Annotated in this window: 112 protein-coding genes and 2 tRNA genes (2 of these 114 only partly in view); 52 read left to right on the top strand and 62 right to left on the bottom strand. The window is 65.4% G+C overall.

All coding sequences use genetic code 11. The features are described from left to right. The 3 genes in view from PF049_05905 to PF049_05895 are tightly spaced (at most 3 nt apart) and all read left to right on the top strand, a layout consistent with a single transcriptional unit that may run on beyond the window. On the top strand, positions 1-281 hold the 3' portion of the coding sequence (locus PF049_05905; GenBank protein ID WBY17675.1) for a PTS sugar transporter subunit IIA. It extends 148 nt beyond the left edge of the window; only the last 281 of its 429 coding nucleotides appear in the window; its start codon lies off the left edge, out of view; it ends in the stop codon at positions 279-281. After that, positions 278-568: an HPr family phosphocarrier protein gene (locus PF049_05900; GenBank protein WBY17674.1), complete on the top strand. Its 291-nt coding sequence runs from the start codon at positions 278-280 to the stop codon at positions 566-568. Before PF049_05905 ends, PF049_05900 begins: the two co-directional genes overlap by 4 nt. Before the next feature lie 3 nt (positions 569-571). Continuing rightward, on the top strand, positions 572-1390 hold the full coding sequence (locus PF049_05895; protein WBY17673.1) for an RNA methyltransferase: 819 nt from the start codon (positions 572-574) through the stop codon (positions 1388-1390). 211 nt (positions 1391-1601) lie between these two features. On the opposite strand, the gene rmuC is transcribed toward PF049_05895, so the two are convergent. Then, positions 1602-3194 carry a DNA recombination protein RmuC gene (gene rmuC / locus PF049_05890; GenBank protein ID WBY17672.1) on the bottom strand — a complete coding sequence of 531 codons (1593 nt, stop codon included), beginning with the start codon at positions 3192-3194 and terminating at the stop codon, positions 1602-1604. A gap of 94 nt (positions 3195-3288) precedes the next feature. On the opposite strand from rmuC, the gene PF049_05885 reads away from it, so the two are divergent. After that, positions 3289-3696: a four-helix bundle copper-binding protein gene (locus tag PF049_05885; protein WBY17671.1), complete on the top strand. Its 408-nt coding sequence runs from the start codon at positions 3289-3291 to the stop codon at positions 3694-3696. A gap of 69 nt (positions 3697-3765) precedes the next feature. Here PF049_05885 and def read toward each other — a convergent pair whose 3' ends face one another. Beyond that, positions 3766-4344, bottom strand: a complete 579-nt coding sequence (gene def / locus PF049_05880; protein ID WBY17670.1) for a peptide deformylase — start codon at positions 4342-4344, stop codon at positions 3766-3768. 78 nt (positions 4345-4422) lie between these two features. Next, positions 4423-5016 carry a recombination mediator RecR gene (gene recR / locus PF049_05875; GenBank protein ID WBY17669.1) on the bottom strand — a complete coding sequence of 198 codons (594 nt, stop codon included), beginning with the start codon at positions 5014-5016 and terminating at the stop codon, positions 4423-4425. Between the two features lie 63 nt (positions 5017-5079). Between recR and fmt the strand changes: the two genes are divergently transcribed. Genes fmt through PF049_05860 form a run of 3 tightly spaced genes read left to right on the top strand, consistent with a single transcriptional unit; the run spans position 5080 to position 7864 of the window. Further along, complete coding sequence (gene fmt / locus PF049_05870; protein WBY17859.1) at positions 5080-5997, top strand: methionyl-tRNA formyltransferase; 918 nt, start codon at positions 5080-5082, stop codon at positions 5995-5997. After that, positions 5994-6734, top strand: a complete 741-nt coding sequence (truA, locus tag PF049_05865; GenBank protein WBY17668.1) for a tRNA pseudouridine(38-40) synthase TruA — start codon at positions 5994-5996, stop codon at positions 6732-6734. The genes fmt and truA overlap by 4 nt, the downstream gene beginning before the upstream one ends. A 17-nt stretch (positions 6735-6751) precedes the next feature. Then, a complete protein-coding gene (locus tag PF049_05860; GenBank protein ID WBY17667.1) occupies positions 6752-7864 on the top strand; it encodes a zinc-binding dehydrogenase in 1113 nt (370 codons plus the stop codon). 39 nt (positions 7865-7903) lie between these two features. Here the strand turns inward: PF049_05860 and PF049_05855 are convergent, their stop codons facing one another. After that, positions 7904-8884 carry an asparaginase gene (locus tag PF049_05855; protein WBY17666.1) on the bottom strand — a complete coding sequence of 327 codons (981 nt, stop codon included), beginning with the start codon at positions 8882-8884 and terminating at the stop codon, positions 7904-7906. A gap of 109 nt (positions 8885-8993) precedes the next feature. Here PF049_05855 and PF049_05850 point away from each other — a divergent pair. After that, positions 8994-9069, top strand: a tRNA-Val gene (locus tag PF049_05850). A 44-nt stretch (positions 9070-9113) separates the two neighbouring features. On the opposite strand, the gene PF049_05845 is transcribed toward PF049_05850, so the two are convergent. Both PF049_05845 and PF049_05840 read right to left on the bottom strand, forming a co-directional pair. Continuing rightward, positions 9114-9524 (bottom strand): hypothetical protein, encoded by a 411-nt coding sequence (locus tag PF049_05845; GenBank protein WBY17665.1) that lies wholly within the window; start codon positions 9522-9524, stop codon positions 9114-9116. A gap of 60 nt (positions 9525-9584) precedes the next feature. Beyond that, positions 9585-10052 (bottom strand): TlpA disulfide reductase family protein, encoded by a 468-nt coding sequence (locus PF049_05840; GenBank protein WBY17664.1) that lies wholly within the window; start codon positions 10050-10052, stop codon positions 9585-9587. Positions 10053-10182: 130 nt separating this feature from the next. Between PF049_05840 and argH the strand changes: the two genes are divergently transcribed. From argH to PF049_05820, 4 genes are read left to right on the top strand one after another with little or no spacing between them, the layout of a single operon-like run. Further along, entirely contained in the window at positions 10183-11559 is a 1377-nt protein-coding gene (gene argH, locus PF049_05835) for an argininosuccinate lyase (GenBank protein ID WBY17858.1), read from the top strand. Further along, complete coding sequence (locus PF049_05830) at positions 11559-11804, top strand: lipoprotein (GenBank protein ID WBY17857.1); 246 nt, start codon at positions 11559-11561, stop codon at positions 11802-11804. The genes argH and PF049_05830 overlap by 1 nt, the downstream gene beginning before the upstream one ends. 11 nt (positions 11805-11815) lie before the next feature. Further along, positions 11816-13081, top strand: coding sequence for a diaminopimelate decarboxylase (lysA, locus tag PF049_05825; protein ID WBY17663.1), 1266 nt, complete (start codon positions 11816-11818; stop codon positions 13079-13081). Then, positions 13069-13848 carry an NAD(P)-dependent oxidoreductase gene (locus tag PF049_05820; GenBank protein ID WBY17662.1) on the top strand — a complete coding sequence of 260 codons (780 nt, stop codon included), beginning with the start codon at positions 13069-13071 and terminating at the stop codon, positions 13846-13848. The genes lysA and PF049_05820 overlap by 13 nt, the downstream gene beginning before the upstream one ends. 16 nt (positions 13849-13864) lie before the next feature. Here the strand turns inward: PF049_05820 and PF049_05815 are convergent, their stop codons facing one another. The 3 genes from PF049_05815 to PF049_05805 form a co-directional block, all read right to left on the bottom strand. Continuing rightward, positions 13865-14839: a winged helix DNA-binding protein gene (locus tag PF049_05815; GenBank protein ID WBY17661.1), complete on the bottom strand. Its 975-nt coding sequence runs from the start codon at positions 14837-14839 to the stop codon at positions 13865-13867. Positions 14840-14902: 63 nt separating this feature from the next. Continuing rightward, positions 14903-15427, bottom strand: coding sequence for a L,D-transpeptidase family protein (locus tag PF049_05810; GenBank protein WBY17856.1), 525 nt, complete (start codon positions 15425-15427; stop codon positions 14903-14905). Further along, positions 15427-16716: an adenylosuccinate synthase gene (locus PF049_05805; GenBank protein WBY17660.1), complete on the bottom strand. Its 1290-nt coding sequence runs from the start codon at positions 16714-16716 to the stop codon at positions 15427-15429. Before PF049_05805 ends, PF049_05810 begins: the two co-directional genes overlap by 1 nt. A 154-nt stretch (positions 16717-16870) precedes the next feature. Between PF049_05805 and PF049_05800 the strand changes: the two genes are divergently transcribed. Next, entirely contained in the window at positions 16871-17686 is an 816-nt protein-coding gene (locus tag PF049_05800; GenBank protein ID WBY17659.1) for an aldo/keto reductase, read from the top strand. Positions 17687-17704: 18 nt separating this feature from the next. Here the strand turns inward: PF049_05800 and PF049_05795 are convergent, their stop codons facing one another. The 3 genes from PF049_05795 to PF049_05785 form a co-directional block, all read right to left on the bottom strand. Next, a complete protein-coding gene (locus tag PF049_05795; GenBank protein WBY17658.1) occupies positions 17705-18811 on the bottom strand; it encodes an ATP phosphoribosyltransferase regulatory subunit in 1107 nt (368 codons plus the stop codon). 83 nt (positions 18812-18894) lie between these two features. Further along, positions 18895-20490 carry a phosphoglycerate dehydrogenase gene (serA, locus tag PF049_05790; protein ID WBY17657.1) on the bottom strand — a complete coding sequence of 532 codons (1596 nt, stop codon included), beginning with the start codon at positions 20488-20490 and terminating at the stop codon, positions 18895-18897. 96 nt (positions 20491-20586) lie between these two features. Then, complete coding sequence (locus PF049_05785; protein WBY17656.1) at positions 20587-21762, bottom strand: phosphoserine transaminase; 1176 nt, start codon at positions 21760-21762, stop codon at positions 20587-20589. Positions 21763-21954: 192 nt separating this feature from the next. Between PF049_05785 and PF049_05780 the strand changes: the two genes are divergently transcribed. Continuing rightward, entirely contained in the window at positions 21955-23109 is a 1155-nt protein-coding gene (locus tag PF049_05780; protein ID WBY17655.1) for a glycosyltransferase family 1 protein, read from the top strand. Positions 23110-23113: 4 nt separating this feature from the next. Here the strand turns inward: PF049_05780 and PF049_05775 are convergent, their stop codons facing one another. Further along, a complete protein-coding gene (locus tag PF049_05775) occupies positions 23114-23572 on the bottom strand; it encodes a hypothetical protein (protein WBY17654.1) in 459 nt (152 codons plus the stop codon). Positions 23573-23671: 99 nt separating this feature from the next. On the opposite strand from PF049_05775, the gene PF049_05770 reads away from it, so the two are divergent. From PF049_05770 to PF049_05760, 3 genes are all read left to right on the top strand, one after another. Continuing rightward, the gene (locus tag PF049_05770) at positions 23672-24988 is read left to right on the top strand and encodes a replication-associated recombination protein A (GenBank protein ID WBY17653.1); all 1317 of its coding nucleotides are present in this window, start codon (positions 23672-23674) and stop codon (positions 24986-24988) included. After that, on the top strand, positions 24985-25863 hold the full coding sequence (locus PF049_05765) for a hypothetical protein (protein WBY17652.1): 879 nt from the start codon (positions 24985-24987) through the stop codon (positions 25861-25863). The genes PF049_05770 and PF049_05765 overlap by 4 nt, the downstream gene beginning before the upstream one ends. Positions 25864-25888: 25 nt before the next feature. Then, positions 25889-25964 (top strand) — tRNA-Thr (locus PF049_05760). A 138-nt stretch (positions 25965-26102) separates the two neighbouring features. On the opposite strand, the gene queF is transcribed toward PF049_05760, so the two are convergent. Beyond that, positions 26103-26582 (bottom strand): preQ(1) synthase, encoded by a 480-nt coding sequence (gene queF, locus PF049_05755; protein ID WBY17651.1) that lies wholly within the window; start codon positions 26580-26582, stop codon positions 26103-26105. A gap of 128 nt (positions 26583-26710) precedes the next feature. Between queF and PF049_05750 the strand changes: the two genes are divergently transcribed. The 9 genes from PF049_05750 (at position 26711) to PF049_05710 (ending at position 35604) form a co-directional block, all read left to right on the top strand. Further along, the gene (locus PF049_05750) at positions 26711-28000 is read left to right on the top strand and encodes a hypothetical protein (protein WBY17650.1); all 1290 of its coding nucleotides are present in this window, start codon (positions 26711-26713) and stop codon (positions 27998-28000) included. A 76-nt stretch (positions 28001-28076) separates the two neighbouring features. Continuing rightward, a complete protein-coding gene (locus PF049_05745; protein ID WBY17649.1) occupies positions 28077-28949 on the top strand; it encodes a sulfurtransferase in 873 nt (290 codons plus the stop codon). 56 nt (positions 28950-29005) lie between these two features. Continuing rightward, positions 29006-30187 carry a cystathionine beta-lyase gene (metC, locus tag PF049_05740; protein ID WBY17648.1) on the top strand — a complete coding sequence of 394 codons (1182 nt, stop codon included), beginning with the start codon at positions 29006-29008 and terminating at the stop codon, positions 30185-30187. Next, on the top strand, positions 30184-31449 hold the full coding sequence (locus tag PF049_05735; protein WBY17647.1) for a mechanosensitive ion channel: 1266 nt from the start codon (positions 30184-30186) through the stop codon (positions 31447-31449). The genes metC and PF049_05735 overlap by 4 nt, the downstream gene beginning before the upstream one ends. 98 nt (positions 31450-31547) lie before the next feature. Next, complete coding sequence (gene cobA / locus PF049_05730) at positions 31548-32306, top strand: uroporphyrinogen-III C-methyltransferase (protein WBY17646.1); 759 nt, start codon at positions 31548-31550, stop codon at positions 32304-32306. Next, a complete protein-coding gene (locus PF049_05725; GenBank protein WBY17645.1) occupies positions 32303-32599 on the top strand; it encodes a DUF2849 domain-containing protein in 297 nt (98 codons plus the stop codon). Before cobA ends, PF049_05725 begins: the two co-directional genes overlap by 4 nt. Further along, on the top strand, positions 32599-34227 hold the full coding sequence (locus PF049_05720) for a nitrite/sulfite reductase (protein WBY17644.1): 1629 nt from the start codon (positions 32599-32601) through the stop codon (positions 34225-34227). Before PF049_05725 ends, PF049_05720 begins: the two co-directional genes overlap by 1 nt. Positions 34228-34316: 89 nt before the next feature. Beyond that, positions 34317-34820, top strand: coding sequence for a DUF934 domain-containing protein (locus PF049_05715; GenBank protein WBY17643.1), 504 nt, complete (start codon positions 34317-34319; stop codon positions 34818-34820). Continuing rightward, on the top strand, positions 34813-35604 hold the full coding sequence (locus tag PF049_05710) for a phosphoadenylyl-sulfate reductase (GenBank protein ID WBY17642.1): 792 nt from the start codon (positions 34813-34815) through the stop codon (positions 35602-35604). Before PF049_05715 ends, PF049_05710 begins: the two co-directional genes overlap by 8 nt. A 30-nt stretch (positions 35605-35634) precedes the next feature. On the opposite strand, the gene PF049_05705 is transcribed toward PF049_05710, so the two are convergent. The 28 genes from PF049_05705 to PF049_05570 form a co-directional block, all read right to left on the bottom strand. Further along, the gene (locus PF049_05705) at positions 35635-36543 is read right to left on the bottom strand and encodes an NAD(P)-dependent oxidoreductase (GenBank protein ID WBY17641.1); all 909 of its coding nucleotides are present in this window, start codon (positions 36541-36543) and stop codon (positions 35635-35637) included. Further along, positions 36540-37670 (bottom strand): glutamate 5-kinase, encoded by a 1131-nt coding sequence (proB, locus tag PF049_05700; GenBank protein ID WBY17640.1) that lies wholly within the window; start codon positions 37668-37670, stop codon positions 36540-36542. Before proB ends, PF049_05705 begins: the two co-directional genes overlap by 4 nt. Positions 37671-37707: 37 nt before the next feature. Further along, the gene (gene obgE, locus PF049_05695; GenBank protein WBY17639.1) at positions 37708-38763 is read right to left on the bottom strand and encodes a GTPase ObgE; all 1056 of its coding nucleotides are present in this window, start codon (positions 38761-38763) and stop codon (positions 37708-37710) included. Between the two features lie 96 nt (positions 38764-38859). Beyond that, a complete protein-coding gene (locus PF049_05690; GenBank protein ID WBY17638.1) occupies positions 38860-39741 on the bottom strand; it encodes a hypothetical protein in 882 nt (293 codons plus the stop codon). A 163-nt stretch (positions 39742-39904) separates the two neighbouring features. After that, a complete protein-coding gene (locus PF049_05685; GenBank protein WBY17637.1) occupies positions 39905-40651 on the bottom strand; it encodes a Bax inhibitor-1/YccA family protein in 747 nt (248 codons plus the stop codon). 115 nt (positions 40652-40766) lie between these two features. Further along, entirely contained in the window at positions 40767-41570 is an 804-nt protein-coding gene (locus PF049_05680) for a pyrroline-5-carboxylate reductase dimerization domain-containing protein (protein WBY17636.1), read from the bottom strand. A 6-nt stretch (positions 41571-41576) separates the two neighbouring features. Beyond that, the gene (locus PF049_05675; GenBank protein WBY17635.1) at positions 41577-42080 is read right to left on the bottom strand and encodes a YbjN domain-containing protein; all 504 of its coding nucleotides are present in this window, start codon (positions 42078-42080) and stop codon (positions 41577-41579) included. A gap of 228 nt (positions 42081-42308) precedes the next feature. Beyond that, complete coding sequence (locus PF049_05670) at positions 42309-44243, bottom strand: SPOR domain-containing protein (protein WBY17634.1); 1935 nt, start codon at positions 44241-44243, stop codon at positions 42309-42311. Between the two features lie 94 nt (positions 44244-44337). Continuing rightward, a complete protein-coding gene (gene ftsZ / locus PF049_05665; GenBank protein ID WBY17633.1) occupies positions 44338-46101 on the bottom strand; it encodes a cell division protein FtsZ in 1764 nt (587 codons plus the stop codon). A 144-nt stretch (positions 46102-46245) separates the two neighbouring features. Then, a complete protein-coding gene (gene ftsA, locus PF049_05660; GenBank protein ID WBY17632.1) occupies positions 46246-47502 on the bottom strand; it encodes a cell division protein FtsA in 1257 nt (418 codons plus the stop codon). Beyond that, the gene (locus PF049_05655; protein WBY17631.1) at positions 47502-48407 is read right to left on the bottom strand and encodes an FtsQ-type POTRA domain-containing protein; all 906 of its coding nucleotides are present in this window, start codon (positions 48405-48407) and stop codon (positions 47502-47504) included. The genes ftsA and PF049_05655 overlap by 1 nt, the downstream gene beginning before the upstream one ends. Then, a complete protein-coding gene (locus PF049_05650) occupies positions 48394-49380 on the bottom strand; it encodes a D-alanine--D-alanine ligase (protein ID WBY17630.1) in 987 nt (328 codons plus the stop codon). Before PF049_05650 ends, PF049_05655 begins: the two co-directional genes overlap by 14 nt. Next, on the bottom strand, positions 49380-50258 hold the full coding sequence (gene murB / locus PF049_05645; GenBank protein ID WBY17855.1) for a UDP-N-acetylmuramate dehydrogenase: 879 nt from the start codon (positions 50256-50258) through the stop codon (positions 49380-49382). The genes PF049_05650 and murB overlap by 1 nt, the downstream gene beginning before the upstream one ends. A gap of 92 nt (positions 50259-50350) precedes the next feature. Further along, entirely contained in the window at positions 50351-51781 is a 1431-nt protein-coding gene (gene murC, locus PF049_05640; protein WBY17629.1) for a UDP-N-acetylmuramate--L-alanine ligase, read from the bottom strand. Beyond that, on the bottom strand, positions 51781-53016 hold the full coding sequence (murG, locus tag PF049_05635) for an undecaprenyldiphospho-muramoylpentapeptide beta-N-acetylglucosaminyltransferase (protein ID WBY17628.1): 1236 nt from the start codon (positions 53014-53016) through the stop codon (positions 51781-51783). Before murG ends, murC begins: the two co-directional genes overlap by 1 nt. Beyond that, the gene (locus PF049_05630; protein ID WBY17627.1) at positions 53013-54239 is read right to left on the bottom strand and encodes an FtsW/RodA/SpoVE family cell cycle protein; all 1227 of its coding nucleotides are present in this window, start codon (positions 54237-54239) and stop codon (positions 53013-53015) included. Before PF049_05630 ends, murG begins: the two co-directional genes overlap by 4 nt. Then, entirely contained in the window at positions 54236-55621 is a 1386-nt protein-coding gene (gene murD, locus PF049_05625) for a UDP-N-acetylmuramoyl-L-alanine--D-glutamate ligase (GenBank protein WBY17626.1), read from the bottom strand. Before murD ends, PF049_05630 begins: the two co-directional genes overlap by 4 nt. Positions 55622-55628: 7 nt before the next feature. Beyond that, the gene (gene mraY, locus PF049_05620) at positions 55629-56699 is read right to left on the bottom strand and encodes a phospho-N-acetylmuramoyl-pentapeptide-transferase (GenBank protein ID WBY17625.1); all 1071 of its coding nucleotides are present in this window, start codon (positions 56697-56699) and stop codon (positions 55629-55631) included. Between the two features lie 32 nt (positions 56700-56731). Continuing rightward, complete coding sequence (locus PF049_05615; protein WBY17624.1) at positions 56732-58261, bottom strand: UDP-N-acetylmuramoyl-tripeptide--D-alanyl-D-alanine ligase; 1530 nt, start codon at positions 58259-58261, stop codon at positions 56732-56734. Beyond that, entirely contained in the window at positions 58262-59755 is a 1494-nt protein-coding gene (locus PF049_05610; protein WBY17623.1) for a UDP-N-acetylmuramoyl-L-alanyl-D-glutamate--2,6-diaminopimelate ligase, read from the bottom strand. After that, positions 59752-61473: a penicillin-binding protein 2 gene (locus PF049_05605; GenBank protein ID WBY17622.1), complete on the bottom strand. Its 1722-nt coding sequence runs from the start codon at positions 61471-61473 to the stop codon at positions 59752-59754. The genes PF049_05610 and PF049_05605 overlap by 4 nt, the downstream gene beginning before the upstream one ends. Continuing rightward, positions 61470-62033 carry a hypothetical protein gene (locus PF049_05600; GenBank protein WBY17621.1) on the bottom strand — a complete coding sequence of 188 codons (564 nt, stop codon included), beginning with the start codon at positions 62031-62033 and terminating at the stop codon, positions 61470-61472. Before PF049_05600 ends, PF049_05605 begins: the two co-directional genes overlap by 4 nt. After that, positions 62030-62968, bottom strand: coding sequence for a 16S rRNA (cytosine(1402)-N(4))-methyltransferase RsmH (rsmH, locus tag PF049_05595; protein WBY17620.1), 939 nt, complete (start codon positions 62966-62968; stop codon positions 62030-62032). Before rsmH ends, PF049_05600 begins: the two co-directional genes overlap by 4 nt. Further along, positions 62965-63465, bottom strand: coding sequence for a division/cell wall cluster transcriptional repressor MraZ (locus PF049_05590; protein ID WBY17619.1), 501 nt, complete (start codon positions 63463-63465; stop codon positions 62965-62967). Before PF049_05590 ends, rsmH begins: the two co-directional genes overlap by 4 nt. A 290-nt stretch (positions 63466-63755) precedes the next feature. Further along, entirely contained in the window at positions 63756-64556 is an 801-nt protein-coding gene (locus tag PF049_05585; protein ID WBY17618.1) for a Gldg family protein, read from the bottom strand. Positions 64557-64584: 28 nt separating this feature from the next. Next, positions 64585-64962 carry a hypothetical protein gene (locus PF049_05580; GenBank protein WBY17617.1) on the bottom strand — a complete coding sequence of 126 codons (378 nt, stop codon included), beginning with the start codon at positions 64960-64962 and terminating at the stop codon, positions 64585-64587. 50 nt (positions 64963-65012) lie between these two features. Beyond that, a complete protein-coding gene (locus PF049_05575) occupies positions 65013-66023 on the bottom strand; it encodes a cysteine synthase A (protein ID WBY17616.1) in 1011 nt (336 codons plus the stop codon). 42 nt (positions 66024-66065) lie between these two features. Then, the gene (locus tag PF049_05570; GenBank protein ID WBY17615.1) at positions 66066-66383 is read right to left on the bottom strand and encodes a 2Fe-2S iron-sulfur cluster-binding protein; all 318 of its coding nucleotides are present in this window, start codon (positions 66381-66383) and stop codon (positions 66066-66068) included. Positions 66384-66499: 116 nt separating this feature from the next. Between PF049_05570 and PF049_05565 the strand changes: the two genes are divergently transcribed. From PF049_05565 to PF049_05555, 3 genes are all read left to right on the top strand, one after another. Continuing rightward, positions 66500-67120 carry a DNA-3-methyladenine glycosylase 2 family protein gene (locus PF049_05565; GenBank protein WBY17614.1) on the top strand — a complete coding sequence of 207 codons (621 nt, stop codon included), beginning with the start codon at positions 66500-66502 and terminating at the stop codon, positions 67118-67120. Between the two features lie 251 nt (positions 67121-67371). Continuing rightward, positions 67372-69330 (top strand): S9 family peptidase, encoded by a 1959-nt coding sequence (locus PF049_05560; GenBank protein ID WBY17854.1) that lies wholly within the window; start codon positions 67372-67374, stop codon positions 69328-69330. A gap of 99 nt (positions 69331-69429) precedes the next feature. Then, complete coding sequence (locus PF049_05555; protein WBY17613.1) at positions 69430-70236, top strand: SDR family oxidoreductase; 807 nt, start codon at positions 69430-69432, stop codon at positions 70234-70236. A gap of 8 nt (positions 70237-70244) precedes the next feature. Here the strand turns inward: PF049_05555 and PF049_05550 are convergent, their stop codons facing one another. After that, positions 70245-70535, bottom strand: coding sequence for a 4a-hydroxytetrahydrobiopterin dehydratase (locus PF049_05550; protein ID WBY17612.1), 291 nt, complete (start codon positions 70533-70535; stop codon positions 70245-70247). 63 nt (positions 70536-70598) lie between these two features. Here PF049_05550 and ccmA point away from each other — a divergent pair, with 63 nt between their 5' ends. Then, a complete protein-coding gene (gene ccmA / locus PF049_05545; protein WBY17611.1) occupies positions 70599-71174 on the top strand; it encodes a heme ABC exporter ATP-binding protein CcmA in 576 nt (191 codons plus the stop codon). Next, entirely contained in the window at positions 71171-71842 is a 672-nt protein-coding gene (locus PF049_05540) for a heme exporter protein CcmB (protein ID WBY17610.1), read from the top strand. The genes ccmA and PF049_05540 overlap by 4 nt, the downstream gene beginning before the upstream one ends. A 14-nt stretch (positions 71843-71856) precedes the next feature. Here the strand turns inward: PF049_05540 and map are convergent, their stop codons facing one another. After that, a complete protein-coding gene (gene map, locus PF049_05535) occupies positions 71857-72684 on the bottom strand; it encodes a type I methionyl aminopeptidase (GenBank protein ID WBY17609.1) in 828 nt (275 codons plus the stop codon). A 96-nt stretch (positions 72685-72780) separates the two neighbouring features. Here map and PF049_05530 point away from each other — a divergent pair, with 96 nt between their 5' ends. The 7 genes from PF049_05530 to PF049_05500 all read left to right on the top strand — a co-directional run bounded on the left by PF049_05530 (position 72781) and on the right by PF049_05500 (position 79301). After that, positions 72781-74169, top strand: a complete 1389-nt coding sequence (locus PF049_05530) for a leucyl aminopeptidase family protein (protein ID WBY17608.1) — start codon at positions 72781-72783, stop codon at positions 74167-74169. A gap of 80 nt (positions 74170-74249) precedes the next feature. Next, on the top strand, positions 74250-74591 hold the full coding sequence (locus tag PF049_05525) for a hypothetical protein (protein WBY17607.1): 342 nt from the start codon (positions 74250-74252) through the stop codon (positions 74589-74591). Next, the gene (gene argC, locus PF049_05520; protein ID WBY17606.1) at positions 74591-75535 is read left to right on the top strand and encodes an N-acetyl-gamma-glutamyl-phosphate reductase; all 945 of its coding nucleotides are present in this window, start codon (positions 74591-74593) and stop codon (positions 75533-75535) included. Before PF049_05525 ends, argC begins: the two co-directional genes overlap by 1 nt. 240 nt (positions 75536-75775) lie before the next feature. Beyond that, positions 75776-76114: a P-II family nitrogen regulator gene (locus PF049_05515; protein WBY17853.1), complete on the top strand. Its 339-nt coding sequence runs from the start codon at positions 75776-75778 to the stop codon at positions 76112-76114. A 47-nt stretch (positions 76115-76161) separates the two neighbouring features. Beyond that, a complete protein-coding gene (glnA, locus tag PF049_05510; protein ID WBY17605.1) occupies positions 76162-77571 on the top strand; it encodes a type I glutamate--ammonia ligase in 1410 nt (469 codons plus the stop codon). A gap of 129 nt (positions 77572-77700) precedes the next feature. Beyond that, entirely contained in the window at positions 77701-78720 is a 1020-nt protein-coding gene (locus PF049_05505) for a hypothetical protein (protein WBY17604.1), read from the top strand. Next, on the top strand, positions 78717-79301 hold the full coding sequence (locus tag PF049_05500) for a fasciclin domain-containing protein (GenBank protein WBY17603.1): 585 nt from the start codon (positions 78717-78719) through the stop codon (positions 79299-79301). Before PF049_05505 ends, PF049_05500 begins: the two co-directional genes overlap by 4 nt. Before the next feature lie 21 nt (positions 79302-79322). Here the strand turns inward: PF049_05500 and PF049_05495 are convergent, their stop codons facing one another. The 4 genes from PF049_05495 to PF049_05480 all read right to left on the bottom strand — a co-directional run bounded on the left by PF049_05495 (position 79323) and on the right by PF049_05480 (position 88120). After that, the gene (locus PF049_05495) at positions 79323-83705 is read right to left on the bottom strand and encodes a translocation/assembly module TamB domain-containing protein (protein ID WBY17602.1); all 4383 of its coding nucleotides are present in this window, start codon (positions 83703-83705) and stop codon (positions 79323-79325) included. Then, on the bottom strand, positions 83705-85681 hold the full coding sequence (locus PF049_05490) for a BamA/TamA family outer membrane protein (protein WBY17601.1): 1977 nt from the start codon (positions 85679-85681) through the stop codon (positions 83705-83707). The genes PF049_05495 and PF049_05490 overlap by 1 nt, the downstream gene beginning before the upstream one ends. 187 nt (positions 85682-85868) lie before the next feature. Further along, positions 85869-86711 carry an arginyltransferase gene (locus tag PF049_05485; GenBank protein WBY17600.1) on the bottom strand — a complete coding sequence of 281 codons (843 nt, stop codon included), beginning with the start codon at positions 86709-86711 and terminating at the stop codon, positions 85869-85871. A gap of 158 nt (positions 86712-86869) precedes the next feature. Next, complete coding sequence (locus PF049_05480) at positions 86870-88120, bottom strand: threonine ammonia-lyase (GenBank protein ID WBY17599.1); 1251 nt, start codon at positions 88118-88120, stop codon at positions 86870-86872. Positions 88121-88255: 135 nt separating this feature from the next. Here PF049_05480 and PF049_05475 point away from each other — a divergent pair, with 135 nt between their 5' ends. From PF049_05475 to PF049_05460, 4 genes are all read left to right on the top strand, one after another. After that, positions 88256-89152, top strand: coding sequence for an NAD(P)-dependent oxidoreductase (locus PF049_05475; GenBank protein ID WBY17598.1), 897 nt, complete (start codon positions 88256-88258; stop codon positions 89150-89152). After that, a complete protein-coding gene (locus PF049_05470; GenBank protein ID WBY17597.1) occupies positions 89149-90819 on the top strand; it encodes an amidohydrolase in 1671 nt (556 codons plus the stop codon). Before PF049_05475 ends, PF049_05470 begins: the two co-directional genes overlap by 4 nt. Before the next feature lie 163 nt (positions 90820-90982). Continuing rightward, entirely contained in the window at positions 90983-91207 is a 225-nt protein-coding gene (locus tag PF049_05465; GenBank protein WBY17596.1) for a hypothetical protein, read from the top strand. A 224-nt stretch (positions 91208-91431) separates the two neighbouring features. Further along, the gene (locus PF049_05460; GenBank protein ID WBY17595.1) at positions 91432-91662 is read left to right on the top strand and encodes a hypothetical protein; all 231 of its coding nucleotides are present in this window, start codon (positions 91432-91434) and stop codon (positions 91660-91662) included. Between the two features lie 178 nt (positions 91663-91840). Here the strand turns inward: PF049_05460 and tatC are convergent, their stop codons facing one another. The 9 genes from tatC to PF049_05415 all read right to left on the bottom strand — a co-directional run bounded on the left by tatC (position 91841) and on the right by PF049_05415 (position 99337). After that, the gene (gene tatC, locus PF049_05455; GenBank protein WBY17594.1) at positions 91841-92641 is read right to left on the bottom strand and encodes a twin-arginine translocase subunit TatC; all 801 of its coding nucleotides are present in this window, start codon (positions 92639-92641) and stop codon (positions 91841-91843) included. A gap of 3 nt (positions 92642-92644) precedes the next feature. Further along, positions 92645-93052: a Sec-independent protein translocase protein TatB gene (tatB, locus tag PF049_05450; GenBank protein ID WBY17593.1), complete on the bottom strand. Its 408-nt coding sequence runs from the start codon at positions 93050-93052 to the stop codon at positions 92645-92647. A 29-nt stretch (positions 93053-93081) separates the two neighbouring features. Continuing rightward, a complete protein-coding gene (gene tatA, locus PF049_05445; GenBank protein ID WBY17592.1) occupies positions 93082-93339 on the bottom strand; it encodes a twin-arginine translocase TatA/TatE family subunit in 258 nt (85 codons plus the stop codon). A gap of 59 nt (positions 93340-93398) precedes the next feature. Further along, on the bottom strand, positions 93399-94016 hold the full coding sequence (gene scpB / locus PF049_05440) for an SMC-Scp complex subunit ScpB (protein WBY17591.1): 618 nt from the start codon (positions 94014-94016) through the stop codon (positions 93399-93401). Beyond that, entirely contained in the window at positions 94013-94825 is an 813-nt protein-coding gene (locus tag PF049_05435; GenBank protein ID WBY17590.1) for a ScpA family protein, read from the bottom strand. The genes scpB and PF049_05435 overlap by 4 nt, the downstream gene beginning before the upstream one ends. Further along, complete coding sequence (nagZ, locus tag PF049_05430; protein WBY17589.1) at positions 94822-95856, bottom strand: beta-N-acetylhexosaminidase; 1035 nt, start codon at positions 95854-95856, stop codon at positions 94822-94824. The genes PF049_05435 and nagZ overlap by 4 nt, the downstream gene beginning before the upstream one ends. A gap of 124 nt (positions 95857-95980) precedes the next feature. After that, a complete protein-coding gene (locus PF049_05425) occupies positions 95981-96832 on the bottom strand; it encodes an SPOR domain-containing protein (GenBank protein WBY17588.1) in 852 nt (283 codons plus the stop codon). A 2-nt stretch (positions 96833-96834) separates the two neighbouring features. Beyond that, entirely contained in the window at positions 96835-98595 is a 1761-nt protein-coding gene (argS, locus tag PF049_05420) for an arginine--tRNA ligase (GenBank protein WBY17587.1), read from the bottom strand. A gap of 91 nt (positions 98596-98686) precedes the next feature. Next, positions 98687-99337, bottom strand: coding sequence for a hypothetical protein (locus tag PF049_05415; GenBank protein ID WBY17586.1), 651 nt, complete (start codon positions 99335-99337; stop codon positions 98687-98689). An 86-nt stretch (positions 99338-99423) separates the two neighbouring features. Between PF049_05415 and ispH the strand changes: the two genes are divergently transcribed. Genes ispH through rnhA form a run of 3 tightly spaced genes read left to right on the top strand, consistent with a single transcriptional unit; the run spans position 99424 to position 101880 of the window. After that, a complete protein-coding gene (ispH, locus tag PF049_05410) occupies positions 99424-100428 on the top strand; it encodes a 4-hydroxy-3-methylbut-2-enyl diphosphate reductase (protein WBY17585.1) in 1005 nt (334 codons plus the stop codon). A gap of 10 nt (positions 100429-100438) precedes the next feature. Further along, a complete protein-coding gene (thrB, locus tag PF049_05405; GenBank protein WBY17584.1) occupies positions 100439-101407 on the top strand; it encodes a homoserine kinase in 969 nt (322 codons plus the stop codon). Between the two features lie 29 nt (positions 101408-101436). Continuing rightward, entirely contained in the window at positions 101437-101880 is a 444-nt protein-coding gene (gene rnhA, locus PF049_05400) for a ribonuclease HI (protein WBY17583.1), read from the top strand. A gap of 18 nt (positions 101881-101898) precedes the next feature. Here rnhA and PF049_05395 read toward each other — a convergent pair whose 3' ends face one another. The 3 genes from PF049_05395 to PF049_05385 form a co-directional block, all read right to left on the bottom strand. After that, the gene (locus PF049_05395) at positions 101899-102075 is read right to left on the bottom strand and encodes a DUF1508 domain-containing protein (protein ID WBY17582.1); all 177 of its coding nucleotides are present in this window, start codon (positions 102073-102075) and stop codon (positions 101899-101901) included. Between the two features lie 64 nt (positions 102076-102139). Further along, positions 102140-103273 (bottom strand): FAD-dependent oxidoreductase, encoded by a 1134-nt coding sequence (locus PF049_05390; GenBank protein WBY17581.1) that lies wholly within the window; start codon positions 103271-103273, stop codon positions 102140-102142. Between the two features lie 17 nt (positions 103274-103290). After that, positions 103291-104352 (bottom strand): alpha/beta hydrolase, encoded by a 1062-nt coding sequence (locus PF049_05385; GenBank protein ID WBY17580.1) that lies wholly within the window; start codon positions 104350-104352, stop codon positions 103291-103293. Between the two features lie 5 nt (positions 104353-104357). Between PF049_05385 and PF049_05380 the strand changes: the two genes are divergently transcribed. The 7 genes from PF049_05380 (at position 104358) to PF049_05350 (ending at position 111714) form a co-directional block, all read left to right on the top strand. Further along, the gene (locus tag PF049_05380) at positions 104358-104843 is read left to right on the top strand and encodes a prepilin peptidase (GenBank protein ID WBY17579.1); all 486 of its coding nucleotides are present in this window, start codon (positions 104358-104360) and stop codon (positions 104841-104843) included. A gap of 134 nt (positions 104844-104977) precedes the next feature. Beyond that, the gene (gene cpaB, locus PF049_05375) at positions 104978-106009 is read left to right on the top strand and encodes a Flp pilus assembly protein CpaB (GenBank protein ID WBY17578.1); all 1032 of its coding nucleotides are present in this window, start codon (positions 104978-104980) and stop codon (positions 106007-106009) included. Between the two features lie 64 nt (positions 106010-106073). Next, complete coding sequence (locus PF049_05370; GenBank protein ID WBY17577.1) at positions 106074-107657, top strand: type II and III secretion system protein family protein; 1584 nt, start codon at positions 106074-106076, stop codon at positions 107655-107657. Positions 107658-107671: 14 nt separating this feature from the next. After that, on the top strand, positions 107672-108319 hold the full coding sequence (locus tag PF049_05365; protein ID WBY17576.1) for a CpaD family pilus assembly lipoprotein: 648 nt from the start codon (positions 107672-107674) through the stop codon (positions 108317-108319). 2 nt (positions 108320-108321) lie between these two features. Next, positions 108322-109608, top strand: coding sequence for a pilus assembly protein CpaE (locus tag PF049_05360; GenBank protein ID WBY17575.1), 1287 nt, complete (start codon positions 108322-108324; stop codon positions 109606-109608). A 93-nt stretch (positions 109609-109701) separates the two neighbouring features. Continuing rightward, positions 109702-110673 carry a type II secretion system F family protein gene (locus PF049_05355; protein WBY17574.1) on the top strand — a complete coding sequence of 324 codons (972 nt, stop codon included), beginning with the start codon at positions 109702-109704 and terminating at the stop codon, positions 110671-110673. Positions 110674-110691: 18 nt separating this feature from the next. Next, complete coding sequence (locus tag PF049_05350; GenBank protein ID WBY17573.1) at positions 110692-111714, top strand: type II secretion system F family protein; 1023 nt, start codon at positions 110692-110694, stop codon at positions 111712-111714. Positions 111715-111762: 48 nt separating this feature from the next. Here PF049_05350 and PF049_05345 read toward each other — a convergent pair whose 3' ends face one another. Continuing rightward, positions 111763-112239: a MarR family transcriptional regulator gene (locus PF049_05345; protein ID WBY17572.1), complete on the bottom strand. Its 477-nt coding sequence runs from the start codon at positions 112237-112239 to the stop codon at positions 111763-111765. Positions 112240-112245: 6 nt separating this feature from the next. Continuing rightward, a protein-coding gene (locus PF049_05340) for an S-methyl-5'-thioadenosine phosphorylase (GenBank protein WBY17571.1) crosses the window boundary here: on the bottom strand, positions 112246-112430 show its 3' end. It continues 694 nt past the right edge of the window; only the last 185 of its 879 coding nucleotides appear in the window; the start codon falls outside the window, past its right edge — the gene reads right to left on this strand; the stop codon is at positions 112246-112248.

Below are 112430 nucleotides of genomic sequence, written 5' to 3'. Positions count from 1 at the left end.
ACGCCATCGGCCGCGTCGATACCGGCAGCGGCACGATCGTGCTGACCGACCTGTTCGGCGGCACACCATCGAACCTTGCGATTTCGCTGCTCGACACGGGCCGCGTGGAAGTGATTGCGGGCATCAACCTGCCCATGCTGATCCGCCTTGCCGGTGCTCGCAAAACAATGACCGTGAAGGAGGCCTGCGTCGCGGCGCAGGAGGCTGGTCGCAATTACATCACGGTGGCGAGCGAATTTCTCGGCCACGACGAGACTCCGCCTTCCAAGAAAGCGTCATGAGCGAAGCGAACGCTCCCCTCCGGCGGCAGGTCGTCATCGTCAACCAGCGCGGCCTCCATGCCCGCGCAAGTGCGAAGCTGGTCGGCGTGGTGGCAGAGCTGCCGGACGGCGTCGATGTCCGCGTGGCCAAGGACGGGAACGAGGCATCGGGCGGCTCGATACTCGGCCTGATGATGCTGGGCGCGGCGAAGGGCGACACGATCGAGGTCATCGTCGCGGGCGATAATGCCGAGACCGTGCTGGAGCAGGTGTGCCTGCTGGTCGAAGACGGCTTCGGCGAGGAGTAGTCCGTGCCCGCCCCTGCCGAGCGCCGCCAGATAACCGGCTTCTCGAACCCTACCGTAAAATTCATCCGGTCGCTGCGCGAGAAGAAGCATCGCAGGCGCGAGGGCAAGCTGCTGGCCGAGGGGCTGCGGCTGCTGACCGATGCGCGCGAGGCGGGTCACGTTCCGGAAATACTGGTCCTTTCCACCCAGCGCGATCCGCACCCCCTGCTGGCGGACCTCGAAGCGTCTGTCGCGGCGGCAGGCGGCGAGGTAATCGAGACCACGCCCGACATCCTGTCCAAGATCACCGGCAAGTCCAATCCCCAAGGCGTCGCGGGCGTGCTGGCAGAGTGGGACACGTCGCTGGACGCGATTGACCGCACCTCCGCCGATATCTGGCTGGTGGCGCAGGCGCTGCGCGACCCGGGCAATCTCGGCACCATGCTGCGGACGGGCGATGCCATCGGCGCAGGCGGACTGATCCTGATCGACGACTGCGCCGATCCTTTCAGCGTGGAGGCCGTGCGCGCCAGCATGGGCGCGGTTTTCACCCAGGGACTGGTGCAGGCGCGGTGGGAGGATTTCCTTCCCTGGCTGCGTGCAGGCGAAGGCCAGCTGGTCGCGGCATCCCTGCGCGATGCCGTGCCCTATCGCGGCGCCCCCTATGCGTCGCCGTGCTTCGTCATGGTCGGCAACGAATCGCAGGGCTTGCCGGAGTCTTACGAGGCGGAATGCGACCTGCGGGTGACGATGCCGATGAAAGGCCGCGCAGACAGCCTGAATGCAGCGGTCGCGGCGGCCGTGCTGGGATATGAGGTGCTGGACGCGCTGGAACGCGGATGAAGTTGACGAAGTTGACAGGGCCGCGTCGACGGTATTCTCGAAAAATCATTATATCTTGGACGGTTAGTCCGGTTTGCGAAGTTGACACTTCCTGCGCGGAAAAAAGAAAAGTCGCGGAGCTACAGGCTGGCGATGAGAAAGAGCAGGCCATCCGCCCTATCGATCGCGCGGCCTGTAGGACACCGAAATCCGCCCTTGAACCACGAACGACTTATTCGGCGGCATCCTGCGCAAGACCGTCGCCATCGTCCTCGCTGAAATTGGCAAGGCGGCGGGGTTGACGGCCGATGGGCAGTGCCTCGGGCAAATCCTTTGCCGACGTGTCGATGCTCAGTTCCTCGAACCGTTCGCCCGTCCGGCGCAGATTAGTATCGAACGATCCGACCAAAGAGTCGAAACTGCTGTTCGCCTTGCCAAGATCGCGTCGCAGATTGGACAGATGACGCGCCACAACACCCAGCCTGTCATAGAGTTCCTTCCCCAGCTTCGCGATTTCCTGCGCGTCCGCCTGAACGCCTGCCTGCCGCCAGACGGTCGCCACGGTCATGGCGATCGACATGAAATTGAGCGGCGAGGAAAGGACCACGTTCTGGCGCAGCGCATAGTCGAGCAGTCCGTCATCCTGCGTCATCGCGGCATACAACACGTGCTCGCCCGGTACGAACATGACGACGAAATCGGCAGAGCCCTCCAGATGGTCCTGATACCGCTTGGCCGATAGCGCCTGAATATGGCCGCGCAGTTCGCGCGCGTGCTTGCGCAGCAATTCGTGTCGCTGTTCCTCGGTCTCCGCCTCGTTCGCTTCCTTGTACGTGTTGAAGACGTTCTTCACGTCGACGATCAGCTTTCGCCCGCCGGGAATATTGATGACAGCATCGGGCCGCAGGTCCCGGCCCTCGTCGTCCTTGATACCGACCTCGCGCTTGAAATCGGTGCGCGCGCTCAGGCCGCAGCTCTCCAGCAGGTTTTCCAGCTGCAATTCACCCCAGTCGCCCCGCGCCTTGGTCGCGCCCTTCAGCGTTGTGGTAATCTTGTGCGCGCCCTCGACCACGCGTTCCTGCCCGGCGCGGACTTCGCCGATCACGCCCTGCAACTGGTGATAGGCCTCGGCGCGGTTCTTCTCGATCTCGTCGATCCGCTTGCGATAACGGTCCAGCGTCTCGCCCACCGGACCGACCTTCTTTTCCAGTTCGGCAAGGCTTTCCTTGTTGAGATTGGCGAGATGCGACTGTGCACCTTCCATGAACTTGGACCGTGCGCCTTCCAGCATCTTCTCGCCGATCTCGTTGAACTTTGCCTGCAGCTTTTCCTCCGCTTCGACCAGGCGGCCGAGTTCGCGTTCGAAATGCTTCTCGCGCTCGGCATAGCGGTCCTCCAGCGCCTTCTCGCGCGCCGCGGCCCCGCTCTTGAGCGTATCGAGTTCCGAGGCGAGTGCGGCCTTCTCCCGCCGCAGCCGGTCCGCCGCCTCCTCATTCACCGTACGCAGCTCGCGCATCTCGCGCTCCAGCGGTTCGACCCGCGCGGCCTGCTGGCGGACGCCTTCGAGTTCCGAGCGAAGCGTTTCCCGGTCGCCACGCGCCATATCCAGCTGCTCTGCGAGGGCGTCGGCGCGGGCGGCCCGGTCGCTCATCGTCGCAAGCTCGGGCGTCATGCGGGACACTTTTTCCGCCAGGTCCTTTGCTTCCGCATCCCGCTCCGCATGGCGCGCACGCCAGTCCGCGACGGGGCGCGATCCCGCGAACCAGCCAAAAGCGCCCCCGGCAAGCAGGGCAATGAAGACGAAAATGATTGTAGTCATATCCATGTCCAGAACATAGCTGGAACGAAACCGTCCGCCAAGCGCATTCGCGGAACATTCCCCGGCCCCGTTCGCTCAAGCTTGCAAAGGAGATAAACGAATGTCGATCAAGGAAATGATCCAGGACCACCCCGCAGTCGGCGGCGACTACACAGAGGCGCTGGGCGAAGCGGTGAAGCACGCCATGTATGGCGCGGCCATCATGAATTCCTGCGCCGACGCCTGCCTCGCAGAAGAGAACGCGTCCGAACGCGCGGAATGCATCCGCCGGTGCCTCGACGCGTCGGATGCGTGCACCGCGTTCTACCGCATGGGCAGCCGCCGCACCGGCGGGAACGTGAAGGCGATCAAGGCGCAGGGCGCAGCCACCATCGTTGCGGTCGAACAGTGCCACGAGCTCTGCAAGATGCATGACGACGCGCACTGCAAGCGCTGCACGACCATGTGCGAGGAAGTGATCGCCGACGTGCAGAAGGCTCTCAAGGAAATGGATAGCTCCGACAGCTGAGGCTGTTCTCAGGCTACAAACAAAAAGCCCCGCCGGTGAGCGGGGCTTTTTCGTTTAATGGGCTACAAATCACGCCGCCTTGCGCAGCTTGTCCAGTTTCTTGAGCGCCATCTGCCGTTTGAGGCGGCTGAGGTGGTCGATGAACAGGATACCCTCGAGGTGATCCATCTCGTGCTGGATGCACGTGGCGAGCAGGCCGTCGAGTTTCTCGGTATGCTCCTTGCCCTCTAGGTCCTGGTACCGGACGGTGCAGGTCTTGGGCCGGTCGACATCGGCGTAGATTTCGGGGACCGAGAGGCAGCCTTCCTGATAGGTGCCCAGTTCCTCGTCGGGATGGAGGATGACCGGGTTCACGAATACGCGCGGATCCTTCTTGACCGGGTAATGCTTGTGCGCGCCCTGCCCGTCGCCATGGTCGTGGCCGCATTCCTCCGGCTCTGCATCCATGTCGGGTTCCTGCAGGTCGATCACCAGCACGCGTTTGGGCACGCCGACCTGGATGGCGGCGAGGCCGATGCCGGGCGCATCGTACATCGTCTCGAACATGTCATCGACCAGCGTTTTCAGCTCGTCGTTGAACTCGGTGACGGGGGTCGAGACGGTTTTCAGCCGGGGGTCCGGCACTTCGAGGATTTCGCGGATAGCCATAGGCCTTATTTAGGGGCTTGAAGCCTTGCAAACAAGCGCGTGTTTCCGATTGCGCTGATCGGCAATCGAGCACCAACCTTACACCGGTCGCCTTGCCCGCAAGGCCTGGGCCAGCGTGCCTTCGTCGAGATAATCGAGTTCCCCGCCGACCGGCAGGCCGTGGGCAAGCTGCGTCACGCGGACGGGGAAATCCTCCAGCCGCTCGGCCAGGTAATGCGCCGTCGTCTGCCCTTCCAGCGTGGCGTTCATGGCGAGCACGATCTCGTCCACCCCGCCCGCCTCGACCCGGGCCATCAGCGTGTCGATGGCGAGATCTTCGGGCCGCACCCCGTCTAGCGCCGACAGCTTGCCGCCCAGCACGTGATAGGTCCCGGTGAATAGCCGCGCGCGGTCCAGCGCCCAGAGGTCGGACACGTCCTCCACCACGCAGATTGCCTTCGCATCGCGGCGCGGATCGGCGCAGATGCCGCATGGCGCCTGCGTGTCGACATTGCCGCAGACCGGGCATTCGACCAGCGTTTCGCGCACGGCGGCCAGCGCGTCCTGCAATTGCGGCAGAGCCTTATCCCGGTTCTTCACCAGCCACAGGACGGCGCGGCGCGCACTGCGCGGGCCGAGGCCGGGCAGACGGGCCAGCGCGCTGCTGAGGGTTTCGATCTCTTGCGATGCCATGGGGTGACAGATAGGGGCATGGCTTCGCAACAGGAAGGTCTGGTCCGGGATTATGCGCCGCATATGAAAATCGTCTTCATGGGAACGCCCGATTTCGCGGTGCCGACACTGCGCGCCCTGCACCATGCCGCGCACGAGATCGCGTGCGTCTACACCCAGCCGCCGCGCCCTGCCGGCAGGGGCAAGAAGCTGCAGCCCTCGCCCGTGCAGAAGGAAGCGGAGGTGCTGGGCATCGAGGTGCGCTCGCCCGTTTCACTCAAATCGGCGGAGGAAAAGGAACGCTTTGCAGCGCTGGAGGCCGATGTCGCGGTGGTCGCGGCCTACGGCCTCATCCTGCCGCAGCCGATCCTGGATGCGCCCACGCATGGTTGCCTGAACGTCCATGCCTCTATCCTGCCGCGCTGGCGCGGGGCGGCGCCGATCCACCGCGCCATCATGGCGGGCGACCCGGTGACCGGCATCACGATCATGCAGATGGAAGCGGGGCTGGATACAGGGCCGATGCTGGCGACGGTCCGCACGCCGATAGAGGACAAGACGAACGGCGAACTGACCCAGGAACTGGCGGAGCTGGGCGGGCAGCTGATGGTCGGAACCTTGCGCGAACTCGCCAATCACCGCCCGCTGGTGCAGGACGAGGACGAGGCGACCTACGCGCCCAAGATCGACAAGGCGGAAGCGCGGATCGACTGGTCGCGGCCCGCTGAGGAACTGGTGCGGCACGTACACGGCCTCTCCCCCTTCCCCGGCGCGTGGTTCGAACTGGACGGCGAGCGAATCAAGGTCCTGCGCGCCGAGCTGGCCGAGGGCAGCGGACAGGCTGGCAAAGTGCTGGACGACCGGCTCGCCATCGCCTGCGGCGCCGGGGCGGAGGGGCAAGCGCTACGCCCCATCCGCCTGCAACGGGCCGGCAAACCGGCCATGCCGCTGGACGAATTCCTGCGCGGAAACGCAGTGGCCGCAGGCGAAGTGCTCACTTGACCCGGTTCGCCTTCACCATCGAATTCGACGGCACGCCCTTTGCCGGGCTGCAGCGGCAGAAGGACGCGCCCACGGTCCAGCAGGCGATCGAGGACGCGCTCTTTCGCATCACCGGAGAAACGGCGCTGCTGTTCAGCGCAGGCCGCACCGATGCAGGCGTCCATGCGCTCGCCATGCGCAGCCATGCCGACATCGACAAGGACATGACGCCGTTCCGCCTGATGGAAGCGCTGAACGCGCATCTGCGCCCCGATCCCGTGGCCGTCACCGCCTGCGAAATCGTGCCGGAAGACTGGCACGCGCGCTTTTCCTGCACGGGCCGCGCCTATGAATACCGCATCGCCAATCGCCGCGCGCCGCTGACGCTGGAGAAGGACCGGGCATGGCAGGTCGCGCCGCAGCTCGATGCCGAGGCGATGCATCGCAGCGCGCAGGCACTCGTCGGCGTGCACGATTTCACCACTTTCCGCTCCGCCCATTGCCAGGCCGACAGCCCCGTGCGCTCGATCGACCGGATATCCGTCCGGCGCGAAGGGGCCCACGTCATAACCGAGGTCGAGGCGCGCAGCTTCCTCCACCACCAGGTCCGCTCGATCGTCGGATGCCTGGCACTGGTCGGCATGGGACGTTGGCGGGAAGAGCAGGTCGCCCTTGCACTGGAGGCGCGCGACCGTCAGGAGCTTGGCCTGAATGCCCCGGCGCACGGGCTGTATTTCGTGCGCGCAACATATCCATGAAGAGAGGAGCCCCCTGAATGACGACCACTGGCAAACAGCTTTTCACGACGCTGACCGAAGACGGCAAGCTGACGCTCGAAATCGCGCAGAGCGAATTCGCCGATCCTACCGGCAACCAGGTCCTGGTGAAAATGGAAGCGGCGCCGATCAATCCCAGCGACCTTGCCATCCTGACCGGCGCGGCCGATTTCGAGAACGCCGAATATTCGCCCGGCAAGGTTGTCGCGACGATGCCGGAACCGTTCAATTCGGGCCAGAAATCGCGCCACGGCCAGCGTCTGCCCGCGGGTAACGAAGGCGCAGGCACCGTTGTCGCCACCGGCGACAGCGACGCGGCGAAGGCGCTGATGGGCCAGCGGGTCGCCTGCGTCCCGGGCACCGCGTTCAGCCAGTACGCCATCGCCGATGCCAATATGTGCCTGCCGCTGGGCGATCACAGTGCAGAGGCCGGCGCCTCCAGCTTCGTGAACCCGATGACCGCGCTGGGCTTCGTCGAAAATGCGAAGATGGACGGCGCAAAGGCGATCCTGCACACGGTCGGCGCATCGAACCTGGGCCAGATGCTGAACCGCATCTGCCTCGAAGACGGCGTGGGCCTCGTCAACATCGTGCGCAAGGCCGACCAGGCAGAGCTGCTGAAATCGCAGGGCGCGACCCATGTGGTAAACTCGTCCGACGACGATTTCATGAACCAGCTAAAATCCGCCATCGACGATACGGATGCCTTCTACGGCTTCGATCCCATCGGCGGCGGCAAGATGGTCGATCACTGCTTCAAGGCGATGGAGCAGGTCGCCGTCGGCAAGATGACCGAATATTCGCGCTACGGTTCCAACCAGCAGAAGCGGATGTTCATTTATGGCCGTCTCGATTTCGGCCCGACGACGCTGACGCCTTCCTACGGCTTCGGCTGGACGCTGTCGGGCTGGCTGCTGACGCCGTTCCTCCAGTCGGCCGGCATGGAAACGGTGGGCCGGATGCGCAAACGCGTGCTCGACAACCTGACGACCACCTTTGCCAGCAGCTACAAGGAGAAGGTGGACCTGGAAGGCATGCTGACGAAGGACGCCATCCTCGATTACAAGCAGATGAAGACGGGCGAGAAATACCTCGTCACGCCGAATTCCTGATTTTGGGGCGCGCTCGCATCGGCGGGCGCGCCAACCGCCTCATCTTTCGTCGAAGGCAGCCTGCATTTCAGCAGGATCGCTTACCCCGCTGGCGAGCAGCAATTGCAGCAGGATTCGCGCCTTTTGCGGATTTAGCGCTCGGGACGCGACGAAGCCGTTGGGATCGTCCTCCGGCTCCCGGTCCACCAGGCCCTCGTCCACCCGGCTTGCCCGCACAACTGCCACGCCCCGTCGGCGCCGTTCGACCAGCACGCTGCGCACGGCATCCGGCAGGTTCCCCTCGCCCACGCCCGCCACGACGATGCCGCGCTGGTCCACCCCCACGATACGGCGGGCAAGGTCCGGGTCCATGTCCGCATGGGCGTAGAGGATCACCACTGGCGGCAGGTCGCTTGCATAGTCGAAACGGGCCGCATCGTTCGCTCTCCACGGTGCACCGAACCAGTCCAGCGCGCTTGGCGTGACCAGCCCGATCGATCCGCGCGGATAGCCGCGAAAGGCATCGGTGCTGCGCGTTCGGACCTTGCGCACGTCGCGCGCGGCAAAGACGCGGTCGCCCATCACCACCAGAACGCCGCGCCCCGACGCATCCGGATCGCTGGCCACACGCGCCGCATTGGCGAAATTCCTGAGGCCGTCATACCCCACCGCATCGGCTGGACGCATCGCGCCCACCAGCACGACCGGCTTGGCGCAGGGCAGCGTCAGGTCGAGAAGGAACGCGGTCTCTTCCAGCGTATCGGTCCCGTGCGTCACGATGACGCCGGTGCAGCCGGGATCGGCCAGCGCGTCACGGATCGCGGAATGCAGCGGGGTCCAGACGGCCGGCCCGATATTCTCCGACCCGATATTGGCGATCTGCCGGCCGGAAAACTCCGCCTCCAGACCCAGCCCCTTCACGCGCGAGAGATATTCGGCGATGTCGATCTGCCCGGGGCGATAATCATGGGCCAGGGCGGACCCGGCAATGCCGGCAATCGTGCCCCCCGTGGCGAGAACTGTGAGACGTGCATGGGCCATGAAAATCGCGCCTAGCGACGAAAGGCCCAACTTCGCAATTGAATCTGTCCGCCAAGGCGCTAGATAGCGCGTCTGCCCCGGCAACGGGCCAGCGCTTCTGAAACGGAGCGGGCGATTAGCTCAGTTGGTAGAGCATCTCGTTTACACCGAGAGGGTCGGCAGTTCGAGCCTGTCATCGCCCACCATTTCCCCCCTTTTCTTCGATGGTGCATCCGGGGGTAGTCCGGAGTCAGTCCGGCTTTCTCAGGATCGACGGGCGGCGATTGTCGCACGGGCCACCGCTACCGTCGAGCGAGCGGCGCGTGATCCGGCGCGCAAGGTCGCTGTCCACGGTGGCCATCGCATCGCACGGGTCGTCCGCCTCGACGATGTCGGCGATGTCGTCGATCGCATCCTCGGCCGTGTCGATCTGCTTCGCCGCTTCGGGCGAGACGCGGCTTTCCAGCATGTCCAGCATGCGGGAGACCAGCCGCAATTCCTCCGCCAGCCGCAGGCTCAGGACGTCGTCCGTCCTGGCCAGCGCCGGTTTTGCAGAGAAGCTCTGGCGCAGGATCTCGAGCTGGTCGCGCGCCAGCGTTTCCAGTTCGGCTTCGGTGAGGGGGCGACCGCCTTCGATGGCTTTTCCGTGCAGTATTTCCATGGGTTAGCACTAGCCGCGACAGGTTAATATGGTGTTGAGGATGCGCTACGCGTCCGCCGCTCAGAGCGCTTCGTCGATGGCGCCGCGTGCCTGTGCCGAAGACCAGTCGTAATCGCCCGCGATCCGCCACACCTCGCGCCCGCCCGCATCGTACAGCACCGTGACAGGCAGGCCGCCCGCACCGATGGCGAAGGCGAACCCGGTTTCGGGGTCGAGCCATTTCGGCAGGTTGGGCAGGTCGTTCCTTGCGAAGAACGGCTCCACCGCATCCGCCCCGTTCAGGTCCTGGCTGATGGTCAGGACCTGGACCTCGCCGTCCAGCTCGGCGGCAAGCTCGTCCAGCAGCGGCATTTCCTTGATGCACGGAGCGCACCAGGTCGCCCACAGATTGACCAGCATCGGCGTGCCCGTGCCGCCGCCCAGCGTGAGGGATTCGCCGGCGGGGTCCGACAGGGTGATGTCCGGCACCGGCTCGCCCGCGCGGGACCGGTCGATCTCTCCCGCAGCGGAGGATGTCGCACCATCCAAGCTCTCCTTGCCAGCGGCCAACGCGTCATCGCCTTGCACCGGCGTGGCGGGCGACCTATCGCACCCGCTCAGCAGAATGGCACAGGCGACTAGCGTAATGGGTAACCGGGACACGGAAGGCTCCAACCAGATGTGGGGCGGCAGGTTCGCTGGCGGACCTAGTGCGGTCATGCGCGAAATCAATGCCTCGATTCCGTTCGACAAGGCCCTGTGGCGGCAGGATATCGCCGCGTCCAAGGCGCATGTCGCCATGCTGGCGGCGCAGGGTATCGTTACCGAGGCCGATGCGCGCACGATCTCCGGCGGGCTGGACGACGTCGCAGGCGAGTACGAGCGCGACGGCGTGCCCGAAGACTGGGATCTGGAAGACATCCACATGACGGTGGAGGCCCGTCTGACCGAACTGGTCGGACCGGCCGCCGGGCGCCTCCACACCGCGCGCAGCCGCAACGACCAGGTCGCGACCGACTTCCGCCTCTGGACCCGCGAGGCGCTGGAGCGTGCGGATGCAGGGCTCGAGGCCTTGCAACGCGCACTCGTCACCCGGGCGGGCGAACATGCGGACAGCATCATGCCCGGCTTCACCCATTTGCAGACCGCGCAGCCAGTGACCCTGGGCCATCACCTGATGGCCTATTACGAGATGGTCCGGCGCGACCGTTCGCGGCTGGCCGACGCGCGGGCGCGGATGAACGAAAGCCCGCTGGGCAGCGCCGCGCTGGCGGGTACGGGTTTCCCCATCGACCGCGACGCGACGGCGGCGGCGCTGGGCTTCGACCATCCGACGGCCAACAGCCTCGATGCCGTGTCCGACCGCGATTTCGCGATGGATTACCTGATGGCGGCGGCACAGTGCTCGCTCCATCTCTCGCGGCTGGCAGAGGAATTCGTCATCTGGGCCAGTCAGCCCTTCGGCTTCGTCCGCCTGCCCGATGCGCTTTCCACCGGCAGCAGCATCATGCCGCAGAAGAAGAACCCCGACGCCGCCGAACTTGTGCGCGGCCATGCCGGGCGCATCGTCGGCTGCGCGACCACGCTGATGGTCACGATGAAAGGCCTGCCGCTCGCCTATTCCAAGGACATGCAGGACGACAAACCGCCGGTGTTCGAGGCGGCGGGCCTGCTCGACCTGTCGATTGCCGCGATGACCGGAATGGTGGCGGACGCGGCCTTCTCCGCCGAGCGGATGCGCGCCGCAGCAGAGCTGGGCTATGCCACCGCGACCGACCTTGCCGACTGGCTGGTGACGCAGGCCGACATCCCGTTCCGCGAGGCACATCACATCACCGGCGCGGCGGTGAAACTGGCGGAATCGGAAGGCGTGGCGCTGGACGCGCTGTCGCTGGAACAGCTCAAGGCTATCGATGCGCGGATCGACGAGCGGGTGTTCGATGCGCTGTCGGTCGATGCCTCGGTCGCGGCGCGCGCATCCTATGGCGGAACCGCGCCGGAACAGGTACGTCTCCAGGTAGCCCGCGCTAGGCAGGCGCTGGGAATGGAGGAATGATGCGTCTGCGCAGCCTTTACCCCGTCGCCCTGGCCGCCCTGCTGCTGGCCGGCTGCGGACAGAAAACCGCGCTCGAGCCGGTGCCGCCTGCGGACCTGCCGCCAGCGCCCTATGGCGCCAGCGCGCAGCCCGAAGCGGACGACCTTCTCGAACTCGACACGCTTGCGGCACCCGAACGCAGCATCGAACTCAGACGCCGGTCGGAGGAACGCGAAGACGACCCTTTCGACCTGCCTCCCGAATAGGACCAGCCCCCGTGGATCATTTTGCCCTGAAGGACGGCGTCCTGCACGCCGAAAACGTACCCTTGCCGCGCATTGCGGAGGATGTCGGGACGCCCGTTTACGTCTATTCGCGCGCCACGCTGGAACGCCATGCCCGCGTCTTTTCGGAAAGCGTGGCGGGCGCGGGCAATGGCGAACCGCTGATTGCCTTTGCCGTCAAGTCGAACCCCAATCTTGCCGTGCTGAAGGTCCTGCAGCAGCAGGGTTTCGGGGCGGACGTCGTATCGGGCGGAGAACTGCGCCGCGCGCTGGCGGCAGGGATGGCTCCGGAAAAGATCGTGTTCTCCGGCGTGGGCAAGACCCGCACGGAACTGCAGCTTGGCCTCACCAGCCGGATCGGCCAGTTCAACATCGAATCGCTCGAAGAAGGCCGCGAGCTTGCAGAGATGGCACGCGAGATGGGCCTGACCGCGCAGGCCGCGCTGCGGATCAATCCCGACGTCGATGCCGGGACCCACGACAAGATCTCGACCGGCAAGGCAGACAACAAGTTCGGCATTCCCTTGGTCCGCGCACACGAGGCTTTCGACGAACTGTCGGCGCTGGAGGGCCTGAACCTGCGGGGCGTCGCCCTGCATATCGGCAGCCAGCTTCTGGACCTGACCCCGCTGGAAACCGCTTTCGGCAAGGTCGGCCAACTGGTCGCGGACCTGCGCGGGGCCGGGCACACGATTACCCATGTGGACCTGGGCGGCGGCCTGGGCGTCCCCTACCGCGAGGGCGAAAGCCCGCCTTCCCCCGCCGCCTATGGCGAAATGGTGAAGAGGGTGACCGCGGACTGGGACGTCAACCTGACCTTCGAACCCGGCCGCGTCATTGCCGGGAACGCCGGCGTCCTGCTGACCCGCGTGGTGCGAGTGAAACGCGGGGTGCGCGACCCGTTCGTCATCGTGGATGCGGCGATGAACGACCTTGCCCGCCCCGCACTCTATGGCGCCTATCACGGATTTTCATCCGTCACGCCCGATGGTTCGCAGATGACGGCCAACATCGTCGGCCCGATCTGCGAGACGGGCGACACCTTCGCCATGGGCCGCGATTGCGACGCGCTGTCGGCAGGCGACCTTGCCGTGTTCCGCACCGCCGGAGCTTATGGCGCGACCATGGCCAGCAGCTACAACTCGCGCGGGTTCGTGGCCGAAGTGCTGGTCGACGGCGATCGTCATGCGGTGGTCGCCGACCGTATCGACGCAGGCGCCATCATGGATGCGGAGCGGGTTCCCGAATGGCTGGAATAGGCTCCCTCCCCCTCTTCCACCGGGTGCGCGGAAGGCGTGTCGTGGTGGTGAGCGAGGGCGTGATGGGAGAGGCGAAGACCCGGCTGGTCGAACGTGCCGGAGGCATACCCTGCAGCGAGGCAGAGGCGCATCACGCGCATCTCGCCTTCGTTGCGCTGGACGACGAACGCGAGGCGGAAGCCGCCGCATTGCGGCTGAAGCGCAAGGGGCTGCTGGTGAATGTCGCCGACCGTCCCGAACTGTGCGATTTCACCACGCCCAGCATCCTGGACCGCGAACCCGTGCTGGTTGCGGTCAGTACGTCGGGCGCATCGGCGGGCCTTGCCAAGCATCTGCGCCTGCGGCTGGAACGATTGCTGCCCCAGTCGCTCGGCCCGCTGGCCGCTGCCCTGCGCGATGCCCGCGATGCGATGCGTGCCACATGGGCCGACGGCGATGCGCGCCGCACGGCCGTGGACCGCGCGCTGGGCGAAGGCGGCGTGCTAGACCCGCTTGCAGGCGCCGATGCGGAGGACGTGGCACGGTGGCTGGAGGGCGGTGCCGGGGCGATAGAGGATGCGTCGGTCGTGGAAATCGCGATTGCGAGCGACGATCCGGAAGATCTGACCCTGAAACAGGCCCGCCTGCTGGGCACATGCGACACGCTGATTTACGACCCGTCGATCCCCGCAGCGATCCTCGACCGGTCCCGCGCCGATGCGCAGCGTATGCCCTTGCCTGCCAATCCCCCGGCAGAGGGCCTGACGGTTATCCTGACCCGCGCCTGACCGGCGACACTAACCCTCAAACAGGCTCGCCAGCCTCCGCACGGATATGCGCGAAATAGCGCGCCATCGCTTCTGCTGCCGTGTCGGTCAGCGCGATGAAAGCCCGGCGCCTGTCGGCATCGTCCTGCACCCGTTCAAGCAGGCCGGCCTCCACCATCTGGCTGATCCAGCGCAGCGCCGTGGTCGCAGGCACGCCGCTGGCGATGCAGAGCGAGGTGACGGCGACGCGCGTGTGCTCTGCCCGGGCGGCGGTCAGGTCCAGCAGCATGTCCCATGCAGGGTCGGCGAACAGGTCCCCGTCGAAGAATTTGGCGCGCGCCTGCCGCTGGCGGATGATCTGGCGCACCAGCCGCGGATCGGGGAGCGCCGGCCGCCCTTTGCGGACCAGCGACGCCTCCGCATCGCCTTCGCCGCGATAGCCGTCGGCAGGCGATTCGAACCGGAATGCGCCGCCCGAACCGGACAGGCCCGGCTGGCCCAGCCGTTCCAGCTTTTCCGCGATCTCGCTGACCTGCTCGGTCAGGCGCAGCAGGTTGATGCGGTCGTCATCCGACAGATCGCGCACCCTGCTGTCCGGCCCGCCCATCTTCACACGCCCCAGTGCCAGCAGCCGGTCGCCATGCGAGGGATCGACAAGGATCTGCGGGCGTGAAGATGCCAGGCACGCAAAGACAGGCTCCAGCGAGCCCTGCGATACGCAAACCAGCAAGGCCGCACCGCTTTCAGCAACCCGTTCGTCGATCCGGGCCAGCGCCGCGAGGGTTCGTGCATTCGCCTGAGGGCAGCCGGCCAGCACCACACGCCCAAGCGGCCGCATATCCCCTTCCGCAAAATCCGCGATGGCGCCCTGCCGCATGACGGAAAGGCCCGCCGCCTCCGCATCATCGCACCATGCCTCGCGCCCGCTGTCGCGGTCGCACAGGATCGTCGTGGCAAGCGGCAGGCGGGAGACATCACCCGCCGGCTCATAGGAAAAATCGGCTTGCGCCATGAATAAGGGCTCCTACGGAATAGAAGGAACACCTAAGGAACAAAAAGAGTTCATGTCAAGAATTCAGGGACGGATGTCGATCACGGTCCCGTCTTCGACCAGTTCGTAAAGTTCGGCAATCTCAGGATTGGCCAGCGCGATGCAGCCATCGGTCCAGTCGCCCTGCATCCGACCCGAAGCTATTCCGTTGGGCTGGCCATGCAGGAATATGTCACCGCCCGGGTCCCGCCCGCGCGATGCCGCGTAGGCGCGGTCCTGCGGGTTCGGATAGCTGATGCGCAGCGACAGGTGATAGCGGCTGTCCGGATTGCGCGTATCGATGACATAGCGCCCCTCTGGCGTGCGCTCGTCGCCCTCGAACTGCTTGTGCCCGAACATCGCGTCGCCGAATTGCAGACCCGTATAGGTCCGCACGATTTTCCCGCGCGAATAGGCCCATAGCGTGCGCTCCGACTTGTCGACGAGGAGGTATTCCACCATCGGTGCGGCCGCCGGCACAAGAGGCGGTGCCGGTGGCGGTGCAGGCGCACAGGCGCCGACCGGCAGCAGCGCTGCGAGCAGCAGGCTGAAGGCGCCCGGCCGGCGCATCAATCCTCGAACGGATCGCGCACTAGGATCGTGTCGTCGCGTTCCGGGCTGGTCGATACCAGCGCGACCGGCGTTTCGATCAGTTCCTGGATACGCTGGACGTATTTCACCACATTGGCGGGCAGGTCCGCCCAGCTACGCGCGCCTGCCGTGCTTTCCTGCCAGCCGGGCATTTCCTCGTAGATCGGCTCGATCGCTTCCTGGCTTGCCGCGTGGCTGGGCAGGTAGTCCATGATTGTGTTGTTGAGGCGATAGCCGGTGCATATCTTCACCGTCTTGAACCCGTCGAGCACGTCGATCTTGGTCAGCGCGATGCCGGTCACGCCGCTGATGGCGCAGGTCTGGCGCACCAGCACGGCATCGAACCAGCCGACCCGGCGCTGGCGACCGGTGACGGTGCCGAATTCATGGCCCCGTTCGCCCAAAGTCTGGCCGACCTCGTCCTCCAGTTCGGTCGGGAACGGGCCACTGCCGACGCGCGTGGTGTAAGCCTTCACGATGCCCAGCACGAAGCCGGTGGCATTCGGCCCCAGTCCGCTGCCGGCCGCCGCGCTGCCGCTGACCGTGTTGGAGCTGGTAACGAAGGGATAGGTTCCGTGATCGACATCCAGCAGCACGCCCTGCGCGCCTTCGAACAGGACGCGGGCGCCTGCCTTGCGGACCTTCTTCAGGCGTTTCCAGACCGGCTGCGCATATTGCAGCACGAAGGGCGCGATTTCGGCCAGTTCCTTCTTCAGTGCCTCCCGGTCGACCGGCGGCTGGTCGAACCCGGCGCGCAGGGCATCGTGATGCGCGCAGAGGCGGTCGAGCTGCGGGTCGAGCTGGTCCAGATGGGCCAGATCGCACACGCGCATCGCGCGGCGGCCGACCTTGTCTTCATAAGCCGGACCGATGCCGCGGCCGGTGGTCCCGATCTTCCCCTTGCCCGCCGCCGCTTCGCGCAGGCCGTCGAGGTCGCGGTGCAGCGGCAGGATGAGCGGGCAATTGTCGGCGATGGCGAAATTGTCGTCATTGATGGTGACGCCCTGCCCTTCCAGCTTCTCGACCTCCGCCTTCAGCGCCCACGGGTCCAGCACCACGCCATTGCCGATCATCGAAAGCGTGCCCGTGACGATGCCGCTGGGCAGCAGGGACAGCTTGTAGGTGGTGTCGCCCACCACCAGCGTGTGGCCGGCATTGTGCCCGCCCTGGAACCGTACGACGGCGTCGGCCCGGCTGGCCAGCCAGTCGACGATCTTGCCCTTGCCCTCGTCGCCCCACTGCGCGCCGATCACGGTTACGTTTGCCAAGTCGTATCACCCTTCGAATGTGCTGGCAGCAGGTCTGCCCGGATATGCCGCGCCCTATGGCACGGCGAAGGCCAACAGGAAACGGACGTTTCGCGCAAACGTCAGGACATTTTGCACGGCCCGTCTGTTGGTAGGGCATATGAAGGAGACACCCATGACAGACTATCCCACCCTGACCCTGAACGACGACCGGCAAATCCCGCAGCTCGGCTTCGGCACCTACAAGATCGAGGACGAGGATGCGCCGGACGCGGTGAAGACCGCGATCGAGACCGGGTACTGGTTGATCGACACCGCCGCCGTCTACGGAAACGAGAAAGGCGTCGGCAAGGGCATCGGCGACTGGTCCGACATCTTCCTGCAGACCAAGATCTGGAACGACAGCCAGGGTTACGACCGGACGAAAAAGGCATTCGACAAATGCCTGCAGCGCCTGGACCGCGATCACGTCGACATGCTGCTGATCCACTGGCCCTGCCCGGACAAGGACCTGTTCGTGGAAACTTGGAAAGCGTTCATCGAACTGCGCGACGAAGGGCGCGCGAAATCGATCGGCGTTTCCAATTTCCGGGAAGAAGACCTGAAGCGCATCGTCGATAAAACAGGCGTCACGCCGGCACTCAACCAGATCGAGGCCCACCCCAATTTCCAGCAGCGCGAACTGCGCCAGCTTCATAACGACATGGGCATCATCACCCAGTGCTGGTCGCCGCTCGGCCAGGGCGAAGCGCTGGAGCGTGGCCCGATCAAGGACATCGCGGACGAAATCGGCCAGCCGGTCAGCGCGGTGGTCATCGCCTGGCACCTGCAATGCGGCAATGTGCCGATCCCGAAATCGACGCAGCCCGATCACATCAAGGCCAATTTCAAGGCGCTCGATTTCGAACTGACCGATGCGCAGATGAAGGCGATCGACGATCTCGACGATGCCGATGGCCGGATGGGTCCCGACCCGGCCGAGTTCAGCTAAGGCCCGGGAAGCCCTGGCTCAAAGCGGCTGCACTTCATCGCCCGACAGGCGGTGGGTGCAGCCGAGCTTTTGCGGGTCGTCGCCGTCCGACAGGGCCGCGACGGTTCGCCAACCCTCGCTGCGGACCTTGCGCGCCGTGTCGCGGTCGTGGTCCACGGGAAGGAAGACGAGCGGCCGCGTCTCGGCAGCGGGCAGCGCGGACAGCAGCGCGTCGAGATAGAGCGAGAAGCCGGTGGCCGCCTCGCCCGTTCCGCCAATGCGATACGTCCCGCCGCGGCCCAGCGCCTTGCGCGATCCCTCGGTATAGAGCGTGAAGCCGAACCAGCTCTGGTATTCGAAGCCGTGGCGCTCGGTCGGGTCCAGCGTGATCCGGGCCCGGTCTCCGACAGAAGCGGCAATGGCTTCCAGCCCTTCGATACGAGTGGCGAGCGCGCCGCCGGCATCGGTGTTCTTCAGTTTGTCGATGGCGTCCGCGAAGGGGCCCGCCGCGTGGATCAGCGGCAGGTAGGCCCCGCCGCCTGCGCTGACGAGGCCGCCTGCGTCCTTCGTATCGAGCTCCCGCCGGACGGCATCGACGCGGCCTGCCTCCAGCGGAAAGACATCCTTGCTCAGCGTATCCACCAGGTCGGGCAGCGTGAAATCGACCGACAGGCCGGTGGCCCCGGTCGCCTCGACAGCGTCCAGCGCCAGCAAGACAATCTCGCTGGCGGCAGCAATCGTGTCCGCGCCGATCAGTTCTGCCCCCATCTGGGTGCGCTGGCGAGCCGGGGCGAGCTGGTCCGCCACCATCGTCGCGACATCGCCGCCATAGCACAGACGCAGGGGCCGCGGGGCAGAGGCAAGGCCGGTCGATGCAATACGCCCGATCTGCGGCGTGATGTCCGACCGCAGCGCCAGCGTGCGCAGGCTGGCAGGATCGACGAAGCGGAACTGGCGGCGCGTGCCCAGCCCGTCCATCCGCCCGGCGAGCGACTGCTCGAATTCCACCAGCGGCGGGCTGACCCGGTCGTATCCGTGACTGTCCATCGCCTCCAATGCGGAGCGCATAGCCTCTATAAGGCTGCGCGCTTCGGCAGGCAGACGGTCTTCCAGCCCGATGGGCAACAGGTCGTCGGTCTTCGTCATGGCGAGGCCCCTAGCCCGTTCCGGTTTCCAGCGCCATCCCGCTCAAACGGCGAAGATGGCGCTGGAAGGGGACTGATGACGGATCAGAAGGCCAGCGGCTTCACAAGGCGCACGCCTTCCACGGCGCAGGCCTGCTTCACCACGTCCTGCGTGATCGGCTGGTCCACGCTCAGCAGTAGGACGGCCTCGCCGCCCGCCTCGCGCCGGCCGAGATTGAACGTGCCGATATTGATGCCGTTCTCGCCCAGCAGGGTACCGATCCGGCCGATGAAGCCGGGCGCGTCGTCGTTCACGATGTAGAGCATGTTGCCGCTCAGTTCCGCCTCGATCCCGATGCCGAACATTTCCACAAGGCGCGGCGCGCCGCCGCTGTCCATGCTGCCGAACAACGTCCCGGCCACCGAACGGTCGCCCTGCTCGGTGGCCACCGTGACGCGGATCAGCGTGTTGTAGGCGCCTTCCTTCTGGTGGCGGATGGAGCGCACGTCCAGCCCGCGTTCCTTCGCCAGATAGGGCGCGTTGACCATGTTCACCGTGTCGGAATACTGCCGCATCAGGCCGGCAAGGACAGCACCTTCGATCGGCTTGCCCGACAGTTCCGCCGCTGCGCCTTCGCGCTCGATGCTGATCGTGGTCAGATTGCCATGCGCAAGCTGCCCCACCAGGCTGCCGAGATTTTCGGCCAGCTTCATGTAAGGCTTCAGCTTGGGCGCTTCCTCTGCGCTGAGGCTGGGCATGTTGAGCGCATTGGTGACGCCGCCATTGACCAGGTAATCGGCCATCTGTTCCGCCACCTGCAGCGCGACGTTGACCTGCGCTTCGGTGGTGGAGGCACCCAGATGCGGGGTGCAGATGAAATTCTCCATCCCGAACAGCGGGCTTTCCTTCGCCGGTTCGGTCGCGAACACGTCGAGCGCGGCGCCTGCGACATGGCCGCTTTCCAGCTTTTGTGCCAATGCCGCTTCGTCGATCAGGCCGCCGCGTGCGCAATTGACGATCCGCACGCCCGGCTTCGTCTTCGCAAGGTTTTCCGCCGACAGGATATTGCGCGTCTCGTCGGTCAGGGGCGTGTGCAGCGTGATGAAATCGGCGCGCGCCAGCAGCGTGTCGAGATCGACTTTCTCGACGCCGATTTCGACCGCACGCTCGGCCGTCAGGAACGGATCGAAAGCGATGACCTTCATCCTCAGGCCCTGGGCGCGGGCCGCGACGATGGAGCCGATATTGCCGGCCCCGATCAGGCCCAGCGTCTTTCCGGTGACTTCCACGCCCATGAACGCGCTCTTGGGCCATTCGCCCTTCTGCGTGCGTTCGTTGGCCTGCGGGATCTGCCGTGCCAGCGCCATGATCATGGCAATGGCGTGCTCTGCGGTGGTGATGGAGTTGCCGAACGGCGTATTCATCACGACCACGCCCTTGCCGCTGGCATAGGGGATATCGACATTGTCGACCCCGATCCCTGCGCGGCCGATGACCTTGAGATTGGTCGCCGCATCGAGGATTTCCGGCGTCACCGTGGTGGAGGACCGGATGGCGAGGCCGTGATATTCGCCGATGCGGGCTTTGAGTTCTTCCGGGCTTTCGCCGGTGATGACATCAACGTCGCAGCCGCGTTCCTCGAAGATACGCGCGGCATTGGGATCCATCTTGTCGGAGATGAGGACTTTGGGTTTGCTCATGGGAATATTCCTTCCGTCAGCCCGGACACCGTGGTCCGGGGCGGGAATAAGGGAAGGCGGCGGCCCCACCTGCTCTTGGCAGGGCCGCCCGCCGTGTCAGCCGTTCTTGAGGCTCTCGTAAGCCCACTCGATCCACGGGAGGAGCCGCTTCAGGTCCTCCTGCTCGACCGTGCCCCCGCACCAGATGCGAAGGGACGGCGGGGCGTCGCGGTATCCGTTGAAGTCGTAGCCGACATCGCTTTCGTCCAGCATGGCGGCGATCTTCTTGGGCACGCCGGCCTTTTCTTCGTCCGACAGACCATCGTACCAGTCGCCCTGGAAGACGAAACAGACGCCGGTGTTGGTCCGCTTGGCCGGGTCGTCCACCATGTTGCGCAGCCAAGGCGTCGCCTCGATCCAGTCGGTGACGATCTTCGCATTGGCGTCGGCGCGGTCGAACATGGCCTGCCGCCCGCCGATGGATTTCGCCCATTCCAGCGCCGCGATGTAATCTTCCGTCGCCAGCAGGCTGGGCGTGTTGATCGTCGCGCCTTCGAAAATGGCGCGGTTGATCTTGTCGCCCTTCTTCAGGCGGAACAGCTTGGGCAGCGGCCATGCAGGATCGTAGCTTTCGATCCGCTCCACCGCCTTGGGGCTGAGGATCAGCATCCCGTGCTGCGCTTCGCTGCCCATGACCTTCTGCCACGAGAACGTCGTTGCATCGAGCTTCGCCCAGTCCATTTCCTGCGCGAAGACGGCGCTGGTCGCGTCGTTGATCGTGATGCCTTCACGGCCCGGCTCCAGCCAGTCGGTGTTCGCGATTTTCGCGCCGCTGGTCGTGCCGTTCCAGGTGAAGACGACGTCGTTGCCCTGCGGGATCTGCGTCAGGTCGGGAATTTCGCCGTAATCGGCGTCCAGCACCTGCAGGTCCGGCAGCTTGAGCTGCTTGACCGCGTCCTGGATCCAGACATTGCCAAAGCTTTCCCAGGCAGCGACCGTCGCGGGCCGTGCGCCCAGCATGGTCCACATCGCGCATTCCAGCGCGCCGGTATCGGAGGCCGGCATGATGCCGACGAGATAGTCGTCGGGCACGCCCAGCAATTCGCGGGTCAGGTCGATGGCGTATTTCAGCCGTGCCTTGCCCACGGCGCTGCGATGCGAGCGGCCGAGCGATTCGGTTTTCAGCTTGTCGAGGGACCAGCCCGGGAATTTCACCGTGGGACCGGAGGAAAAGTGCGGACGTTCAGGCTTCAGGGCCGGCTGAGCGCCTGCCCCGGTAGTCGTATCAGTCATGTATTCTCTCCTTGCAGAGAGCACGCGCGGCGTTGGGACCGCGTGGCCCGCTGCTCGCAATAGTGCGGTGCAACATCGTGTCAATCGACTAGCGGACGAAACGGAGGATGGGTTCCGCGATAATCCGGCGGGCAACGACGATATGCCGCACCCTCTCGCCAAACCGTGGCTGCGACCCTATGGCGAGCCGCTATGGATGTGTCCGACCTTCGCATCGCCCTGTTCAGCGGGAACTACAACTATACCCGCGACGGGGCGAACCAGGCATTGAACCGGCTGGCGGAATACCTGCTGCGGCAGGGCGCGATGCTGCGGGTCTATTCGCCCAAGGTGAAGGACCCGGACTTCCCCGCGACCGGCGATCTCGTCGGCGTTCCCAATGTCCGGATGCCGGTGAAGGGGCGCGGCGAATACCGCCTGCCGCTCGGCCTGGGCGCGAAGGCGGAGGCGGATCTCGACGCGTTCCGGCCCAACATTATCCATGTCTCGTCCCCCGATCCGGCGGGCCATGCGGCCGTGCGCTGGGCGCGCAAGCGCGGCGTGCCGGTCCTCGCGTCGGTCCACACGCGGTTCGAGACCTATCCGCAATATTACGGCGTCGGCTTCCTCGAACCAGCCATCACCGCGATGCTCAGGCGTTTCTACAACCGGTGCGACGCGCTGGTCGCGCCGTCGCAAAGCATGATCGACGAACTGGGCGAACAGGGCATGGGCGACGATATCGGCCTGTGGACGCGCGGGGTGGACCGGACCGTCTTCGATCCTTCGCGCCGCGATCACGAATGGCGCCGATCGCTGGGCCTGAATGATGACGATATCGCCATCGCCTTCCTCGGCCGGCTGGTAATGGAGAAGGGGCTCGACGTCTTTGCCGATGCCATCATCGAACTGCGCAGGCGCCAGGTCCCGCACAAGGTGCTGGTGATCGGCGACGGCCCGGCCCGCGAATGGTTCGAAAAAGCGCTGCCCGGCGGCATATTCGCAGGGTTCCAGACGGGCAGCGACCTTGGCCGCGCACTGGCGAGCGCCGACATCTTCCTCAATCCGTCCATCACCGAAACCTTCGGCAATGTCACGCTGGAGGCGATGGCGAGCGGCCTGCCCGTCGTCGCCGCGCGCGCCACGGGCGCATCCAGCCTGGTCGAGGACGGGGTCTCGGGCCATCTCGTCAGCCCGCGCGACATCGCGGCCTATGCCGATGCCCTCGTGCCCTATTGCACCGACGATGCACTTCGCCGCGCCCATGGCGATGCAGGCGAACTGCGCGCCCGGGACTATAGCTGGGATGCGATCAATTCGGTGGTGGCCGACACCTATCTGCGGCTTGCCGAAGAGGCGCGCAGCTGACCTGTCAGCGCAGCACGCCCTTCGCAGTCATTCGGCGCGCATAGACAATCAGCAGGATCGTCACCGTGAAGATGATGGCCGTGAAAATCCACGCGAACGGGCTGCTCAGCCCTTCGGGAATGTCGCTGGAGACGGTGTAGATCGTCGTCCCGATCAGCCCCAGCAGCGCCACGACCAACGCGTGGAAGGCGTAACGGCTTCTCAGCAACAGGAGCAGCGACCCGGCAACGGCGCCCCAGACGCCGAAGGCCCAGCAGGCATCCACCCATGCCGGGAACGAAGTGTAATAGCCGACCATCACGTCCACCGGCACGCCGATATTGGCCGCCCCGCCGGACAGATATTCCATGTTGCGGGTCTGCGTCATCACGTAGTCGAACGCCCCGCCCGCGTTCCACAGGAGCGCCACGACCCCGATCACCCACAGGTGCCAAGGAGTTTCCCGGTTTTCGTTTGTCGTCATGATTGCCCTTCCCTTGCGCGCCCCGTTGGACCCAAAGCCAGGAATGCGCCTTCGGGCAGGAATTGGCAAATCGCGCGCGCAGTCCCTACATCGCCCGTCATGGCCGACCTGTTCGGGGACGACGCCCCGCCCTCTTCACCGCCCGAAACCCTGCGCGAGGATGCACCCCTTGCCGACCGGCTGCGCCCGCGCGCGCTGGACGAGGTGATCGGGCAGGAACACGTGACCGGTCCGGAGGGCGCGATCGGGCGGATGGTCGCTGCCGGGCGCCTGTCCAGCCTGGTCCTGTGGGGCCCGCCCGGCACGGGAAAGACCAGTATCGCGCGTCTGCTCGCAGATAGCGTCGGCATGCGATACGAGGCGGTCAGCGCGGTCTTCACCGGCGTCGCCGACCTGAAGAAAGCCTTCGCCGCCGCGGACAAGGCGGCCGAGGCCGGTCAACGCACGCTACTGTTCGTGGACGAGATCCACCGCTTCAACCGCGCGCAGCAGGACGGCTTCCTCCCCTTCGTGGAGCGCGGCACGGTCACGCTGGTCGGGGCGACGACGGAAAATCCCAGCTTCGAACTCAACGCCGCGCTCCTGTCCCGCGCACAGGTGCTGATCCTGCACCGGCTGGATGCAGAGGCGCTGGGCAAGCTGCTGGACCGGGCGGAAGAGCTGGAAGGCCCCCTGCCCCTGACGGCAGAGGGCCGCGCGGCGCTGGTCGCCAGCGCGGACGGCGACGGCCGCTTCCTGCTCAACCAGGCGGAAACGCTGTACAATGCGAAGATCGAGGAGCCGCTCGGCCCCGGCGAACTGGGCAGTTTCCTGCAGCGCCGCGTTGCCGTCTACGACAAGGACCGCGAAGGGCACTACAACCTGATTTCCGCGCTTCACAAGGCGGTGCGCGGGTCCGATCCGCAGGCGGCGCTGTATTACCTCGCCCGGATGCTGACGGCGGGCGAAGAACCGCTGTATCTCGCGCGGCGGCTGGTCCGGATGGCGGTGGAGGATATCGGCCTCGCCGACCCCAACGCGCTGGTCCAGTGCAATGCGGCGCGCGAGGCGTACGAATTTCTCGGCAGTCCCGAAGGCGAACTCGCTTTGGTGCAGGCCTGCCTTTATCTCGCCACCGCGCCCAAATCGAACGCCGTTTACAAGGCGCAGAAGGCCGCGTTTCGCTCCGCCAAGGAGACGGGCAGCCTGATGCCGCCGATGAACATCGTCAACGCGCCGACCAAGCTGATGAAGGACGTCGGTTACGGCAAGGGGTACACCTACGACCACGACGCGGCCGAAGGGTTTTCGGGCGACAATTACTGGCCGGAAGAGATGGAGCCGCAAACCTACTACGCGCCGGTGGAACGCGGGTTCGAGCGCAAGATTGCCGAGCGCATCGCCTATTGGGACAAACTGCGGGCCGACCGGGCTTGAGCCGGTTCCGCCAGTTCCTCGCCATCGACTGGTCGGGCGCTGCGGGCGAGCGCCATGCAGGCATTGCGCTGGCAATTGCCGATGCGGCGGGCGGCGCGCCGGTACTGGTGGAGCGGGGCAGGAAATGGTCGCGGGCAGAGGTGCTGGACATCCTGCGTGACCTGCCCGCCGATACGCTGGTGGGGATGGACCTCGGCATTGCGCTGCCCATTGCCGATTGCGGGGCCTATTTTCCGGGGCACGGTGCAAGCCCGCAGGATGCCCGATCGCTCTGGGCGATGATCGATGCGCTGTGCGGGGACGAGCCGCATCTCGCCGCCGGTTCCTTCACCGACCACGCCGATCTCGCGCCCTATTTCCGCCGTCACGGCGGGCGCGAAGGCGCGCGGTTCCGCTGTGACGGAGCGGCGCATGGTCGCGGACGCTTCCGGGTCACGGAGCAGCGGCAGGCAGCGATGGGACTGAAACCCTATTCAAACTTCAACCTCGTCGGCGCGGCACAGGTCGGCAAGTCGAGCCTGACCGGAATGCGCGTACTGCACCGATTGCAAGGCACGGTCCCGGTCTGGCCGATCGACCCGCTCCCGCAAGCAGGCTCCGTCATCTGCGAAATCTACACCAGCCTCGCCGCGATGGAGGCGGGGCGCAGCGCCAGCCGATCCAAGATCCGCGACCATGCCGGGTTGGACGATGCCCTGGGGATGCTCGGTTCGCCGGGACTGGGACAGAGCGGCGCCATCGACGACCACAGCAGCGACGCGCTGCTGACGGCGGCATGGCTGCGCAAGGTCGCAGGCGATCCATCCCGCTGGACGCCCGAGGGCCTGACACCTGAGGTAGCGCGAACAGAAGGCTGGACCTTCGGCGTAATCTGACGCAAAGGCGCGAACCGACGGATACGCCGGCTTAGCTCAGTTGGTAGAGCACCTGATTTGTAATCAGGGGGCCAGGGGTTCGAATCCTCTAGCCGGCACCATTCTTTCTTTTTTTTGCAAAGCCGCCTCCGCGGCTTCGTCCTCGGTGTTGTGTCGATGCTGCGCATCGAGCACCAGCGGGGCGGCCGCGTGGCCTTGCGGGCCTGCGGCCCGTTCTGGAAAAGTCGGCGCTCCTCCTTCTAACCCCGTCCGCGATAGCCTTGCACGCCCTGGTCGGGGACCCACAGGCCTTCGGGCGGGGCGCCGGTCTGCCAGAAGACGTCGATCGGGATGCCTCCGCGTGGATACCAGTATCCGCCGATCCGCAGCCATTTCGGCTTCATCTCGTCCGCCAGCCGCTGGCCGATGCCGACCGTCACGTCCTCGTGAAAGCCGTTATGGTTGCGGAACGAGCCGAGAAACAGCTTCAGGCTCTTGCTCTCGACGATGGTGTCGCCGGGCGCGTAATCAATGACGAGGTGTGCGAAATCGGGCGCGCCTGTCACCGGGCACAGCGACGTGAACTCCGGCGCGGCGAACCGGACCAGATACAGCGTGCCGGGGCGCGGATTGGCGGGATAGTCGAGCTGTGCTTCCCCGGGCGAGGCAGGCAGCGCGCTCTGCTGGCCCAGATGCTTTACTTGCGGCGCGGCGGACGAAGACGAATGTGTGTCGCTCATGCCGCGCCTGTGCCCTTATCGCGCGTTTGAAACAAGACGGCGGTTGGACCAGCCGCTTTCAGCGCCTATTCAGCGCCGCCCCGCTTGGGGCCTCGTTCCGCTCTCATAAAAACAGACCGCCATAGTCCATGATATCAGTTCGCCGCCTCCTGCCCCTGATCGCGTTTTTCGCCGCGAGCCCCCTGCTTGCCCAGCAGGCGAACGAATTCGATCTGGAGACGACGACTCCCCGGCCCAGCGCGACGACCGGCGCGCAGGTGCAGGGCCCGGTCGACGATAGCGGGATCGTGCCGGTCGGCCCGCGCCGCATCGGCCCCTCGCCCACACCGACCGCCACCGCTACGCCTGGTCCGCGCCCGGTTCCGACCGCAGCGCCCTCGCCCTCGCCCGCGCCGCGCCAGCAGGCCCCTTCTGTCAGTCAGCCCCGCCAGGCAGCGCAGCCCTCGCAGGCAGGCGAGCAGGCCACGACCGCGACCGCTTCGCGTCCCGAACCGGATGCAGCGTCCCCGATACCGCAAGCCAGCGAGCCGGTGCCAAGTGGACAATCCGCGACCGATCCAATCCCGTCCTCGGGCGAAACACCGCCTTCGCAAAGCGATACGGACGCTGCCATACCGGGGCTTTCCCCTGTGCCCACCGGATCGAGCGAGATTTCGGCGCAGGCTGCCACCGGCGATGCCTATTGGTGGTGGGTACTCGCAGCCCTGGTCGCGGCGATCGCAGCGGTCGCCGGATTTGCATTCTACAAGCGGCGGCAGCCGGTCGCCATTACGGGCGGTGCCGGCACGGCGTCCCGCGGCCTGATGAAGGCGGCCACACCCCGGCCCAATGCCGAAGCGCCGCCAGCCGAAATGGCAGGGCCCGAAACCGCATCGCCGCCCGCTTCCGCACGGACCGCGACCCCTGCCCCCGTGGCGCCGCCTATCGGCGCGGGAAGCCCGGTCGCTCCGCTGGGGCTGGAGACCCATGTCGTGCGCATGCAGCGCAGCATGATGGGACTGACGGTGACGGCCCGGGTCGCCGTAACCAACCGGGGCAGCAAGGCGATCACCAATGCGGTGCTGCAGGGCGATCTGGTGGGCGCCAATAATGGCGAGCCGCTTGGCCAGCAGCTCGCCAGTGCGGCGGCGGAACTGGACCAGATCGAGGCGCTGGGAACGATCGAACCGGGCGAACGGCGCGAAGTGACGGCAAATGTCCGGATCGATCTCAATTCGCTGAAGGGCATCCGGCAGGGCGGTTCGGTCGTCTATGTCCCGCTGCTGCGGCTGCGTTTCTCCGGCGACGGGACGAAGCCGCTGGCATCCACCGTCATGGTCGGCCATCCGCCGGCGCAGCACGGGGGCAAGCCCACGCCCTTCCCTGCGCAGGCCGCGCCGCAGATCTACGACAATGTCGTGGGCCGCGCGCTGGGCTGACCTTACGCCCCCTTTTGCCGACACAGGGGCCCGGCGCATCTCGACGCGGCGCGTCCCGGCAGCTAGCAACACCGGCATGAATATGCTGATGACGACCCCTTGGCTGGCACAGGCGCTTGGCCGGAATGGCGCAGGCGACGCGGCTCCGGACATCGCCATCCTCGATGCGTCGCTCCACCTGCCCGGTGCCGGGCGCGACGCAGCGGCCGAGTATGAGCGAGCCCATATTCCCGGCGCGCATTTTCTGGACCTTGCGGGGCTGCACGATCCGCAATCCAGCCTTCCCGGCAAGATTCCCGATGCCCCGAAACTGCGTGAGCGGCTGGCCCGGCTGGGCGTAGGACCGCGAACGCAGGTCGTGCTGTATGACGACAGCGATCTCCATTCGGCCTGCCGCGCATGGTACCTGCTGACCCTGCACGGCCTGCGCGGCGCCTGTGTCCTCGACGGGGGATTGGCGAAATGGCGCGCGGAGGGAAGCCCGCTTGAGGAAGGGGCCAAGCCGCTACCATCACCGGGCACGCCGCCCCCGCTGGCACCCGATCGCGCGCGCATTCGCAGCAAGGCAGAGATGCTGGACAACCTCGCCCTCCATGAAGAGCAGGTCGTCGATGCGCGCGATGTGGCCCGTTTCAGCGGAGAAAACGCGGATACGGTCCACGGCCTGCCCGGCGGACATATTCCCGGCGCGAAGAACCTACCCTTCACGCAGCTTTTCCGGGGCGACGGAACCTTTCTTCCCGTGCCAGAGCTGGCACAGCGGTTCCGCGAGGCCGGGATTGATCCGGACCGCCGGGTGGTGACGACCTGCGGCAGCGGCGTTACGGCATCGGTCCTGATGTTTGCGCTGGCCCTGATCGGTGCGCGGCAGGCGGCATTGTATGACGGGAGCTGGTCCGAATGGGGCGCGGATCCTGCCACACCCAAGGAACAGGGACACGGACACTGAGCAACGACAACTCCAGCAGCGACGAAAACGACACCGGCAGGCGCGGCAGGAAAGCCGTGGCGACCCGACTTGTCGAGGGCGGGCGGCGTCCCGAATGGACGAAGCCGGTCGTGAACCCGCCCGTCTGGCGCGGCTCTACCCACCTGTTCGAAAACGACCGCGCGCGAAAACTCGCCGGCGGCCGGATCGGCGACGGCCAGTTCTTCTACGGCCGCCATGGATCGCCGACGCAGTGGGCCCTGTCGGAGGCGCTGACCGAAATCGAGCCGGGCGCCGCGGGTACCGTCCTCTACCCCAGCGGCGTCGCTGCCATTGCCGGGGCGCTGCTGGCCGTCCTGCGCCCGGGAGACGTGCTGCTGGTAACGGACAATGCCTACGATCCCAGCCGCGCCATGGCGACGGGACTGCTGGCCGATTTCGGGATCGAACACCGGTTCTTCGATCCGCTCGACACCGATGGTTTCGCGCAGCACATCTGCGAACGGACAAAGGCGGTCCTGTTCGAATGTCCCGGCAGCCTGACGATGGAAGTCTGCGATGTCCCCGCGCTCGCCGAGATCGCGCACGAGCAGGGCCTCGTCACCCTGATCGACAATACCTGGGCTTCCCCCCTGGGATTTCCCGCGCTGGAACGGGGGTGCGACATTTCGATCATGTCCCTGACGAAGCATGTGGGCGGCCATTCCGACCTGCTGATGGGATCGGCCAGCGCCGGGCCGGCGCTCTATCCCAAGCTCAAGCATCGTGCCCAGACGATGGGCCAGGTCGTCTCGCCCGACGACGCCGCGCTCGCGCTGCGGGGCCTCAGGACGATGAAAGTCAGGCTGGAGCAGAGCACGAAAACGGCGCTGGAGCTGGCCGCATGGCTGCGCCGGAGGTCGGAGGTGGCCCACGTCCTTTGTCCGCCGCTCGAAGGGTCGCCGGGGCACGAGACCTGGGCGCGCGACTTTACCGGTGCGTGCGGCCTGTTCAGCTGCATCCTGAAAGGCCGCACCGCGCGCCAGCGCGCCGCCTTCGTCGACAGTCTCGAACATTTCGGCATCGGCTATAGCTGGGGCGGGTTCGAAAGCCTTGCCCTGCCCTTCGACCCGGATAGCATCCGGACATCCAGCACCTGGCCACCCGCCGAATGGGGGGCTGGCGAGTGGCTGGGCGTTCGCCTATCCATCGGTCTCGAAGATGCAGACGACCTGATTGCCGATTGCGATCAGGCCTTTGCCGCGATGGACAAAGAATGACCGCCACCCCTTCCGCGCCCAATCCGATCCCCTCCCCCGATGCATCGCCCTCGGCGGTTCCGCTGGTCGATCCGGAAACGGGTGAACGCCTGCTCGATCCCGAAACGGGTGAGCAGTTGACCGGCGTGCCGAAGGAACAGCCGCTGGAATTCGTCGATCCGGAAACGGGCGAAACCCTGCTAGATCCCGAGACGGGCGAGCCGCTGAGCGCGGAAGCGGTCCCGGAAGAAGTCCCCCTTCCAGAAGCGGAACCGGCCGAAGCGGTCGCCGCGTCGCAGGAAGTCGCGGAGGCCGTGTCCCAGCGCAGCGAAACCATCGGCTCGGTGGTGGAAACTCTCGATTCCATCGCGCTCAGCGTGGCGGATATGCGCATCACGCTGTGGGACGTCCTGATCGTGATTTTGACGCTGGGCGCCGTTGCGATCTTCGCGTGGATTTTGAGCAAGGGGGCGCACAGCCTCCTGTCCCGGTTCTCCAATCTCGACATGACGCGCCGCCTGCTGGCGGAAAAGCTGATCAACCTGCTGGTCTGGTCGCTCGCCATCCTGATCGGGATTGACCTGCTGGGTATCGACCTGACCGCGTTCGCCGTTTTCTCCGGCGCGTTCGGCCTCGCCATCGGTTTCGGCCTGCAGAAGACCTTCGGCAACCTCATCGCGGGGATCATCCTGCTGATGGACAAGTCGATCAAGCCGGGCGACGTGATCGCAGTGGCCGACCAGGCGGGCGCATCCACTTTCGGCCAGATCCGCAAAATCGGCATCCGCGCCGTGTCCATCACCACGCGGGACCAGAAGGAATACCTGATCCCGAACGAAAACCTGATGGTCAACCAGGTCGAAAACTGGTCCTATTCCAGCAAGAACGTGCGGATGCAGGTGCCCGTCGGCATCTCCTACGCAGCCGACATCCATCATGCCGAGGAACTGATGCTGCGGGCGGCAAAGGCGTGCAAGCGCGTGCAGCAGACGCCTCCGCCGACCGTTTGGCTCGACGGCTATGGCGACAGCAGCGTCGATTTCATTATCCACTGCTGGATCAACGATCCCGAAGACGGCATCGGCAATGTGAAATCCGAAGTCCTGAAGAACCTGTGGGATCTGTTCCAGGAACACGACATCGAGATCCCCTTCCCCCAGCGCGACCTGAACCTGCGCGGCAACGACCAGTTCGACCAGCTGATTGCCGCAGTAGCCCAGCGTGTGGGACAGGCCGGGAAAGTGCCGGAAAAGAACGGGCAGAGCGCGGCAGGCGAAGACTAGCTTGCGCGGCTAAAACAGCCGCTTTCAAAATTTCTGCTACCTGCGCTGCCACGGTTTCTCGCTGGCGGCTAAAGCCTGTCGGGCGCATCTCCTGCCCCATGGCAAAAACCGGAACTATCTATCTCGTGGGCGCGGGCCCGGGCGACCCCGATCTGCTGACCCTGCGCGCAGCGCGCCTGATCGAGAGTGCTTCGCTGATCGTGCATGACGGTCTGGTCGATCGCTCGATCCTTGCCCTTGCACGCGCGGATGCGACGCTGGTTTCCGTCGCGAAACAGCGCAGCAAGCACACCCTGCCGCAGGACGACATCAACGCCCTGCTGCTGCGCGAGGCCAAGACGGGGCGCGACGTCGTGCGGCTGAAGGGCGGCGATCCGCTGGTCTTCGGGCGCGGCGGGGAAGAAGCCGAGGCAGCGCGCGCCTGCGGCGTGCCGGTGGAAATCGTGCCCGGCATCAGCGCCGCGAACGGCGCGGCCGCCGCGGCACAGATCGCGCTGACCCACCGCGACGCCTCCAGCATCGTCAGCTTCGTCGCCGGCCAGTGCAAGGGGTTGAAAGACCAGGACTGGGCCGGTCTCGCTGGGCCGGGCCGTACGCTGGTCATCTACATGGGTGTGAAGACCGCGCCGCAAATCGCTGAAAAGCTGATGGAAGACGGCCTCGCCCCCGACATGCCGGTCGCGGTGATAGAGAACGGCGCCCGCCCCGAAATGCGCGTCCTTCGCGGATTGCTGGCGGGTCTGCCCGATCTCGTCGAGAGCGAGCGCGTGGTCAGTCCTGCGCTCATCGTCATTGGCGAAGTAACCGCGCGCAGCGACGCCCATCTTTCCCTGACTGCTCTGGAGGCAGCATCATGAAGATCCTGACCGGAAACGATCTGAAGACCGGCGATGTTGTCTGGTGGGATGGCAGCGGCTGGTCCCGCCATATCGAGAATGCGGTCGATGCAGGGGAGGAGGCGGAAACCATCCTCGCCCGCGAGGAAGCGGCCCGCCGCGTCAACGTGCCCTATGCCATCGCGGCAGAGCTGGAAGAGGGCACCCCCCGCCCCGCCCATATCAAGGACCGCGTGCGCGCGCTGGGTCCGACCGTGCGCCCGGACCTGACTCTCAAACCCGCCGACCCCCAAGCCATCGACTGGGTGATCTGATGTACCAATACGATTCCTACGACCAACAAATGGTCGATGCCCGCGTCGCGGAGTTCCGCGACCAGTGCGAACGCCGCCTGTCGGGCAAGCTGAGCGAAGACCAGTTCAAGCCGCTTCGGCTGATGAACGGCCTCTATCTCCAGCTTCACGCTTATATGCTGCGCGTCGCCATTCCTTATGGCACGCTGTCGGGTGCGCAGATGCATGCGCTGGCCGATATCGCGGACAAATATGATCGCGGCTATGGCCACTTCACCACGCGCCAGAACATCCAGTACAACTGGATCAAGCTGGAAGATGCAGGCGACATCCTGGCCGATCTGGCCAAGGTCGAGATGCATGCCATCCAGACCAGCGGCAACTGTATTCGCAATATCAGCTCCGACCATTTCGCCGGTGCTGCGGCGGATGAGCTTGTCGATCCGAGGCCGTACGCCGAATTGCTGCGGCAATGGTCGAGCTTCCACCCGGAATTCATGTACCTGCCGCGCAAGTTCAAGATCGCGGTGATTGCCAGCGACACCGACCGTGCCGTGATGCGCCTGCACGATATCGGGATCAATATCGTCGAGCAGGACGGCGAGCTTGGCGCGGCCTTCTATGTCGGTGGCGGCATGGGCCGCACGCCGATGATCGCGCCATGCATCCGCGACTTCGTGCCGCTTGACCAGCTCGTCACCTATGCCGAGGCGTGCCTTCGCGTCTACAACCGCCATGGCCGGCGCGACAACAAGTACAAGGCGCGGATCAAGATCCTCGTCCACGAACTGGGCGCGGAGGAATATACCCGCCAGGTCGAGGAGGAATTTGCCCGCCTGCTGGATAGCGGCGTCGAACCGCCTTTCGCCGAATTGGAGCGGATCAGGGGCTTCTTTGCCGATCCTGCTTTCGAGGACGGTCCCAAGAGCGTCGACCGCTCCGACCCCGACTTCGCCCTGTGGGTGGAACGCAACACGGTGCGCCACAAGCATGACAGCTATGTCAGCGCGGTCATCAGCCTGAAGCCGGTGGGCGGCATTCCGGGCGATGCCACCGCAGCGCAAATGCACCTGATTGCCGATCTCGCCACGCGCTATTCCTTCGACGAATGCCGCGTAATGCACACGCAGAACGTGGTTCTGCCGCATGTCCGGATCGCGGACCTCCATGCCCTGTGGAGCGAGCTGAACGAAGCCGGCCTCGGCGAGCCCAATCTCGACCAGGTGGACGATATCATCGCCTGCCCCGGCCTCGATTATTGCAGCCTCGCCAATGCCCGCTCGATCCCCATCGCGCAGAAGATTTCCGAACGCTTCGTCGCCAACGGAAAACGCGATGCGCTGGGCGAACTGAAGCTGAAGATTTCGGGCTGCATCAATGCCTGCGGCCATCACCATGCAGGCCATATCGGCATCCTCGGCGTCGACAAGAAAGGCGTCGAGAATTACCAGCTTCTGCTTGGCGGCAGCGAGGCGGAGGATGTCAGCCTCGCCAAGATTACCGGCCCCGGTTTCGACGAAGCCGGCATTGTCGACGCGGTCGAAACCGCAGCCGATGTCTATTTGCGCGAGAAGACGGACGGGGAACGCTTCCTCGATACCTATCGCCGTATCGGCATGACCCCGTTCAAGGAGGCGCTTTATGGCTGATTTCGGCCTCAAGACCGCTGCGCAGCAGGCGCGCCTGGCTCGTGTCCGCGCACAAGGTGCGGATGGACATTCTGTACATGGAGGCCGGGATGACTGATCCGCAGGTTCCCGCTGAAGGTGGCGGCCAGAATGCGCTCGGCACCGGACCCGACGGCGTCCAGTTCCGTTTCCGCGACGACGAGCCGGTCGATCACGCGCAGGTGACGGTGGACGCTTTCCTGGAGCAGTCCAATTCCGCCGCCGTCCGGATCGAGCCGGGTGACGATGTCCTGGAACTCCTCCCGCATCTGGACCGAATTGCGCTGGTCGAGGTGAACTTCCCCAGCTTCGGCGACGGGCGCGGCTATTCCGCTGCGCGCACCCTTCGTGAAGCCGGGTACACGGGCGAAATCCGCGCCGTGGGCGATGTGCTGGTCGACCAGCTTTCCAATATGCGCCGCTGCGGCTTCGACAGCTTCGCACCCGATGCGCGGCTGGACGAGGCAGACGCCAAGGCCGCGTTCGAGCGCTGGCCGCATCACTACCAGGCGGCCGCTGACACGCAGCGCACCATTGCGCAGATCCGCCACTCGAACGCGCCGCGCCATGAATGAAGTGCGCTCCATAGACTGCATCGACACTGGCCCCCGCTTCACCGATGCCGACGCCATTCGCCTGAACCGGATGTTCCGCGGATCGGACACGCAGGAAATGCTGGCCGGGGTGCTGGACGGTGATCTGGCAGGCGAAGTCGCCGCCGTGTCCAGTTTCGGCGCGGAGAGCGCCGTGCTGCTGCACCTGATCGCGCAGGTCCGGCCCCATATTCCGGTCCTCTTCCTGGAAACGGGCAAGCACTTCCCCGAAACGCTTGCCTACCGCGACGCGCTGGTGGAGCGGCTGGGCCTGACCAATCTCGTGAACCTGACACCCGACGCCGATGCGCTGGCGCAGAAGGACGAGAACGGCCTTCGTTGGTCCTACGATCCCGACGGCTGCTGCGACCTGCGCAAGGTACAGCCGCTGGCCGCGGCCATGCAGCGCTACGACGCCAGTTTCACGGGCCGCAAGGCGTTCCAGAACAGCGCCCGGGCAGAGCTTCCCCGGTTCGAGATCGACAGCAGCGACGCTGCCGGACGGCTCAAGATCAATCCGCTGATCGACTGGACGCAGGACGATATCGACGGCTGGTTCGAGGAACACGACCTGCCCCGCCATCCGCTGGTCGCGCAGGGCTATCCCTCGATCGGGTGTTCCCCCTGCACGCACAAGGTCGCCGCCGGCGAGGACCCGCGCTCGGGCCGCTGGAAGGGGTGGGACAAGACCGAATGCGGTATCCACCTGCCCGGCAGCGACGACACGCCGGACGATCTGCCGCCGGGCTACGATCCCGCGTTCTGATTCAAAGTTTCAAGGCTCGCTGCGAAGCGCCTAGAGCCACTCGTTACGGCGATACCACAGGGCTGTCGCAGCCAGTCCTTCCGGCGTCGGAATGACCGGACGCCACAGTGCCTCGGGCGGGCGGCGTGCGGGATCGGAAACCCAATCGGGATGCATCATGTAACCCACGCGGTCGGGCGTCAGCTTGGCATCGCCGCGCCGCAGCAGGCTGTCCATCCATGCGGCAAATCGCATGACCGGCGCTGGCAGGCGGGGAACGAGCGGATTGGTCCCGACGGCAGCGCCGATGGCTTTGGCGAGCGCGCGGTGTTCCCACCCGCCGGGCCGGCCATCGTCGGGCTCGAACATCTGCGATGTCACGCCTTCCCCGCCTTCATGCAGTTCCAGCAGCAAGCGGACGAGATCGCCTACGTGGATAATCGACGCGCTTCCCCGCTTCGGCATCGGCACGACGCGCAATCGTGCCATCTCGAACAGGTCGAGCATCTCGCGGTCGCGCGGGCCGTAAATTGCCGGAGGGCGCACGATGGTCCAGTCGAGTCCGCTTGCCTTGACGATCCGTTCCGCCCGCAGCTTGGACGCGCCATAGGCCGACAATTGCGGCTCGCGCGCGGCCAGTGAAGACACGAAGACGAACCGCGAGACACCGGTATCGATCGCCGCCTCGACCACGTTCAGCGTGCCCGTGACGTTCGCCTGCTCGAATTCGGCCGGATCGGTGGCGCGCACCTGTCCGGCAATGTGGATCACCGCTTCCGCCTGCGCCAGCAGCCGGCGCAGTGCATCGCGGTTGCCCAGATCGCCTTCGACCCAGTCGACGCCGCGCCGGTCCTTCGGCACGGACCGGGCGAGCGAACGCAGCGCAACCTTCCGCCGCTCCGCAAGGTCGATCAGCGCCTGCCCGACAAAGCCCGTTCCGCCCGTAATGGCTATCGTCACAGCATCACCATGTGATCGCGGTGGACGACGGCGCTGCGGGGTGCATGGCCGAGGACATCCTCCTGCTCTTCCGCGCGCTTGCCGGCCAGTGCCTGGCAGGTCGCGGCGTCATATTCGCTGAGGCCGAGGGCAATTTCGGCTCCATCCGGACCGGACACCGCGATGAAATCACCGCGCGTGAAATCCCCGGTCACCTGCGTAATTCCCGCAGCGAGGACGCTGGCCCCTGTCCGCAGCGCCTCTACACAGCCGGCATCGACCTGGATCACGCCCGTCTTCGCCAGACGGCCGCCGAGCCAGCCCTTGCGGGCACCGGGACCGTCCTGCGCCGTGAAGATCGTGCCGATGTCACGATCCAGAGCGCGCGCCAGCGGCCGGTCATGCGTGCCATTGGCGATAGCGAGCGCGATGCCAGCACGGGTAGCGATTTCGGCAGCGGCCAGCTTCGATGCCATGCCGCCCGTTCCGACACCGCTTTGCGGAGGGCCGGCAGAGGCGCGTAAGCCATCGTCTATGGTGTCAACCTTGCGCACCAGCCGCGCGCCCTCTTCCTGCGGAGGCCGGTCGTACAGGCCATCGACATCGGAAAACAGCAGCACCGCATCCGCCCGTGCTGCCTGCGCCACGCGCGCGGCCAGCCGGTCATTGTCGCCAAAGCGGATTTCCTCCGTCGCGACGCTGTCGTTCTCGTTCACGACAGGAATGGCGCCCAGGTCGAGCAGGCGATCGAACGTCGCGGACGCGTTGAGGTAGCGTTTGCGGTCTTCCAAATCGTCCAGCGTCAGCAGCATCTGTGCCGCGACCAGCCCCTGCGTCCCAAGGACCTGAGCATAGAGACCCGCCAGTTCCACCTGCCCGACGGACGCTGCGGCCTGCGCATCCGACAGGCTGGCCCGGCCTCGCCCGCCCAGGCCCAGCCGTGCAGCGCCGAGCGCGATGGCGCCGGAACTGACGATAATGATTTTCTGCCCGCCGCCCTGCAATGCGGCCAGCTCTTCCGCCAGACCGGACAGCCATTCACGCCGCAGCGTGCCGTCCTCCCCGACAAGCAGGGCCGAACCCAGCTTCACCACCAGAACGGGGCACAGCGCAGGATTTCCGAGGTCTTGCAGGGACGAGATGGTCATCGCTTTCGGGTCCGGTTTCGCACCAGTCGGTACGCGCCTAGATCGGGGACCAGTCCGCCGACTGTTCGTCATCCTCGACCTCGGCAGCGTTGGTTTCGGTAGAGGTCCGGTCCGGCAGGTAGCCGAGCACCGCGTCCAGCAATGGCTCTATCCCCGCGCCCGTCGCGCCGGAGACGGCGAAAACCTCGTCTGCGCCAGCGTCCAGCAGTTCCGCCGCGAAGCCTTCCGCCAGTTCGGCATCAGCCAGGTCCAGCTTGTTCAGCGCGATCAGCTGCGGCTTGTCGGCCAGCCCCTCGCCATAGGCGGCGAGTTCTTCCTGCACCGTTTTCATTGCCAGCGCAGGATCGTCGCCGGCAATGTCGATCAGGTGGATGAGGACGCGGCACCGCTCGATATGGCCGAGGAAACGGTCACCGATACCGGCCCCGTCGGCCGCACCTTCGATCAGGCCGGGAATGTCCGCCAGAACGAATTCGCGGCCCTTGTGATGGACGACGCCCAGCTTGGGGACGAGCGTGGTGAAGGCATAATGGCCGACCTTTGCCTTGGCATTGGTGATCGCGTTGATGAAGGTCGACTTGCCCGCATTGGGCAGGCCCAGCAGGCCCACATCGGCCAGCAGTTTCAGCCGCAGCCAGACCGACATTTCCTGGCTTGGCTCACCGGGCTGGTGCTGGCGCGGGGCGCGATTGGTGCTGGTCTTGTAACTCGCATTGCCCCGGCCGCCCATGCCGCCTTCCAGCATCACGACGCGCTGCCCGACTTCGGTGAAATCGGCGAGGATCTCTTCCTTGTCTTCCGACAGGACCTGCGTGCCCACGGGCACCTTGATCACCAGGTCGTCTGCGCCCTTGCCATACCGGTCGCGGCCCATGCCGTGTCCGCCGCGCTGGGCCTTGAAATGCTGCGAATAGCGGAAGTCGATCAGGGTGTTGAGGCCCTGCACCGCTTCGAACACGACATCGCCGCCCTTGCCGCCATTGCCGCCGTCGGGTCCGCCGAATTCGACGTATTTCTCGCGCCGGAAGCTGACGGCCCCGGGGCCGCCCGCGCCGGACTTGAGATGGATCTTGGCCTGGTCGAGGAAATGCATGCGCTGGCAGATAGGGACTTATGCGCCCGAGCGCCAGCGCCGCAATGCAGGCGCCGGGCCGAACCTAGCGCCTGAAGCGGCCGCGTGCGGGAAAGCTCAGCCCTCGTCGCCCGGGACCGGTTCCACCACCGGGGTGGAGGTGAACCCCTCGTCGACGCGGATCACGGGAATGTCGGCACCGGTGTCGGGATCGGGAACGGATCCTGCCGAAGACGGCGGAACAGCCAGAGTCGAAACGCCGCTCGTCACATCGGGGATCATGGTCATGCGGGCCCGCTGCACGGCGACATAGCCCGGCTGCGATGCCCCGTAACGGGCACCGTACTGCGCGTCCCAGGCAGACGATGCCTGTTCATAGGCTTCGTATTCGCGGAAGAAATTCTCGAACGCGGTTTCCATGCGGGGCAATGCGCCGGCCGAGAAAACGGCGACGTCCTGCACCGGCATGGCCTGCGTTTCTTCCGCGATCTGCAGCATGGTGCGGCAGAACTGGCTGCGCACGGGCGGCAGCGCGAAGTAGTTATAGACCGAGGTCATCTGCGATTCGCGCATCATGATACCGCCGCGGCGGTCGCCGGCGCGGTCGCGATAGACCTTCTCCAGCCGGTCGTTCACGCGTTTGAGCGCAGGGCCGCTATCCTTGATGTAGCGGGCGTAGGAATCGAGGATCGGCTGGTATTGCGGGGCGGTGCAATTGAGCGCGGCGACGTTCCAGCCGGAGCGCACGTGCCACACCGTTTCGTCTTCCGTCAGGTTCGCATTCACCGACTGGCGAACGCCGGTCAGCGGATCGACGCGCGGGATATCCATTACGTAGCTCGCGCCGCTGGGCGGGACCGGGCGATAGGGCACGGATTCGACCACCGGTGGCGGCGGCGGCGGAGGGGGCGGCGGCGGAGGCGTCGCGCATGCTGCCAGCGCCGACAGCATGGCTGCCGATGCCGTAATGCGAATGGGACCGAATGTAGTGCCTGCCATGAATGCGCCCTTTGAGGAGTTTCCGTTAGCCAAGGGTGCAGGATACAACCTTGCTGCGGGGCGAACAGCCATAAACCGCTATGGCTGCAAAGAAAATGCCCGGGATGCGGATTGCACCCCGGGCACGATGGATCGAGTCGCCCGAGCGACGGGCCGAGTTCGTTTATTCGCGGGCCGCACCCATGAAGCGCAGCAGGAACAGGAACATGTTGATGAAGTCGAGATACAGGCTCAGCGCGCCCAGGATCACCGACTTGCCTTCCCATGCCGTGCCGCGCAGGCGCTGGTAGTCGTTCTTCAGCCGCTGCGTGTCGTAGGCGGTGAGGCCTGCGAAGATCAGCACGCCGAGGAAGCTGATGGCCAGTTCGAGCGTACTCGAGCCCAGGAAGATATTGATGACGCTGGCGATGATCAGACCGACCACGCCCATGATCAGGAACGTGCCGAAGCCAGACAGGTCTTTCTTCGTGGTGTAACCGAACAGGCTGAGACCGGCGAAGGCACCGGCCGTTGCGAAGAAGGTCGCCGCGATGGAACCGCCGGTATAGACGAGGAAGATCGTCGACAGGGACAGGCCCATCAGGAAGGCGAAGCCCCAGAACATCGCCTGCAGCGTCGTGCGCGAGAACTTGTTCGCGCCGAAGCTCATCGCGAAGACGATGGCCAGCGGGGACAGCGCCACGATCCACATCAGCGGACCACTGGCGAAGGAGTAGGCGAGGCCGGACTGCGCCGTCAGCAGAGCGACGACGCCGGTCAGCAGGACGCCGGACACCATGTAGTTGTAGATTTTCAGCATGTAGCTGCGCAGGCCTGCGTCGAAGGTCGTGCGCGAAGCAACGTCGCCTCCTGCGCGCGGCACCGAGCCGAAGCCCTGCTGCGACTGCCGGGGGTCGTTCCAATTTGCCATTGCTATTCAAGCTCCTCTTGCACCGGGCAGGCACGATAGCCGCCGGTTCACAGGTAATATCGTTACAAAACCAGTGGGTTTCAAGGGAAATCGGAGCATTTCCCCGGGTGCCGCGTTAACCGTTTTCCCGCGCCTGCTCTGCCAGTTCCGCACCCCGGTCGCGCGTCGCGCCCAGCGTCTTTTCCAGCAGGTGGACAAGCGCGTCCCCCTCGTCCAGAACGTCCAGACCGCGCTGCGTCATGCCGCCCGGGCTGGCGACCCGCCGTGTCAATTCCCCCGGCGACCGCTCCGAGCCTGCCGCAAGGGCGGCTGCGCCCTCCACCATCGCGGTCGCCAGCCGCTCCGCCTGCCCTGCATCCAGGCCGAGACGGTGACCGGCCTTCGCCAGCGCATCGATGAAGCGATAGGTGAAGCCCGGCCCCGATCCGGCGAGCGCCGTGACCAGGTCGAACTGCGCCTCGTCCTCCAGCCACTCCGCAGTGCCAAGCGCGGCGGCGAGCGCCGTGACATTGTCCCGGCCGGCCCCGTCCAGCCCTTCCGCGATCAGGGCGTTGGGCGATTTGTTGATGGCGCAGGCGAGATTGGGCATGAACCGAACGACACTGCCGGCTGCCGGGAACGCAGCCCTCAGCGTGACAAGATCGACCCCGCCCAGCACGGACAGCACGGCGGTATCCCTGCCTGCCACCTTCCGAAGATGCGGTGCCACCACGCCAAGCGCATCCGGCTTCACCCCCAGCAATACGGCGCTGAACGGGGTGGACGGCCATTGCGTCGTCATGCCCATGCCTTCCGGCACTTCCTTCCCGCGGGGATGGTAGACCGTGAATGTGGCGGGCGGAATGCCGGCGCGAAGCCATCCCTCCACCATGGCCCCCGTCATGGTGCCATAGCCGCAGATCAGGATGCTGCCGAACATTCGCGCTCAGGCCTCGCCCGCCGCGTCGACCATCGCCGCCCGCAGGGCATCGCCGGGCTCCTTGTCGCCCCACAGGACGAACTGGAAGGCCGGGTAGAAACGGTCGCATTCCTCGATCGCCGTCTCGACCACCGCCTGCGCCTGGCTGACGCTCAGCAAGCCGTCATCGCCCAGCAGTGCGCCGTGACGATAGATCAGCATTCCGCCCTGGGACCAGATGTCGAAGTGCCCCAGCCACATCTGCTCGTTCACCCGCGCCAGCAGGTCGAGCGCGCCGGGACGTTTGTCGTCTGCGACGCGGATTTCCGGCAGGCAGATCAGTTGCAAGACCTTGTCCTCGCGGCGCCAGATGCAGCGGATCTGGTATTTCGTCCAGCTCCCCTGGATTTCGCCCGAAAGCTCGTCCTCGCTGACCCGCTGCGCGGTCCAGCCGCGCGCCTCGAACAGGGCAGCGAGCATGTCGACGGGGGGGCTGTCCGCGCCGCGCTGCTCCGGATCGGCCAACATCATATGGCTGCGCCGGTGCAGCAAATGCCGCGCTGGAAAGGTCTATCGTGGTTGCTTCCGCTCATGCCGCCAGATGGACCTGCCGGGCCGGAAAGCGCAACGCCTGCCCCCGCCCGCTGCTGGGGAGAACGGATTTCGCCTGTTCAAACCGTGGGGATAAGGAACGGGGGAAAAGGGTTAACCAGCTCTTTCGTCTGTGCCTGCACCGCATCCGCCAGCGCGCGCAGGCGATCAATCCAGCTCTTCGATTTCCTCGCCATTGGCGCTGGTAAACCGGAATGCGTCGATCCCCTGTTCGGACAAGGCGCTCACCGCGGAATTGGCAGCGGACCGGCTGGAAAAGGGACCGGCGAGCAGGCGATTCGTCTCGCCCCAGCTGGCGACGAAGGGACCGTTATCGTCCAGCACCTCGGGCGCCTGCCGCGACAAACGGCGCCAGTCGAACTTCAATGCGGAGCGATCGCGGCCCGTCGCAACCTGCACCCAGATACGGCTGACATTCGCAGGCTTCTCGGGCTCGGGCGGAGCGGCAGCAGGCTCGGGCGCCGCTGCTTCCTCGCGCGGGATCTCGATGGCGGTGATGTCTACTGCGTTGCCCGGGCGGGGCTGTTCACTCGTGTCCGGCAGCGACAGGAGATCTGCAAACGCGTCGGACACCGAAGCGACCGGCCTCTGTGCCGGGGCAGTGTTCGACGGCGGGAGCGTTATCGGATTGGCGGGTGCGGTCGATTGCGCTGCTGCCTGGCCAAGATCGAAACCGGGCGCAGGCGTTGCGGCCGGCAGGCTTGCGACGGTGACCGGCGTGGACGACCCGGCGCTCGACGGAGCGACATCGACCCGGGCAAGCGTCTGGTTTGCGGCAGGAGTCGTGCCGGTCGACGTCTGAGCTTGTGCCGGGGAAGGGTCCGAAGATGCCGGGGGCGTGACCGTGGCAGCCGCGCCAACCGGCGGTAATTCTCCGCCTGCCGCAAGCGCTGGCAGTTCACCGCGTTCGGTGGCCGGCCGCGTGGCGGAGGGAGGAGATGGCGCGGATGTATTGCTTGCCGTCTGGACAGGAGGCGACGTCGGAGCGGCCGGAACGGCGGCCGCTGCCGCTTGCTGCTCGGCGGGCGCAGGTTCCGGTTCGGCAATGCGAACCTGCCGATTGGCGCGCGACGGCAGTCGTCCACGCTGGCGACGCTGCGCCAGAAGTGCCTGCCTTTGTTCGCGGGTCAGGCGTGCATCATCATCCTCGCCATCATCCGCCTGCGACGTCTGCCGGGCCTGCGGCGCTGTTTGCTGCGCTGCTTGGGATTGGCCGAGCGGCCTTCCGGACGGGGCGAGAGGCGTATCGACCGCAGCCAGTGCCGGGGCGCTGCCCGCCTCGCGCGCCGCCACGATGCGCGGATCGTCCCGGCCGATGGCCGCTGCTCGCGGGAAAATGCCGAGATTGGCAGCGGCCGCCTGCTGCGCCGGTGTGAGGCGGCGCATGTAGCGAAGATAGGGCTCAACCCGCTCTGCCATTTCGCGCGGCATGACAGCATCGGCGATGGCGATCCCCTCATCGGGCTCGCCCAGGATGGCAAGGCCGAAGGAGCGGGTGCGATAGGCTGCGAAATCGCGCTGCTCCAGCAATGGCAGAAGGGTCGATTCGAACGCCTCCCGGTCGCCCGAAATGGCGTAGCTGAGCGCCATCCGCCGCCGGATCTCGGCATCCTCCTCGAAGGACAGCGCGCGGCGATAGGCCAGCTGCGCATCGCGGTTGTTGCCGACCAGGTCGTGGGCCAGTCCCTTGTCGCCGGCCATGGAGATCGGGCGCACGCCCGCGCGCTCCGCCTCGTCGAACAGGCGCAGGGCCTCTACCGGGCGCTGCACCCGGACATAGGCTGCGGCAGTCCCCGCCTTCACTCGCGGATTGCCCGGCGAAAGCTCGTCCGCGCGGCCATAGAAGCCGATCGCGGCGTCGATATCGTCCAGCTCCAGCGAGGCCGCAGCCGCCATGATGAGGGCATCGACATCGCGGGGGTTGCTGTCGAGTCGTCGCAGCGCGCGGTTGAGTTCGCCCGATGCTGCCGGCGGCAGGGGCTGGACGACAGCCGTGCCTTGCGCGGCCAGTGGCATGGGCGACAGGGCTGCAAGACTGCCGAGACCGGCAGTTCCGAGCAGGGTGAGGATGCGGTGTGTCATGGGCATGGGTTCCAGACGCGTAACTATCGCAGGCGCGCCCTGAACCGCAACCTAATGAAAGCCCGCGGAGAAATTTCCCCCGCGGGCGACAGGTTTACTGGTTGTTCTGGCGTCCGAGGAAGCGCGGAATGCTGAGCGAACCGCCATCGTCATCGTCGTCATCGTCGTCGTCCTTCGACGAACTACCGCGCGAGAGATTGGCCATGCGTTCGAACAGCGTGCTGCCCCCGGCATCGTCCTTGGCAGGCTTGCTCGGAGCAGGCGCAGCCGGGGCCCGCGCCGGTTCTGCCTGGCCGGTTGTCGCTTCGGCATCGCCGCCCGAAACGAGCTGCCGGCGGCGACCGCCCTGGACCGGCGCATCCTGTTCGCTGAGCCGGTCGGCGTTACGAAGCAGGTCGTCGGACGCGCTATCCTGACCGGTCGTTCCGGCGGATTCCTCGCTGCCTCCGAGGTCGAGCGGCTCTTCACTCGCCCCGCCCTGTTTGCCGGCGCCGACATCGTCCCAATTGCTGGCATCGCCTAGGTCGAGCGTGTCGTCGGACGAATCGCCCGCAAACCCGTCGTCTGCGCCGACCCCGAACTGGTCGTCCGAAGCAGGCTCTACCAGACGCGTGTCATCGTCCTCTTCCTTGCGAAGGCCGGCCAGCGGATCGACGATGCCATCGACATCGTCGTCCTCGTCATACTCGTCTTCGTCGTCATAGGACGAGCCCGCGGATGCTGCGCTGAGGCCCAGCCCCGCGATTCCGGCAGGAACCGCTGCCGGCTCCTCCGCAGGCGCTTCCGCTTCCGTTTCCTTCATGTCGTCGGACGGAAGGTCCAGGACCGGACGGCGCGGGGCGCGGCCCGAGCCGAGCGACATCGACTGGCTGGTCCCGGCGGATGTGCCTTCGCTCCTCTCGATACCGGTGGCCACGACCGAAACGCGAATCTTCCCGTCGAGATCGGGATTGAATGCCGAACCCCAGATGATGTTGGCGTTTTCGTCGACCAGTTCGCGGATGTGGTTGGCCGCCTCGTCGACTTCGAGCAGCTTCATGTCCTCACCGCCGATGATCGAGATGATGACACCCTTCGCCCCGGCCATCGACACACCGTCGAGCAGGGGATTGGCAATGGCGCGTTCGGCCGCTTCGAGAGCGCGGTTCTCCCCCTCGCCCTCGCCTGTGCCCATCATCGCTTTGCCCATCTCTTCCATCACCGACTTCACGTCGGCAAAGTCGAGATTGATGAGGCCCGGCATCACCATCAGGTCAGTGATCGAGCGCACGCCCTGCTGCAGGACTTCGTCGGCCAGCTGGAACGCCTGCTTGAACGTGGTGTCGGCCTTGGCGACCAGGAACAGGTTCTGGTTTGGAATGACGATCAGCGTATCGACGTGGCGCTGCAATTCCTCGATCCCTGCTTCGGCAGCGCGCATCCGGCGCGTGCCTTCGAACAGGAACGGCTTGGTCACGACACCGACGGTCAGCACGCCCTTGTTGCGGGCAGCTTCCGCGATCACGGGCGCCGCGCCCGTGCCGGTACCGCCGCCCATGCCGGCAGCGATGAAGCACATGTTCACGCCTTCCAGCAGGTCCTCGATCTCGCTGGCGGTTTCCTCGGCCGCGGCCTTGCCCACTTCGGGACGCGATCCTGCACCCAGGCCCCCGGTGATTTCCGGTCCGAGCTGGACCCGCGCCTCTGCCGCCGAATTGTTGAGCGCCTGCGCATCGGTGTTAGCAACGACGAAATCGACGCCCTCGATGCCGTTCTCGATCATGTTGCCTATCGCGTTGCCGCCGGCGCCGCCGACACCGATAACGGTGATCTTGGGGCGCAGTTCGTCGGTGGTCGCAGGGCCGATATTGATGCTCATCTTAACTATACTCCACAAGCGGCAGGCATGGTTCGCCGCTGGAATTCCAGTGTGTCACACGTGCGACACGTTCTGCACTGTTTGCCCACGCCTTTTCCACAGGCCTAGCCACAGGGCAAATCCCCTGCAGAACGTGCGGGGCGATTAGAAATACTCTTTCGAGGCCGCCAATACACGCTTTATCAGACCCAGGCCCGAATAGGTAACCATGGTTTGCGACGTATCGGGGATCGAGCGAATGTCGACCGGATCGCGCGCGGCATAGAGGCACAGGCCGGCAAGCGTCGTGAAACCGGGGGTGGCATGGGCGTCGGGCAGGCCGCGCAGCTGCGACGGCTTGCCGATACGCACCGGTCGGCCAAGCGCGCCCTGGGCGAATTCGGCAATCCCGGCCAGTTCGGCCCCGCCGCCGGTCAGGACGACCTGGCTGCTGCGCGCGCCGCCCGTTTCATGCGCCTTGAACACGCGGTTGATCTCGTCCGTCAAGCGGGAAAGCTGGCCCGTCACGACAGATACCAGCTCGGCTCGGCTCACCCGGTCGACTTCCGGCGCGCCTTCCGCCTGCTGCGCCAGCGGCACCATCTCGCGGTGGTCGGACGGGCTGGCAATGGCCGAACCGAACACGCATTTCAGCCGTTCCGCCTGGAAACGGCGGATCCCGAAATCGCCGGCAATCGCGTCTGTGATGTCACCCGATCCGATGGGTATGGCATGGAGTGAGCGCAGCATTCCGTTCTGGAAGATCGAGACATTGGTCAGTTCCGCCCCGATCTCGACCAGCGCTGTGCCCAGTTCGCGTTCCTCCGGGCTTAGACACGCCTCGGCGCAGGCGATCGGTGCGGCAACCACCGCCTCGACCGAGAGATGCGCGCTTTCCACCGCGTCGCGCAGGTTCTTCACCGGCGCGCCATCGGCCAGCATCACGTGGATATCGACGCCCAGCCGCTCTGCATGCAGGCCGACAGGGTCGGACGCGCCATGTGCGCCGTCCAGCGTATATTGTGCGGGCTGCGCGTGGAGAACCATCTTGCCGTCGGGCTGGATCGTCTCGCGCGCGGCCACCAGCAGGTGCTGGATGTCCTCTTCCTCGATCCGGCGACCACCGATGGGCACCTCGACCTGGCTCACCTGGTTGGCGAGCCCTGCACCGGAACAACCGACCCAGACACTGGCAATTCCGGTCCCGGCCGCCTTCTCCGCCCGTTCGACCACGTCGCGCACGGCGTAGGTCGCCGCCGCCATGTCGACGATATAGCCGCGGCGGACGCCCTGGCTGGCGCGGTGCCCGCTGCCCAGCACGATCAGTTCGCCCGATTCCGATTGCCCGAGGATCATCGCGGAGATGCGGAACGAGCCGATATTGATGGCGCCGAAGACGCGGGAGATGCGGGGCAGTCCCATCAGTTCACCCCTCCTTCGCCCAGCATTTCGGCCGCGCGGCCCGGAACCCGCATGTAGATACGCTCGGGCGCGCGCATGTCGAACGTCGCGACCTTCCCACCCAGCAGGCGGTTCTGCCCGTCGAGCCGCGCGAACTGGACCAGAGCGGTCGCCGCGTCCCGGTCACCTTGCGGCAGGGCCAGCACCTGGTCCGTAGTGAAAGTCAGGTTCCAGCGGCGATTGCCGACCCATTCCGCATTCGCCACCTTGCTGCGGAGCGCGGGCGCAGCGTCCAGCAGCTTGCCAAGATGGGCCACCTGTCTGGCAGCCCCCGAGCCCTCGACATGCAGCATGCCTTTGGCGTTCTTCTCGCTGATGGGCTCCAGTTCTTCGCCGCTGGCATCGATCAGTACAAGGCGGTCCGGCGCTTTCAACACCGCGTGCGGCGTGCGCTCGACCACGTCGATCGACAGCATGTCGGGAAGCTGGCGGGATACGCGCGCATCCTCCACCCACGGCAGCGCCACGAGTTCCTCTCGCAATGCGTCGAGATCGACCAGCGGCATGGGCCGGTCCTGTTCGGCCAGCGCGCGCTCGTAGATCTTGAGCTCGTTCATCCGCTGGACCCCGGTCACCTTGACGCGGCGAACCTCGAAGCCTGCGTCGCTGGCCAGCTTGGCCACCTCGTTCTGCGCCAGGGCCGGAACGCCCGCCAGACTCGCGACGAACCACGCCAACGCCACGGCCCCGCCCAGGATGATGGCGAGGAAGATGCGGTGCAGCTGGTCGTCGTCGAACGGCAGCAGGGACAGCGCGCGGTTGACCCCGCCCTGCGTCCGGGTCTTCGCCGTCCGGGCCTTGGCCGCGCGCGATTTTGCAGCCGTCGATCGCCGAACGCCAGTGGTCTTGCGCTTAACCGTTGCCATCGCCCGATTCCCCGCCTGCTGCTGCTGCGAAATGGTCCAATGCGTCCCTGATGACGATTTCGACCAGGTCTTCGTATTCCATGCCTGCGAACTTCGCCTGTTCCGGCACCAGGCTGAGCGGCGTCATGCCCGGCTGGGTGTTGGTTTCCAGCACGAACAGGCCGTCCTCGCCCTGCTCGTCGTCCCAGCGGAAATCGGTCCGGCTGGTGCCGCGACATCCCAGCACGCGGTGCGCCTTCAGCGCGTATTTCTTGCACAAGGCCTCTATCGCTTCGGGGATTTCGGCCGGGCAGACGTGATCGGTCATGCCGTCGGTGTATTTGGCGTCGAAGTCGTAGAAACCGCTCTTGGGCTTCAGCTCGGTGACGGCCAGCGCCTTGTCACCGACCACGGCGGTCGTCAGCTCCCGCCCGCGGATGAAGGGTTCGGCCAACAGTTGGGCGAATTCCTGCCACGGACCGGCAGCATCGCGGCGAATGGGATTGCCGTAATTGCTTTCGTCGGTGACGATCGCGACGCCGACCGACGATCCTTCGTTCACCGGTTTCAGGACGTAAGGGCGGGACAGCGGATCTTTCTCGTGCAGCTCGGCGCTTTTCACGATCCGCCCGCCCGGCATGGGTATTCCATGCGGGACGAGCGCCTGCTTCGTCAGTTCCTTGTCGATGGCAATGACGGAGGTCGCCAGTCCGGAATGGGTATACGGGACGCCCATCAGGTCGAGCATTCCCTGCACCGTACCGTCTTCGCCCGGAACGCCGTGCAGCGCGTTGAACACCACGTCGGGCGCGGCCTCCGCAATGCGGGCCGCGACCTCCCGGTCCATGTCGATACGCGTCACGGTGTGGCCACGTTTTTCCAGCGCTTTCGCCACGCCTTCGCCCGACATCAGACTGACGGGGCGTTCATTGGCCCACCCGCCCATCAGGACGACCGCGTGAAGACTGCGTTCAAGGATGCTGCTTTGCGTCATCAGGGTCGCCCTACCCGCTTGATTTCCCATTCCAGCTCGATGCCGGAATTCTCGTAAACGCGGCGGCGTACTTCCTCGCCCAGCCCTTCGATGTCGGCACTGGTGGCATCGCCGGTGTTGATCATGAAATTGGTATGTTTCTCGCTGACCTGCGCACCGCCCATGGTGAGGCCGCGGCAGCCTGCCTCGTCGACCAGTTGCCAGGCCTTGTGCCCGTCCGGGTTCTTGAAGGTGGAGCCGCCCGTCTTGCTGCGGATTGGCTGGGCGGCCTCGCGCGCCTGGGCAATGCGGTCCATTTCCCGCCCGATTTCTTCCGGATCCCCGGCAGAGCCCTGGAACCGTGCCGCGACGACGACCGCCTGTTCCGGCAGGGCCGAGTGGCGATAGGTGTAGCGCAGATCGTCCCGTGGCAGATTGACCAGTTCGCCGCCCGGCATGATGACGTCGCAATCGATCAGGACATCGGCCGTTTCCCGTCCGTAGGCGCCGCCATTCATCCGCACGAACCCGCCGACCGTGCCGGGGATACCGCGCAGGAATTCCAGCCCTGCGATACCGGCGTCGCGCGCGGTTGAGGATACGAGGATGCCGTGCGCCCCGGCCCCGCAGGAGACGACATGATCGTCATGCGTTTCCACCTGCGCGAAAGGCTTGCCGAGCCGGATTACGACGCCAGGCACACCGCCGTCGCGGATGATGAGGTTGGACCCCAGCCCCAGCGCCATGACCGGCATCGCCCCTTCGAGCGCGTCGAGGAAATGCCGCAGGTCATCGAGGTCGGCGGGCTCGAACAGCCAGTCCGCATTGCCGCCGCTCTTGAACCAGACCAGCTTCGCCAGCGGCGCATCCTGTTTCAGGGTGCCGCGAATATTCGCCATGGGCACGGGCGCATCGACCGCGCCTTCCACTTCCGCATCGGGGGCCTGTCCGTCATCGAACACGGGCCAGTCCCCGGGCTGGTTCGCATGGCTCATGCCGCACGCTCCGCGCTGACGGCGTCCGCAAGGGTGGCGGCCCATTTCGTGATATCGCCCGCGCCGAGGCACACGACGATATCGCCGGCCTGCGCCTTGTCCGCCAGCCGGCCTGCCAGGTCTGCGTGGTCCGCGACTGTCGATGCGTCGCGGTGACCGCGCGATCGCATCCCTGTCACCAGCGCCTCGCTATCCACGCCTTCGACCGGGTCTTCCCCGGCGGCATAGACGGGAGTGACATAGACCGTGTCCGCTTCGTTGAAGCAGCTCTGGAAATCGTCCATCAGGTCGCCGAGGCGCGAATAGCGATGCGGCTGCATGACCGCGATGACGCGGCCCCCACTGGCACCAGCGCTTTCGCGCGCTGCGCCGAGAACGGCCGTGATTTCCACCGGGTGGTGCGCGTAATCGTCGATGATCTGGACTTCGCCGCCATCGACCGGAACCGTGCCCACCCGGCTGAAACGGCGGCGGACACCGCCGAAGCTGCCGAAGCCGTTGCAGATGACTTCGTCCGGACAGCCCATTTCTATCGCGACGGCAATCGCGGCGAGCGCGTTCTGGACATTGTGACGGCCGGGCATCGGCAGGCGCACGCCTTCGATCCGGCGATCTTCCTCGCCCCGCTGTCGCACGATGACATCGAAGGTATTCCCGCCTTCGTCGGGGCGGATGTTCACTCCGCAGATATCGGCCTGCAGGGAGAAACCGTAAGTGACCACGCGGCGGTCGCGGACATTTCCGATGACTGCCTGCACCTCGGGATGGTCGATGCACAGGATCGCCGCGCCGTAAAAGGGGACATTGTGGATGAACTCGACGAAGGCGCGCTTCACCCCGTCGAAATCGCCATAATGGTCGAGATGCTCGGGATCGATATTCGTGACGACCGCGATCGTCCCGTCCAGCCGCAGGAAGCTGCCATCGCTCTCGTCCGCCTCGACCACCATCCAGTCGCTGTCGCCGAGGCGCGCATTCGATCCGTACTGCTCAATGATGCCGCCATTGATCACGGTCGGATCGATATTGCCGCAATCGAGCAGCGCCGCGACCATGCTGGTCGTCGTCGTCTTGCCGTGGGTGCCGGCAACGGCGATGGTGCTTTTCAGCCGCATCAGTTCGGCCAGCATTTCGGCACGGCGAACGACCGGCGTGCGGCTTTCCAGCGCAGCGGCGACTTCGGGGTTCGTCCGGCGCACCGCGGTGGAAGTGACGACCACGCTGGCCCCTTCCACGTTCTCCTTCGCGTGGCCGATCTTCACCGCGATCCCGCGTTCGCGCAGGCGGTCGACCGTGTGGCCTTCGTTGAGGTCGCTGCCCTGCACGGTGTAGCCGAGATTGTGCATCACCTCGGCAATGCCGGACATGCCGATCCCGCCAATGCCGACGAAATGGACCACACCGATATCTGTGGGGACGCCGCGCATCAGCCATTCGCCTTTCTGTCCGCTTCCGTAGCCGTTCGCGCCGACGCGCCCTGACCGACGGGCACCCCCTGCGATGCCCCGCGCGCATTGTTCGCGCCCACCTTGATCACGTCCATCATGTCCGCCCCGCCGAAGCTTTCGAGCAGGTCTGCCAGATCCTCGACAGCGCGAGGGCGGCCGCAATTCCATGCCGCATGGGCCGCATTGGCCAGGGTATCCGGCCTCTGGCCGAGGGCCTGCACCTGCTTGGCCAGTTCCTTCGCGTTGAAATTATCCTCGCGGATCATGCGTGCGCCGCCGGCCTTGACCATTTCGCGGGTGTTCGCCGCCTGGTGATCGTCGGTCGCGATGGCGAGCGGGACCAGTATGGCGGGACGGCCCACCGCGGTCAGCTCCGCGATGGTGGATGCACCGGCGCGCCCGATGAAGACATGCGCATCGGCAAGGCGCGAGGCCATGTCCTCGAAATAGGTTCCCAGTTCCGCCGGTATATCGTGGCTGCGATACCGCTCGCGCACGGCGTCGAGGTCTTCCGGGCGGCACTGCTGCGTTACCTGCAGCCGCTGCTGCAGGGCTGGCGGCAGCATGGCGAGCCCGTCGGGCACAACCTGCGACAGGATGCGCGCGCCCTGGCTGCCGCCGGTCACCAGCACCTTGAGCAGGCCGTCCTCGCTCGCGGCGGGAAATTCTTGCTCGCGCAGGGTCCGGACCTCGGCCCGCACCGGATTGCCGACCAGATGGACCTTGCCCTGATGCTTGTCCGCCAGCCGCTCGATTTCCGGATAGGCGGTCGCAATCGCCTGCACCCGGCCGGCCAGCAGGCGGTTCACGCGGCCCAGCACCGCGTTCTGTTCATGCACGAGGCTGGGAATGCCGGCAGAGGTCGCCGCCAGCAGGGCGGGCGCTGCTGGGTATCCGCCGAAGCCGATGACGGCACTGGGCTGGAAACTCTCGAACAGGCGCAGCGCCATCTTGCGGCCCTGCCACAGGGCCTTCAGCCCGCCCGGCCAGCGCAGCGGGTTCTTGCCGAAACGGCCTGCCGGAATGACATGGGCAGGAAGGAAGTCCGGCTTGCCCGGGATCTTCGCTCCGCGTGCATCGGTGACCAGCGCGACATGGTGGCCGCGGCGTTCCAGCTCGGTCGCCAGCGCGAAGGCGGGCAGCATGTGTCCGCCGGTCCCGCCGGCTGCGAGTACATAATGGCGGTTGGCGCCGGTGGGCGCAGCACTGCTCATCGATTGTGATCCTTGTCGGACAAGAGGGAAGCCATCCCCGGTGTCTCACGGGTCAGGAACGGGTTGCGCCGCGTCATAGCAAGCAGCAGCCCGACTGTCAGACCTACCGCGATGGTCGACGAACCACCATAGCTGACAAGCGGCAATGTCATTCCCTTGGACGGGAAAAGCTGCAAATTCACCATGATGTTGATGAAGGCCTGCCCGCCGATCTGTACGGTCAGTCCAGCAGCGGCGAGCAAGGCGAACAGATTCTCCTCGTCCGCCAGCCGCACCAGCGCCCGCCCGACAATGGCGAGGTAGAGAATAACGATCATCGCGCACCAGATCAGGCCGAACTCTTCCCCGATGACGGAGAAGATGTAGTCGGTATGCGCCTCGGGCAGCGTCATCTTGCGTGTGCCGAGCCAGAAGCCCGCCCCCGTCCAGCCGCCCGACATAAGCGTGCGGCTGGCAAGATCGACCTGGTCATAGGCGGTACCGCCGCCCAGGAACGCATCGATACGGTGCCGCGCATTGTCGTAGGTGAAATAGGCGAGCACGAGCAGGCCCACGCCGCCGCCGACGAGCATGGCGATCTTCTTGAACGATACGCCGGACAGCATCACGAGCACGAACCACACCCCGCCGAACAGGATCGTCGCGCCAAGATTGGGCTGCAGCATCAGCAGCATCCCGACAAAGGCCGCGACGCCCGACACGATCGCCAGTACGGGAAGCCCCGGATCGCGCAGACGCCAGCTCAAGATCCATGCCAGCAGAATGGCGAATCCCGGTTTCAGGAATTCGCTCGGCTGGAAACCGATGCCCAACCTGATCCAGCGTTTCGCGCCGTTCACTTCGTGTCCGATCAGCGGGACCAGCATCAGCGCGCCGATCATGGCGACTGCCAGCACCACGCCGATACGCCGCGCGCTGTCGCGGCTCAGGAAAGACGCGCCCAGCATCACGGCGAGCCCGACGACCTGCCAGCGCATGTGGATCCAGTAGAAATGCAGGTCGTCCAGGCGCACTTCCGACGTCGACAGGCGGCGTGCCGTGGCAGGCGATGCCGCCGCCACGGCCGCAGCGCCGATGGCCATCAGGACAAGGACGAGGAACAGGAGGACACGGTCCACCTCGCGCCACCAGATCTTGAAATCCGATGTCCGGGTTCCCCCGAAGCGGTCGACCGTGCCGCCCGGGCGCCCCTGTGCGGCGCGGATATGGGCTGGCGCACTCATGATTGCGTCCCTTCCGCGGCCTTCGTGAGGCTCGGCTCGCTGCCGGCGGGTACTTCGCAGCCGGTCAGGGCGCCGACGATGGAGCGGAAATGCTCGCCCCGCTTCTCGAAATCGCGAAACTGGTCGAAGCTGGCGCAGGCGGGGGACAGCAGCACGACATCGCCAGGCCCCGCGGCGGCGAAGGCCTGCTTCACCGCTTCGCAGATCAGTTCGGACCGCTCGACCGGAACGCGGCCGTCCAGCAGTTCGGCAAACCGCGGCCCCGCCTCGCCGATGGTGTAGGCATGGGCGACATTGGCCAGTTGCTCTTCACATTCGCCCAGCCCGTCTTCCTTCGCCAGACCGCCCACGATCCAGTGGATGCGCGCATTGTCCCCGGCAGGCCAGGCGGCCAGCGCAGGCGCGGCAGAGGCGGGATTGGTCGCCTTGCTGTCATTGACGAAGAGGATACCATCGCATTCGCACACGACTTCCATCCGGTGGGGCAGGCCGCGAAAGGTCCGCACGGCCGGTTCCCACTGTTCGCGGCGGACGCCCATGACCTCGGCCAGAGTGATCGCTGCGGCTGCGTTCTGGAGGTTATGAGGCCCTTGCAGGGCAGGCCAGTCCGGTTGGAGTTCAGCAAGACGGCCAGGCTCGAGGCAGACCGCCAGGCTGTCCCCGCGCCGCGCCTGCTCTGCCTGCCGCATTGCGCGGGTGGTGGCATCCTGGCAGCCATAGGCCGCGAACTGTCCGCTACCCTGCATCGCCATAAGCCGCCCCTTGGAAAAGGCGTAGGCCTCGAACCCGTCATAGCGGTCGAGATGGTCGGGCGTGACATTCAGCAATACGGCCGCCTCGCAGGCGAGGGAGCGGGTCAGGTCGATCTGGTAACTCGACAGTTCCAGCACGTAGACGCCCGTCCCGCTGTCTCCCGGCACCAGCGGCTCCTCCCCCAGAACGGGCACGCCGATATTGCCGCCCATCCGGCAGGGCACCCCGGCATGGTCGAGGATATGCGCAGTCAATGCGGTGGTGGTGGATTTGCCGTTGGTCCCGGTAATGCCGATGACGCGGTGCGGCGGCAGATCGGCACGGGCCTGCGCGAACAGTTCGATGTCACCGATGACCGGGACCCCGAACCGTTCAGCGTGATCCGCAATCGGATGCGTGTTCAGCGGCACACCGGGGGACACGACGATGCCATCATAGCCGGTCAGGTCCAGCGTCAGCGGGTCGGCAATGTCGGCCCGCCCTTCCAGCAGCGCGCGCGGCTCTTCCTGCCGGTCCCACGCGGTGACCTGCGCCCCGCTGGCGAGCAAAGCCTCCGCTGCCGCCATTCCCGAGCGGGCGAGGCCGAGAACGGCATAGCGCTTCCCGGAAAAGGCGGGCGAGGTGATCACGCGGCCGTCACCGCAGCTTCAGCGTGGCGAGGCCGATAATCGCGAGGACGATGGCGATGATCCAGAACCGGATCACGACCTTGCTCTCGCTCCAGCCCAGCTGTTCGAAATGGTGATGGATGGGCGCCATCCGAAACACGCGCTTGCCGGTACGCTTGAACCAGAAGACCTGGATGATGACCGACAGCGCCTCGAACACGAACAGGCCGCCCACGATGGCGAGCACGATTTCGTGGTGGCTGGCAACCGCAATCGCGCCCAGCGCCCCGCCAAGGGCAAGGCTGCCCGTGTCGCCCATGAAAACGGCGGCAGGCGGTGCGTTGAACCACAGGAAGGCAAGGCCTGCACCGATGATCGCGGCGCAGAATATCGCGAGTTCCCCCGCGCCTTCCACATGGGGAATGCCGAGATATTCGGAATAGTCCACGCGGCCTGTCAGGTAGGCGATGATCGCAAAGGTCCCGGCGGCGATAATGACCGGCATGATGGCGAGGCCGTCCAGCCCGTCCGTCAGGTTCACGGCATTGCCCGCGCCCACGATCACGAACGCGGCAAACAGGTAATAACCCCAGCCGAGCGGTATCGCGCGGTCCGATACGAACGGGACGTAGAGCCAGGTATTGATCTGGCTGACGATGATGTAGCTGGCAATGCCCGCGACGATGAATTCCAGCAGCAGGCGCACCTTGCCCGACACACCCTTGTGGCTGCGCTTCGACACCTTGTCGTAATCGTCCATGAAGCCGATCAGGCCGAAGCCGGCCGTCACGGCGAGACACGCCCAGACGAAGGGGTTGGACAGGTCCATCCAGATGAGCAGGCTGAGCGCCAGCGCAATCAGGATCATCAGTCCGCCCATGGTGGGCGTCCCGACTTTCGCCAGGTGGGTCTGCGGCCCGTCTTCGCGGATCGGTTGCCCCTTCCCCTGTCGCACGCGCAGCAGGTCGATCAGCCGCGGGCCGATGATCAGGCCGATCACCAGCGCGGTCATCAGCGTCGCCCCGGCACGGAACGTCTGGTAGCGCACGAGGTTGAACAGTCCCTCGAACTCCATCCATTCTGCTAGCAGGTAAAGCATTCTGGCTTATCGGCCTCCATTGCCGGGCTTCGTCAGGATCGGCGGGCGGTCCAGTGGTCGACCAATTTGCCGAGACCGACAGAATTGGACCCCTTGACCAGCATCGCGTCCCCAGCGGCGAGGCCGTATTCTTCCACCGCGGCGATTGCCTCGGCAGGCCCTTCGCAATGCGCGAAGGCGGGGATGTTGCCAAGCGCCTCGCCTGCGGGTTTCCCCATGTCCTGCGAAAGCGCCCCCGCACGGGCGCGGGAAAGCGCCTGGCCGAGAGCCTTCATCTCTTCCCCTACCAGGATGGCGAAATCGATTTTCGCATCCACCAGAGGGTCGGCGAGCGCTGCGTGCATGGCCGGGCCGAAATCGCCCAGTTCCTTCATGCTGCCCAGCACAGCGATCCGGCGCGTCGCGGGCGTCTGGCCAAGTTGGCGCAGCGTTGCTCGCATGGACGCAGGGTTTGCGTTGTAGCTCTCATCGACCAGCAGCGCCTTGCCGCCCGGCACGGTCAGCTGGTGACGCGCCCCGCGCCCCTTCAGGCCGCCGAGTTCGGCGAGAGCGAGGCCCGCCGCGCCCAGATCGCCGCCCGCCGCTTGCACGGCAGCCAGGACGCACAGGGAATTGGCGATCCAGTGTTCGCCGGGCTCGGCCACGGAATAGCACAGACGCGTGTCGCCGACCTGCGCGGTGACCAGCGAACCGCCATTGGCCGCCGGAATGGCATCGAGGATGCGGACCGTCGCGCCCTCGGATCGTCCGAAGGTCACGACCTTCGCGCCCGCCTTTTCCGCGTGGCCGATCAGGCGCGCGGAATATTCGCTGTCGGCGGGGATGACCGCCGTGCCGCCTTCGACGAGGCCGCTGAAAATCTCGCCCTTGGCATCGGCGATCGCTTCCATGCTGCCGAGGTTCTCGATGTGGGCCGGGGCGATGGTCGTCACGACGGCGACATGAGGCCGCGCATTGGCGGTCAGGCCCTGTATCTCGCCCGCATTGTTCATGCCCATCTCAAAAATGCCGAAACGGCTGCGCGCCGGCATCCGGGCCATGCTGAGAGGGACGCCGACATGGTTGTTGTAGCTGCGGACAGAACGGTGGGCGTGGCCCCTGCTCGACCGGTCGAGGGCTGAGAAAATCGCCTCCTTGACGCCGGTCTTGCCGACCGAGCCCGTGACCGCAATGCGCTTCGCTGAGGAACGGTCCCGCGCGTGGTGGGCCAGGGCGTGGAGCGCCTCGGTGGTGTCGCCAACCAGTACGTGGGGCCCGTCGACCGGACGATCGACGATGGCAGCGGCTGCACCGGCGGCAAAGGCCTTGTCCACGAATTCGTGGCCGTCCATCGCCTCGCCCTTCAGAGCAATGAACAGGTCGCCCGGGCGCACGTCCCGGCTGTCCATTTCGACGCCTGAGCACTGGAAATCGTCGCTCGCCGTGCCGCCGACGGCTTCGGCGATTTCTGCCGCGGACCACAGCGCCAGCGGCAATTGGTCGCGCGTCGTGCGCGGCCACGACCTGATGGCCGGATGCCGGGGCGCTGCGCCGTGGTCTTTGCGAAGTGGGCTAGCAGTCATTCAATCACGTCCCGCATTGGATTGGGCGCCGTCACCGGCATCCGGCGCGCTGCATTCGCGTGCCACCTGTACATCGTCGAACGGCAGGACGCGCACCGCGTCGCCTGCGCCGATAATCTGCCCCGTTTCATGCCCCTTGCCCGCGACGAGGACGATGTCGTCCTTCCCCGCCAGCGCGATGGCTTGTCGGATTGCCGCGCGCCGGTCACCCGTCTCTCTGGCATTATCCCCCGCTCCGCCGAGAACCGCTGCGCGTATCGCGGCCGGATCTTCTCCGCGCGGATTGTCGTCGGTGACGATGACCGTGTCCGACAACCGAGAGGCGACTTCACCCATTGGCGCGCGTTTCCCGTGGTCGCGGTCGCCGCCTGCACCGAACACGGTGATGAGCCTGCCCGACACGTGCGGACGCAGGGCCTCGATCGCCGCTTCCAGCGCATCGGGCGTGTGGGCGTAATCGACATAGACCGGCGCCCCGCCCGGGGCGATCACCGCGCGTTCGAGCCGCCCGCGCACCGGCTGGAGGCGCGAAACGCCGTCCCAGACACGGCCTGCATCGCCGCCGGTTGCCAGCACCAGCGCAGCAGACGTCAGCGCATTGGCCGTCTGGTAGGCTCCGATCAGCGGAAGGCGCAGTTTCCGGACCTCGCCGCCATGCTCGACCTCCAGCTCCTGTCCCAGCTGCGTCGGCGTCCGGGACAGCAGGCGGATGAAATCGCCGCTGTCGCCGACCGTCAGCACTTCCAGCCCGTTGGCTTTCGCCCGCTCGGCCGCCTTTTTCGTCCATTCGTCGCCGGTCCACACGATGGCCTTGCCGCCGCGCATCACGACTTCGTCGAACAGCCGCATCTTGGCCTCGAAATACTCTTCCATCGAGGCGTGGTAATCGAGATGGTCGCGGCTGAAATTGGTGAAGGCACCGGCGGCAACGGGCAGTCCTTCATTCCGGTACTGCGAGAGACCGTGGCTCGATGCCTCGTAAGCCACATGGGTAACGCCTTCCCGCGCGAGGCCGCTCATATTGCCGAGGAAGGTCACGATATCTGGCGTGGTCAGCCCGGTGGAAACGCTTTCATCCGGCGTGGTTACGCCCAGCGTTCCGATGCTGGCCGCCCGTTCGCCGGCCATGCGCCATAGCTGGCGCGTCATTTCGGCGCAGGATGTCTTCCCATTGGTCCCGGTGACCGCAACGATCGTGCCGGGCACAGGGCGGAAGAATTGTGCGGCCAGTGCGGCAAACGCCCGGCGGGGGGCGGGATCCGCGATATGGACCGCGCCGCTCACCTCTGCCTCCGGCCGGGCGACGACCGCGACGGCCCCGGCTTCGATTGCCTGCGGAATAAAATCCTCGCCGTTGACAGTGCTGCCCTGGAACGCTCCGAAGATGGTGCCCGGCGCAACCTTGCGATTGTCTATGGCGAAGCCGGTCACGTTCCGGTCGGACTCTTGCGTGAGCGCAACACCTGCGGCTTCGGCGAGTTTACCCAGCTTCATGTACGACCTCCCGGAACCAGCGGCCTGAGGTCGGAAATATCGACATCGCGGGTCGTATCCGGCCGCACGCCCAGCAGCGGGCCGATGCGCGGGACCAGCCGGCCGACCACGGGCGCGGCATTCCATGCGGCGGTGCGCTGGAACGAACTGGCATGCGTGCCCTTGGGCTCGTCCAGCATGGCGACGATGACATAGCGCGGATTGTCCATCGGAAACGCTGCCGCGAAAGTCGAGACGAGGCTGGTCTCGCGGTAGCCCCGTCGGCCCGGCTTTTCCGCCGAGCCCGTCTTGCCGCCCACGCGGTAGCCGACGGCATCCGCGTTCTTGCCCGTGCCGTAGATCGAGATCATGCGCAGCAGCTGGCGCATCCGCGAACTGGTCGATTCCTTGAAGACGCGGCGACCGCGCGGGGCCTTGCCCGCTTCCAGCTTGTTCAGCGTTGCCGGGCGCCAGATGCCGCCGTTGACCATCGCGGCATAGGCGCTGGCGAGATGCAGCGGCGTGACCGCGACACCGTGACCATAGCTGACCGTCATGTTACGGATGCGCGGCCAGTTGTCGCCGGGCCAGATCGGATGGCCGCGCGCGGGGAGCTCGATATAGGGGCGCTCGTGCATGCCCAGGTCCATCAGCGTCCGGCGCATCTTTTCGGCGCCCAGCGCGTCGGCGATACGCGCCGTCACGGTGTTCGACGAATGGATCAGCGCCTCGGGCACGTTCAGGCTGTCGCCAAGGAAATGGCTGTCCTTCAGCGTCGCGTTGGAAATTTCGACCGGGCGCGCATTCCACCGCTTCGAGAAATCGCGCACGACCCCGGCATCGATGGCGGCCGCCACGCTCAGCGGCTTGAACGTCGAACCCAGTTCGTAAACCTGGTTGGTCACACGGTTGAATTCGTAATCCACGACGCGGCGATCCATCTTGTTGGGATCGAATTCCGGCAGCGAGGCCAGAGCCATGACCTCGCCCGTATCGACGTCCAGCACGATGCCTGCCGCGCCCATCGCATTGGTCGACAGCATGCCGCGGCGCAATTCGTCTTCCAGAGCGCCCTGCACCCGCATGTCGAGCGACAATTCGACCGCTTCACCCCGGCGGGCGGAATCGGTCAGGCGCTCCTGCAGCACCTGCTCCATGCCAACGCGGCCCTCGCCATCATGCGTCACATAACCCAGCACGTGCGCGCCGAGCGAGCCTTGCGGGTAATGGCGATCCGTCTCCTCCGGCATTTCCAGCGCCAGCTCGCCCAGCGCGTGGAGCCTGTTCGCCTCTTCCGGCAATACACGGCGGCGAATGTAGCCGGCCTTGCCGCTGGTCAGGCGCCGTTCGACGGTCGCCTTGTCCAGGTCGGGGAAAATCTCAGCGATCTCGCTCGCAATGACGCTGGCGGGGCGTACCAGCGGCTCGCCGCCATCGCCCATCGCATCGGGATTGAACCAGAGCGCACGGGCGGGGAAGTTGCGCGCCATCGGCATGCCGTTCCGGTCGACGATTTCGCCGCGCTGGGGCAGCAGCGCCTCTTCCAGCGAAGCCGGCCCCGTCATGCTGCCGCCGATGCCGAGCCACACGATCCGCACGAGCGCCGCCAGGGCGACCAGCGCGAACAGGACCGCGACCAGCAACACGCGCATCCGGGCGACCAGCACCGCTTCGTGGCGCTGAGTCACGGGCCGCGCGCGGCCGATGGAGATGGCCGTGTTCATCGGGATCGCAGTCATTCGGACACCTCGGCAACCGAAGCAGAAAAATCGAGCGGCGCGCCAAGGCGGTCGGCCAGCGATCCGGCAGCGCTGTCGGCGCTGCGCGAAGGCGTCTGGCGCGGAGAAGGCCGGGCCGACATCTCTTCGCGGCCGGACGCATTGGCCGGGCGGCCCGTCAGCGGCGAAACCATGGCGATCAGCGAATTGTCGCCAGCCGCATCGGCTTCACCGTCCTGCGGAGCGCGCGCAACCCGGATCGGGGACGGCGCGCCTGGCGCACGGGCCTCGCCCAGTTCGGCGAGCTGGCGTTCGGTGTCGAAATACTGGTCCGCGCGCGGCGCTTCGTAACCGAACTCGACCCTGTTCCATGTCGCCAGCTGCTGCTGGTTGGCGCGGGTCTGGAATTCGGTTTCCAGCCGGCGCGTCTCGCGTTCCAGCGCGATGATCGCGCGCTCGGTCCGCACGACTTCGCTCTTTACCGCATTCACGCGGAAAGACAGCGCAACGAACAGCGCGAGACAGATGCTGAGGAGGGCCAGCCAGCCAATCTGGCGCAGGCGGCTTTGACGCACGATCATGCCGCTTCCCTCGCCGGGGTTTCGGTGCGCATGGCATGGCGCAGGACGCTGGAACGCGCGCGTGGATTGCGCTCGACTTCCGCATCGCCGGGCCGGATCGCTTTCGACACCCGAGAGAAAACGGCCGGCGGGGCGTCGAGGTGGGGAAGGTGACGAGAGCCACCGCCGGCCGCTCTGGAAGCGTCCTTGAGGAAACGCTTCACAATCCTGTCTTCGAGCGAATGGAAGCTGACGACAGCCAGCCTGCCGCCGGTTCGAAGCAGCCGCTCCGCTGCGCGCAGGCCTTCTTCCAGTTCGTCCAGTTCGCCGTTCACATGGATGCGGACCGCCTGGAAAGACCGTGTAGCCGGATCCTTCGGCGCGCCGGGTCGGTGTCCAAGCGCCTTGCGCACGACGCGGGCAAGATCACCCGTGGTGTGGAGCGGCCGCGCGGCCACGATGGCGCGTGCGACGCGGCGCGACTGGCGCTCTTCGCCATACTGGTAGAGCACGTCGGCGATGGCATCGGCATCGGCGGTGTTCAGGAAATCCGCCGCACTGGGGCCGGACTGGCTCATCCGCATGTCGAGCGGACCGTCGGAGGAAAACGCGAAACCGCGCTCCGCCTGGTCGAGCTGCATGGAGGAAACGCCGATATCCATTGCGATGCCGTCGACGGACGAAATACCGGCAGCGGCAAGCGATCCGACCATTTCGGAAAAACGATGGGGATGCAGCACCAGCCGCGGCGGATCCTGCCGGGCCTCGTCCCATTCGCGCCCCGCCGCGATCGCATCCGGATCGCGGTCGAAGGCATGAACGGTCGCCCCGCGGTCCAGCAGGGCGCGCGTATAGCCGCCTGCGCCGAATGTCGCATCGACCAGAACATCGCCCGGCTGCGGGTCCAGCGCGGCCACGACTTCATCGAGCAGGACGGGGACATGGGACGCGTTCACTTGCCCTTCCCCTTCGCTGCAGCCTGTTCCATCAGGCTGCGGCAGGCGGCTTGCGCAGCCTCCCATTCCGGGCCCATCTTGAACAGTTCCTTCGGGTTCCAGATCGTGAAGGACCGGCCGGCGCCGCGGAAGAACAGGCCGTCCTCTATCTCTGCCAGATCGCTCAGGAAGGCGGGCATTACGAAGCGGCCGCTATCGTCGAAGGGCAGCATCTCGAAACCGAACAGCTGCTGGGCGCGCGCATCGTAGTCGAAATCGCGGTCGTGCCGGTCGGCGCGGTCCGCCTCGCGGTCGAGCTGGGCCTGCAATTCGTCGCGCCGCCCGGTGCCGAAGCCCACGAGGCATTTATACTGCGGGTGCTTGTCGAGGCACAGGGTGCGGTTGCCGTCGCTGGCCTCCTTCACCGCCTTGCGGAATGCAGGCGGCAGCGAGAAACGACCCTTATCGCCTGCCGGCGAAAAGGCCTGTCCCGAATAGCCTGGAAAACCGCTTCCCACTCCCCGCTCTTCCCCGAATGAGCGCACCGATCGAATGGACACGGCTTTCCCGCCGCCGCCCGCGCGCACGCCCGGGCAGCTCGCCAACCGGATGGTTAAGGCGCAGCGGAATCCTCATGTCCGATGAAATGCAGTCTTACCCCGCGTCATCGCGGGATAAAAGGGGAAAACACGGGTTTTTTTGGGAAAGAGCGATAGTTAACTGATTTTCTTACCAATTTCTTAATGTCGGCTCCGCATATCCAGCGTGCGGCGGCCACCAAATCCGGGCTTGCAGAGCTTGGGGCCCGTCATTCCCCGGTTTTCCCGGGACGACTCCGGGTCCTTTCCCCGGCAATCCCCAAAAGCTCTCGCAGGGCAGCCTCGGACGGCTCGTCGATACCCTCCTCGGCCCATGGATGTGCTTCCAGAACGGCCGCATCGGCGAGGACGACCGCGCTCCCGCTTCCGATATCGCACCGCGCGAGTATTCGGCCTACCACATGGGCGCAGCGTGTCTCGGCGCCCCCTGCCGGATCGCGGAACTCGAGGAATCCTTCGGCCCGGAGCGGTACCTGCGCCGCGCCGAGGGGCGCGAACGTCGTCTCCAGCTTCGGAGGCCCCGCATCCAGTGTCATACCCCAGCGCGCCAGTATCGGGTCCAGCAGCGCCACGTCCTGCGGGCGGCGCTTGTCGCCGATCCCGAAATCGGAATGCTCGGTCAGCATGGGATCTGCAAAGACCAGCACATGGCCACCACCCCGCACCCATTCATCGAGCGCGACGTTTTCCTCGCCGGACAGCATGCGCGGCTGGGCGAGGACGAGCAGCGCTATCTCGTCCAGCGCCGCGGGCGTCAGGACATCCAGCGCCTGGAGATCGTGCATTTCCGACAGGACGCCCCGCGCCCAGTGAGGCTCTTCTTCACCCGACAGCATTTCGCCGAATTCGCCGTGCCCGCTCCACAGGATCGGCAGCGTCGTCATCAGCCCCAGCTTCGGCTTGTCGCCGATGGCTGTCTCCGCGGGCGCATCCGGGGCACCGGGCGTATCCTGCGCGGTGCAACCTGACATCATCACCGATACGGCAGCGGCAAGGGCAATCGCTTTCATTCCGGGGGGTCCTGCACTTGGTAAGGGATTATTCGGCGGGAACCGCCCCTTCGCCCTGCTCCGGCACGACCGGACCTTCCGGCAAGGGGGTCTGGTCGGCTTCCGGCGGGAGGTCGGGCACGATGCCCGCATCGACCAGCGGATCGTTCTGCGTCGGAGCCGGCTGTACCGTCGCGGCGGCCTGCGGCACGGTCGACGCCTCCGACTCCCGGGCCTGGTCGACCACGACATTGGCAACCCCCACCAGCAGGACCATGGACAGCAGTCCGCCCACGCCGACCTGCAGACGGTGCATCGCTTCCGAACGGGTACCGCCCAGCGGCGCGGCCGCCACTTGCGCCTCGTCGTCGGGCGCGGAGGCGTTCCTTTCGCCGCGGATCAGCTTGTTGATCGGTACGAGTGCCATTGCAGGCCGGTTTGCCTGCAAGCGACGAAACCGTCAATGAACGAGCAGGCCTAGCCTTCGAGCCAGTCGAACACCGGCAGGCCTTTTTCACGCAGCCAGTCCGCGTTATAGAGCGTCGAAAGATAGCGGAAGCCCGTATCGCACAGGATGGTTGCGACCTTCACGTCCTTCCGTCCCTCGGCCACCAGGTCGCGGCCCAGTGCGATCGCACCGGCGACGTTGATCCCGCTCGACAGGCCAAGGCACAGACCCTCTTCGCGCAGCAGGCGGCGGACCCATTCCAGTCCTTCCTCGTCCGACACGCGGTACTGCGTATCGATCGGCGCGCCCTCCAGGTTTCCGGTGATACGGCCCTGCCCGATCCCCTCCGCGACCGAAGACCCCTCGGCCTTCAATTCGCCATGGGCATAGTAATTGTAGAGCGCCGCGCCGTGCGGGTCGGTGAGCGCGATGACGCAGCCCGCATTGCGTTCTTTCAGGCCGAGCCCGACCCCGGCAATCGTCCCGCCCGTTCCTGCGGCGCAGGTGAAGCCGGTAATGCCTCCGTCCAGCTGTTCCCACAGCTCGGCCGCCGTGCCCTCGATATGGGCCTTGCGGTTGGCGGTGTTGTCGAACTGACCGGCCCAGATCGCACCGTCCGTTTCTTCCGCCAGACGGCGGGAGACGTGCTGGAAATGATTGGGGTCCGCATATTTGGTCGGGGGAACCGTGACCAGCTCCGCGCCCAGTGCGCGCAGCGTGTCCATCTTCTCCTTCGACTGGTTGTCGGGTATCACGATGATCGTACGATAGCCCAGCGCATTGGCGACCAGTGCAATGCCGATGCCCGTATTGCCGGCCGTGCCTTCGACGACGCAGCCGCCCGGCTTCAGGTCGCCGCGCGCCTCTGCGTCGCGGATGATGTAAAGCGCGGCGCGGTCCTTCACCGAGGCGCCCGGATTGGCGAATTCGCACTTGCCGTAAATGTCGCAGCCGGCGGCCTCGCTCGGCCCGGCAAGGCGGACCAGCGGCGTGTTGCCGATCAGGTCCAGCGTGTTCTCTTGGGGGGAGGTGATATTCATGGACCGCCAGTTAGGCTGCCGCGCCCCGCCCGCCAAGCAACCTTAATCTTCAGGGGAGATAGTCACCTTCAGCCCGTCCAGTTCGCTGGTGAACGGGATCTGGCAGGACAGGCGCGAATTTTCGGCCCGGTGATCGGAGGATTCGAGCAGGTCGTCCTCGTCCTCGCTCATTTCGGGCAGCTTGTCGCCGAAAGCCGGGTCGACCATCACGTGGCAGGTCGCGCAGGAACAGCACCCGCCGCACAGCGCCAGCAATTCGTCGAAACCGTTGTCGCGGATTGCCTCCATCACGGTCAGGCCGTCCTCGACCTCCACGGTGAATTCCTGTCCTTCGCGCGTCACGACTACCAGCTTGGGCATGGTCTTGCTTCCTGTTCCTTACAGTTCAAGGCATCCCTCCACGGGATGAAGCGCGGCTGCTAGGACGCCTCGCGATCGAAGGCAAGAGAGGGCTCCGGCCCCGGAAGGATTGACGCATGGGTTTGACGCAGGGGCAGATTACCGCCGCGCTCGACGAACTGGCGGCCCGCGAACCGAAAATCGCCCGCGCGCTGGAAGTGGCCGGCTATCCCGAGCCGCGTAATCGCGAAACCGGCTATCGCACGCTGCTGCGGACCATCGTGGGCCAGCAAGTGAGCGTCGCCGCCGCTGCCAGCGTATGGCGCAAGCTGGAGGCAGAACTGGGCGAGGAAATGGACGCGCGCGACTTGCTGGCACGCGATTTCGACACGCTGCGCGCCTGCGGCCTGTCGCGCCAGAAACAGGGTTATGCCCGGTCGCTGTGCGAACTGGTGGCGGAAGGCTCGCTCGACCTTGGCGCCCTCCCCGCCGACGACGAAGCCGCCATTGCGGAATTGACCCGCATCAAGGGAATCGGGCGGTGGTCGGCAGAGATATACCTCCTGTTCGCGGAGGGGCGCAGCGATATCTGGCCCGCCGGCGATCTCGCCGTGCAGAAGGCGGTCGGAAAGATCATGCAGCTGGACGAAAACCTGCCGCCGGAAAAAACCGTTCGCGCCATTGCAGAGGCGTGGCGTCCGTATCGCGGCGCGATGGCGATCTTCGCATGGGACACATACAACATGGAGGCGATCTGACCGTCGCCGGCACGCGCCGCTGACAGAACAGAGAAACCAGAATGACAAGTTCGCTTGACCTTGAGACAAGGCTGCTTGATAAGGGATCGAGAGAGAAATCAGAGATGGGAGTTGCACTGATGACCGACCGCACCAAATCCCCTGCACGAACGCTTTCCTTCATGGCAGCGGCATCCGCGCTGGCCTTTGCCACGCCGCACCCTGCCCTTGCCGACCATCACGGCGGATCACACGCCAGTTCCGGAGCACAGATGACCAAGACCGACGAAGCCGCCCCCCTGATTCCCCGCGATGTCCTGTTCGGCAATCCGACGCGGGCCGGTGGCCAGATCAGCCCCGACGGTCAGTGGCTCGGCTGGCTGGCGCCACAGGACGGCGTGCTCAATGTCTGGATCGCACCGGCAGACGATCCGGACGACGCGCGCGTCCTGACGAAAGCGACCGACCGCCCGATCCGCCAGTATTTCTTCGCGCCCGACAGCCGGTCGATCCTGTATGTCCAGGACAAGGGCGGCGACGAGAATTTCCTGATGTACGGCGTGAATATCGAAACCGGGTCGGAAACCACGCTGACCGATTTCGAGAACACGCGCGTCCAGATCGTCGGCGCGTCGGACCGGTACAAGGACAAGGTGTTGGTCGGGCTGAACAACCGCGATCCGCGCTTCCACGATGTCCACCTGCTCGATCTCAACACCGGCGCGCTGGAACTGGTGATCCAGAACGATGCCTATGCCGGTTTCGTCGCGGACGACAATCTGGACCTGCGCCTGGCGCTGAGGCCGAATGCGGCAGGCGGGATGGACTTCTTCCGGGTCGAGAATGGCAAGGTCGAGGAAGAGCCCTTCAGCAGCACCGACCTGGCCGACTCGCTGACGACTAGCCCCGCCGGTTTCACCCGTGACGGGCAGACCCTGTACTGGACCGACAGCCGCGGGCGCAACACCGCTGCGCTGATCGCAATGGACGTGGAAAGCGGCGAGACGCGCGTCATCGCAGAGGATGCACGCGCCGATATCGGCGGCACGCTGCGCGATCAGGATACGGGCGAGGTGCAAGCTTATTCCGTCAATTACCTGAAGACCGAATGGACGGCCCTCGACAGCGACATCGGCGCAGCGCTGGACTGGCTGGACGAACGACTGGACGGCGCCTTCGGCATCAATTCGCGGACCGACGACGATCGCAAATGGCTGGTATGGAACGACCCGCTGACCGCGCCGACGAAGGTGTACCTGTTCGACCGCGATGCGGAAACGCTGACAGAGTTCTATACCGGACGCCCCGATCTCGAAGGGGCTCCGCTGCAGCCGATGCAGGCGCTGGAGATCGAGAGCCGCGACGGGCTGACCCTGACCAGCTACCTGACGCTGCCGCCCGGTACCGACACCGATGCGGACGGCGTACCCGAAAAGCCGGTCCCGATGGTGCTGCTGGTGCATGGCGGCCCTTGGGCGCGCGACGGTTACGGATACAACAGCACGCACCAATGGCTGGCCAATCGCGGATATGCCGTGCTCAGCACCAATTTCCGCGGGTCGACCGGCTTCGGCAAGGAGTTCATTTCGGCCGGCGACCTGGAATGGGGACGCAAGATGCATGACGACCTGCTGGATGCGGTCCAGTGGGCGGTCGATCGCGGCGTCACCAGCCGGGACAAGGTCGCGATCATGGGCGGCTCCTATGGCGGTTATGCCACGCTGGCCGGACTGACCTTTACGCCCGACGAATTTGCCTGCGGAGTCGACATCGTCGGCCCGTCCAACCTCGAGACACTGCTTTCGACCATTCCCCCCTATTGGGAACCGCTGATCGCCCAGTTCCACGAACGGATGGGCAATCCCAATACGCGGGAGGGTCTCGCCATGCTGAAGGAGCGCAGCCCGCTCTATTCGGCGCAGAACATCACCAAGCCGCTGCTGATCGGACAGGGGGCGAACGATCCGCGCGTCAACCAGGCGGAAAGCGACCAGATCGTCGAGGCGATGAAGTCCAACGACATCCCCGTGACCTACGTGCTCTATCCCGATGAAGGCCACGGCTTCGCCAAGCCGGAAAACAACATCGCCTTCAACGCGATTGCCGAGAATTTCCTCGCCACCTGCCTCGGCGGACGGGCGGAACCGATCGGCGACACGGTGGGCGCATCGACGGCTCAGATCGTCGAGGGTGCGGATTTCGTGCAAGGGCTGTCGGACGCCGTGAAATAGCGACCTGCACCCTATCAAACGGGCTGACATCGGGGGCCGCATCGTCTTATGGCGGTGCGGCCCCGTTTCACAAGAGGGCATGAGGAGAGGGTTTCGGGCATGGCAGAGCGCAAGGCAATTTTCATCACCGGCGGCGCGTCGGGCATCGGACGCGCGATCGCGCTGCGTTTCGCGAAGGAAGGCTGGTTCATCGGCCTTGGCGACGTGAACGATGGCGGGATGATGGAGACAGAGGCGCTGACCGGCAACGGGTTCACCTATCGCCATGTATTCGACGTGCGCGACCGGGATGCGTGGGACGTCGCGCTGGAAGCATTCAGCCTGGCCGCCGGCGGGCGGATCGACGTGCTGGCGAACAATGCCGGCATCCCGCTGGGCGGATCGCTGGCCGACAACAGCACGCAGGAAATCGAGCGTTGCCTCGACATCAACCTGAAAGGCGCTTTCTTCGGTGCGCAGGCAGCCCTGCCCTACCTGCAGAAAACCGCGCCGGGATCGTGCCTGCTCAACACGGCGAGCGCGGCGGGCCTTTATGGAACCGGCGGCGCCAGCGTCTATTCCGCGACCAAGTTCGGCGTGCGCGCACTGACCGAAAGCCTGGATGCCGAATGGGCGGAACACGGGATCGAGGTGCGATCCCTGATGCCCAGCTTCATCGACACGCCCCTGCTCGACATCGCGCCCAATGCGAAATCGAACGAGCGCATTCGCCAGCGGGTGAAGGACGGGGGGCTGGAAATCACCCCGGTCGAGGAAGTGGGCGAGGCCGCGTGGCGGGCCGTCCATGGCAGCGAATTGCACGTGAAGGTCGGCAAGACCGCGCGCAGGATGGCCTTCGCCTCGCGCTGGATGCCCGGCCGCGTTCGCAAGATGTCGCGCAGCAACAGTCGCCCGCTTGGCCGCTGAGAGCCAGCCTAGAGCAGGGCGTCGATTGCCTTCGCCATCTTGACGTCGCGCTGCGACAGACCGTCCGCGTCATGCGTTGTCAGTGTGATTTCGACCTTGTTGTAGACGTTGAACCACTCGGGGTGGTGATCCTGGCTATCGGCAAGCAGGGCGACGCGGCTCATGAAGCCCCACGCTTCGCTGAAATCGGCGAATTCGATGGTGCGCTGGATGGCATCGCGGTCATCGGCCAAGGTCCAGTCCTCCAGCGCGGAGAGCCAGGTTTCGCGTTCCTTCGCCGTCAGTTTGCTCACGCTCATCGATAATCTCCACCCAATCGCAATCGTTGTGACGCGTGCGGCTTTCGCTTATCGCGCCTGTCCATGCAAGCGCGTCTCGCCGCCACCGACCTAGCCTGCCGACGGGGCGAGCGCCTGCTTTTCCGCGGGCTTTCGCTGTCGCTCGAGGCAGGCGACGCGCTGCATGTGACCGGACCCAACGGCGTCGGCAAGACCAGTCTGATGCGCCTGCTCGCCGGGCTGTCGCGCCCGTTTGCCGGCCGCGTCGAACGGACAGGCCCGGTCGCCATGCTGGACGAGCGGCTGGCGCTCGACGGCGAGGCGACGCTGGAGAAGGCGCTGGCTTTCTGGGGCCGGCTCGACAGGACCGCCGATCCGTCGCCCGTGTACGAGCGGCTGGGCCTGACCCCGCTGCTGGGCATCCCGGTACGCTACCTGTCCACCGGCCAGCGGAAGCGGGCAGCGCTGGCGCGGCTCGCGGGACAGGACGCCAAGATCTGGCTGCTGGACGAACCGCTGAACGGCCTCGACCGGCAGGCGCAGGAAACGGTAGCCGCGATGGTCGGTGCCCACCGGGAAGGTGGCGGCCTGTGCATCATCGCCTCGCACCAGCCGACCGGCCTCGACATTCCCGCACTCGCGCTGGAGCCTGCCGCGTGAGAGCCTTCACCGCATTGCTCGCGCGCGACCTGTCGCTGCTCCTGCCCATCGGCACGGGCGGCGGATCGCGCGGCGGGGCAATCCTGCCGCTCGTCTTCTTCCTCGCGGTTGCAATGCTTTTCCCGTTCGCCGTCGGGCCCGACCCCGCCGTGCTCGCAAGGACCGGTGGCGGCGTCCTGTGGATCGCGGCCCTGCTGGCAGCCATCCTCCCCCTAGACCGCTTGGTCAGTGCCGATCTGGACGAAGGCGTATTCGACCAACTGGCTTTACGCGGAATAGCGGAGGAGACGGCGATGGCCGCACGGCTTGCCGCTCACTGGCTGGCCTTTGCCCCGTTCCTGATCCTTGCGTGCCTGCCAGCTGCCGCCCTGCTGGGGCTGGATGGCGAGGCGACCGGATTGGTGATGCTGGGCCTGCTGGCAGGCACGCCCGGGCTGGCGGCCATCGGGCTCATCGTATCGGCCGTCATGGCGGGTCTCAGGGCAGGCACGGCGCTTGCCGGACTGCTGTTCCTGCCGCTTGCCGCGCCCATCCTGATTTTCGGCGCGGGCGCGCTGTCCCGGCCCGACAGCGCCGGACTGGCGCTTGCCGGAGCTATCAGCCTCGCACTCGCCGCGCTGGCCCCGTTCGCCGCCGGGGCGGCCATCAGGGCCGCACGCGGCTCGTAGTCAGGGGCGCCTAATCAGTAAGGCGGCTTGTCCAGCCCCTTGGGGCTCTTGGTGAAGATCTCGGCACCGTTCTCGGTCAAGCCGATCGAGTGTTCGAACTGGGCCGACAGCGACTTGTCCCGCGTCACGGCGGTCCAGCCATCCTTCAGGATCTTGGCCCAGGGACGGCCGAGATTGATCATCGGTTCGATGGTGAAGAACATGCCGGGTTTCAGCTCCGGCCCCGTCCCGGCCTCTGCCTGGTGGACGACTTCGGGTTCGTCGTGGAACATCCGGCCAAGCCCGTGTCCGCAGAACTCGCGCACCACGCCGTAGCGATACTGCTTCGCATGGTCCGCAATGACGGCGCCGATATCGCCCAGCCGCGCTCCGGGGCGGGACGCAGCCTCGATCCCCAGCATCAGGCATTCATGCGTCACGTCGACCAGCCGCTTCGCTTTCAGCGACGGCTCGCCGGCGAAGAACATGCGGCTGGTGTCGCCATGCCAGCCGTCCAGCAGCGGCGTGATATCGATGTTCAGGATATCGCCGTCCTTCAGCACCTTGTCCGACGGGATGCCGTGGCAGATGACATGGTTCAGCGAAATGCAGCTGCTGTGCGTGTAACCGCGATAGCCCAGCGTAGCGGGCACTGCTCCAGCGTCCAGCATCATGCCACGAATGGCCGTATCGAGCGCTTCGGTCGTCACGCCCGGTTCGACCATGGTGGTCACCTCGTCGAGGATTTCGGCAGCCAGGCGCCCGGCCTTGCGCATCCCTTCGAAGCCGCTCTCGTCATGCAGCTTGATCGTGCCGTCGCGCTGGACTTCGTCGGCGGCGGTAATGGTCTGATATTCGGTCATGGGAGGCCATGTAGCGCGTGCGCGGGCAAATTGCGAGATGGCGCAGGCGGTCCCGGGGGATTGCCAGCGCGCCCTATCGGTCCCAAATGTGCGGCCATGAATGACATCAAAGACCTGATCCAGCCCGACCGCGACCAGAACGCCGTCCCCATCCACCTCGTCAATGAAGACGGTTTTGCAGAATGGTCGAAAAGCCTGACGGCGGGACAACGCGCCTCGCTGGAAGGGCAGAAATTTACGGGCAAGGGGTATCAGGTCGCGATCGTGCCGGACGGTGACGGATGGTTCGCCGTCGGGGGCGTTGCCGATCCCGATGCCTTGTCGAGCTGGTGCATGGCGAAGCTGGCGGAAATGCTGCCTGAGGGCACCTATCGCCGCGCCAATGGCGAACCGGGCCCGGCCATGCATGGCTGGCTGACCGCGCAGTATCGCTTTACCAGGTACAAGGATGACGAAACTGCCGCCGGTCCCCGTATCCTGCTGACGAAGCAGGTGAAGGCCATAGAGCCTGCCATCGCGGAGGCGGCGGCCGTCATGCAGGTCATGCGCATGGTCGACACGCCGGCAGAGGACATGGGCCCCGCCGCGATCGAGGCGGAATGCGAAGCGCTGGTGAAGGCACACGGCGCGACGATGGACGTCGTGAAGGGCGATGCCCTGGAACAGGGCTATCCCATGGTCCACGCCGTCGGCCGCGCTGCCGACCGCAAGCATGCCCCCCGCCTGATGCATCTGAAATGGGGCAAGGAAAGCGATCCCGTCGTCGCCATCGTCGGCAAGGGCGTGTGCTTCGATTCCGGCGGGCTGGACGTCAAGTCCGCGGCCGGCATGAAGCTGATGAAGAAGGACATGGGCGGCAGCGCCCACGCGATCGCGCTGGCCGGTCTCGTCATGCAGGCCAATTTACCCGTGCGCCTGCACCTGCTGGTCCCGGCGGTGGAAAATGCCATTTCCTCCAACGCCTTCCGCCCGGGCGATGTGCTTAATTCGCGTAAAGGTCTGACAGTGGAAATCGGTAATACCGATGCCGAGGGACGCCTGATCCTGGGCGATGCGCTGACCCGCGCCAGCGAGGAAAATCCCGAACTCATCATCGACTTCGCCACGCTTACCGGCGCGGCCCGCGTTGCTTTGGGGCCGGACCTGCCTGCGCTGATGACGCGGCGCGACGAAACCGCTGCCGACCTCATCGCGGCGGGCAAGGCGAATGACGACGAACCGTGGCGCCTGCCGCTGCCCGATGCCTACCGCGAGTATCTCGCCAGCGACATTGCCGACACCAACAACGCGCATGGAAATGCCTATGCCGGTGCCAGCGTGGCGGGACTGTTCCTCGACAAGTTCGTGGGCGACGGAATCGACTGGGCGCATTTCGACACCTTCGGCTGGCGCCCCTTCCCCAAGCCCGGCCGGCCCAAGGGCGGTGCCGCCTATGGCCTTCGCGCGAGCTATCACATGCTGCTCGGCCGGTACGGGGCCGACTAGCGCTGCTTGCGGTTCTCCCGCTTGCTGGCTAAGCGCCTGCTGACCTTCCGCCCCTTCCCCCAGAGAGAAATTCGTTCCAAGTGACCCACCGGCAGACCTACACGATACCGCAAGGCCAGCTTTCCCTGGCAGGTCCGGTCGTGCCTCCGGAAAAGGGGGTCCTGCCGGTGCGCGGAGACCTGGCACATATCGCGCTGGCGGGTACGCATTTCGTCGCCCATTATGCCATGCCGACACCGATGAGCGTCGGCGAAGCGTCGTCCGCGCTACTGTGCAATCCGCAGGACGATGCAGAGGCGGTGGTTGCGCTGGAGCCCGGTGACCGGGTCGAGATACTCGACATGACCAGCGAATGGGCGTGGGGATGCTGCGGGCCGGATGGCCCCGCAGGCTATATCAGGCGCAGCGACCTCAGCGCCTGATGCCGACACGGGTATTCATCGACGGTGCCGCCGGTACGACCGGACTGGAAATCCACCAGCGACTGAGCGGGCGCGAGGCGTTCGAACTGGTCGTGCTGGACGATGCGGAGCGCAAGGACCCGGCCGCGCGGGCCGACGCCCTCGCCGCGTCCGACATCGCGATCCTGTGTCTGCCCGACGATGCCGCACGCGAGGCCGTGTCGCTGCTCGGCCCGGATTCCGCCACGCGTATCATCGACGCATCCAGCGCGCATCGTACCGCGCCCGGATGGATCTACGGCTTCCCCGAACTCGTCGGACGCCGCACCATCGCCAAGGCCGCGCGGGTCAGCAATCCGGGATGTTATCCGACAGGCTTCCTGGCCCTCCTCGCCCCCCTGATCCGCGCGCGGCTGCTTCCGGCAGACGGTTCGTACAGCGTCAATGCCGTGTCGGGCTTTTCCGGCGGCGGTAACGCCATGATCGAGCGGTACGAGCAGGACCGCGACATTGCTTTCCGTACCTACGGGCTGGAACTGTCGCACAAGCACCTGCCCGAAATGAAGGTCCATGCCGGGCTGGACCATGCACCGGTCTTCTCTCCCGCCGTCATTCCCGCCTATCGCGGCATGCTGGTGGAGATACCCCTCTCGCTCGGCCCGATGCGTGGGAAGGTCACGCCGGACGACCTGCTTGCCGCGCTGAAGGACTATTACCAGAATGCGCCGCTGGTGCGGGTGCATGACAGCGTGCCGGCGGAAATGACGATCCGGCGCGACCAGCCGGTGGAGCATGACGGGCTCGACCTTTATGTCGCCGCCTCGCCGGAGGGGCAGCAGGCGCGCCTGATCGCCTCGCTCGACAATCTGGGCAAGGGGGCGAGCGGTGCGGCCGTGCAATCCCTCAACCTGATGGCCGGCGAACCGGAAACCGAAGGCCTGACTCTGCCCGACAGTGCTGCCTGATTTTTAGGCAGTCAGCGCCTGCCAATCGGGCAGCGCGGTCCCGTGAAGCGGCGCCTTGTGTCCCCGCCCCTTCCAACAACGCACGCGATCCCTTACCCCTGACGCCTCGCGCGTCGTCAGGTGCGGTTTGGCATGATTCTTGGAACGCGTGCCTGCGACGAGACATTGTCATCACGCCGGTTCGTGCGGGGCGATACTGCCCCGCACGAACCGGCCACAAGTGCAGGGGATACCGACGCGGTGAAAAAGATCGAAGCGATCATCAAACCGTTCAAGCTGGACGAGGTGAAGGAGGCGCTGCACGAAGTGGGCGTGTCCGGCATCACGGTCACCGAAGCCAAGGGTTTCGGCCGGCAGAAGGGCCACACCGAACTCTATCGCGGCGCCGAATATGTCGTCGATTTCCTGCCCAAGGTGAAGCTCGAAGTCGTCGTGCCCGACGCCTCGGCAGAGCGCGTCGTCGAGGCGATCTCCGGCGCGGCCCAGACCGGGCGTATTGGCGACGGCAAGATCTTCGTCACCAATATCGAGACCGCGCTGCGCATCCGTACCGGCGAAACCGGCGACGACGCCGTCTGAATTCAATACCGAACGTTCCACACCAGAATCACGAGGAATATCCGTCCATGGCAAATGCAAAAGACGTCCTGAAGAAGATCAAGGAACACGAGATCGAGTGGGTCGATCTGCGCTTCACCGATCCCAAGGGCAAATGGCAGCACCTCCAGATGTATGCCGGCGTCATGGACGAAGATGCGCTGGAAGACGGCCTGATGTTCGACGGTTCCTCGATCGAGGGATGGAAGACCATCAACGAGAGCGACATGATCCTGAAGCCGGATCTCGCCTCCAGCTATATCGATCCCTTCTCCGCCACGCCGATGATGGTGCTGTTCTGCGATATCGTGGAACCGTCCGACGGCCAGCTCTACGCCCGCGACCCGCGCTCGACGGCGAAACGCGCCGAGGCGTACCTGAAATCGACCGGCATCGGTGACACGGTCTATGTCGGGCCGGAACCGGAATTCTTCATGTTCGACGATGTCCGTTTCGAAGACGGCTATTCGGCCTCGGGCTATGCCCTCGACGACGTGGAACTGCCGACCAATTCGGGCAAGGAATACGAAGGCGGCAACATGGGCCACCGCCCGCGTGCCAAGGGTGGGTACTTCCCAGTCGCGCCGGTCGACAGTGCGATGGACATCCGCGCTGAAATGGTTTCGACCATGCTGGAAATGGGCTTGCCCATGGACAAGCATCACCACGAAGTGGCCGCCGCGCAGCACGAGCTGGGCATTACGTTCGGCGAACTGACGCAGACCGCCGACCGGGTGCAGATCTACAAGTATGTCGTGCACCAGGTCGCCCATGCCTATGGCAAGACCGCGACCTTCATGCCCAAGCCGATCAAGGACGATAACGGCAGCGGCATGCACACCCACATGTCGATTTGGAAGGACGGCAAGCCGACTTTCGCCGGCAACGAATATGCCGGGCTGTCGGAAACCTGCCTCCACTACATCGGCGGCGTCATCAAACATGCGAAGGCCCTGAACGCCTTCACCAACCCGACGACCAACAGCTACAAGCGCCTGGTCCCGGGCTTCGAGGCTCCGGTCCTGCTGGCCTACTCCGCCCGCAACCGTTCTGCTTCGTGTCGCATCCCCTACGGCGCGGGCGACAAGGCGAAGCGGGTCGAGTTCCGCTTCCCCGATGCGCTCGCCAACCCGTATCTGTCGTTCGCGGCCCTGCTCATGGCGGGTATCGACGGCATCGAGAACAAGATCCATCCCGGCGACGCGATGGACAAGAACCTCTACGACCTGCCGCCTGCCGAACTGGCGGACGTGCCGACCGTTTGCGGCAGCCTGCGCGAAGCGCTGGAAGCGCTGGAAGCCGACCACGACTTCCTGCTGAAGGGCGACGTGTTCTCGAAGGACCAGCTCGATGCCTACATGGAACTGAAATGGGACGAGGTGCTCCGCCTGGAGACCACGCCCAGCCCGGTCGAATTCGACATGTATTACAGCTCCTGATCGAACTGACAGGGCAACAATCGAAGAAGGGGCATCCGGGTAACCGGGTGCCCCTTTTCCTTTTCCGCTCGGCCCGTTACACTGGAACCTAACGCGCTCTACCTCCGTTCCATTGGAAAGGAGTTGAAAATGCGTCATTTGTTAATGGGCGTTGCAGCAATCGCGATGGCCGCTTCGGCCACCTACGCGAACCCCGGGAAGGGGAATGACAACGGCAACGGCAACGGCAAAGGAAAGCCCGCTGCGGCGGCTAACGGTAATGGTGGCGGCAATGCTGCAAGGTCGAATGCCGGACCGTCGGCACGTGGCAATGCATCGCAGGGGCAGGCGGCCAATCATCCGGCACGAAGCGATGCGCGACCGAAGACCAACCGTGGCAACGGCAATGGTAATGGCAATGCCGCCAATGCTGCGCAGCGCTTCCTCCGGGCGAACCCTGGCTCCATTAATGGGAACGGTAACGGCAACGGAGATGGCAATTCGAACACAATCAAGCGTGTCGTCGGGGGCCAGGGTTCAGGCGTTCTGCGTACAGCCGACCGCGACGTCCGCAGAAATGGCCTCTCGATCCTTGGCGGGACGAGCAGCCTCCTCGACGGGTGTCCTCCGGGCATCGCTGCAAAGCGCAACGGTTGCCAACCGCCTGGTCAGGCAAAGCAGAACAGCTACAGCCCCCTCGCTTCCCTGCTGGGGATCGGGGACCGGACTAACGGACGGTATTACTACGACAACGGCTACCTGCTGCGCTCCGGCGGGAGCGGAGTCGATGCCTGGCTACCCCTCCTCGGCGGCGCGCTGACGATCGGGTCGCAGTGGCCGGGCGGTTACAACAGTCGCCGCCTGCCGGGATATTATGAAACCTATTACAACTTGGGCGGCCGCGATTCCTATCGGTATGCCGACAACATCGTCTACCGTGTAGACCCGGAAACGGAGGCCATTCGTTCGGTCGCAGCACTTTTGACCGGTGATGACTTCGTCGTCGGGCAGAGAATACCTAGCGGGTACGATGTGTACAACGTCCCACGATCCTACCGTGACCAGTATTACGATCGTCCGGACCGCTTGTATCGTTATTCCGACGGTTACGTGTACCAGGTCGACCCGGAGACACGGATGATCGCCGCGGCGATCGAGCTTCTGGTATGAGCACTTCGTTCCCAGCCCGTAAGCGGGCCACCATGATCGCGCTGGCGGCAAGCATCTCTCTTGCCGTCGCAGCCTGCTCTTCGTCCGATGACGATAGTTCCACGCTCACTACGGAGGAAGCATCGGAGAAGACCGTCGCCGCGCTGCTTGGCGGTGACGACCGCTTTTCCGCCATATCGGAAGTCCTGACCGACACCGGGGTCGCCGATGCCTTCGACGGCGCGGGAGCCTACACGGTCCTGGCCCCGGAAAACGATGCTCTGGGCGCCTTGTCCGGTGGCGACGATGCGGTAGCTGGGCAGGAACCTCGGGTGCTCCTGATCGCGCTCCTGCGCCAGCATATTCTGCCCGGCGAAGTGACGCCTACGTCCATCCGCGAGGCTATCGAGGCCTCCGGCGGAAGCGTCGAAATGCGCAATCTCGCCGGCGGTCTCGTGACTTTTTCGCTCGACGGTGACGCCATCGTCATCGGCGGCGAGGGAGAAACGTCGACACGCATCGCCGGCGACACGATGATCGGCAGCAATGGCGCGGTCATACCGGTGGAGGGCCCCCTCGCGTCGCTTTCCGAAAGCGAATAAGCCGCGCCACTCCAGTTTGGATCAGTAGTCGCGGCTGATTTCCGCGACTGCGCTTTCCCTTCCAATACTGGAGACCGCTGCCAGCAGTGACAGCCAGCTGGTTACGCGGAACTCCAGTTCGGTCGCGGTATAGCCGCGTCCGTCCGTAATCAGTTCGACATAGAAACGGCGCCCGAAATTCTTGCCCAGCGCGACACCCGTGCCGCGGTTCAAGGCGGGATCTGCACCGACAATGCGCAGGCGGTCGAGCCCGATAGCCGTCCGCAACTGGTTGATCGGGTCCAGCCCGCCGCCGCCGCCGCGCAAGGATGCAAGCGCCGCACCCAGTTGCACCGCGTCCGTTGCCGACAGGTCGGTGACGGACCCGCCAAACAGCAGCCTTGCAAGGATTTCCTCTTCCGGCAGCGCGGGGGTCGAACTGAAGCTGATGTCAGGATTCTGACCGTTGCCCTGCACCGACACCTCGACATCGATACCGTTGTCCTGCGTTTCCGCGATGATGTCGATCTGCGGGTCGATCGGCCCGTTTTCATCGAACTCGATGCGGCCGCGAGTCAGTTCGAAACGGGTGCCGGCAAAGCTGTAGAAGCCACGCACGACACGCGCCTCGCCACCGATGCGCGGATCGTCGGTCGTGCCGCGCAGGCGAATATCGGCGCTCCATTCGCTGTCCAGCCCCATGCCGTCGACATCGACCCTGCTCGGCGCAACGGCATTGATGAGGTAGCGCCACGGCGCGCCCGACGGTGTCGGCGGCGCGATATCGAACGGCAGGTTGATTTCCTCGGTCGGGATTTCCGGCAGACTGACATCCTCGTCGGCCACGCCGAATGCCCAGCTGGCCCGGTTTACCGTCACGCGGCCGGCAATCGTGCCGCCCACACCGTCGGAGACGATCCGCAACGGCCCGGTCAGCGTAGCGCTGAGCCCGCGTGCATCCAGCAGACGCGCGTTACTGGCCGCGACCCTGATATCCATCTCCGGCCCACGGCCCGCGCCCAGATTGGCAAGATCGACATATCCGCTGCCCGAAACAGAGCCGCCATTGGCGGCCGTGCCGCTGAAGCGCGTCAGGCGAAGGCGCGAACCCGCAAAGTTGCCGCGGACGCTGACGTCGCGGATATCGGTCCCCGAAAGCGCGCTCTGCACCCGGAGGCTGTCGCTGGCGAGGGATCCGCTCAATTGCGGATTCGCCAGCGTGCCTGTCACGTTGGCCGCGACCGAGGCCGGGCCGGTGAAGTCGAATGCGTCGATCGCGGCGAGGCGCCACAGGGCAGCCGCCGGCCCCCGATACCGCAGTTCCGCGAGGAGGTCGCCCGCCTGCAGGCGCGAAACCAGGTCACCGCTTTGGGGCAGGTTGCTGACAAGCATCTGCACCCGGCCCCGCTGGCCGCCTTCGTCGTCGAGAACTGCGCGCGCTTCCAGCCGTTCTGCCGTCAGCCTGCCGACAAGGGACAGGTCTATGGGCCGCGAGGCGAGGACGAGGCCCGAGCGGGTCAGCCCGTCGACCGACACGCGTGCTTCACCGCTGGGAAGTCCGCCTGCCGGGGCGTCGTAGACGACCGTGCCGGAAATCGTGCCGCCCAGCCCCAATTCGTCGAGCACGATGTCGGTCAGGGTCAGCGGCATCCGGTCGAGCGCGAGATTGACCCGCGTCCGGCTGCCGCCGAATTCGGCCTCTACCTGCGTGGTGCCGCCGGCAAAATCGACCTGCGTCGGCGCCAGTTGCCAGCCATCGCCGGTGCTGGTCAGGACCGCGCGGCGCGGCATCGAAATCCGCTCTCCGGCATATTCGCCGCGCGCGGCGACGCTGATGCGTTCCGGGGCGACCTGCGCATTCAGTTGCAGTGCGAAGCGACTGTCACGCCGTCCGCTGACCGATGCGGTTATTTCGCCCAGTCCGCCGCGAAGCTGCGCATTGGCCGCTAGTCGCCCGATGAAGAGCGACCCGTAGCTGACACCTTGCGCTGTGATCATCGCATCGGCGGTGGTCCCGGGATCGGAAATGCCGCCGGCAAAGACCCCGCTCCCCTGGATACTGCCCTGCGCGATCACCAGCGGCGTTTCCCCGCCGAAGCGTGCATTGCTGGCTTCGAGGTCGACAGTGAAGCCCTGCCCGCCGCCGCGCGGGGCCAGGGCGATCGTTCCATCGACGCCTCCGCCGACCAGGGCGAGATCGCCCGATATACCGCCATCGCCCAGGGCAAGCGCACCCGTCACTTCCGTTTCCGCCACGGTCAGGCGTTCGATCGCGATGCGGGTCGGGCCGTCGGCAGGCGAGACGAGGCCGAGGACACCGTCGAATGCGCCCAGCATCGATTGCCCTTGCGTTTCGATGGCGAAACCTTCTTCGGTCGGCGACAGAGCGACGCGCACGTCGCGCAATCCTGCGGCCGGAAGCGGCTCTGCGAAAACGAGGATAGCCTCCGGCCCGCGCCCGGTCAGCGCGGCCTCGACCGTGAAGGCGCCGTATTGCGTGTGCCGCCCGGTGCCCGCGACCGATGTTTCCCCGTCATTGACCCGACCGTCCAGCACCAGGTCGAGATCGCGCGAATCGAGGCGCACCTGCCGGAAGGTGATCGGGCCTGCGCTGGTCAACGTGACGCCGCCTGCCAGGTCGAGCCGTGGTCCGGCAAGGTTGGCAATCGTATCGTTCGTGACGACCGGCACGGCGGCATCGAAATCGGAAGTCAGCGTCCAGCTGCCATCGCCGCTATAGGCGAAATCGATGCGGCCCCCGCCGTTTACGATGCCCAGAGTCTCGATCGGAACGCGGTTGATGGCCGCCGGGCCGCGCAGGCGGACGGACTGGGTCGCCAGATTGGCATTGAGGCTGAAGCGCGCATCTGCACCGGGGAAGGATATGTCGAGCCTGTCGGAGGCCAGCGTATCGCCCGAATAGACGAGATTGCCTGCAATCGTCCCGTCGGTCAGGCGCGGATCGGCCATCTCGTTGCCGGTCAGGATGCGTCCGACGGACAATTGGAGAGGGAGAACGAAGCGGCCGTTGGCGTAAGTCGCCTCGCCGGTTTGTGCCACGTCCGCCAGTTCGACCGCGCCGGCCACGATGCGGCTGGCGCTGAGCGAGTGACGAATGCTCAGATTGGCAAGCGGCCCGTTGAGCTGTCCTTCGATCCGGGCATCTTCCAGCGTCGCCGTGTCGCCCAGCAGGTCGCTGTCCGTCAGCACCGCTTCGAAATCGAAACCGTCGAAAGCCGCCTGCGCCAGGTCGACCATGCCGCTTCCGTTCGCCCGCACGCCGGCGCCCGTCAGGGAGAACGCCCCGTCCAGCGTGCGGCGTTCGGTATCCAGGAGGTCCGCAAGATCGGCAACTGCGCCGATCCGGACTCTTTCGCCCAGCGCTTGTGCCGGGATGCCGACCAGGAACGATCCCGGATTGGCGATGCCGGACAAGCTGGCGCGTTCGCCGCGCTTCAGGATGCGGAAGGCGCCGATCCTGTCGCCGCCGCGCGAGGCGAGCGCATAGCCGGTCCAGTCGTCCATCGTCCCGCGGCCACGGATGCGCGCATCATATGCTCCGTCGAGGCCGGCGAGCGCCGTCAGCGGTCCGCCATCGGTCGCTTCGACGTCGAGCGACAACTGGAACGGCGCGTCCGTCTTGTAATTGAGGTCGAGTGCGAACCGGTCGTCGCCAACCGTCCCACTGCCGCGCGCCATGGCCCGGCCGTCGTCCAGTACCACCGTGCCATCCAGTGCCAGCAGCAGGTCTTCCTGCGTCAGCGTACCGGCCGGGATCAGGAAATCCGTGATCGTCAGCTGTTCGATACCGAGATCGATCTGGGGTATCGGGTCGCTCCCGGTATCGGGGCTTTCACGGTCGGACAGGAAGCGCAGTTCGCCGCCTGCGATATCGACATCGCGCAGGCGAAGCTGCGCCTCGTCCATCTCGCTGTTGTAGCCGACGAACCGCTGCATTCGTTCGCTGAGGCGCCCGAAGACGAGACCCGGAACGCTCGTCCGGAGATAACGCAGGAGATCGGCATCCACGGTCGTGCGTTCGAGGTATATCTCCATCCGCCGTGGCCCGCGCCGCCCCGGTATGATTTCTCCATCCTGCGACAGGACGGGATCGTAAGTGGTAATCGTCGTCCCGACCAGCGTGGGCCGGCCGTAAACGCTGCCCTCGATATCCTCGACATCGATACGCAGAGTGTCGCCGATAAACCGGTCGTCAAGCTGGTCACGGATGAAACCGCTACCCTGCTCCGTGCCGAGAAACGCCACGAGCAATGCGAGTGCAAGAAGCAGGAACGCAGCGATGCCCAGCAAGACCCGCTTCCAGTGTCGCAGAAAATGCCGGGAACGGCCCGTCTGGTTGCCCGTGTCCGGTGCCGCCTCCACGTGCTCTTCGGACATGGTGTCGCCCTGCTCCTCGCCCGCCATCAGAACGCCTGTCCCAGCGAGACGTAGACGGCTACGGGGTTATCGTCCGGGCCGGGGTTCAGCGGGACGCCCACGTCGAAGCGGATCGGGCCGAAGCCGGTGTGATACCGAACACCCACGCCGACGCCGATGCGGAACTCGTCGAAGTCCGGGGTCAGCCCGGTGCCGACCGTTCCGGCATCCACGAACGGCACGACCGATACCGCACCATCCAGCAACCCTGTGCGGATCCGGGCCTCTGCCGCCACTTCCAGCACCGAGCGACCACCGCTCGGTTCGCCATTGGCATCGCGCGGCCCGATCTCGCGGAAGCCGTATCCGCGCACCGAGCCGCCACCACCGGCATAATAGCGGCGCGACGGCGCGATGTTCTGCAGATCGGTGCCCGGGATCGCGCCGTAGGCGGCACGGCCCGCCAGCACGACTTTTTCCGTGACCTGCTGGTAATAAGACGCATCGGCGCGCCCGCGCAGGTAGAAGCTCTGGGTCCCGTTGTTGCGCGACACCTCGGGAGAGAAACGGCCCGACAGGCGGAACCCTTCGACCGGGTCGAGCAGGTCGTTGGTGGTGTCGATCTGCGCGTAAAGCGGAAGTGCGGCGACGAAGAACGTCTCGCGCGGCTGTGCGACACCATCGACCGAAGGCGGACGTTCCTGCGTCGCGACAAGCTCCACGCCTGCGCTCCAACTGAGCGGTTTCTGGAACAGCAGAGTCGATACGCGCTCATACGTGGCCAGCAGGGCCGCCGTGCGCGCCTCGAAGGCCGGGCTGTCGATCGTGCTGGCATAGGCATCGATATTCAGGATGCGGTCGCGCCCGCCAAAATTGTTACGCCGGAAGCTGATGCCTGCAAGCTGTTCCTGCGTGCCGGCGATGCCGCGCACCCGCACCATGCCTTCCGGCGGGAAGAAATTGCGATGCTCCCAGCTTGCCTCGACCCGGAAGCCTTCTTCCGAACCATAACCGATTGCCCCGGCGATCGTGCGCAGTTCCGCCTCGGTCAGGCCGACGTCCAGTTCGACCTCGCCCGGCTGGTCGCCGCGCGGCGGGGTAACCTCGCGCGGGGTCACGGTGACGGAGGAGACGAGGCCGGTTGCCGTGATGGCCCGCCTCAGGTCGAGCTCCAGGCTGCGCTTGTAGGTATCGCCGGGATCGAACCGGGCAATCGTCTCCAGATGCTCCGACGACAAGAAATCCGGCTTGTCCGACGTCACCCCTGCGAACACGTATTTGCCGCCCGGTTGCACCGGCATCGTCAGGTCGCCTTCGATCCGCGCATGGTCGATCAGCAGCGACGGGGTTTCGATTACGGCGAAGGGATAACCGGTCTCGCCGAGGGCAGCGTCGAGATCGAATTGCTCTTCCACGATCTTGTCGCTGGACAGGAAATCGCCGGGCTGGATTTCGAAAGCGGCGCGCAGTTCCGCGTAATCGGCCGCCTCGTCCAGCTGCCCCAGGTCGATCGCGCCGAAGCGGTACCGCGTACCCGGGATGACGTCGAACCGCACCTTTGGCGGCGCCTCTGCGGTTCCGTCGCCATCGGCATCGGCGGCGCCGTCTTCCGGGTCGACCACCACGACGGAGCGGACGACCTGGGCATCGTAATAGCCATAGACGCGCAGCATTCGCTGCAGCAGTTCCTCGTCTTCGCGCGCGCGGGCGGTCAGCTGCGCGACATTCCCATCGCCATCGTCATAGGCCTCGATCGTCGACAGCGCCTGGAAGCGATCGAGAAATTCGTCCTGGACCGGGAACAGCGCCCGCTCCTGCGGGAAACTGACGGCGAGCGAATCGGTCAGGTCGATGACCGGGCCCTGCGGCGGGGTGAAAACCGGATCCTCGCCCAGATCGGCAAAGCGGATATCCTCGTCCGGCTCCAGCGCCTCGATCGGACCTATGTCGAGATCGGTCGGCCAGTCGATCGTCATCTGCGGCAATTCGGACAGCGGCGTGTCCGGTTCCGGCGGTGCGAACACCGCGCCGTCCGCACCCTGCGGGATCGGCCCCGATCCGTCGGAGGCCCATTCGTCCGGATTCTCGACCGCGGAATCGGGGATCAGGTCATCCAGGCTTTGCGCATTGGCCGCGACAGGCTGCAGAAACAGTGAAAGCGCCCCCGCCCATGAAGCGGCGAGCGCGATGCGCGAGGTGGCTGCGAATGCGCTAACTGGCGGAAAACAGCGTGACTTCGCCGTCCGTCCGCTCGCGGGAAGTGTCGCCCTCGCGTTCGCGGCGGGGGGCGATGGATGCCTTGATAAGAGCGTCCTGCTCGGCCTCGTCCATGCGTTTCCAGCCGTCGGGACCGAGGGTATCGAGAGGCTTGTAACGGACCTTGTATTCCATCCGGCCGGACCCTTTGACCCAATAACCGAGATAGACGAACGGGAGCCCTTCTGTTGCAGCCCGGCGAATGTGATCGAGGATAATGTAACTGCCAAGACTCGAACGACTTTCATGCTCCGGATCGAAGAAGCTGTAGATCATGGACAGACCGTCGGCCTGACGATCCATCAAACATGCCCCAACCAAACGACCCGGTTCTCCGTCTCGCGACGGCTCCCGATATTCAAGCACATAGCTCGAAACAGGTGTATGCTCCACCATGTCGGCATAGTCCATCTCTTCCATGCTGCTCATCCCGCCATCGGGATGCCGACGGGAGAGGTAGCGGCGCAGGAGATCGAACTGTTCGTCGGTTGCCCAGGGCCGGCATTCGGTGCCGACAAGATCGGAATTGCGCTTGAGGATGCGCTTTTGCGACGATGAAGGGCGGAACTCGTCCGCGACCACGCGCACCGAAACGCATGCCTGGCATCCGGCGCAGCTGGGGCGATAGGCGACGGTCTGGCTGCGGCGGAACCCGATCCGGCCCAGCGCTTCGTTCAGATGTTCCGCGTGCGGTCCCTTGAGCTCGGTGAAAACCTTACGCTCCGTCTTGCCGTCGAGATACGGGCACGGCGCCGGGCTGGTCACGAAAAAGCGGGGGAAGCGAACGGGCGCGGTCACGGGCGAAGGCGTTTGTCCTCTTCATCGGATGCCGCAGGATCGCAGCCCCGATTTCGGGAAGCTTATGTCAAAACCCGCCCGCCGGTAAAAGAGTCTTAACCACGAAACACGGTTACTATTTGGTTAGTTTGCACAATTGTGGAAAATCCGCAGCCTGCTCACGCCAGTTCGACGGGGCTGACCGTGTAACCCTTGTCACGCAGCGATTTCACAAGCTTTTCAAGCTGATCGGCGTCACGCGCCTCGCATTCGATATCCGTGATGAGACCCTTCGCCGGCAGGTTGGTGAAGATCCGCTGGTGATAGATCTCGATGATGTTGACGTTGTGCGCATCGAATTCGCCCATCACCGCGTAGAGAGCGCCGGGGCGGTCCTTCAGCGTGATACGCAGCCGCGCCAGACGCCCCGCCCGCGCGAGATCGCGCAGCAGCACATTGGCGAGCAGACGGGAGTCGATATTTCCTCCGCACAGCACCAGGCCGATCTTGCGGCCCCTGAACCGATCAGGATTGGCAAGGACGGCGGCAAGACCTGCCGCGCCTGCGCCTTCCACCACGGTTTTCTCGATCTGCAGCAGCAGGGACACCGCGTGCTCCAGCGCAGGCTCGTCGACCAGCAAGATCTCGTCCACCCGGTCGGCGATGATCTGCGAGGTGAATTCACCCGGTTCCTTCACCGCGATGCCTTCGGCCAGCGTATCGCCGCCGCATGGCGAAGCCTCGCGCGCGACCTTGTTCCGCATGGAGGGGTAGAGCGCCGCTTCCACCCCGATCACCTGCATTCCGGGCTTCAGCGCACGGGCCACGGTCGACATGCCCGACATCAGGCCGCCGCCCCCGATGGGGGTGACGATGCAATCGAGGTCAGGCGCGTCCTCGAACATTTCGAGCGCTACCGTCCCAGCGCCTGCGGCAACCGCCGGATCGTCGAACGGGTGGACGAACGTCAGGCCGCGTTCTTTCTCGAGCTGGCGGGCAAAGGCATAGGCCTCGTCGAAAGTCTCGCCTTCCAGCAGCACTTCCCCGCCCACGCTCTGCGTCTGCATGATCTTCACCACCGGGGTCGGGCGCGGCATGACGATGGTGACCGGCACGCCCAGGCGGGTGCCGTGATAGGACAGCCCCTGGCTGTGATTACCGGCAGAGGCCGCGATGACGCCGCGCTTGCGCTGTTCCTCGTTAAGCTGGAGCAGTGCGTTCAGAGCCCCTCGCTCCTTGTACGCAGCAGTAAACTGGAGGTTTTCGAATTTCAGCCAGATGTCCGCGCCGGAAATCTCAGACAGGGTGATCGAATGCATCGTCGGCGTCCGCACCACGGCACCGCGAATGCGTGTCGCTGCGGCTTCGACATCGGCGAGGGTCAGCGCGTCGAGGGCGCCTGTGTCCGGCTGGCTTTCGTTCTGGCTCATGGGCAAAGCGCCCTAGGCCCCTCGCTCAGTGATGGCAATCATGTCGCACCCTCGGATGACGCTGCGCCATTCCTCCACCCATGGTCGACGGGCCTACTTGGCAGCGGGCGTGCGACCCCCTAACCCTCTTCGCCGATGAGGGATTCACAAAAAATCGCGTTTTTGGGGCTTGGCGTCATGGGCGGACCGATGGCGGGCCACCTGGCCGCTGCCGGTCACAAGGTCACGGCCTGGAACCGTTCCGACCGGAGGCGGAATGCCTGGGGTGCAGACTATCAGGGCAAGGCCGAAATCGCCGACACCATAGCCTCGGCCGTGGACGGTGCGGACATCGTGCTCGCCTGCGTCGGGAATGACGACGATCTTGCAGAGGTGGTTCTTGCAGATGGCGGGGCACTCGCAGCGCTCGGATCCGGCGCATTGCTCATCGACCATACGACGACGTCGGCCGCCGTGGCCCGCACGGTTGGCGAGGCGGCGGCCAAGCGCGGTATCGGCTTCATCGACGCGCCCGTATCGGGCGGGCAGGCCGGGGCACAAAACGGCAAGCTTGCAGCCATGTGCGGCGGATCGGAAAGCGATTTTACCCGCGCGCGGCCCGTCATGGAGGCCTATTGCGCGCGGATCGTCCATGTCGGCGACGTCGGGGCGGGACAGACGACGAAGATGGCCAACCAGATGTGCATTGCCGGAACCCTGGCAGGCCTGTCGGAAGCCATTCGTCTGTCGCAGGCCAGCGGCCTCGACACGGACAAGGTGCTGGATGCGATAAGCGGCGGCGCGGCGCAGAGCTGGCAGATGGAAAACCGCTGGTCGACCATGGCCGAGGGCGCGTTCGATTTCGGCTTTGCCATCGACTGGATGCGCAAGGATCTGGGCTACGCCCTGGACGAGGCACGGCGCCTCGGCCTGTCGTCGCCCGTTACCGCTCTGGTCGACCAGTTCTACGCAGACATTCAGGCCATGGGCGGCGCGCGGCAGGATACCAGCGCGCTGATCAGGCGCCTCCCCGAAGGAAAGACGACATCATGAACCGCATATCGCTTGCTGCAGCCATACTCGCTGCGACCGCCCTCCCCAGCGCCGCACTGGCCGATGTGCTGATCGACAATGTCGACGGCGTCCGGATCGACGAGGACGGCGAACTCGACCGCTTCACCGGCCTGTGGATCGACGATGACGGGAAAATTGCCGGGGTCCTTGATCGCGGCGACGACCGGCCGAAAACCGATTTCCGCCTCGATGGCGAAGGGCGCGTCATGATGCCGGGCCTGATAGACGCACATCTTCACGTGATGGGCGTGGGCTTCGGCGAGCTGACGCTGGACCTCTCCGACACGAACTCCCTTGCCGAAGCGCAGCGGAAAATTGCCGATTTCGCGCGCGAGAATCCGGGGCGGCCCTGGATACTGGGACGCGGATGGAACCAGGAGAAATGGGGCCTGGGCCGGTTTCCCACCGCTGCCGAACTCGACCAGGTCGTCGCCGATCGCCCGGTCTGGCTCGAACGGGTGGACGGCCATGCAGGATGGGCGAACACCGCCGCATTGAAGGCCGCCGGCGTAACGAAGGCCACGAAGGATGTGGCCGGCGGCAACATCACGCGCCTGCCCTCCGGCGAACCGGCCGGGGTCTTCGTCGATGCAGCCGGCGATCTGGTCGCGCGCGTCGTGCCCGAGCCACGTCCGCGCGACCGCGACGCCGCCCTCGCCAAGGCGCAGGAGAAGCTCCTGTCCTTCGGCATCACGGCAGCGGCCGACATGGGCACCACAATGGAAGACTGGCAGACCATGCGCCGCGCAGGCGATTCCGGCCGCCTCAAGCTGCGGATCATGGCCTATGCCGCCGGTGTCGATGCGATGGAGGCCATAGCAGGCCCCGGCCCGACCCCGTGGCTGTACGACGATCGCCTGCGCCTCGGCGGGGTGAAGCTCTATCTTGACGGAGCGCTCGGCTCGCGGGGCGCGTGGCTGAAGGCGCCCTATGCCGACGATCACGACAATACAGGCCTGCCCCTGCTCGGCCCTGCACAGCTTCGCAACCTTATGAGCCGGGCCGCGATGGACGGCTTCCAGGTTGCCACCCATGCCATCGGCGATGCCGCAAATGCAGAATTGCTGGGCGCGATCGAGGAATTGAGCGAGACCTATACCGGCGATCGCCGGTGGCGGATCGAGCATGCGCAGATCGTCACCCCCGCCGACATTGCCCGCTTCGGCCAGGCCGGTATCATCGCCTCCATGCAGCCGGTTCACCAGACATCCGACCGGCTGATGGCGGAAGCGCGACTGGGGCCCGACCGGCTGGGAGGCGCCTATGCCTGGAGCAGCATCGCGCAGACCGGCGCGCGGCTCGCTTTCGGATCCGACGCTCCCGTCGAATCGCCCGATCCGCAAGCCGGCCTCGCCACGGCCTTCACCCGCGAGGATGCGGAGGGCCAGCCCTTCGGCGGCTGGTTTCCAGCAGAAGCGGTCTCGCGGGAAAACGCTATCAGGGGGTTCACGCAGGACGCTTCTTATGCCGGCTTCGCCGAAGGGCGATTCGGTCGCTTGGTGGAAGGCGAACGGGCAGACTTCTTGTTCGTGGACCGTGATCCCACCCTCGTCACACCTGCGCGGCTGAGGGAAACCCGCGTTCTGGAGACCTGGATCGGGGGGGCGCGGGTTTACGTGCATTCCGGGCAGAACGGCGCCGACTGATGCAGGCGAGCGATACTGGACAACAGTCTGGCGATAATCCGGAACGTCGGGTTTAACTCGATCTTTACAATGGTATGGCGAAGAGGCCCGCAAGCAAACTTGCCAACGGTTCAAACCGATTGATGGGTCGCGACTTCGAATACTCGAATACTTGGAGATATTTATGACGTTCCGTAATATTGCCCTTGCAACTGCAGCGCTGGGCCTGGCCGCAACTCCGGTCATGGCCGAAGCAACGGTCGAGCGTACGCAGCCGGTTGCCGAAACGAACGAACTCGGCGCCTTTGCAGGTGGCAGCACTATTTTCTACGTTCTCGGCCTCGCCGCCGTGGTCGCTGGCATCATCATCATCGCCGACGATGACGATGACGACAGCCTGAGCGCCTAAGCTGCAAAACGCTGAATTTTGAAAGGGCCCGCGACATCGTCGCGGGCCCTTTTGCTTTTCGGTCATTCGAAACGACCCTACCACTCCACAATGTGATGACGTATTTGCGCCATCTGTGGCACTTGCGTCACGGTTCGGCCGATATTGGGGTTGCGTGTTCGCAGCTACGACCTTAGGAATGTGGCGGAATTAATCGATTTTTTTTGGTTCAGGAGACCAACGTTATGAAGCTTCGTACCCTCGCCGCAGCAGCTGCTGCCGTATCCCTTGCTGCCGCTCCGGTCGCCGCAGAAGTTTCGATCGAGCGTGCTGCTCCGGTCGCTGGCGAAAGCGAATTCGGCGGTGAAAGTGCCGGCGGTGGCATCATTCTCGCCGTTCTGGCTGCAGCAGCCGTGATCGGCGGCATCCTCATCGCAGTCGACGACGACGACGATGATGAAGTTCTGAGCGCCTAAGCTCAAACGAACTTTCAAGTTCAAGAGAAGCGGGGCCTCCGGGCTCCGCTTTTTTTGTGCCTGATCGAAACCGGATTCGTCACTCGTAGCGACCTGCGCACTCACCGCGGCCATCGCTGCCGGAGTTCCAAGGTTTGGCGCGGCGACCTTACGAGACCTCAGCCGCCGGCCAACGGGATCATTCGACCTGTGGCTTGTCCGCCCGCGTGTCTTGCGCCGCGTCTTCTTTGGCGCGCCGCTTCTCGCCGATCCGCATCAGCAGAAGCGACCCTTCGAACAGGATATAGAGCGGCAGGGCCAGGATCAGCTGCGACCCCGGATCGGGCGGCGTAACGATGGCGGCCACCGCGACCACCCCGACAATCACATACCGGCGCACTCCGGCAAGCTGCTGACGGCTGACGATGCCGGCCCGGTTCAGCAGCAGCAGCAACACCGGCAACAAGAAACTGATCCCGAAGGCGAGGATGAACTGCATGACGAGGCTGAGGTAATCGCCCGCTGCCGGCAAGGCCTCGATATCGAGCCCGCCGGCTGTCCCCTCGAACCCCAGGAACCACCGGAAAGCCGTCGGCATGACGACGAAATAGGCGAGCGACGCGCCTGCCCCGAACAGGATCGGGGTCGCGAAAAGGAACGGCAGGAAAGCGCGCTTCTCCTTCGCATAAAGGCCCGGTGCGATGAACGCCCACAGCTGATTGGCGATGATCGGGAAGCTGACGCAGAACGCGGCGAACAGCGAAACACGGAGTTCGACGAAGAAAACCTCGTAAAGCTTCGTGTAGATCAGTTTCCCCTCACCCGCCGGAAACGCATCGGTCAGCGGCTTGGCAAGGAACGCGAGGATCTGGTCCGCAAAGTAGAAGCACACCGCGAAGGCGACGGCGAGCGCTGCGACAGCGCGCACAAGCCGCGTCCTGAGTTCGATAAGGTGATCGAGCAGCGGAGCCTGCGTTTCGTCGATATCGCTGAGCGCCACGGCCTATTCGCCCGCCTTGTCCGTCACGCGGCCCGCCCTGTCGGCTGCCTCGGCATCGCTCGAAGTTTCAGGAAGCGACGACGCGGCCTTCTTGCCGGACGCGGACGCCTGCGCCTCGCGCGCCTCGGCAGCGGACAAAGTGCCGGGTTCCTCGTTCACGCCCGTCATTTCCTCATCGGGATATTGCGCCATGATACGGGCGTTCTGTTCGCGCCATTTGCGATCCATGTCCTCCATTTCCGCCTCGCGGACCATGGCATCGATACCAGTGCGGAAACTGCCTGAAATCCTGCGGAACTTCCCGATCCAGCGCCCGGCGGTACGCATGGCGTGCGGCAGCTCCTTCGGACCGATGGCAAAGATCGCCACGATCGCGATGACCAGCAATTCGGGCGCGCCGATATCGAACATGGAAAAGAGGCCCTCCGCCCCGCCCGGGCTCAGGCGTTCTTGTCGACCGGCTCGGCAGGCTTGGGATCGGCGGCGGTTTCACCGGCGGGCTTGGCTTCGTGACGCGGTGCCTCGATTCGGGCGGACGGTTCCGTGCCCGTTTTCCCGTCGTCGTCGTTCAGCCCCTTCTTGAAGCTGCTGACGCCCTTGCCGAAATCGCCCATCATTTCGGAAATGCGGCCGCGCCCGAACAGGACGAGGATCACGATTGCAACGATGATAATCTGCCAGATGCCAATTTGTCCCATGGGACGTCTCCGAATATGAATGTGGCCCCGATATAGAGGTTTGCGGACGCGCGCGCCAGTCAGGCTTCGCTATCGGCCTGCTCGCTTGTCGGCGTATCCTCGTTCTCGCTATCTTCGCCGGTGAGTGCATCATAGGCGTCGTCGACCGGATCGAGCAGGCCGGATGCGCGCAATTCGTCGATCCCAGGCAGGTCCCGGCGGCTCGCCAGGCCGAAATGCGCAAGGAAGTCGGGCGTCGTCGCGTAGATGACCGGCCTGCCGGGCACTTCGCGCCGCCCGGCAACCCGGACCCAGCCCGCTTCCATCAGGACATCCAGCGTACCCTTGGCCGTCTGGACGCCGCGAATGGCCTCGATCTCGGCCCGGCTGACAGGCTCGTGATAGGCGACGATGGCGAGCACTTCCGTCCCCGCCCGGCTCAACCGGCGAACCTGCTCCTTCTCCCGCCGCAGGATATGGGCGAGGTCGGGTGCGGTCTGGAAATGCCAGCGTTTCCCCCGCTCGACCAGCCGGATGCCGCGCGCATCGTAATGCTTCGCAAGCCGCTGCAGCGCTTCGCGCACATCTGCCGGCGGCGCATCGCCAAGATGTGTCGCCAGGGCGTCCGCCGTCATCGGTTCCTCGGCGGCGAACAGCGTGGCCTCCACCGCCCGCTCGAGTTCGCCGGGGCCGCTCACGCCTTCGCTCGCCTCAGCCGGAGCGTGCCGAAGATCTCGTCCTGTGCCAGTTCGGCCTTGCCCAGCCGGGCAAGTTCCAGCGCAGCGACGAAGCTGGACGCCATGGCAGACTTGCGGAGACGCGGTTCGGCATGGGGCGGCAGGAACTCTTCCAGCGCCATCCAGTCCAGCGTCACCCCGAGCATGGCCTGGACCCTGTCGAGCGCGCTGTCGAGCGTCATGACCGGGCGCTCGCGCACCATGTGGACGGCGGGCGCCGTTCGCGCCTTCACCCGGCCATAGGCCTGCACGACATCGAACCAGTCGCATTTCCAGGCCGTCTTTCGATCGATCCGCAGCCCTTCGGGGGCGGGACGCGTGAAGACGTCGCGGCCCAGCCGGTCGCGCGCCATCAGCCGGGCTGCGGCTTCCCGCATCGCGCCCAGCCGCTGGAGCCGTAATTGCAGCCGCAGGGCGAGTTCTTCCGGACTGGGATCTTCCTGCTCTTCCTTGGGCAGGAGCATCGCGGATTTGAGATAAGCGAGCCACGCCGCCATCACGAGGTAATCCGCCGCCAGTTCCAGCTTCAGCGCCTCTGCTTGGTCGATATATTCGAGATACTGGTCGACCAGCGAGAGGATGGAAATCTGCCGCAAATCCACCTTTTGCCGCCGCGCAAGGTCCAGCAGCAGGTCGAGCGGGCCCTCCCAGCCATCCAGCGCAAGATAGAGCGCCCCCTCGTCGGTCGTCCCCGGCGCGGCGATGCCCCGCCATTCATTGCCGCTGCTTCCCGTATCGGGCTTGCCGAGGATGAGCGCCTCTTCCGTCAAGCAGCCATTCCGCTTTCGATCCCCGCCGCCGCGAGCAACGCCTCGCGCTTCGCAAGCAGGGCTGCGCGATCCGCGTCTTCCGCCGGCTGTGCCATGGCATCGTGCACCGCTTCGAGCCGGGCGAGGCTTTTGCCGGAAAGGGGCGGACAGGTCTCGGCGATGGCGACCATGTCGTCCATCTTGGCCCAGCAATTGAGCGATATGTCGCAGCCGGCCTCCAGCGCGATGCGCGAGCGTTCGGCAATCGATCCGGTGAGCGCCTGCATGTCGATGTCGTCTGTCAGCAGCAGGCCGCCAAAACCGATCTCGCCGCGGATGATGTCCGCGAGGACCGTGGGCGACTGCGTTGCCGGGTTATCGGCATCCCAAGCGGTGAAGACGATATGTGCGCTCATCCCCAGCGGCGCATCGGACAGCGCACGGAACGGCGCGATATCCGTTTCCAGTTCTGCTGCAGAAGCGTCTACCACGGGCATTTCCTTGTGGCTGTCGCAGGTCGCGCGGCCATGCCCGGGCATATGCTTCAGGCAGCCCACGACGCCGCCCCGCTGCATCCCTTCCAGCATGGCGCGGCCCAGCGCTGCGACCTGGACCGGATCACTGCCCAGGGCGCGGTCCCCGATGACATTGTCCGTTTCCGGGCGGCGAACGTCGAGCGGGGCATGGTAGTCGACCGTGATACCGGCTTCCGCGAGTTCGAGCGCCATCGCCTGTGCATTGACGCGGACCGCCTCGATCGCGGAGGCGGGCGCGATGTCGTAGAGCGCCGCGAAAACCTCCCCCGCCGGATAGCGCGTCCATTCCGGCGGCTTCATCCGCGCAACGCGCCCGCCTTCCTGGTCGATGGAAATCACCAGGTGGTCGCGCCCGTGAATGGAGCGCAGGTCGTCTGTCAGCCGTCGAAGCTGTTGCCGGTCGACGCAATTGCGCCCGAACAGGATGTAACCCGCAGGATCGGCATCGCGGAAAAAGTCGCGTTCGCCGGGGAGCAGTTCGGGGCCGGAGAGGCCGAAGATCGCAGGGGTTTTCATCGCGTCGAAAATCGCAAGAAAGCCCGCTCACCGCAAGGGTGCGCGGGCTTTCCCGTGTGGATAGGCTTCAGCATGGCGGCCACCGCGGTTTCATCAGCATCTGTCCGTATGACCATGAACCGCCTTATGGCTTGACCTGGCAGGCCACCCCGTCCGCTTTCAGCGCCGTGCAAAGGCGGTTGGCCGCTGCCATGTCGCCCGGCGTCGCCTGCAGGCGGAAGACCGTGCCGATATCGGCCGTGCCTTCTACGATGCGATAGCGCACGCCCGACAGGGCATCGGTCTGGCGGCCAAGCTGCTGCCAGCCCGCCTCCGCCGCCGACCGCGTCGAATAGGCGCCGACCTGAACACCGGGGCCCGATGCCGAACCGGACGAGGCAGTGCCCGCCGAACCGCTATTGTCGTTGCCGCCAGAGGCATTGGCACTGGAACCGGTATCGCCTGCGATGGGTGCATTCACGCTCGGGCGCGCTGCTCCCTCGCCTTCGCCGCTGGTGCTGCCTTCTGCCAGGCGTCCCTCGCGGGTCTGACCTTCGCCGACTGCCGGAGCGACATCGCCCGTGCCGGGGAATTCACGGCCGCCCGCATCGTCCGGCCGGCGCTTGTAATCGCCTTCCGGTGCCTCGATCGTGCTGCCATCGGCAACGAGTTCCGAATCGGGCCCGCGGTTGGTCAGGAACCAGATGCCGCCGACCAGCAGGCCGAGCGCCAGGAGGCCCAGCAGGACAAAACCCACGAGGCGCCCGGTATCGACGCCCTCTTCCTCGGCATAATCGCTCGATTCCAGCCACGGCAGAGCTTCGTCGTCGCCGTCCAGGTTCAGGCGATCATCGTCCGCGTCGTCTTCGATGACGCCCTTTTCGGCCAGGCCGTCGGTTTCATCGTCGGCACCGGTCCAGTCGGCATTGTCGTCACGCATCGCCTCGTTGGCGGTGGTGTATTCTTCTTCGCCAGAGTCCTTGTCGCCCCCGAACATCGTCACATCTCCTCGACTGCCTCCACCCCCAGCAGGGAGAGGCCATTGCGGGTTACCTGCCCGATCGCATCGACGAGGAAAAGCCTCGCCGCGGTCAGCTGTTCGTCCTGTGCCACGATGACGCGCTTTGCCGGGTCTTCGTTGCCGCCATGCCAATAGGCATGGAAGGCCGCGGCGAGGTCATAGAGGAAGAAAGCCACCCGGTGCGGTTCGCGCGCCGCGGCCGCTGCCTCCACAATGCGGGGGAACTGCGCAGCCTGTCGCACCAGCGTCCATTCCGGCTCGCCCAGCCGGTCGAGAGCATCGCCCGAAGGCGTTACCCCGTCGGCCGCAGCCTTGCGCAGGGTCGAGCTGATGCGGGCATGGGCGTACTGGACATAGAAGACGGGGTTGTCCTTGCTCGCCTCCACCACCTTGGCGAAATCGAACTCCATCTGGGCATCGGCCTTGCGGCTGAGCATGGTGAAGCGCACCACGTCCTTGCCGACCTCTTCCACCATGTCGGCGATGGTGACGAAATTGCCCGACCGCTTCGACATCTTCAGCGGTTCGCCATCGCGCATCAGGTGGACCATCTGCACCAGCTTCACGTCGAACGGGATCGTCCGGTCCTGGCCTTGGGACAGCGCGGCGACGGCGGCCTTGATACGCTTGACCGTGCCCGCATGGTCCGCGCCCCAGATATCGATCAGGGCGTCGCTCTTCTCCGCCTTCTGCATGTGGTAGGCGAGATCGGCACCGAAATAGGTCCACTTGCCGTCCGCCTTGCGGATCGGGCGGTCCTGGTCGTCTCCGAACCTGGTGGAGCGGAACAGCGGCAGTTCGACAGGCTCCCACCCCTCGGGCGGCTCCTTGCCCTTGGGCGGCTCCAGGATGCCGTCATAGACGAGATCGTGCTGGCGCAGCCACGCTTCCGCCTCGTCCGGCTTGCCTGCTGCCTGCAAGGCGGCTTCGGATGCGAAGACGTCATGCTCGATACCCAGCAACGCGAGGTCCGACCGGATGACATCCATCATCCGCTCGACCGCGAACGCCTTGAAGATTTCGAGCCAGTCGCCTTCGGGCGCGTCGCGGTAGCGGTCGCCGAATTCTTCTGCCGCCGCTGCGCCGACGGATTTCAGATAGTCGCCCGGGTAATAGCCTTCGGGGATTTCGCCGACATCCTCGCCCAGCGCCTCGCGATAACGGATATGCGCCGACCGAGCGAGCGTATCGACCTGACTGCCGGCATCGTTGACGTAATATTCTCGCGTGACCTCGTGCCCGGCGAAGGCGAGCAGCGTCGCCAGCGCGTCGCCGACCACCGCGCCTCGCGCATGGCCCATATGCATTGGGCCCGTCGGGTTGGCAGAGACGTATTCGACATTGACCGACTGGCCCTGCCCTCGAGCAGAACGCCCGTAATCGGCACCAAGCCCGGCCATCGCGGACAATTCGCCCCGCCACGCATTCTCGTCCAGCCGCAGGTTGATGAAGCCGGGCCCGGCGATGCTCGCCTCGACGATATCCGCGTCGCGCCCCAGATGCTCGACGATTTTTTCCGCCAGCGCGCGCGGATTGGTCTTCGCCTGCTTTGCCAGCACCATCGCGGCATTGGTCGCCAGGTCGCCATGCGAGGGATCGCGCGGCGGTTCTACCGTGACATTGCCGCGCGGCGTTTCGGGCGGCAGCGCGCCTTCCATTTCCAGCGCATTGAGGACGGCATCCACCTTCGCTGCAAAGGCGGCGTGAATCGTGGTCGTTTGTGCAAGCGTATCAGACATGAGCGCGCGCCTAGCCTATCGCCGGCCGGTCGCAAAGATGTTCCCGGCAGCGACCTTCACGCCTCGCATGCAGCCATGCCGGCTGCTGGCCTCAGCGCGTGGCGTTGTAGGCCAGCTGCGATTCGCTCAGCTGGAAGCCGACCAGCAATTCGAAGGTCGCGCGGTTCAGGGCCTGACGCACCTCGGGATCGGATAGCGGGTCGATCGCTGCGTCGGGGTCTCCGGGCTTGCGCTTGCGGGTGATGCGCTCGCGCACGTCTTCGGGAAGCGTTGCGGCGGCCCGGTCTACATAGGCGGCGGCCTGACCGGTCGCCATCGCGCGTTCCTGCCCGTCGGCGAAGGTCAGGGTGACCGTGCCCACGCGCTTGCTCACGACAGACGAACCGCCACGCAGGACGGTCGAGAAATAGGGTAGTTCAACAGTGCGCGCGCCGCGAACGTCGCTGCGGCGGGCAACCACGTTGAAGCTGGCGGCGGTGTAGATACGGCCTGCATCTTCCGCGCAGGTGCTCTCGACGTCGGTCATGGCGGCGGTGATGTCGAGATTGCTTGCCAGCTGCGAAGATGCGTCGCGGAACGTCGTGATGTCGCCGGTATAATCGGGAATGCCGACCGCCGGACAGGCAGAGCGCACGGCGGTGATGCCGACGCCTTCGCTGAGGACGAGTTCGCCTTCACGGCTGCACCCGGCAAGGGCGAAAACGGCGAGAGTGGCCAAGGAAAGCTGGCGACGTGAAAGCATGGCGGATCGGGTCCTTCGCTCTGGACGGGCAAATTCGAATGCTGCGGCCCTAGCGAGGGCGCGGACAAAGCGCTAGAGGCGGTGGCATGAATGCCCCCTTGCCGATCCACAACAGCGATTCCCTTTCCGCGGCGAATGGCGCCGGAACGCAGGAGAAGCCCGGCCTCGTCCTGCTGATCGCGGCCCCGCGCGGTTTTTGCGCCGGCGTCGACCGCGCGATCGAGATCGTGGAACGCGCGCTCGAGAAATACGGCAAGCCGGTCTATGTCCGGCACGAAATCGTTCACAACCGCTATGTCGTCGACGGGCTGAAGGCGAAGGGCGCCATTTTCGTCGAGGAACTGGACGAAGTGCCCACCGATGCACCGGTTGTGTTCAGCGCGCACGGCGTGCCGAAATCGGTCCCGGCAGAGGCGGAACGGCGCAACATGGTTTATGTCGATGCGACCTGCCCCCTGGTCAGCAAGGTTCACCGCCAGGCGGAGCGCCAGATCGAAAAAGGGCAGTACATCGTCTTCGTCGGCCATGAGGGCCATCCGGAGGTCATCGGCACGATGGGCCAGGTCGACCCCGACCAGATGACGCTGGTCGAAACGGTGGAAGACGTCGCGAAACTGGATTTCGCGGACGAAACGCCGCTTTCCTTCCTGACCCAGACGACGCTTTCGGTGGACGACACGGCCGATATCATCGCCGCGCTGAAAGACCGTTTCCCGCATATCGTCGGACCCAAGGCGGAAGACATTTGCTACGCCACCTCCAACCGGCAGGCCTCGGTGAAGGAAATCGCACCAGGCAGCGACCTCGTGCTGGTCATCGGCGCGCCCAACAGCTCCAATTCGGTGCGCCTCGTCGAAGTGGCGGAGCGTTGCGGGACCGATGCGAAACTGATCCAGCGGGCGGACGATATCAACCCTGCCTGGCTGGAAGGCGTCGGAACGCTGGGGCTAACTGCCGGGGCTTCCGCCCCTGAAAAGCTCGTACGCGAAGTTGTCGACAAGCTGGCCGAATGGCGCACCGTGGAAGAGCACACTCTGGTCGCGGCAGAGGAAAAGATGGTCTTCAAGCTGCCTCGCCAGCTGACCGAGTAATCCTGCGGGCATGGCGGTCTACACGCATCTTTCCGCCGAAGACTTGTCGGACCTGATCGGCCAGTACGATGTCGGCGAACTCGTCTCGGCGAAAGGGATTGCCGAGGGCGTATCCAACAGCAACTGGCTGATCGAGACGACCGGCGGCGAAGCCGGCTCACGCTTCATCCTGACCATGTATGAAAGGCATATCGATCTTGCCGACCTGCCCTTCTTCCTCGACCTTCTGGACCATCTGGCGGCGCGCGGATGCCCCGTCCCCCGAACGATTCACGACCGCAGCGGCGCGGCATCGCGCAAGATCGGCGGCAAGACGGTCGCGCTTATCGAGTTCCTGCCCGGCCTCTCGGTCGACGCCCCGACCCCGGCACAGGCGCGTTCTGCCGGCGAGGCACTGGCCGGGATGCATCTCGCATCGCGCGATTACGCGGGACGCCGCGCCAACACGCTTGGTCCGGCAGGCGTCGCGGCCCTATTCGATTCCTGCGAAGGGCGGCTGGGGGAGATCGACCCTGCCCTGCCCGCCCTCGTTGCGGATCATGTGCCGAAGGTGGCGGGAAATTGGCCCGATACCCTGCCGCAGGGCATCGCGCATACCGACCTGTTTCCCGACAACGTCCTGGTCGAAGGCGACCGCGTCAATGCGATGATCGACTTCTATTTCGCCTGTCACGAAACGCTGGCTTACGACCTTGCGACCACGCATCTCGCCTGGTCGTTCGAGCGCGGGACGGGACAGTTTCGCCCCGATGTCGGGCGCGCGCTGGTCGAGGGATACGAGACCGTGCGCCCCCTGTCGGACGAGGAACGCGCCGCCCTGCCCTTCCTCGCCAAGGCAGCCGCCCTTCGTTTCATTGCGACACGAAGCTATGATTGGCTCTTCACACCCGCCGATGCGCTGGTAACGCGCAAGGACCCGATGGAATTCGTCCAGCGGCTGCTATTCTACGACGAGGCGGGGCCGAAAGCCTTCGCCTGACGAACGGACCCTGCCACAACGCGTCTGCCATGAAACACGTCGAGATCTTCACCGATGGCGCCTGCAAGGGCAATCCCGGCCCCGGCGGCTGGGGCGCACTGCTGCGCATGGGACAGCACGAGAAGGAACTGAGCGGCGGCGAGGCGGATACGACCAATAACCGCATGGAAATGACCGCGGTGATCCGCGCGCTCGAAGCGCTGATCGAACCGTGCAGCGTGACGCTCTATTCCGACAGCAAATACGTGCTCGACGGGATTACCAAATGGGTCCACGGCTGGAAGAAGCGCGGCTGGGTCAATGCCAGCAAGAAACCGGTTCGCAATGCCGACCTGTGGCACGAACTGATCGAGGTATCGGACCGCCACCAGATCGAATGGAACTGGGTGAAAGGCCATGCGGGCCATCCAGAAAACGAAAGGGTCGACTCCCTCGCGTCCGAGGCAGCCGACCAGATCGCACGGGGCGGCTAGCGCCCGAACACCGCTTTATCAGGAATTGTCGACCGTCTCGGCCCCCGGACCGTTCTTCTGGATCGAGGCAATCGCCTTCTTCGCGCTGTCCTTCGACGAATAGCCCTGCGTCGAGAACATCACTTCGCTGTTATAGCTGAAACGCGCGCGAAACTCGCCGGCCTTGTCCTTGTAGATCTCGAAATGGTGGGCCATTCGTCGTCCTTCCGTGAGTATCATTTGATGGGGTTCACACCCTTAGCATTGCAGGATGCGGAATCTACCCGCCGGGAACATCTCTTGGTACCTCGCGAAAACGGCCCGGTAGATAGGCCGCCGGGTCTATTCCGAAATCGCCCTCCTCGGGTGCAGCGCCGGTGACGAGCCGCGCCGCCATGCGCGCGGCGGCCGGCGCGGTCTGGATGCCGAAGCCGCCCTGGCCCGCACACCAGAAAAAGCCTTCGCAGTCGGGGTCGTATCCATAGACGGGCAACCGGTCTGGCGCGAAACTGCGCAAGCCCGCCCAACGCCGTTCCACCCGGTCTACCGGCCAGTCGACGACGTTTTCGAACCGGTCGATCGCCTCGGCTACGGCCATCTCGTCTGCCGCAACATCGCCGGGACGGTCCGCTACTTCGTCATGCGGGCTGAGCCAGAGCCGCCCGTTTTCCGGCTTGAAATAGAACGTCCCGCCGATGTCGAGGACCAGCGGGAGGTCCGGTGGAGGCACTCTGCCCAGCGCGAGCTGCACAACCGTCCGGCGATAGGGCGTAATGCCGAGCGGCGCGGCCCCTGCCAGGCGGGCGATCTCGTCCGCCCAGGCTCCGGCAGCGTTGACCAGCAGCGCGGCTTCGAAGCTCCGTCCGTCGGCGCAAGTGATCTGCCACGCGCCTGCGGTTCGCCGACAGGAGACGACACGCGCCCGGCAGGACAGCGAGGCGCCCGCCCGGGCCGCCTGCCCCAGATAATGCTGGTGGAGCCCGGCAACATCGATATCGGAGCATTCCGGTTCGTAAACGGCACCCTGCCATTCCGGACGCAGCCCCGGGACGTGCGCTTCCATCACCTGCCGCCCCACCTTCTCCAGCTTCGCCCCGGTATCGGCATAGGTCGCCATGAAGCTATCGAGTGTACCCATGGCATCGCCGCGCACCATGTGCAGCGCGCCCCGGCGGTGAAGGAATCCCATGTCGCACAGGCTGTCGCCGGATGCGAGCGACAGCGGCACGATGCCGGGGCCTCCATAGGTCTCCGACCAGAACGCGGCCGATCGGCCCGTCGTGTGATAGCCCGGCTGGTCTTCCGCCTCGAGCAGGACGATCCCCTCGCCCGATCCGGTTTGCGCGGCCAGTTCGGCGGCCAGGCTGGCACCTGCAATCCCGGCGCCGATCACAGCGATATCGTAAGCAGCCATTGCGCGCGCCAATCCGCTCAGGACGGAGGGGCGACCCGGTCCAGGAAGCGCGCAATGGCGGTCATCGCGCGGTCCCGGACGGCATCGACTTCGCGCAGTATCTCGTGATGCGCTTCGTCACCGAAGGCTGCCAGCTCGCCCTTGGGCAAGTGGCGCACGGCGTGACCGACCGCGTTCCACGACACCAGCTTGTCGTTGCTCGTCGCGACGATCAGGGTGGGCACGTCGATCTTCTCCAGCGTGTCGGAGCGCCCCAGCCAGCGCATGGAGGCAATGGCGCGTTCGACCCAGCCCCAGCTACCGGGACCCATCCTGAGGCCAGGGCGGTTCTCGCGCCACCACAGTTCGTCGGCGTAGCGTTCCGCGTCATGGGTCAGCAGGGCGTGGCGCGCGGCGGCAGGCTCGCCCGGTTTTTCGCTCCACTTCCATGCCGGTCGCATCGGGTCGCCGACCCGGTTCATCAGTTTCGCCGCGGCATGGGTGATGCCGATCGGGATGAAACTGTCGCTGAAGCCCAGCATCGGCGCGACCAGGACCAGCGCGTGGGGCCTGGTCCGGCCCTCTGCAACCGAACGCAGGACCAGGTGACCACCCATGGAGTGACCCGCCAGCACGTGCGGGCCGGGCGTCTCCGCTGTCCAGCGCGACCACAGATCGGCAAGGTCGCGGGTCCAGATGGCGAAGTCGGAAATATGGCCGGTCACGTCGTCTGTGCCCAGGCGTCCGGATTCGCCCTGCCCGCGCCAGTCGGCAGCCGTGACCCGCCAGCCGCCGCAGTGCCATTCGTCCAGCGTTTCCAAGTATTTCTCGTAGTGGTCCCCGCGCCCGGGCAGGAACAGGATCGATCCGCGCGCCGCGCCGTCCGACCCGGCCTCACCGCCCGGCCAGTCTATCCGGCGAATGGGGTGGCCATCGCTCGCTTCCCACCGGCTTTCGCTCGCCGCTGCGGGGATTGCGCGCCTGTCGAACGGTGCGGTCGCGGTGTCGCCTGAATGGATAATGCCTTGCCTCCTCCGTTGGTTACTTTTTGGTAAGCGATGATCTGTAGCACCCGTTTCCGACTGGGAATTCGGGGGCATTTCGAATGCACGACTACATCCAATACGGACTGCTGGTGGCGCTTGCAATCGCGCTGGTGACTGCGGCGCTGACCGACATAAGGCGGCGCCAGATCGACAACTGGCTCAACCTCGGCATCGCCCTTGGCGCGCCGCTGTTCTGGTGGGCCAGTGGCGCGAGCCTGTGGCCGGACGTTGCCATGCAGGTCGGCATTGCCTTCCTCGCCTTCGCAATCCTTGCCACGATGTTCGCCTTCGGCCTGATGGGTGGCGGCGACGTAAAGCTGCTGACGGCGCTGGCGCTGTGGATCCAGCCCATGCTGTTCCTGCAATTGCTGTTCGTCATGGCGGTGTCCGGAGGCATCCTGTGCATCGTGCTGGGCGGTTGGCACATCATCCGCCGCCAGAAGGACAGGCTGGCCATACCCTACGGCGTGGCCATCGCCATTGGCGGACTGTGGGTCCTGGGTACCCATCACCTGCCGCAGGCGGGCGCATCCATCGGTCTGTGACCGCGGGGAATTTCACCGATTTATCGGCACGCAGCAATCGAGGTGAACCCGATTTTAACCAATCGCTGCGTATCGACGACAACCATAGCAAACCCGGACATCTTCCGGGTGCGACATAGGGGGCTTTGACAGCCATGGACCGGAAGAAGCTTGTACTGCTGCTTGCAGCTTTGATCATCGCCGTCGGCACGGCTCTGGCCGCACGCAGCCTGTTTGCGGATGCGGCTGCACCGCAGGTCGAGGCTGCCGCGCCCGTACCCCAGGGCCCCAAGGTCCTGGTGGCCCAGCGCGCCCTGCCGACCGGCACCATCATCACGGCGGACGCCATCGGTTTCCAGCAATGGCCCGAAGAGCTCGTTCAGCAAGCCTATTTCATCGAGGGCGAATCCGACATCTCCAAGCTGCTCGGCACGGTCGTTCGTCACCCTGTCACTGCAGGCGAGCCTGTCACGCAGGGTTCGCTCGTGGCACCCGGCGACCGCGGCTTCCTTGCCGCAGCGCTCGGCCCGGGCATGCGGGCCATCACGGTTCCCGTGTCGGCCAAGACCGGCGTTGGCGGCTTCGTCTTCCCGGGCGACCGCGTCGACCTGATGCTGACCCAGGCTGTCGAGGGCGGCGATGATGGCGGTGCCCTGCGCGCCACGGAAACCATCCTGCGCAACCTGCGCGTGCTGGCAACCGACCAGTCGACTACGCAGGAAACGAACGAAGCGGGCCGCACAGTCGTCCGTGCCTTCCGCACGGTTACCCTGGAGGTAACGCCGAAGATCGCGGAAAAGGTCGCCGTTGCGCAAACCATCGGCACGCTCAGCCTTTCGCTTCGTTCGATCGCCGATAACCAGGCGGAACTGGAACGCGCTATTGCGTCGGGCGACGTGACCATTCCGGAGAACATCAGCCCCGAAGAAGAAGAAAAGCTGCTGCGCGAAGCAATGGGCCGTCCGAGCGAAGGCGCCACCACTTACCAGACCGGCGGCGACGTATCGCGTTTCCAGCGGTCCACCATGCCGCGCCGCAAAACGGAATCCGCACCGCAGACTGTGGTCACTGTAGAAAGTCCGTCTGCCGGGAACGGGGCGGTCGCCTCCGCCCCTTCAAAGCCGGAGGGACCTGTCGTCCGGGTCACTCGCGGCAAGGCCACCACCGAAGTCGAAGTGAGCAAGTGACATGACGTCCCGCTTTACCCTCCCCGCATCTCCTCCTGCTCGCCAGACACGAAAAGGCACGATCATGAAACGGCCAGAACCACGTAAGGCAATCGCTTCACTGCTCCTCGCAGGGCTCGCAATAGCGCCCCTGACGACCATTGCCCCGACCGAGGCGCAGGCACAGGGCGTAACCCGTCCGTCGCAAGACATCGCCCTGTCCATCGGGCGCGGCGAGTTGATCACCGTTCCCGGCAACATGGCCGATGTCTTCATCGCCAATGACTCCATCGCCGATGTACAGATCAAATCGCGCAACCAGCTATACCTTTTCGGGAAAGCTGGCGGTGAGACCACGGTATATGCCAGCAATGCCGCCGGCGATATAATCTGGTCCGCCAACGTGGCGGTCGGTTCCAATATCGGTAGTATTTCGCAGATGCTGGATCTGGCCATGCCGGATGCCCAGATTGCCAGTTCGACACTCGGCAACAACACCGTGCTGCTCACGGGCACGGTCGCTGCGCCGGAAGATGCCGCGGAAGCCGAACGGCTGGTATCGGCGTTTGTCGGACAGGGCACCAATGTCATCAGCCGGCTTCGCATGGCCACTCCGCTGCAGGTCAACCTGCAAGTTCGGTTTGCCGAAGTGAGCCGGTCCCTGGTCCGTGACATCGGGGCAAACCTGATTTCCGCAGACAGCACGGACGGCTTCCAGTTCGGTGTCACCACCGGGCGCGGCGCATTCCCGCAGTACAACCCCGGTGCCCCGGCGGGTACCGGCGTCAATGGCGGTTCGGAAGGTGTCACGGTCATCGATGGCACGGGCCAGGGCGCGACGATTGCCGGGCTCGGCCGCCTGCTCGGCCTCGACCTTGCCGGCACGCTCGACCTTGCCGAGCGCAATGGCCTGGTGACCACGCTTTCGCAGCCGAACCTGACGGCACTGTCCGGCGAGACGGCCAATTTCCTGGCGGGCGGCGAATTTCCCATCCCGATCAGCCAGGGACTCGGCGCGACTTCCGTCGAATATCGCAAGTTCGGCGTAAGCCTCGCCTACACGCCCACCGTGCTGGCCAACGGCCGCATCTCCATGCGGGTTCGTCCGGAAGTGTCCGAACTTTCCTCGCAAGGTGCGGTCACGCTCAACGGCTTCCAGATACCTGCCCTGACCATCCGGCGCGCGGAAACGACGATCGAGCTGGGATCGGGGCAAAGCTTCATGATCGCTGGCCTGATGAGCAACAACGCGCAGAACACGCTCGACAAGGCACCGGGCGCCGGGGACATTCCGATCCTTGGCAACCTTTTCCGCAGCCGCAGCTTCCGCCGCGGTGAAACGGAGCTGGTCATCGTGGTCACGCCTTACCTGGTCGAACCGGTCAACCCGAACGAGATCAGGCTGCCGACCGACGGATACCGCGCGGCCAACGAGTTCCAGCAGATGATCGAATACCGCAACAATGACGGCGTCAGCGGCGCGGTACGTCCTGGCCCGACTGCGGTCGACCGGTCTGCTGGCAGCACTCCCGGCATTTCGCGCATCTCTCCGGAGACGGTTTTGCCCGCGCCGGGCAACAGCGCTCCGGAACAGGTTGCGAAGACCGGTTCCAAAACAAAGCGCAGCGAGAAGCCCGCCGTGGCCACTCCCGGCTTCAGCCTCAAGTGAGAGAGGATCCACCGATGACGAAATCCAAACGAATTTTCGCAGGCGCCGTGTCACTTACCCTCGGCCTGGCCCTCTCCGCCTGTGGCGGGATGCCGGAAAACCGGAGCCTTTACAGCACGAAGCAGCCGGTCGTCGAACGCACCAATTACGTCTTCGACGTCCGCAGCGGCGCATCCGGCCTGAATGCTGTCGAACAGCAGCGCTTGTCCGGCTGGTTCGAAACGATGGACCTTGGCTATGGCGACCGCGTCTCGATCGACGATCCGATGCGCAACCCCGCCACACGTGCCGCGGTCGCTGCACTGGCGGGGCGTCACGGGATGCTGATCAGCGACGGCGCTCCCGTAACCACCGGGGATGTCGGACCGGGCAATGCCCGCGTCGTCATCACCCGCTCCACCGCGAGCGTTCCGGGATGTCCCGATTGGTCGGTCACCACCGACATGAATTACACCAACGGACTGTCGCCAGGCTATGGTTGCGCTGCAAACAGCAATCTGGCCGCCATGGTCGCCAATCCGGAGGACCTCATCGAGGGTCAGCGCGGTAACGGCGAAACTGTCATCCGTACTTCGAACAAGGCAATCCAGGATTATTCCGAGCGTGCCCTGACGGGTGCGGGTGGGCTTCAGGGCAGCGGCCTTTCGACGGGAGGAGAATAACCATGAATGCTCCATGGAGCGCCGGCATGCCCGGCAATCGTGATCCCTTCGCCGCCTATATCTGCGACGATACCGCGCTCGACATCCTGCGCCCCGTCGTGATCGAGATGGGCTGGCAGCCGGAGAAGTGCAACAAGGGTGGCCTGCGCAATGCGGTCCAGTCCCTCAGCGTCTCGGCCAGCCCGAACATCCTGATGGTCGACCTGTCGGAAAGCGGCGATCCGCTGAACGATATCAACGCGCTGGCAGAGGTCTGCGAACCGGGGACGGTGGTCATCGCGGTGGGTCAGGTCAACGACGTTCGACTTTACCGCGACCTGCTGGCCAGCGGCATTCACGACTACCTGCTGAAACCGCTTTCGGCCGGACAGCTTCGTGATGCCCTGACACAGGCGCAGGCCGTTTTTGCGCAACCCAAGGCCAACGACGCGGATACCGTCAGGCGCCATATCTCGACCGCCGTGGTCGGAACGCGTGGCGGTGTCGGTTCGTCCACGCTGGCGACTTCGCTCGCCTGGCATTTCAGCGACGACATGAAGATGCCGACCGCCCTGCTGGACCTCGATGTCCATTTCGGGACCGGCGCACTTTCGCTCGACCTCGAACCGGGCCGTGGCCTGACCGACGCCATCGACAATCCCAGCCGTATCGATGGCTTGTTCATCGAACGCGCCATGATCCGCGCGAACGACAACCTGGCCATCCTGTCGGCAGAGGCACCGATCAACTCGCCGCTGATGACCGACGGCACGGCTTTCCTCCAGCTGGAGGAAGAGTTCCGCCAGGCATTCGAGATGACGGTCATCGACATGCCGCGAAACATGCTGATCAACTTCCCCAACCTGCTCGCCGACGTGAACGTCGTCGTGCTGGGGGCCGACATGACGCTGGCTTCGGCCCGCGACACGATCCGCATCCTTTCGTGGCTGAAGACCAATGCGCCGCACGCGCAGCCGCTGATCGTCGCCAACAAGGTCCAGTCCGGCATTGCCGAGATCAGCAAGACCGACTTTGAAGCCTCAATCGAGCGCAAGATCGACATCACCGTGCCCTATGACGCGAAAGCGGCGGCGAACGCTGCCAAGCTGGGCCAGGTGTTCGTCGATGCCAATCCGGCCAGCAAGGCGACCAGCGCGATCAAGCAGCTGGCCGACCGCGTCGTGGGGGCCAGCGCCGAAGAAGGCGAGGACGATGCCGCAGCCAAGAAATCGCTGCTCGGAAGCTTCGACATCAAGTCCCTGCTCAAGAAGAAGAGCAAGCAACCGAAGGAAAGCGTAGCGGCGGAATGACCGGATCGGACCGGCCGCGCTTCGCAGCCCTGCCGGTCCCGGTCCAGCCAAGCCTCGCCGAACCCCTGCGCATTTGAACGGAAGTACTGACCAATGAGCATATTCCAGCTCCTGCTATTCGCGATGGGCCTGATGGCCTTCCTCGTCGTGGGCTACATGGCTGTCTCAGGTCCGTCCGCCGGCAAGGAAAGCGCGCGGCGGCTGCAGGCCGTTCGGTTCCGCCATTCGGAAAGCACCGACACGAAGGTCGAAAGCCAGCTGAAAAAGGCCATCGCATCGCGCAAGCCGCGGGCACACAAGGTGGCCGGCTCCGGTTCGCGGCTCGAAGCGCTGGAAATCAGGCTGCAACGGACCGGCAAGGGCTGGACCGTCTCGCAGTATCTTTATTCCTCGCTTGGACTGTTTCTGGCAATCGCCGTTCTCGTCTATCTGCGATCAGGCGCGTTTGCCCTGTCGGCCGTTGTCGGTATCGTGGTCGGGCTGGGCCTGCCGCATATGGTCGTCAATTCATCCATCAAGAGGCGCACCACACAGTTCAACGTCAAGTTCGCGGACGCAATCGACCTGCTGGTCCGCGGCTTGCGTTCAGGGTTGCCAGTGACGGAGACGCTGGCCGTGGTGGCGCAGGAAATCCCCGGCCCCGTGGGCGTGGAATTCAAGGGTATTGTCGAGCGTATCAGGATCGGTCGCACGATGGAGGACTCGCTCCAGGAAACGGCCGACCGTCTTGGCATTCCGGAATTCAATTTCTTCTGCATCACCCTTGCGATTCAGCGGGAAACGGGCGGCAACCTCGCCGAAACGCTCAGCAATCTGGGCGATGTGCTGCGCAAACGGACGCAGATGAAGCTCAAGATCAAGGCCATGAGCTCTGAATCCAAGGCTTCCGCCTACATCGTGGGCTCGCTGCCCTTCATCGTGTTCGGCCTGATCTGGTGGATCAATCCCGAATACGTCGCAGGCTTCTTCTCCGAAGACCGCCTCATCGTCGCAGGTCTTGGCGGCCTGGTATGGATGTCCATCGGCGTGTTCATCATGGCCAAGATGGTCAGCTTCGAAATTTGACCGGGGAAGAAGAGAACCATGCTCGATAACCCACAAGGCCCCACGCTTCTCGGCGTCGATGTCCTGCTGGTCGGTACGATCCTTGCCGGCGTTGCAGCGCTGGCAGTAATGCTGGCGATATATGCCGCGGTGACTGTGAAGGATCCGATGAGCAAGCGGGTCAAGGCTCTGAACAGCCGTCGCGAGGAACTGAAGGCGGGTATCATCACCGCCTCCGGCAAGAAGCGCCAGAGCCTGGTCAAGAAGACCGAGACGACCGAGAAGGTCCGCGACACGCTCGACAGCTTCAAGGTCCTGCAGCAGAGCCAGGTCGACGACATCCGGCAGAAACTGGCCCATGCCGGTTACCGCAACCAGGAACTGGCCGTGGTGGTGATCGGCATTCGTGCCATCCTGCCGGTGGTCATCGGCATCATTGCCGCGATCATCATCTATGCAACCGACATGCTTCCCGCCGACTGGGGCTCTACGAAACGTCTGGGCGTGCTGGTCGGTGCCGTCGGGTTCGCCTACAAGGCGCCCGAGCTCTTCCTCAAGAACAAGGCGACCAAGCGTACCGACGCCATTCGCAAGGGCCTGCCCGACGCGCTCGACCTGCTGGTCATCTGTGCGGAGGCCGGTCTGACGGTCGATGCGTCATTCAACCGCGTAGCGAAGGAACTGGGCCGCGCCTATCCCGAACTGGGCGACGAATTCGCCCTGACCGCAATCGAGCTTTCCTTCCTCGGAGAGCGCAAGATGGCGTTCGACAACCTCGCTTACCGCGTGAACCTTGAATCGGTGAAGGGCGTGGTCACGACCATGGTCCAGACCGAGCGCTACGGTACTCCGCTGGCGTCGGCGCTGCGTGTCCTTTCGGCGGAATTCCGCAACGAGCGCATGATGCGCGCAGAGGAAAAGGCCGCGCGCCTTCCGGCCATCATGACCGTCCCGCTGATCCTGTTCATCCTGCCGACGCTGTTCATCGTCATTCTGGGCCCGGCGGCCTGTTCCATCGGCGACGCCTTTGCCGGTGACGGCCCCGCCGGCGGAGGGGGCTAGCAGGGATGGCCCGCGGCGCTGTGCAATCGGTGCGCCGCTTCGGCCGGGTCAATCCGATCCGATATGTTCGGCCTGCTGGCGCAACCGTGCCAGCAGGCCGCGCATCGTTTCGTATTCTTCTTCCGTGAAGCCTGCCAGCAACTGGCGTTCGATCTCGCGGGCAAGCGGCATGACCTCGTTGTAGATCCCCTCCCCTGCGCCGGTCAGCGCCAGTCGATGGGACCGCCCGTCATCGGGATGCGGCGTGCGCGAGACCAGCTCGCGCTTTTCCAGTACCTTGCACGCGCGGTTGACCGCCACCTTGTCCATCAGCGTGGCCGTCACGAGCTCGCGCTGGGTCAGCGGTTCGCCTTCACCCAGCATCGCCATGATGCGCCATTCGCCGATCGTCAGCCCGAACCGGCTGCGATAAAGATCGGCGATGCGCGCACTGACCGCGTTGGATGCGACCGAGAGACGGTAAGGCAGGAAATCCGCAAGCGTGCTGGTGCCGCTCTCGGTAGAGGGGTTGCCGGTTCCGGGCATGCGCAATCAGCCGAGCAGGCGACCGGCGACCGCGTCGAGGCGGACAACCAGGTTTGTATCGCGCCGCTCCGGCGAAGTAATCAGAGCATGCTCCATCGCGGTGTCCACCGCGCTAGCCTCACGCATCGCGGGGAGGCCCTGCAGCAGGGCGGCCAGCGTGGCACGCGCAAGGTCTGCATTCGCTGCCAGCG

Source organism: Erythrobacteraceae bacterium WH01K (assembly GCA_027941995.1).
In the GTDB taxonomy this organism is placed as follows: domain Bacteria; phylum Pseudomonadota; class Alphaproteobacteria; order Sphingomonadales; family Sphingomonadaceae; genus CAJXSN01.
This window is presented reverse-complemented; position numbering and strand designations above follow the sequence as displayed.

Excerpts from the sequence above, each read along its gene's own strand:
- PF049_05365 (WBY17576.1), top strand. The coding sequence starts at position 107,672 with ATGACGAAATCCAAACGAATTTTCGCAGGCGCCGTGTCACTTACCCTC.
- PF049_05750 (WBY17650.1), top strand. The coding sequence starts at position 26,711 with ATGATATCAGTTCGCCGCCTCCTGCCCCTGATCGCGTTTTTCGCCGCG.
- PF049_05820 (WBY17662.1), top strand. The coding sequence starts at position 13,069 with ATGGCTGGAATAGGCTCCCTCCCCCTCTTCCACCGGGTGCGCGGAAGG.
- tatB (WBY17593.1), bottom strand. The coding sequence starts at position 93,052 with ATGTTCGATATCGGCGCGCCCGAATTGCTGGTCATCGCGATCGTGGCG.
- PF049_05355 (WBY17574.1), top strand. The coding sequence starts at position 109,702 with ATGAGCATATTCCAGCTCCTGCTATTCGCGATGGGCCTGATGGCCTTC.
- PF049_05475 (WBY17598.1), top strand. The coding sequence starts at position 88,256 with ATGAGGGATTCACAAAAAATCGCGTTTTTGGGGCTTGGCGTCATGGGC.
- PF049_05600 (WBY17621.1), bottom strand. The coding sequence starts at position 62,033 with ATGATCGTGCGTCAAAGCCGCCTGCGCCAGATTGGCTGGCTGGCCCTC.
- PF049_05830 (WBY17857.1), top strand. The coding sequence starts at position 11,559 with ATGCGTCTGCGCAGCCTTTACCCCGTCGCCCTGGCCGCCCTGCTGCTG.
- PF049_05655 (WBY17631.1), bottom strand. The coding sequence starts at position 48,407 with ATGGCAACGGTTAAGCGCAAGACCACTGGCGTTCGGCGATCGACGGCT.
- queF (WBY17651.1), bottom strand. The coding sequence starts at position 26,582 with ATGAGCGACACACATTCGTCTTCGTCCGCCGCGCCGCAAGTAAAGCAT.
- PF049_05680 (WBY17636.1), bottom strand. The coding sequence starts at position 41,570 with ATGTTCGGCAGCATCCTGATCTGCGGCTATGGCACCATGACGGGGGCC.
- cpaB (WBY17578.1), top strand. The coding sequence starts at position 104,978 with ATGGACCGGAAGAAGCTTGTACTGCTGCTTGCAGCTTTGATCATCGCC.
- serA (WBY17657.1), bottom strand. The coding sequence starts at position 20,490 with ATGAGCAAACCCAAAGTCCTCATCTCCGACAAGATGGATCCCAATGCC.
- PF049_05615 (WBY17624.1), bottom strand. The coding sequence starts at position 58,261 with ATGACTGCTAGCCCACTTCGCAAAGACCACGGCGCAGCGCCCCGGCAT.
- map (WBY17609.1), bottom strand. The coding sequence starts at position 72,684 with ATGACCGAATATCAGACCATTACCGCCGCCGACGAAGTCCAGCGCGAC.
- PF049_05345 (WBY17572.1), bottom strand. The coding sequence starts at position 112,239 with ATGCCCGGAACCGGCAACCCCTCTACCGAGAGCGGCACCAGCACGCTT.
- PF049_05685 (WBY17637.1), bottom strand. The coding sequence starts at position 40,651 with ATGGCAAATTGGAACGACCCCCGGCAGTCGCAGCAGGGCTTCGGCTCG.
- PF049_05465 (WBY17596.1), top strand. The coding sequence starts at position 90,983 with ATGACGTTCCGTAATATTGCCCTTGCAACTGCAGCGCTGGGCCTGGCC.
- PF049_05390 (WBY17581.1), bottom strand. The coding sequence starts at position 103,273 with ATGGCTGCTTACGATATCGCTGTGATCGGCGCCGGGATTGCAGGTGCC.
- argS (WBY17587.1), bottom strand. The coding sequence starts at position 98,595 with ATGTCTGATACGCTTGCACAAACGACCACGATTCACGCCGCCTTTGCA.
- PF049_05560 (WBY17854.1), top strand. The coding sequence starts at position 67,372 with ATGACCAAGACCGACGAAGCCGCCCCCCTGATTCCCCGCGATGTCCTG.
- mraY (WBY17625.1), bottom strand. The coding sequence starts at position 56,699 with ATGCTTTACCTGCTAGCAGAATGGATGGAGTTCGAGGGACTGTTCAAC.
- PF049_05495 (WBY17602.1), bottom strand. The coding sequence starts at position 83,705 with ATGGCGGGCGAGGAGCAGGGCGACACCATGTCCGAAGAGCACGTGGAG.
- PF049_05725 (WBY17645.1), top strand. The coding sequence starts at position 32,303 with ATGAAGATCCTGACCGGAAACGATCTGAAGACCGGCGATGTTGTCTGG.
- thrB (WBY17584.1), top strand. The coding sequence starts at position 100,439 with ATGGCGGTCTACACGCATCTTTCCGCCGAAGACTTGTCGGACCTGATC.
- tatA (WBY17592.1), bottom strand. The coding sequence starts at position 93,339 with ATGGGACAAATTGGCATCTGGCAGATTATCATCGTTGCAATCGTGATC.
- PF049_05650 (WBY17630.1), bottom strand. The coding sequence starts at position 49,380 with ATGACGCAAAGCAGCATCCTTGAACGCAGTCTTCACGCGGTCGTCCTG.
- PF049_05845 (WBY17665.1), bottom strand. The coding sequence starts at position 9,524 with ATGGAAATACTGCACGGAAAAGCCATCGAAGGCGGTCGCCCCCTCACC.
- PF049_05470 (WBY17597.1), top strand. The coding sequence starts at position 89,149 with ATGAACCGCATATCGCTTGCTGCAGCCATACTCGCTGCGACCGCCCTC.
- PF049_05460 (WBY17595.1), top strand. The coding sequence starts at position 91,432 with ATGAAGCTTCGTACCCTCGCCGCAGCAGCTGCTGCCGTATCCCTTGCT.
- PF049_05770 (WBY17653.1), top strand. The coding sequence starts at position 23,672 with ATGGCCGACCTGTTCGGGGACGACGCCCCGCCCTCTTCACCGCCCGAA.
- rnhA (WBY17583.1), top strand. The coding sequence starts at position 101,437 with ATGAAACACGTCGAGATCTTCACCGATGGCGCCTGCAAGGGCAATCCC.
- PF049_05670 (WBY17634.1), bottom strand. The coding sequence starts at position 44,243 with ATGACACACCGCATCCTCACCCTGCTCGGAACTGCCGGTCTCGGCAGT.
- PF049_05385 (WBY17580.1), bottom strand. The coding sequence starts at position 104,352 with ATGCCCCCGAATTCCCAGTCGGAAACGGGTGCTACAGATCATCGCTTA.
- PF049_05735 (WBY17647.1), top strand. The coding sequence starts at position 30,184 with ATGACCGCCACCCCTTCCGCGCCCAATCCGATCCCCTCCCCCGATGCA.
- obgE (WBY17639.1), bottom strand. The coding sequence starts at position 38,763 with ATGCATTTCCTCGACCAGGCCAAGATCCATCTCAAGTCCGGCGCGGGC.
- PF049_05690 (WBY17638.1), bottom strand. The coding sequence starts at position 39,741 with ATGGCAGGCACTACATTCGGTCCCATTCGCATTACGGCATCGGCAGCC.
- PF049_05630 (WBY17627.1), bottom strand. The coding sequence starts at position 54,239 with ATGAGTGCGCCAGCCCATATCCGCGCCGCACAGGGGCGCCCGGGCGGC.
- PF049_05500 (WBY17603.1), top strand. The coding sequence starts at position 78,717 with ATGAGCACTTCGTTCCCAGCCCGTAAGCGGGCCACCATGATCGCGCTG.
- PF049_05530 (WBY17608.1), top strand. The coding sequence starts at position 72,781 with ATGAATGACATCAAAGACCTGATCCAGCCCGACCGCGACCAGAACGCC.
- PF049_05885 (WBY17671.1), top strand. The coding sequence starts at position 3,289 with ATGTCGATCAAGGAAATGATCCAGGACCACCCCGCAGTCGGCGGCGAC.
- PF049_05900 (WBY17674.1), top strand. The coding sequence starts at position 278 with ATGAGCGAAGCGAACGCTCCCCTCCGGCGGCAGGTCGTCATCGTCAAC.
- PF049_05550 (WBY17612.1), bottom strand. The coding sequence starts at position 70,535 with ATGAGCGTGAGCAAACTGACGGCGAAGGAACGCGAAACCTGGCTCTCC.
- PF049_05785 (WBY17656.1), bottom strand. The coding sequence starts at position 21,762 with ATGACTGATACGACTACCGGGGCAGGCGCTCAGCCGGCCCTGAAGCCT.
- nagZ (WBY17589.1), bottom strand. The coding sequence starts at position 95,856 with ATGAAAACCCCTGCGATCTTCGGCCTCTCCGGCCCCGAACTGCTCCCC.
- PF049_05605 (WBY17622.1), bottom strand. The coding sequence starts at position 61,473 with ATGACTGCGATCCCGATGAACACGGCCATCTCCATCGGCCGCGCGCGG.
- murC (WBY17629.1), bottom strand. The coding sequence starts at position 51,781 with ATGCGCGGCGTCCCCACAGATATCGGTGTGGTCCATTTCGTCGGCATT.
- PF049_05370 (WBY17577.1), top strand. The coding sequence starts at position 106,074 with ATGAAACGGCCAGAACCACGTAAGGCAATCGCTTCACTGCTCCTCGCA.
- PF049_05800 (WBY17659.1), top strand. The coding sequence starts at position 16,871 with ATGACAGACTATCCCACCCTGACCCTGAACGACGACCGGCAAATCCCG.
- PF049_05780 (WBY17655.1), top strand. The coding sequence starts at position 21,955 with ATGGATGTGTCCGACCTTCGCATCGCCCTGTTCAGCGGGAACTACAAC.
- PF049_05815 (WBY17661.1), bottom strand. The coding sequence starts at position 14,839 with ATGGCGCAAGCCGATTTTTCCTATGAGCCGGCGGGTGATGTCTCCCGC.
- cobA (WBY17646.1), top strand. The coding sequence starts at position 31,548 with ATGGCAAAAACCGGAACTATCTATCTCGTGGGCGCGGGCCCGGGCGAC.
- fmt (WBY17859.1), top strand. The coding sequence starts at position 5,080 with ATGAAAATCGTCTTCATGGGAACGCCCGATTTCGCGGTGCCGACACTG.
- murG (WBY17628.1), bottom strand. The coding sequence starts at position 53,016 with ATGAGCAGTGCTGCGCCCACCGGCGCCAACCGCCATTATGTACTCGCA.
- PF049_05555 (WBY17613.1), top strand. The coding sequence starts at position 69,430 with ATGGCAGAGCGCAAGGCAATTTTCATCACCGGCGGCGCGTCGGGCATC.
- PF049_05505 (WBY17604.1), top strand. The coding sequence starts at position 77,701 with ATGCGTCATTTGTTAATGGGCGTTGCAGCAATCGCGATGGCCGCTTCG.
- PF049_05715 (WBY17643.1), top strand. The coding sequence starts at position 34,317 with ATGACTGATCCGCAGGTTCCCGCTGAAGGTGGCGGCCAGAATGCGCTC.
- PF049_05480 (WBY17599.1), bottom strand. The coding sequence starts at position 88,120 with ATGAGCCAGAACGAAAGCCAGCCGGACACAGGCGCCCTCGACGCGCTG.
- PF049_05855 (WBY17666.1), bottom strand. The coding sequence starts at position 8,884 with ATGGCCCATGCACGTCTCACAGTTCTCGCCACGGGGGGCACGATTGCC.
- def (WBY17670.1), bottom strand. The coding sequence starts at position 4,344 with ATGGCTATCCGCGAAATCCTCGAAGTGCCGGACCCCCGGCTGAAAACC.
- PF049_05745 (WBY17649.1), top strand. The coding sequence starts at position 28,077 with ATGAATATGCTGATGACGACCCCTTGGCTGGCACAGGCGCTTGGCCGG.
- PF049_05710 (WBY17642.1), top strand. The coding sequence starts at position 34,813 with ATGAATGAAGTGCGCTCCATAGACTGCATCGACACTGGCCCCCGCTTC.
- PF049_05575 (WBY17616.1), bottom strand. The coding sequence starts at position 66,023 with ATGAATATCACCTCCCCCCAAGAGAACACGCTGGACCTGATCGGCAAC.
- glnA (WBY17605.1), top strand. The coding sequence starts at position 76,162 with ATGGCAAATGCAAAAGACGTCCTGAAGAAGATCAAGGAACACGAGATC.
- PF049_05565 (WBY17614.1), top strand. The coding sequence starts at position 66,500 with ATGGGTTTGACGCAGGGGCAGATTACCGCCGCGCTCGACGAACTGGCG.
- ftsA (WBY17632.1), bottom strand. The coding sequence starts at position 47,502 with ATGGGACTGCCCCGCATCTCCCGCGTCTTCGGCGCCATCAATATCGGC.
- PF049_05415 (WBY17586.1), bottom strand. The coding sequence starts at position 99,337 with ATGCTTTCACGTCGCCAGCTTTCCTTGGCCACTCTCGCCGTTTTCGCC.
- PF049_05425 (WBY17588.1), bottom strand. The coding sequence starts at position 96,832 with ATGTTCGGGGGCGACAAGGACTCTGGCGAAGAAGAATACACCACCGCC.
- PF049_05580 (WBY17617.1), bottom strand. The coding sequence starts at position 64,962 with ATGGCACTCGTACCGATCAACAAGCTGATCCGCGGCGAAAGGAACGCC.
- argC (WBY17606.1), top strand. The coding sequence starts at position 74,591 with ATGCCGACACGGGTATTCATCGACGGTGCCGCCGGTACGACCGGACTG.
- PF049_05610 (WBY17623.1), bottom strand. The coding sequence starts at position 59,755 with ATGAAGCTGGGTAAACTCGCCGAAGCCGCAGGTGTTGCGCTCACGCAA.
- proB (WBY17640.1), bottom strand. The coding sequence starts at position 37,670 with ATGACCATCTCGTCCCTGCAAGACCTCGGAAATCCTGCGCTGTGCCCC.
- PF049_05585 (WBY17618.1), bottom strand. The coding sequence starts at position 64,556 with ATGAAAGCGATTGCCCTTGCCGCTGCCGTATCGGTGATGATGTCAGGT.
- PF049_05380 (WBY17579.1), top strand. The coding sequence starts at position 104,358 with ATGCACGACTACATCCAATACGGACTGCTGGTGGCGCTTGCAATCGCG.
- recR (WBY17669.1), bottom strand. The coding sequence starts at position 5,016 with ATGGCATCGCAAGAGATCGAAACCCTCAGCAGCGCGCTGGCCCGTCTG.
- ftsZ (WBY17633.1), bottom strand. The coding sequence starts at position 46,101 with ATGAGCATCAATATCGGCCCTGCGACCACCGACGAACTGCGCCCCAAG.
- murB (WBY17855.1), bottom strand. The coding sequence starts at position 50,258 with ATGGCGAATATTCGCGGCACCCTGAAACAGGATGCGCCGCTGGCGAAG.
- PF049_05775 (WBY17654.1), bottom strand. The coding sequence starts at position 23,572 with ATGACGACAAACGAAAACCGGGAAACTCCTTGGCACCTGTGGGTGATC.
- PF049_05810 (WBY17856.1), bottom strand. The coding sequence starts at position 15,427 with ATGCGCCGGCCGGGCGCCTTCAGCCTGCTGCTCGCAGCGCTGCTGCCG.
- PF049_05795 (WBY17658.1), bottom strand. The coding sequence starts at position 18,811 with ATGACGAAGACCGACGACCTGTTGCCCATCGGGCTGGAAGACCGTCTG.
- ccmA (WBY17611.1), top strand. The coding sequence starts at position 70,599 with ATGCAAGCGCGTCTCGCCGCCACCGACCTAGCCTGCCGACGGGGCGAG.
- argH (WBY17858.1), top strand. The coding sequence starts at position 10,183 with ATGTGGGGCGGCAGGTTCGCTGGCGGACCTAGTGCGGTCATGCGCGAA.
- rmuC (WBY17672.1), bottom strand. The coding sequence starts at position 3,194 with ATGGATATGACTACAATCATTTTCGTCTTCATTGCCCTGCTTGCCGGG.
- PF049_05395 (WBY17582.1), bottom strand. The coding sequence starts at position 102,075 with ATGGCCCACCATTTCGAGATCTACAAGGACAAGGCCGGCGAGTTTCGC.
- PF049_05860 (WBY17667.1), top strand. The coding sequence starts at position 6,752 with ATGACGACCACTGGCAAACAGCTTTTCACGACGCTGACCGAAGACGGC.
- PF049_05350 (WBY17573.1), top strand. The coding sequence starts at position 110,692 with ATGCTCGATAACCCACAAGGCCCCACGCTTCTCGGCGTCGATGTCCTG.
- ispH (WBY17585.1), top strand. The coding sequence starts at position 99,424 with ATGAATGCCCCCTTGCCGATCCACAACAGCGATTCCCTTTCCGCGGCG.
- PF049_05360 (WBY17575.1), top strand. The coding sequence starts at position 108,322 with ATGAATGCTCCATGGAGCGCCGGCATGCCCGGCAATCGTGATCCCTTC.
- PF049_05570 (WBY17615.1), bottom strand. The coding sequence starts at position 66,383 with ATGCCCAAGCTGGTAGTCGTGACGCGCGAAGGACAGGAATTCACCGTG.
- PF049_05675 (WBY17635.1), bottom strand. The coding sequence starts at position 42,080 with ATGATGTTGGCCGATCCGGAGCAGCGCGGCGCGGACAGCCCCCCCGTC.
- PF049_05720 (WBY17644.1), top strand. The coding sequence starts at position 32,599 with ATGTACCAATACGATTCCTACGACCAACAAATGGTCGATGCCCGCGTC.